This is a genomic window from Rhodococcus sp. BE178 (assembly GCF_050433545.1).
Taxonomy (GTDB): Bacteria; Actinomycetota; Actinomycetes; order Mycobacteriales; family Mycobacteriaceae; genus Prescottella.
The window spans coordinates 399,605-496,612 of record NZ_JBNPXA010000003.1 but is presented as its reverse complement, the minus strand read 5'-3'; the positions used below and the strand labels follow the sequence as shown (position 1 = coordinate 496,612).

Below are 97,008 nucleotides of genomic sequence, written 5' to 3'. Positions count from 1 at the left end.
CCGACCATGATCTGGTGCTCCTCGCGCAGGTAGTGGTGCAGCGCCTCGGTCAGTTCCTCCCCGGCCAGTTGGCAACTGCGGTGCGAGATCACGCCACCGAAACAGATGGCGGTGACCTCCGAGACACCGGCCGGCGCCGAGAAGACGGCCGTTGGCCGCCGACCGTACCGCCGGTGCGGGGCGACCTGCTCGATGACGGCCGTGACGAATGCCCGGGCCGACTCCAGATCCACGATCAAGGCGTTTCGCGACAAGGACCTCGAAGCCGACACATCGGATCTGCACATCGAGCTCGACACCGACGCCCGCACTCTCACGGTGCGCTACAGCGGCATCGGCATGTCCCGCGACGAGGTGATCGACCTGATCGGCTCCCTCGCCAATACCGGGACCGCCGAATTGCGCTACTACACGGCGTTTCGCGCTGAAGCGGCGAGCTGGAGCACCCTGCGCACTTCGCGAAGCCTGCTCGCGAACCGAGCTCGAGCTTGTCGAGCGCGTCGGACGCGTTGGAGGCGAGCGCGCGGAGGGAGGTACCCCGTCGCACATGGGGCGAACCTGTGCGATGCCTTGTCTTTGTTGGAGTACACCGAATGGATCATCAGATCCAGGATCTGGCGAGTCTCGGTTTGGAAGCGGATTCGTAACTGGCACAAACCACTCCAAACCCCAGAATGCGGCAAATCGCATATGGCAATTTCGGCTTCCGCTACCCAATCGAAATGCTAGGTTGACTTCGCCTACACGCATGTGAGGCGTCAACCGTCAGTCGGGGGTCTGGCGGAGTTTCGTAGGGGCGATGGTTGCGTTTCAATGAATTTGATTGCATGCGGTTTGGGCGGATCGTCTTAAATTCTGCGTAGGTCAATCGAGGAGGTCGTGAAACAATGCCAACCCACGGGAGCGGAAATCCCCGCACTCTGAAGATGAAGACCCGCATCATGATTGCCGCGACGGCGGCCACCGCGCTCACGGTCGGCGCGCTTGCGGTCGGGCACGCTGATCCTGAATCTGGAAGCCATGGATCAGTGGAATCCCTCGCCGCCCCGGTGTCGGGCAGCCTCGACGGCTCCGGAAGTCACGATGGCAGCTCTGGCAGCAAGGACGGCAGTTCCGGTGGCAGCCTGGGGAGCCTCGGTTCCGGTAGCAAGGATGGCAGCAATGAGGGGAGCCATGACGGCAGTTCCGAAGGCAGCCACGATGGCAGTTCCGATGGCAGCCTGGGGAGCCTCGCTTCCGGTAGCAAGGATGGCAGCAATGAGGGGAGCCATGACGGCAGTTCCGAAGGCAGCCACGACGGCAGTTCCGATGGCAGCCTGGGGAGCCTCGCTTCCGGCAGCAAGGACGGCAGCAATGAGGGGAGCCATGACGGCAGTTCCGAAGGCAGCCACGATGGCAGTTCCGATGGCAGCCTGGGGAGCCTCGGTTCCGGCAGCAAGGACGGCAGCAATGAGGGGAGCCATGACGGCAGTTCCGATGGCAGCCTGGGGAGCCTCGGTTCCGGCAGCAAGGACGGCAGCAATGAGGGGAGCCATGACGGCAGTTCCGATGGCAACCTCGGGAGCCTAGGGGCCCTGGGGAGCCTCGGCGCACTGGGAAGCCTCGGAGCCCTGGGGAGCCTCGGGGCCCTGGGAAGCCTCGGTTCAGGCAGCCACGACGGCAGTATGGATGGCAGCCACGACGGCAGTAAGGATGGCAGCCACGACGGCAGTAAGGATGGCAGTAAGGATGGCAGCCACTGGGGGTGACCGTTTTTGAATTGCTTCGTAGGCCTATCCCGAAGGTCATGAAGCGATGTCAATTCACGGGAGGGGGAAATCTCCCGCACTCCGACGATGAGGACCCGCATCATGTTTGCTGCGACGGCGGCCGCGCTCGCGATCATCGCGCCTGCGGTCGGACAGGCTGATCCTGTCGACCTCATGAGGAAATGAATTTCTCCCCAATGGTGCCGGCGGTTTGTTGCCTTGCCTCGTGCGACAACAAACTGCCGGCACCAGCGTTTCACGCTGATGCGAGCCGAGCGGAACTTTGATCGTTTGATCGTTTGATCGTTCCGCGGCCGCAATTGTTTCGATGCACAACGCGCCCGCGGGAGCAGGACTCCCGCGGGCCGCTGCCTCGAGTTGATAACGCGTCTAGATGGTGCGTGCCAGGCGGTTCGCGAGCATCTTCGCGAAGTGCGCCGGATCCTCCAACTCGCCGCCCTCCGCGAGAAGTGCGGTGCCGTAGAGCAATTCGGCGGTCTCCGCGAGGCTCGGGTCGTCGCCGCGCTCGGCGTGCGCAGCCCGTAGACCCTCCACCAGCGGGTGCGTCGGGTTGAGTTCGAGGATCCGCTTGAAGTGCGGGACCTCCTGGCCCGACGCCCGGTACATGCGCTCGAGCGACGGCGTCATGCCGAATTCGTCGCCGACGATGCAGGCGGGGGAGTCGGTCAGCCGAGTCGACAGGCGCACCTGCTTGACGTGGTCGTCGAGGGTGGAGGTGAGCCAGCCGAGGACGTCGGCGAACTGCTTGTCCTGTTCCTCGCGCTTGGCTTCGGCGTCCTTCTTCTCGTCCTCGGTGTCGAGATCGACCTCGCCCTTCGCGATGGACTGGAGCGGCTTGCCGTCGAACTCGGGGACCGACGTCACCCACATCTCGTCGACCGGGTCGGTGAGGAGCAGCACCTCGAGGCCGCGGGCGCGGAAGGCCTCCATGTGCGGCGACGCCTCGAGCTGCTGGCGGGACTCGCCGGTGAGGTAGTAGATCTGCTCTTGGCCGTCCCTCATCCGCTCGACGTACTGCGCCAGCGTGGTCTGTTCGTCCTCGCTGTGCGTCGACGGGAACGAGGAGATCTCGAGCAGGGTGTCGCGGTTGTCGAAGTCCGACAGCAGACCCTCCTTGAGGACCCGGCCGAACTGCGACCACACGGTCCGGTACTTGTCCCGCGACGTGTCGTCATCGTGCGTCATCATTTCGCGGATAGTGGTGAGGACCTTCTTGGTGAGCCGGCGCCGGATCGCCCGGATCTGCCGGTCCTGCTGCAGAATCTCGCGGGAAACGTTGAGCGACAGGTCCTGTGCATCCACGACACCCTTGACGAAGCGCAGGTACTCGGGCATGAGTTCCTCGCAGTCGTCCATGATGAAGACACGCTTGACGTACAGGTGGATGCCGGCGCGGTGCTCGCGCGAGAACAGATCGAACGGCGCGTGCGACGGGATGAACAGCAGCGCCTGGTACTCGAACGTGCCCTCCGCCTTCATCGGGATGACCTCGAGCGGGTCGTCCCACGAGTGGCTGACGTGCTTGTAGAACTCGTTGTACTCGTCGTCGGAGACCTCGCTGCGGGGCCGGGCCCACAGCGCCTTCATCGAGTTGAGCGTCTCGGTCTCGACGACGGTCTTCGGGGCGTCGTCGGTGTCGTCTGCATCGTCACTGCTCTTCGGGGCCGGCTTCTCGACGTCCATCCGGATCGGGTACGCGATGAAGTCCGAGTACCGCTTGACGATTTCGCGGAGCTTGCGCTCGGCCGCGTAGTCGTACAGGTGGTCGTCGACGTCCTCCGGCTTGAGGTGCAGCGTCACCGATGTGCCCTGCGGGGCGTCGTCGACGGTCTCGATCGTGTACGTGGACTCGCCGCTCGAGACCCACCGCGTCGCGTGGCTCTCGCCGGCCTTGCGGGTCAGCAGCGTGACCTTGTCGGCGACCATGAATGTCGAGTAGAAGCCGATACCGAACTGACCGATCAGTTCTTCGGAGGCGGCGGCGTCCTTCGCCTCGCGCAGCTTGCGGCGCAGCTCGGCGGTGCCCGACCTGGCGAGCGTGCCGATGAGGTCGATCACCTCGTCGCGCGACATGCCGATGCCGTTGTCGCGCACCGTCAGCGTGCGCGCCTCCGTGTCGACGTCGAGCTCGATGTGCAGGTCGGAGGTGTCGGCCTCGAGGTCCTTGTCGCGGAACGCCTCGAGCTTCAGCTTGTCGAGTGCGTCCGACGCGTTGGAGACGAGCTCCCGGAGAAAGGTGTCCTTGTTGGAGTACACCGAGTGGATCATCAGATCCAGAATCTGGCGAGTCTCCGTCTGGAACTCGCGTTGTTCGATACCTGTGGTCATTCCTGGTTCCCTTCGGCAGCAGAACGTTCGACGCAAATGTTAGGACGAGGCCCGTGGTTTCCGCGAGGAAGGGCGACACCGACGTATCTTGGAATCGGGCTTTCCGCGTCCGGACCCCGAGCGCTCGGGCTCTGTTGCAGCGCGTCGACCTGGGCGGAGGGACTGAGATGGCGCCTTCCGCGACAGCACACCCTCTTCGCGGCCGTGAACAGGGAAATCTGCCCGAGGACGTCAGCAGCTTCGTGGGCCGCAGTTTCGAGGTGAAGGAGACGCGGCGGTTGCTGTCCGAATCGCGCCTCGTGACGCTGACCGGCCTCGGCGGGGTCGGTAAGACGCGACTGGCTCTCCGGGTCGCAAGGGATGCGCAGCGGACATTCGTCGACGGAACCTGGTTCGTCGACCTGAGCGAGCTCCACGATGCCGACCAGCTGGCGCAGGCAGTGGCGAGCACCCTGGGACTTCAGGACTGGTCGGTTCGGTCACCGCAGTCGGTGTTGATCGATCACCTGGCAGACCGGCGAACCCTCCTGTTACTCGACAACTGTGAGCATCTCGTAGGTCCTGTTGCCGCACTGGTGCAGACGCTGCTCAGGGCCTGCCTCGGATTGTCCGTGCTGGCGACGAGCCGTGAACCCCTCGGCATCGGCGGCGATGCGGTGGCCCTGTTCGAGCAGAGAGCCAGGGCCGTGGTGCCCGGATTCCGGCTCACCACCGAGAACAGCGCCACGGTCGCCCGGATCTGTGCGCGACTCGGGGGCCTGCCCCTGCCGATCGAGCTGGCGGCGGCCCGGCTCCGAGCGCAGTCCGTCGATCAGCTGCTCGAACGACTCGACGACCGCCTCCGCCTGCTGACCCGGGGCGACCGCACCACACCGAGCCGCCAGCAGACCCTGCGGCTGTGTATCGACTGGAGCTACGGCCTGTGCACCGATCGAGAACAGCGGTTGTGGGCTCGCCTGTCGGTGTTCGCCGGCAGCGTCGCGCTCGACGCGATAGAGGGCGTCGTGGCGGACGACGGAGTAGACGGTGACCTGCTCGACGTCGTGACGTCCTTGGCCGACAAGTCCATCCTGATCCGGGAGGAGGTGGATGCGGCCGTGCGCTCGGCTTCGCCTGGTGCTTCGAAGAACTCGCGTGGACCGCTGGCACGGAACGGCCCGAGCGGGCCGCGATGTTACTGGGCGCGTCCGACGCCCTGTTCACGGCGACCGGCAGCCCGTCGGCAACCTTCCAGGCCCTGGTCTCCTAACACGACGCGTGCGTGCGGGCGGCGCGTGAGGCGCTCGGGGACAAGGTATTCGATGCAACACTCGAGCGAGGAATGGCCATGAACCTCGACGAGGTCGTCGCCTGGGCCCTGGACTAGCGGAGACCGGAGACGCCGCTGCCGTCGCCCGCCGGTAGCAGCGCCACGCTGACCCCGCGCGAACGGCAGGTGGCCGCACCCGTGGCCGAGGGCATGACGAACAAGGCGATCTCCGAGCGACTGGTGATCGCTCCGCGCACAGTGGAGGGACATGTCGAGCACATACGCGACAAGCTGGGATTCAACTCGCGCGCACAGATCGCTGCCTGGACCGTCGAGAATCAGGCGGACGGTTGATCTCCGGCGACCGGCACCGGTCGGTCCCGACCCAGGACCGGCCCGTCGATCGCGCAGAAGCTGTGGCACAGACCGGTGACGATCCGGTGCGCGCGTTCGGGGTCGAACCAGCGGTCGACGTGCGCCCAGTGGTAGGGGTGGGTCATGTAGGGGCCGGTCAGCCCGTCCACGCTCGCGTACTCCTGTTCCCACACGTGGGTCCACCGGGTGCCGCACGACTCCCGCACGCGGCTCAGTTGGGAGGCGCCGATCGACGGTATGTAGTCCGGCATCGCGGCCGTCTCGGCCTCGAACTGCGCCACCAGGTCGGGATCCGTCGCGGGGTCGACCGCGACCAGCAGCGTCCGGTAGACCGTGGGCGTCGACGCGACGCTCGCCGGTCGCACGGCGCCGGTGTAGGTGACGCCGTCGATCTGGTCGACGGTCGGAACCCACAACAGGAAGTCCACGGCGTTCTCGACGCCGCGCCAGTCCGATTCGCTGTCGAACCGGAACTTGGCGACGAGGTCCCCGCCACGGATCCCACCCGGCAGGGTCGGCCGGACGAGGACGCTGCGGGCGTGCGGTTCGACGGCGTCGCGCAGGCCCGCGACCACGGCGTCACGTGCGGCGTCGTCGGCGGTGTCCGTGAAGCTGATCAACCTGATGACCTCAAACATCGGTCACCACCGGAAGATCCGCGGCGGCGCAGGCAGTGGAGCGTCGACGGCTGGTCAGCGACCGGTCGGCGGACGCCCACCACTGCGCCACGTCCGGGTCCCGGCCCGCGGCCCACCGCTGCTGCCACCAGGCGTCGGCGCCGTGGACCGTCCAGGTGACGGTCACGGTGTTCGACTGGTCGTCGAGCCAGACCGGTGGGCTGACGAGGATGCGGTCGAGGGTGAGGCCGCGTGCACGGGCACCGGGTGCGTACTCCTCGAGGTACGACGCGAGGAACGCGCGGCCTTGTCCGGGCGCGACCACCATCTCGTCGACGACGTAGACGACCGGCTCCAGGGTCTCAGCGGTCTCGGGGGAGGTCACGGGCTACACCTTCTGGGTGAGACCGGCGTCGACCACCAGTTCGGTGCCGGTGACGAAGCGGGACTCGTCGCACGCCAGGAACAGCACCGCGTTACTCACGTCCACGGCGTCGACCCACGGTACGGGGATCAGGTTCCGATCCGACAAAGCTTGCCTCGCATCGGCTTCGGTCGGTGCAGCGAGATCGGGACGTAGTCGCGCGATCGCCTCGGCGGCGAGTGGCCGCCCGCTGCCCACCGCGCCCGGATGCACCGAGTTGACGCGGATCGAGCGCGGACCCAGTTCGATCGCCAGCGTGCGCGCCAGACCGACGGCGCCGTGCTTGGCGGCCGCGTAGTGCGCGCGGTTCGCGTTCCCGCGGATGCCGGCGGTGGAACCGACCACGACCACCGATCCGCCGTCGGGCATGTGAGGAACGAAGGCGCGCACCGTGTTCCAGACGCCGCTGAGATTGATGTCGAGGGATCGCTGCCACGTCAACTCGTCGATGGTCAGGGCCGGGCCGGGGGCGTCGCACAGCCCCGCGTTGGCGACTACGACATCGACGCGTCCGAACTCGGCCACCGCGGCGTCGGCGGCGGCGCGCAGGGCGGCGACGTCCCGGACATCGGCGGTGCGGGTCAGGACCCGGCGCCCCGCCGGGACGCTCGCGGCGGTCTCTGCCAGGGCCTGCTCCGACAAGGTGCCCGGCAGGTCCAGCGCGACCACGTCGGCGCCCTCGTCGGCCAGCCTCCGGACGTGGACCCGGCCCGTACCGTTTCCTGCCCCGGTGACCACTGCCACCTTGCCGGTCATGCGACCCGCCACGCGCGTCATCCAACTCCCTCCGTAGTGCTCGGACAGGACGCTAGGGCCCCGCCGAGCGGGGTGCCTACGGCCGATTCCACGGAGCGGGAGGGTCCGCCACCGCCCGGGTGCGACCGGCGCGGTAGCGTTTTCCCGACAGCTACGGAGGTGCACCGATGACACGGGTCTTTCTCGTCGACGATCACGAGATCGTGCGGCGCGGACTGGTGGATCTGCTGGGCAGCGCGCCTGACCTCACTGTGGTCGGCGAGGCCGCCTCGGTGGGGGAGGCGCTGGCCCGGATCCCGTCCAGCGGCGCCGACGTCGCGGTGCTCGATGTCCGGCTGCCCGACGGCAACGGCGTGGAACTGTGCCGCGACCTGCGGGCCGTGCTGCCCGACCTGCGCTGCCTGATGCTCACGTCGTACGCCGACGACGAGGCCCTGTTCGACGCCGTCATGGCCGGCGCGTCGGGTTTTGTGCTCAAGCAGATCCTCGGCACCGACCTGATCTCGGCCGTGCGGACGGTCGGCGCGGGCGGCTCGCTCCTCGACAGCCGCGCCACGGCCGCCCTGATGCAGCGGATCCGCTCCGAGCGCACCACCGACCCGCTCGCGGAGCTGTCCGACCAGGAACGCGCGGTCTTCGACCTCATCGGACAGGGTCTGACGAACCGGGAGATTGCCGAGCGCCTGTTCCTCGCGGAGAAGACGATCAAGAACTACGTCTCGCGCCTGCTCGCCAAGCTCGGCATGCAGCGGCGCACCCAGGCGGCCGTCCTCGCCACGGAGCTGCGGAACAGCCGGCGCCGCTAGGTACGGGGTGCCGGACTTCGATCCCAGCTGAGTGTCGGCTGTCCCCGCTACTCTCCTACGGTCGCGATCAACAAGGTCGGACTCGTGGACGAATGGAGCGATGATGGGCATCCAGGGATGCGGCGAGAGCGGAACCCCCGATGGTGCAGAAGCAGCGGTGACGAGTATTCCTGCACCGCTGCTTCGGGATTACCGCCACATCGGAGGAATCGAATCAATCGCGGTCGACGGTCATCGGTACTTCTTCGGCTACGACTTCAGTGAAGATCTGGTGCTTTCCCCACTGATCGACGACAACGAACTCATGTCGGTCTTCGCGGAGGCGCACATGGAGCAGCGGGACGGCCTGCACGATCGCGAGTACTGGCGGGATCTCGTTGATGGATCACTCGAATTCTCAGGGTTGGCGGAGCCGGAATCTTGCTCCTTCGAGTCCGACCAACTGCGCTTGATCGTCACCTCGCTGAAGAATATTGCCGAAACCGGAGTGCCGGCGCCTGACTTCGACTACCCCTATCACCTGAGATTCCTGTTGTCCTCCGCCGGGCAGTGGGAAGAGCAATTCACCGCAACCGAAGAGGGCATGACGGCCCTCCAGGGCATCGAGAGCTCTGCCGGAGGGGCCACGCTCGAGCAGATCGCTCGAGATGTTCTCCTCGAGACTCGGAATGCGATGAATGTTGCTGGGGGAAACTGGGCAGAGGTCTTCGACGCCCTCGGCCAATGACACCTCGCGGTACTGCTCCCTGACGTCGAAGCCACCCAACTGACGCAACGTGGGACGAGCGAAACGGGTCGTCACCTCACCGCAGCGGCACCCGCCACGTGAGTTCGGTTCCTCCGCTGAGGCCGGGCAGGACGGTGCAGCTGCCGCCGCACTGCTCGGCCCGGCGGGCCAGGTTGTCGAGCCCGCTGCGGCGCGTCGTCTCGGGCAGGCCGACGCCGTTGTCGCAGATCCGGATCGTCAGGTGATCGGCGGCGTCGATCGCCACCGTGATCGTCGTCGCGTCCGCATGCCGCAGCGCGTTGCTCAGGCCTTCGCGCAGCACCGCCTCGGCGTGCGGATGGATCCGCGGCGGCACGAGGGTGTCGATGGCGCCGGTGAACTGCACGTTCGGGACCAGCACCGAGCGGGTCGTCAGATCGCCGATCGCGTCGAGCAGCCGTCGCCGCAGGCTCGTGGGAGCCTGTTCGCCGGTGGTCTGCAGGTCGAAGATCGTGGTGCGGATCTCGTGGATCATCCGATCGAGTTGGGACACCGACTTGGTGATCGTGCCCGACGCGGACTCCGGCACGGGCGCGTTCTCGTCGAGCAACAGGCTCTGCAGGCTCATCCCGGTCGCGAACAGTTGCTGGATGACGTTGTCGTGCAGGTCGCGGGCGATGCGGTCGCGGTCGGCCAGCACGTCGAGCTGCCGTCGCCGGTGCTGCTGGTCGGCGAACTCGACGGCCAGCGCGGCCGAGTCGGCCATCGACCCCAGCCGGGTGATCTCGTCGGGCGCCCACCCGAGGCCCTCGCGCGTGACGACGAGCATCCCGGCGACGCCGGACGTCGTGGACAGCGGCAGCGCGGCCACCCGAACGTCGCTGCCGGTGGCGAACGGTGCCACCCGATCCCGCTCGGTGAGCAGCGCGGGCCGTCGACCACGGACCACCGGCAGCAGGCCGGAGTCCGACAGGTCGATCCGGCTGCCCGGCCGCGGGCCGTCGCCGCCGGAGGCCGCCTCGACGATCGCGTCATCCTCGTCCTCGACCACCAACACGTACGCGCCGGTCGCTCCGCACAGATCGCGGGTGCGCGTCACCAGAAGCTCCAGAGCCTCGTCGATGGACCCGCCGGACAGCAGGCGGGCGTTGGACGACGCGAGGGCCGTCAGCCAGCGTTCCCGGGTGCGGGACTCCTCGAACAGGTGGGCGTTGTCGATCGCGACGCCCGCTGATGTGGCGAGGGCGTCGAGGATGGTCTCGTCCTCGTCGGTGAACTCCGGACCGGTCCGCTTCTCGGTGAGGTAGATGCTGCCGAACACCCGACCCCGCACGATGATCGGCATGCCGAGGAAACTGTCCATCGGCGGATGGTTCGGCGGGAAGCCGACCGACGCCGGGTGCGCGCCCAGGTGTCCGACGCGCACGGGTCGCGGATGCTCCATCAGCAGGCCGAGCAGCCCGTGGCCCTCCGGCAGGTGCCCCATCCGCGCTCGCTCCTCCGCGGTGATGCCCTCGTACACGAACTCGGACAGTCCACCGTCGGGGTCGCGCACGCCCAGCGCGCCGTAGCGCGCATCGAGCAGCGTGGTCGCCGCCTGCACGATCCGCTGCAGGATCGAATCGAGTTCCAGTCCGGCGCCCACCACCAGGACGGCCTCGAGCAGTTCCCGCAGCCTTGCCGGGGTCGCGACGCTGTCGACGAGCCGACTGCGCATGTCGGCGAGTAGTTCCTCCAGGTTGTCGAACTCCCCGAAGCCCCAGTTACCGCCGTTCACCATGCACGCAGCATAGGTGGCGAGGAATTTGTCCGACACGGGTGTAACACGTTGCAGTCGCGCCTCGATGCATTCGGTGAAGTTGTCGTGAGCGAGTTGTGGTGGCTCGCCGGCGACATCACAACTGTCCGGCGTCGATCCTCGGGGGAGGGGGTCGACGCCGGACTCCCTTTCGGCCGCTCTGTGCGGCCCGCCGGGTCAGACCAGGAGGTCGTCCAGCGCGAACGGTGGCGCGCCCACCCCGGTGATCCGGAAGTGACCCCACGGATCCCGCTCGGCGAGGATCGCGTCGACGAGGGGCCCGTCCCCGATCCGGAGCGTCGGCACTCCGGCGTCGGGACGTTTCAGGTCGGCGATGCGATCGTCCCCCGCGACCTGCCCGTACCAGTGGTAGTGGCCGTCGAGTGGGTCGAGGTGCCCGGTGAGGTGCACCTCGACGGCCAGTCGCAGCCCGGCGCCCTCGAGAACCGCGGGGCCGCGGTAGTCCTCCTCGTCGCGGTCCTCCGCGGAGCTGAGGTCGAAGTCGTCGACGCCGGGGCGGCGCATGCGCAGCCAGTACGACGCGCTCGACCCGGGCCAGACCGCCCGGTTGCGTCCCGTCCGGTCGAGGTACCAACTGTCGCAGCCACCCGAATTCCACACCGAGCCCGCGAGCTTCTGATGGATCCGACGATTGAAGTCCCGCTGGGTGCCGCCGCGCACCTCGATGCGGGTGGCCTCGTGGCCGTCCATCAGCTTCAGGCACTCGAGGATGTAGTGCGCCTGTGCCTCGATGACGAAGACGATGGACTGGTTTCCGCCACCCGAGTTGGGGCCCATCATGAGGAAGAAGTTCGGGAAGCCGCTGACGGCGACCCCGAGGTAGGCCTCCATGCCGTCGCGCCACGCCTCCTGGATGCTCAGCCCGCCGCGTCCGACGATGTGTTCGCTCGCGAACCGGTCGGCGATCTCGAACCCGGTCCCGAACACGACGACGTCGGCGTCGTGCGCGGCGCCGTCGTCGGTGCGGATCCCGGTCTCGGTGAACTCCGCGATGCCGGACGTCACCAGGTCGACGTTCTCGCGCTGCAGCGTCGGATAGTAGTTGCTGGACACCAGGATTCGTTTGCAGCCGATCGTGTAGTCCGGGGTGAGGGTCGCGCGCAGCGCAGTGTCGCGGACCTGGTGGCGCAGCAGACCGCGGGCGGCGCGTTCGAGCGCGCCCATCAGCCGCGGGTGCATGAACCCGGCGATCAGCGATTCGTGACTCCAGTAGATCGCGCCGCGGTAGGTCTTCTGCACGCCCGGCACCGTCCGGAACAGGTGCTTCTCGGTGGGGGTGATGGCCCGGTCCAGTTTCGGCAGCACCCAGTGGGCGGTGCGCTGGAAGACGTCCACGTGCGCGGCCTGCTTCGCGATCTCGGGGACGAACTGGACGGCGCTCGCGCCGGTGCCGATCACCGCGATGCGCTTGCCGGTCAGGTCCACCGAGTGATCCCACTCGGCGGAGTGAAAAACGTTTCCCGTGAAGCGATCACGGCCGGGGAACGCGGGGATGCTGGGCTTGTGCAGCGGGCCCGGGCCGGCCGCGACGATGCGCGGTCGGTAGACGTCGCCGGCGGCGGTGCGGACCGCCCAGCGGTCGGTGGCCTCGTCGAAGTCGTAGGCCACGACCGCGGAGTCGAAGCGGATGTGCGGGGCCAGGTCGTAGTCGTCGACGATCCGCCGGATGTAGTCGAGGATCTCGGGTTGGCGGGCGTACATCCGCGTCCACCGCCGGTTCGGGGCGAACGAGAACGAGTACATCAGCGACATCACGTCGCACCCGCATCCGGGGTACGTGTTCTCCCGCCACGTACCGCCCACCTCCGACGCCTTCTCCAGGATGACGAAGTCGTCGATTCCCGCCTCCTTCAAGCGGATCGCCATGCACAGCCCCGAGAACCCGGTCCCGACGATCAGGACCCGGGGCGCCGCGACGGTCTTCACAGGAATCCCGCTCGACGCCACATCGCGCGCGAGGGTCGGCGCATCAGGCCGGTCTCCTCGAGGAACGCGGCAAGGTCGGCGAACCCGCGACGCTGGTTCGCCCGGAAGTGCGGATTCGCCAGGGCCTGTCGGCGAGCCTCCCGCGGGTCGAGGCCGGCCCGCTTGTACATCGCCGGATTGGTGAACAGTCGCGCGAGCAGCAGTCCGCCGAGGCCCTGGGCCGTACCGACCCAGACCCTGTCGATCCGATGGGTCCCGGCGATCCTCCGGCGCACGCCGGCCCGCGCGAACTGGATGTGTCGGGCCTCCTCGGTGACGTGGATCCGCATGAGCCGGGCGATCAGGGGTTGCAGTTGGGGATCGTCGACGACGCGACGTTGGGTGGCGTCGAAGATCTCCTCGCCGATCAGCGCGGCCACCCACAGCATGGTGCCGCGAAAAGTCTTGGGCAGCACGTTGACTGCGGCCGCCTGATACCAGCGCAGTCGGTAGGGCTTGGCGCCCATCCGTTCGATCGCCCGGCCGAACATGGCCATGTGCCGGCACTCGTCGCCCATCTCGGTGAGCGTGTACCGGGTGTGCAGCGATCCGGGATCGTTGTGCAGCAGGTGCCGCAGCAGCGCCTGGTTGAGAATGTTCTCGAACCAGATCCCCACGCTGAGGATGTTGGCGGACTCCTGCCGGGACAGTTCGATCCGCTGCGCTTCGCTCATCGAGTCCCACAACGGCGTGCCGTACAGCGACAGCACGTGGGGCGGGAGGAAGTACTTGCCGTCCTCGAGCGGTGCGTCCCAGTCGATGTCCACCACCGGGGCGTACGAGCGCTTGACCGATCCGTTGAGCAGTCGGTCCGCGACCGACTCCCGATCGGGTGGACTCGTCGTCTGCGTCATGACCGTCCCTCCTGGGCGTACCCTGCGGGACTCGCCGCAGGGGCGGGAACGAACGCCGTAGCCGATACGGCGCAGTGTTTGTCGTTTGCCGATATCACCTAAAACGTAAGCGCATCCGCGACGGTCGTCAATGGTGTCTGTGATGCTGCGGAACAGTAATCGCGTCGTGACTGCCCCGGCGCGATCGGCGAGCCGCGCTACTAAACTCTCTGCGGTGAATTCCCGTGCACAAGATCTGAGCCCCACCGCGTTTCGCGAACGCATCCTCGACGCAGCTGAGGCGTGCCTGATCGACGTCGGCTACAGCCCGCGACTGCACGCCCAGATCGCCGAGCGGGCGGGGCTGTCGCGCCCGACGGTCTACAAGTACGTGGGCGACCAGACCGCGATCTTCGAGGCACTGTTCCAGCGCGAGATCACCCGGTTCTTCGCGGTGCTCGATCCGGTGCTGCGCGGGCGCGATCAACTGCACGTCGGATTCGTCGACTGCATCGTCTTCGCGGTGTGTTACGCGCGCCGGCACACGATGCTGCAGAAGGCACTTCGAGACGATCCGGACATCGTCCTGCCATGGTTCACGGTGCGCGCGAGGCCACTGATCGAGCGAGGCGCCGATTTCCTGGTGCCGCACTTCGAGCGCCTGTTCACCCCGCAGCAGCTCGTGGCGGTGAGTCCCCGCGCGATCTGCGAGTGGGCGTTCCGGTTGGTGGCCTCGCTCATCGTCACCGAGGGAGTCGTCGACACCGCGGACGAGGCCGCGGTGCGGGGGTTCGTCGGCGGTCTGCTGTCGATCGCGGTCGTGCCCGCGACCGACGCGCGGGTGGTCTGACTACTTCGCGACCGTCAGCAGGAACGCAACGTCCTCGAGCGCCTCGACGCTGTGTCGCGCCGCAGGCATGATCAGCAGGTCGCCGGCCGACCCCTTCCACGAGTCCTCGCCGCAGATGAGCGCCAGTTTGCCGCTGAGCACCAGCAGCGTGGCCTCGCCGGGGCTGTCGTGCTCGGCCAGGCTCTTGCCGGCGCCGAGCGCGATCACGGTCTGACGCAGGCTGCGTTGATGGCCGCCGTACACGGTCTGCGAACTGCGTCCGCTGGACGACGTGGACGCCAGTTTGAGCTGCTGCCGGGCGAGGGCCGTCAATGAGGTCTTGTCCATCAAAGGTCACTCCTGGTGACTGCAGGGACGGTGTCCCCGCAGTATGACCCACCGCGCCGGAGATGACCGGGTTATCGGCCTAACGGTTCGGCCACCGTCCGGGAGTGGCCCGTCAGCCGCGGACGTACGTGAGGAATCGGTAGCGCAGACCGGACTTCTCCGAGATGTGCCAGTCTCCGGTGTCGCCGACGACCCACTCGTCGCCGATCTCGGGCGCGAAGGCGTCGCCCTCGATGTCCGCGTCGATCTCGGTCACCGACAGCAGGTCCGCGAACGGCATTGCCGCGGTGTAGATCTGCGTACCGCCCACGACCCAGGCGGTGTCGCCCACGAGCGCGAGGGCCTCTTCGATGCCGTTCGCGGTCTCGGCGCCGGCCGTGGTCCAGCCGCTCTGACGGGTGACGACGATGTTCCGGCGGCCCGGCAGGGGGCGGAACTTCGGCGGGAGCGAGTCCCACGTGAGCCGGCCCATCACCACGGGGTGACCCATGGTGGTGTCCTTGAAATGGGCCATGTCCTCGGGGACGCGCCACGGGATCGTGTTGTCCCGGCCGATCACGCCCGCGGTGGTCTGGCCCCAGATCAGGCCGATCATCAGATCGCCACCGGCGCCTTGATCGCGGGGTGGTGGCGGTAGTCGACGATCTCGACGTCCTCGAAGGTGTAGTCGAAGATCGAGTCGCGCTTGTTCAGCTTCAGCGTCGGGTAGGGGAGCGGCTCCCGGGAGAGCTGCTCGGTGACCTGGTCGACGTGGTTGTCGTAGATGTGGCAGTCGCCGCCGGTCCAGATGAAGTCGCCCACCTCGAGCCCCGTCTGCTGCGCCACCATGTGGGTGAGCAGCGCGTAGCTGGCGATGTTGAACGGCACGCCGAGGAACAGGTCGGCACTGCGCTGGTACAGCTGGCAGCTGAGCTTGCCGTCGGCGACGTAGAACTGGAAGAACGCGTGGCACGGCTGCAGCGCCATCGCGTCGAGGTCCGCGACGTTCCACGCCGAGACGATGATGCGGCGCGAATCCGGATTGGTCTTCAGCGTCTCGATCACCTTGGTGATCTGGTCGATGTGCTCGCCCGACGGGGTGGGCCACGACCGCCACTGCACGCCGTAGACCGGGCCCAGCTCGCCGTCTGCGTCGGCCCACTCGTCCCAGATGCTGACGCCGTGTTCCTGCAGCCACTTGACGTTGGACTCGCCGCGCAGGAACCACAGCAGCTCGTACACGATGGACTTGAGGTGCACCTTCTTGGTGGTGATGAGCGGGAAGCCCTCGCCGAGGTCCCAGCGCATCTGGTGCCCGAAGACACTGCGCGTACCGGTGCCGGTGCGGTCAGCCTTGGTGGCGCCGGTGTCCATGACCAGTCGGAGCAGATCTTCATACGGGGAGTGCACGGCGGACAGTCTAGTCGGCGACTCGGGCATCGACCCCCGAGCGGTAGCGTGCCCCGCATGCGTGAGCTTCTCGTGATCGGCATCGGTGCCGGCGACCCCGACCAGGTGACGATCCAGGCCGTGAAGGCCATGAACCGGGCCGGCGTGTTCTTCGTCATCGGCAAGGGCGACGAGAAGCAGGAGCTGGTAGACCTGCGCACCACGATCCTGGCCGAGCACATGGAGCGCGAGTACCGGATCGTCGACATCGTCGACCCGCCGCGGGACCGGACCCCGTCCGACTACGCCGGCGTCGTCGACGACTGGCACGACCGCCGCGCCGAGGTGTTCGAGGAGAAGTTCGCGGCCGAGGACGGCGTCGGCGCGATCCTGGTGTGGGGCGATCCGTCGCTGTACGACAGCACGCTGCGGATCGTCGAACGCGTCCTGGCGCGCGGCAACGTGCGGTTCGAGTACACCGTGATCCCCGGCGTCACGAGCATCCAGTCGCTGGCCGCGCAGCACCGCATCGTGCTCAACCGGATCGGCGAGCCCGTCCATGTCACCACCGGACGCCGGCTGCGCGAGGGTCTGCCCGACGGCGCCGGGACCGCAGTCGTGATGCTCGACGCGGACTGCAGCTTCACCCACGTCCCGGACCCCGGCAACGAGGTGGAGATCTGGTGGGGTGCGTACCTCGGTCTGCCCGACGAGGTGCTGATCTCCGGCAAGCTGCGCGAGGTGGAGGACGAGATCGTCCGCGTGCGCGCCGAACTGCGCGAGCGCAAGGGCTGGATCATGGACATCTACCTGATCCGTCGCTGACAGGCCCGCCCACCCCAGGGTGGGATTTCCTCACCCCTACGAGTGTGTGGGTCCACCCTCGGGTTGCTGTTCAGCGGGACGCCGTCGGACGAGGTTGGAAACCGGGAGATTTGGACATCCGACCTTGGAGCGTCACCCTCGCTCCGAGCCCTACACCTGGACGGCGGTGGAGGAGATATGAGGTTTCTCGAAACTGACCGCGGCGTGCTGCAGCGCAGTCTGCCCGGTCTGGACGAGGCGCTGACGGCGATACCGCCGGGCGACCTGGAACGGCGGGGCAGCCCCGGCACCGCGGTGTTCCGGGAGGCCGGTGGGCCGGGCCTCCTCGTGCCCGCCGATCTGGGCGGCATCGGGGCAAGTCCCCTCGAGGCCGTCCGGGTGCAGCGCGCGATCGGCTCGCGGTCACCGTCGCTGGCGGTCGCCACCACGATGCACCACTTCTCGGTGGCGAGCCTCGTCGCGGTGAGTGAGACGAACACCGGTATGGACTGGATGCTGCTGCAGGCCATCGCCGCCGACAGTCTGCTGCTCGCATCCGGCTTCGCGGAAGGGCGCCCGGACGGGCAGATCCTGAAGCCGACCATGACCGCCACCCCCACACCTGACGGCGTCCGGCTGAGCGGGGTCAAGAAGCCATGCAGCCTGTCGCGCTCCATGGATCTGCTGACCGCCAGCGTCATGCTCCCTCGGCCGGACGGCCCGGGAGAACAGCTCGCGGTCGCGCTCATCCCAGCGAAGGACGACGGCGTCTCGGTCAGCTCGTTCTGGTCCAGTTTCGCGCTGGCCGGTGCCGAAAGCGATCAGGTCACCATCGACGACGTGCTGGTTCCGTCGGATCTCGTCGTAACCACGTCGGTGAGCGAGGGCGAACAACTCGACGACATCCAGAATGCCGCCTTCCTGTGGTTCGAACTGCTCATCACCGGTTCCTACGTCGGAGCCGCCAGCGCCCTGGTGGAGTTGGCGCTCGGTTCGGACCGGGTCAGCGAATCCGACCGGCTCCGACTGGTCGTCACGTTGGAAGGTGCGATGGCGTCGGTGGAGAACATCGCCCGCCGGATGACCGACGAGCTGAACAGCCGGCAACTGCTCGTGGACGCGCTCCTGGTGCGGTACGCCGTGCAGGATGCGATCGCGGCCGCCGTGCCCCGGGCAGTTGAGCTGCTCGGCGGGATAAATTTCATCACCTCGGATCGGATCGGCTACCTCGCGGCCGCGGTCAACGGACTGGGCTTCCATCCGCCGGCCCGAGCCAAGATGGCCGGCCCGTTGCTGGGTTACTTCGCCGGGAACCCGCTGGCCATCGCGTAGCGCCGGATAACGTTGCTGCGCAGCGTAATTCACTGGAACTATCGAAGAAATCGAAACGCATCGAAGGGGTGCCGACATGAAGATCGAACAGTTCGATCACGCTTCCCGTCACGGCCCGAAGGGTGGGGTCTTCGCCCCTGATTCCCGATGACCCGGAGCAAGCGAACTCTGCTGCTCACCGGTGGCTCCGGAGTCATCGGCAGGGCCGTGCTCGACGCGATGGCCGAGGACTTCGACATCGTGTGTCTGCGCGGCAGACGCCCGATCGACGACCCACGGGTCAGCGAGTTCGCCGGTGATTTCACGCACCCCACGCTGGGCTTGCCGGCCGCGGACTACGCCGCTCTGGTGAACCGGGTCGATGTCGTGCTGCACGGAGCAGCGGTCACCAAATGGAACGTGGATCCGGAGCGCCTCCGGGCGGTCAACGTCCAGGGTCCCGCGTCCATGCTGCGTGTGGCGGCCGACGCCGACGCCCCGCTCTACTACCTGAGTACGGCCTTCGTGATTCGTCAGGCCCCGGCCGACGAGCGTTTCGCCGGACTGGCCGCCTACCTGGAATCCAAGACGGAGGCGGAGGAGTTGATCCGCGCCGGTTCGGTTCCGGCCGTCATCCTCCGGCCGTCGGTGGTGACCGGAGACTCCCGTGACGGTCGAATGGCCGCCTTCCAAGGGTTGCACCGCATGTTGGGTAACGCGGTCAGGGGCAATCTCCCGGTGGTCCCGGGGGAGATCGAATCCCTGGTCGACACAGTTCCCCTGGACATCGTCGTCGAGGCCGTCGGCAAACTTATTCGTGAGGACGTGACCGAGGGCGAGTACTGGCTGACCGCGGGAGATCAAGCACTCACGTTCACCGATATCGCCGAGCTGTGCGAGTACGTGTCCCGGCTCGCCTGGATCGGCGCGGTGCGGCCACGGTTCATGCCCTTCGAGTCCGTCGACCGGTTGTTGTTGCCGCTGTTGGACGACCTGATCTCGGACGGACGACGACGGATGTTCATCGACTTCCTCGAGTCCGTGTGGGTGTTCCAGTCCAGCGATGCCATGCCCAGTGACCTGGACAGGCTGGGATTCGGTGATCGGGCCACCAAGGACGCCCTCACCGAGGCGCTCAGGCGCTCGCTGATCTACTGGGCCCAGGTCAAGAAGCTGTTGCCGGCGGAGCCGCCGGCGGTCGAAAGCGCAGTCCGATGAGCACCGGCATGCTGCTCGATTCCGATGTGCTGACCGACCGATACCGGAGGCACTTCGGCAGCGGCCGGGCGGCGCTCGGGCGGTTGATCGGTGACCTGGTCGAGGTCGAGTCGTCGGGTGCCTGGATCACGGTCGCGGACGGCCGTCGGGTCCTGGACTTCGGTGGCTACGGCGTCTATCTGCTGGGGCATCGTCACCCGGCAGTCGTGGAGGCGGTGTGCGATCAGGTTCGGCGGCACCCGATGGCCTCCCGGGTGTTCTTGGACCCCGTCAGTGCCGGTGCCGCCGCCGCCCTGGCCGAGATCACCCCCGGTGATCTGGACCTGGTGCACTTCGTCAACTCCGGTGCGGAAGCCACCGAGTGCGCGCTGAAGTTGGCTCGCGCGCAAGGCAAGACGGCTGTGATCACAACCCGCGCGGGGTTCCACGGCAAGACGCTCGGCGCGCTGAGCGTCACGGCGAACGGCGTGCTGCAGCAGCCCTTCCGACCGTTGCTTCCGCACATCATGGAGGTCGCCTTCGGCGATCCGGCCGAGCTGGAGGTGGCGTTACGCGCAACCGGCGGCCACGGCTGCTTCATCGTCGAACCGGTGCAGGGGGAGGGCGGCGTGAACGTGCCGCCCCCGGGCTACCTGCGCGACGCCGCCGAATTGTGTCGCCGCTACGAGGCGTTGCTGATCGTGGACGAGGTCCAGACCGGTCTCGGTCGGCTGGGTCGCTGGTGGGGAGTGGACGCCGACGGCGTGGTGCCCGACATGATGTTGGTCGGCAAGGGCCTCTCCGGGGGCGTGATGCCGATTGCCGCGGTGGTGGCCACGCGGGAGTCCTACGAGCCCTTCGCCCGGGACCCCTACCTGCACACCTCCACGTTCGCGGGGTCGCCGGCGGTGTGTGCGGCCGCCCGTGCCGCCATCGGCGTGATCCGCGACGAGGACCTCACGGCTCGCGCAGCAATGCTCGGCGAGCACCTCCTCGCGGGCATCCGGACGGCTGTGGCCCGGTACGGCGGCGGCCGCGTGGCCCAGGTGCGTGGCCGCGGGCTGTTGCTGGGCCTCGAGATGGCCTCGAGCGGCCTGGTCGGGGAACTGTTCCTGAACCTTCTGGAACGTGACGTCCTGGCCAACCACTCACTGAATGCGGCCAACGTGCTGCGCTTCACCCCGCCGGCGATCCTGACCACGGACGAGGTCGAACTCTTCCTCCGAGCCCTCGCCGAAGCCCTCGAGGACCTGACCCTCACCTGAACACGATCCTTTGGAGTTCTCATGCGCCACGTAGTCATGCAGATCCGCGCCGAGCACGTGCAGCCCGAAGCGGCCTACGCCCGGATCAGCGACTTCGCCCGCTACCCCGAACTGACGGAAACCGTCCTCGCCCTCGAACTCGAACCCGCGCAGGCGGACGGGTCGGTCATCTCCAGTTGGCTGGTCCGGTTCCGCAAGGGCACATTGCGCTGGACCGAGCGGGACGTGCTCGACCCGATCGCCCGCCGCATCGAATTCGCCCAACTCAGCGGGGACTTCCTGACGATGGAAGGGTCCTGGCAGCTCGACCCGGAGCCGGATCGTGACGGTGTGCTGATCCGCTTCGAGACCCGATTCGACCTCGGGATACCGAGCCTGGCGGAGATCCTCGACCCGGTTGCGGAGTCCACCTTGCGCAGCAACATCGTGCTCATCCTGACGGGCTTGCTCGGTTCCGTGGTCGACGTCGGGCCGCTCAACGAACCTGTCTGACCCCGCCCGGCTGTCGGCGCCGGCGCCTACGCTGAGCGCATGCCCGAACTGCCCGAGGTGGAGGCCCTGGCCCAGTTCCTGCGTGACCATGCCGTGGGGGCGGTGGTCGGTCGCGTCGACGTCGCCGCGCTGAGCGTGCTCAAGACGTTCGATCCGCCGATCACGGCGCTGCAGGGCCGTGACGTCACCGGGGCGCGGCGGTTCGGCAAGCACCTCGCGATGGACTGCGACGGGCTGTGGCTGATCACGCACCTGTCCCGCGGTGGCTGGTTGCGCTGGGCCGACAACCCCAGCACGGCGCCGCCGAAGCCGGGGAAGGGCCCGCTGGCGCTGCGGGTGCACTTCTTCACCCCCGACGGCGCGACGCCGGCCTTCGACCTCACCGAGGCCGGTACCAAGAAGCGGCTCGCGGTGTGGGTGGTGACCGACCCGCATCAGGTGCCGGGCATCGCCCGCCTCGGACCCGACGCGCTCGAGGTGGCCCGTCCAGAGTTCGGGGCACTGCTCGCCGGGACGTCGGCCCGGATCAAGACCGCGCTGGTGGACCAGTCCCTGCTCGCGGGAATCGGGAACGCGTACTCCGACGAGATCCTGCATGCCGCCCGGCTGTCGCCGTTCGCGACGGCGTCGAAACTGACGTCCGACGAGGTCGACGCGCTGTACGACGCGATGCGGTCGGAACTGTCCGACGCCGCGGCGCGCTCGGTGGGGCAGGAGGCGGCCCGGCTCAAGGGCGAGAAGCGGGCCGGGATGACGGTGCATGCGCGAACGGGAATGCCGTGCCCGGTGTGCGGCGACACGGTACGCGAGGTGTCGTACGCGGAGCGGTCGTTCCAGTACTGCCCCACATGCCAGACCGGCGGCAAGATCCTCGCCGACCGGCGGATGTCACGACTGCTGAAGTAGCGGCTGCCGGCGGCCGAACACCCAGCCGCGCAGTGCGATGAACCGGAGCCCGCCGACGACGCCGCTCACGGCGATCACCAGCGCGATCGACACCAGGCCGCCGACGTCGGGGAAGAAGAAGTGCAGCAGCGCCAGGGCCAGGGAACTGATGAGCAGGCCCAGCAGGGCCAGCGCGCCGCCCTCCCACTGTGCGGCGAACCAGGGCACCCGGTCGGCGGCGCGGAAGGTGCGGCGTCGATGCAGCTCGTTGGCCAGCACCGTGCTGGTCGCGACACCGACGGCGTTCGCCAGCAGCGTCCCGTAGGCGTCGAGAACGAGGAACGACAGCGCGTACAGCACATTGCTGGATCCGCCCACCAGGGCAAACCTGGTGAGCTGGGCGGCCCATCCGTCGCCGCCCAGACGCCTGTCGAGCACGGACATCGAGGTCTCCCACAGCCTGAGATTTGGTTGCAGTTCGCAACCGTAGCTCACGGGGGATTCAGTGACGGTGCCGGTATCCGAGCCAGGCCTCGCGGCGGGTGCGCAGCGGATCGGTCTCCACGCGGGACTCCGCGTCGATGATCAGGGTGTCACGGCGCTCCAGCGAGTAGCGCGGCCACGTCCCGAGCGGTCGCCCACCGCGCGCGAAGCGGAGCCAGTGGCTCTGCATCGTGTCGGTGACGACGCGCAGGTCGCGGCGGCCGCCGAGCGACGTGAGGGTGCGCGCCGCGGGCCCCCGCGCGCCGAACACCGCGAACAGTTCCGTCGCGTGCGTCGCCCCCAGGCCGGTCAGGCGCAGGAGGCGAGGCGCGAAGTCGTACCGGTACATGTAGGTGTCGCTGTGGCGGGTGTGCGCGTGTGCGCAGCGCACCGACGGCTCCCAGAAGACAACGTCGCCGCCGAGATCCGCGGCGGCCCGCCGGCCGGGATATCCGGGATACGCGCCGATCGCGCGAGCCTTGATCGCGGGATCGGTGTCTTCGAACATCTTCTCGATCCGATCCCGGTTCGTGGGAAGGATGTCGAGGAAGCGCGGGAAGATCCGCCCCTCGTGCGCGTTGGTGCCGATCAACAGTGGCACCTGGTGTTCGGTTCCCGCCTCGAACGCATTCAGTGGGTGCTCCGGCAACAGGTCACCGTCGGCGACCGCAGCGAACGGACGGGTGCCGGGCACCTCGTCGGCCCCACGGGTACTGAGCGTGGTGGCCGCCTGCACGAGGAGTTCGGGTGCGGCTGTGGTCAGGTACTCGGTCACGTCGGACCCGCAGACGCCCGCGATGTCGAGGAACTCGCGAGCCCACAGCGCCGCCAGTTCCCGGCCGTTCGAGGTGGCCGGGGGCGGGCTCTGGGCGATGGCGCGCGCGAACAGGCCCTTCGCGGCGGGCGTGCACATCAGGGTGACGACCGCGTCGGCGCCGGCGGACTCGCCGAACAGTGTCACGTTGGCGGGGTCGCCCCCCAACGCGGCGATGTTGCGCTGCACCCACTGCAGTGCGGCAACCTGGTCGCGCAGGCCGAGATTGGTATCGAATGGTCGTTCGGGCGTGGAGAACTCGGAGAAGTCCAGGTAGCCGAGGGCGCCGAGCCGGTAGTTCAACGAGACGAACACGACGTCGCCGCGGCGGACCAGCGAGGCGCCACTGTACAGCGGCGCCGACGAGGTCCCGGCCGTGTGTGCGCCGCCGTGGATGAACACCATGACCGGCCTGGCGACGTTGCTCGGGTCGGCCGACCTCAGCACGTTGATGGTCAGGCAGTTCTCGTCGCCCTGTCTGCGCTGCTGCGGCGCGGAGGGACCGAACTCGGTGGCGTCGCGGACGCCGGCCCACGGCTGTACTGGTTCCGGAGCGCGCAGCCGGAGCGCTCCCACCGGCGGTGCAGCGTACGGAATTCCCCTCCACGACAACAGATCCGGAAGTCGACGCCCACGGACCACGCCTTCCTGGAGGGTGGCCTCGACCTCGAGGTCGATCCCGGTCATGCCCGGTGCTCGGGTTCGGCAGGGTGTCGGTCCCGGTCCTCGTCGAGGTATCCGCGATAGTCGGCCCACGCGAGCCGGCGTTCCCGGTCCGGATCGCGTTCGATGCGGGTGGGGACGTCGAGGATGAGGGTACGGCGCATGTCGGTGTCGTACCGTGGCCACCACGGCGCAGGGATTCCGTTGCAGGCGAAGGAGATCCAGTGCTCCTGGACCCGGTCGGTGACCACGCGCAGTCCGCGTCGACCACCGGGGGCGGTGAGCGCACGTCCGGCGGCGGAGTCGCCGTAACCGAACACCGCGAACATCTCGAACGCGTGTGTGGCGCCGAGGTCGAGCCAGTGCATGAGGCGCGGCGCGAAGTCGAAACGGTAGCTGTAGGTGGGGGCATGGACGGAGTGAGCCTCGGCGATCTGGACCGACGGCCTCCAGAACGTCAGATCGCCGCCCAGATCGATCGCCGCTGCCGGATCCGGGTAGCCGGCGTATGCGCCGACGACGCGCGCCCGGGCCTCCGGATCGGTGAGCTCGAACATCGCGTCGATGCGTGCCTCGTCGGTGGGCAGACCGTCGAGGAACTTCGGGAAGAGGGTGCCCTCGCGGGCGTTGGTCCCGATGATCAGCGGTACTCGGTGCGCGGTGCCGTCAGTGAATGCCTGCAGTGGCGCCACGGGCAGGAAGTCGCCGTCGACGGTCGGCCCGAAAGGGTGCAGGCCGGGAGTCTCGGCGAGCACCTTGGCACCCAGCCGATGCCCCGCCTTGCCGAGTTCTGCCGAGGTGGCGTCGTCCAGGGCGCGGGCGGCCGCCGCAGGGTCGTCTGCGTTCGATCCGAGCAGCGACACGAACTCCCGGGCCCAGCGTCGCGCCCGCAGTGCGTCGTTCACGAGGACGGGTGCGGAACTCTGGGCGATGGCGCGGGCGAACAGTCCACGGGCGGCCGGCGTCGCCATCAGCGTGGTCACCGAGGTGGCGCCGGCGGATTCGCCGAACAGCGTGACGTTCTCGGGATCGCCCCCGAAGGCGGCGATGTTGCGCTGCACCCACTCCAGCGCGGCCACCTGGTCGCGCAGGCCGAGATTGGCGTCGAACGGCCGCGCGGGCGTGGAGAACTCGCTGAAGTCGAGGTATCCCAGCGAGCCGAGCCGGTAGTTGACCGACACGAACACCACGTCGCCCCGGCGCACCAGACGGTCCCCGTGGTAGATCCCCAAGGCCGTGGTGCCCATCGTGAAGGCGCCGCCGTGGACGAACACCATGACGGGCCGCGGCGTCGAGTTGGGCGCGGCCGGGGCGAGCACGTTGAGCGTGAGGCAGTCCTCGGACATCGGCTGGTACTTGCCCGGTCGCAGGGCGGTGCCCATCCGGTGCTGCGGTGCGGCGTTGCCGAATGCGGTGGCGTCGCGGACGCCGGTCCACGGCTCCACCGGTTGCGGTGCCCGCAGACGCAGCGGGCCGGCGGGTGGATCGGCGTAGGGGATACCGCGCCAGGCCAGCAGATCGCCGACCCGTCGGCCACGAACGACGCCGTCGACGGTGGTTACGTCCAGCCCGGGGGTCATGGTCGCGACTATACGACGGATCGCGTGCCCGGCGGCCGCCGAGCACGTCGACGTCCCGAGGTGGCTCGTCACCGAGCCTCGAGGAACCTCCCGGTCCGTGCGCTGCCCAGGGTAGACGCGGGCTGCCCGTCGCCGAAGACGTATTCGCCGCCGACGAAGACGGCCGAGACGGTGTCGTCGTTGCGGTTCACCATCCGGGAGAGGTTGTCGTACTCGGGGATCGGGCACTCGGCGTACGTGTCGAGCGAGGCGTCGAGATGCTCGGGGTCGACGACCACCAGGTCGGCGCGGTCGCCCTCCCTGAGGTGCCCCGCGTCGAGGCCGTACCAGTCGGCGAGCTCACCGGTGACCCGATGCACCGCCTGCTCCACCGACAGGAACGGCGTACCCGCCCGCTCGGCGTCGCGCACGCGTCGCAGGAAGCGCAGTCCGAAGTTGTAGAACGCCATGTTCCGCAGGTGCGCGCCTGCATCGGAGAAGCCCAGCTGCACACCGGGATCGGCGGCGAGCGTGTTCAGCACCTCGGGGCGGTGGTTCGAGATCGTGGTCCGCCAGCGGACCTTCGGTCCGTACTCGACCACCAGGTCGAGGAACGCGTCGACGGGATGCACGCCGCCGCGATCCTCCCCGACCTGACCGAACGTCTTCCCGATGACCGATTCGTCCGGGCACTCGACGATCTCGGCGTCGAAGAAGTCGCGGTGCCACACCCGGGGCCCGTACTTCTTGTCGTAGTCCTTGCGGAAGCGCCGGCGATAGTTCTCGTCGGCCAGCAGATCGCGGCGCGCGTCGATCTGGTTCGACAGGTGCAGGGCCGCCGCGCCGGAACCGAATTCCTCGAACACCGGCAGGTCGATGCCGTCGGAGTACACCTCGAACGGGACCGGCAGGTGCTGCCAACGGAAGTCGCCGCCCAGGCCGTTGATGACCTTCGCCATCAGCGGAAAGACCTTCACCACACCGGGGATCGCCTTGACGTCGGCGGCCGATAGCAGGCTCGTCTTGAGCGGCTTGCGGAAGATGCCGAGGCTGCTGAGTGCCATCACCACCATGCTCTGCGGGCGGGCCACATCCGGGCCGCCCTGCAGCGCCCGGCGGCGGCGTCGCAGGATCGCGTTGAGTCGGCGGCGCTCCTTGGCGGTCGCGTACGTCGACGGCAGCGTGCGGGACCGGCACACCTCGCCGTCGAGCTTGTCGAACATCAGCTGCTGCGAGGACATCCCGACGAAGCCGGCGTCGAGCGCCTCGGTCAACTGCTGCTCCATCGCGGCGAGTTCGGACGCGGTGGGCTTGATCTCCTTGCGAGTGGCCCGGTCCAGGCCCATCAGCGCCGCCCGCATGTCGGAGTGGCCGATGAACGCCGCGACGTTTGCTCCCAGCGGCAGCGATTCGAGCGCGTCGACGTACTCGCGTGCCGAGTTCCACGTCTTGCGCTCCTCGAGCCCGTCGACGACGTGGCGACGGGGGATCGCCTCGACCCGGCCGAACAGGTCACCGGCGTCCGACGGCCCGACATGGACCGTCGACAGCGAGCACGAGCCCACGAACACGGTGGTGACGCCGTGCCGCACCGACTCGTCCAGTTGGGGACGCAGCAGGACCTCGACGTCGTAGTGCGTGTGGATGTCGAGCATGCCCGGGATCACCCACTTGCCGGCCGCGTCGATCACCCGCGGGCAGTCGGTCTCGTCGAGCGCGGCGGCCGAGACTGTGGCCACCCGGCCGTCTCGGATACCGAGGTGTCGGGTTGCGGACGGGGCGCCGGTGCCATCGAACCACCGGCCGTTCTTGACGATCGCGTCGTAACTCATCGGGATCTTGCCTCTCTCACCGCTGGGAGCGGGGAACGTGTTCGCTCACAGAGCGATTCGTGTGCGGATCGTCTTTCCGGTCGCGTTGCGCGGCAACGAATCGGTGGTGATCTTCCATCGGGTGGGCACCTTGAAGTACGCGAGACGCTCGGACGCGAACTCCCGCAATTCGTCCTCGGTCACCTCCATCCCGGGCCGGACGACCACGATCGCGCCGACCTCCTGCCCCAGGTCGGGGTGGTCGACTCCCACCACCGCGGACTCCGCGACCGCCGGATGCTCGTCGAGGCACTGCTCGATCTCCACCGGGTAGACGTTCTCTCCGCCGCGCAGGATCAGATCGGAGCGGCGTCCGGTGAGCCGAACCATCCCGTTCTCGATCACCCCGAAGTCGCCGGTGTGCAGCCAGCGTCCGGGACGGATGGCCGCGGAGGTGGCCGCGTCGTCGTTCCAGTAGCCGAGCATCACGTACGGGCTGCGCGCGCAGATCTCGCCCTCGGTCCCGTCGGGCACCGGCTCGCCGAACGGGTCGCGGATCTCCACGCTGACACCGATGATCGGCCGGCCGAGCGTGCCGGGGAACGCCTGCAGATCCATCGGCGTCGCAACCGAGATCGCGGTACTGCACTCGGTGAGCCCGTAGCTGTCGACCAGTGCGTTGCGGGCGAACGGCAGCTTCTCCCGCAGGCGCTGCTGGAAACCCGGCGACGACGGAGCCGAGGCGAGCGCGAACGAGGTCAGCGACGACAGGTCGTAGCGAGTCACATCGTCGTGTTCGAGCAGGCGACCCGCCATGGTGGGGACCGCGCCCCAGTTGGTCACCTTCTCGCGCTCGATCAGACGCAGCACCCGGTCCGCGTCGAACGAGCCCTGATAGATCACCACGGCGCTGCCCGTGCCCAGACGCGGGACGACGAGGTTGTGCAGGCTGGCGATGTGGAACAGCGGCGACGTGAGCAGGTAGCGCAGATCGCTCGGCGCATCGGAGCTCGGGTCACCGCCCGTGAAGGCCGCGACGAGGCCGTCGCTGTAACGGTGATAGCCGATGACGGCCAACAGGTTCCGGTGCGAGTGCACCGCGCCCTTCGGGCGGCCGCTGGTGCCGCTGGTGTAGAGGATCACCGCCGGATCGTCCTCGAGAACGGTCGTGTCCGGCAGGTCGGCGCCCGCGAACTCGGCGATCAGCCTCGGCAGGTCGTCCTCCATCGTGAGGACGGGGACGTCCAGGTCGAGCCCGTCGAGGAGCGCGGCGCGCTTCGCGTCGACGATCAGTACCGACGGCTGGGCGTGGCCGACCCCGTACTCGATCTCGCGCGTCGTCCACCACGCATTGAAGCCCACCGCGATCGCGCCGAGCGCCTGCGCCGCCCAGAACGACAGGACCCACTCGGGAGTGTTGGCGGCGAGGATGCCGACACGGTCGCCCTTGTCGACGCCGTACCGCTCCCGCAGGGCGCGGGCCAGTGCCGCCGCGGCGGCACCGTGCTCGGCGTAGCTCATCCGGCGGTCCTCGGTGACCAGGTAGTCGCGGTCGCCGAATGCGATCGAGGCCGCCAGGGCGTCGCCCAGGGACCGATCGCGGTTCTTCATCACCGGCATGCGGGCGCCGAGGACATCCTCCTCGTGGAGTTCGAACGGCCCGCCCGGGCCCGTCAGTCCGGCCATGACGGACGCGATGTAGGCCTGCGGGTCGACAGACTTGGTCACGGGTAGTTCCTTTCGATGCGGGCAAGGATCGTCGCCGTGCTCGACACCGGCGCACATCTATAGTGATGTGCGTCATACTTTCTGATTGACTGACGATGTGTCAAGTGAATGACGATCCGTCCTTCGAGCGGCGATTCGACTTGCCTGCGCCCGTCCGGGTGCGCCATCGTCTAGGGCGTGGGAGTTGCTGCGGACGAGATCAAGAGCCGGCGCGGAAGTCTGCGAGAAGAACAGAAGCGGTGGACCCGGACCAAGCTCATGGAGTGTGCTCGGGAGTTGTTCTGCGCGCGCGGCTACGCGGCGGTCACCGTCGACGACATCGCCGCTGCGGTCGGCTGCAGCCGCGCCACCTTCTACCTGCATTTTCCCGGCAAGGTGGAGATCCTGCGAGCCATCAGTGCGGAGAAGATGGTGCCGAGTGTCTTCGCGTTCTACGAGGACCTCGATCGGGTGCTCGAGACCGGATCCCGCGCCGAGTTCACGGCCTGGGTGAACCGGGCCATCGACTGGTTCGACGAGTGCAAGGACATCCTGCCCGCGTGGGACGAGGCGGTCGCCCTGGAACCCTCGTTCCGCGAGACGTCCCGTGACGGGATCCTCGCCCTGCCCAACTCGATGACGCAGTACCTGGCGCGCTGGCCGCAGGACCGGCAGGACGAGGCCCGGTTGCGTATCGAACTACTGGTCGCGCAGCTCGAACGGTTCTTCACCCGATGGGCCCTCCAGGGGACGATCGAGGTTCCCCGCGAACAGGCGGCGGAGGTCCTCACCGACATCTGGTTCCCGGCGCTCAGCGCCCCGGGCGGTGACTGACGCCGGCGCTCGTCCCCTGGGGGTGCGCGGTCAGGCGGGCTCGCCCGACAGCATCCCCGCGGGGGACGGCTCCACCGGTGCGGGTGTCGTCTTCTTCGATTCGGACTGCAGTCTGCTGACCGCGATCGCTCCGAGGATAAACGCGCCGGCGACGAGGATGTACAGCTGTGTGGGCGTCCAGTCCAGATCCAACAGCTTGCCTGCGACGATGGGCGAGACGATGGCGCCGATCCGTCCCACGCCGATTCCCCAGCCGACGCCGGTCGCTCGGACGGACGGTCCGTACACCGACGGGGTGATCGCGTACAGCCCGGCGACGCAGCCGTTCACGAAGACCCCGATGAGGGCTCCGAGCGTGAATCCGACCACGATGGAGCTGGTGGCGGGCACGAAGACGACCAGGAGAACACCTGCGATCACCATGTAGGCGGACAGGACCGATCGCAGCGCGAACCTGGCGGACAGGGCGCCGAGCAAGGTGGCCCCGAAGATTCCGCCGAGGTTGAGCAGCACGCCGCCGGTGATCCCCTGGTTCGCGGAAAGTCCCGCGGCCACCAGCAGTTTCGGCGTCCAACTGGTGACGAAGTAGAAGCCGAACATGATCATGAAGAACGCGAACCAGATCAGCAGGGTGGGACGAAGCAGTTCAGGCGAGAACAGTTGCCGCAGTTTGCCGGCCGACTCGGTCGGCGAAGTGCCGTCCTCGGTCGGGTCCGGAAGCTCGGACAGTTGCGGCTGCCCGATTCGCGCGGCGAACTTGTTGATGCGCGCGAGTGCGTTGGCCGGCCGCCGGGTCAGCAGAAAGTCGAGTGACTCGGGCAGTCGCAGGAACACCACGGGAATGATGGCCGCGGTGCAGACGCCGCCGAAGAGGAAAACGGAGCGCCACCCGAAACTGTTCTGCAGCACCACGGCGATGATGCCGCCCGACGTGGCGCCGATCGCGTAGCCGGTCGAGTTCAGGCTCACCGCGAGTCCGCGCCAGCGGGACGACGCGTACTCGCTCGCAATGACGTTGCTGCTGGCCAGGATTCCGCCGATTCCGACTCCGGTCAGCGCGCGGAGGAGGCCCAGTGCGAGGGCGTTGGGGCTCAGCGCCGACAGGGTCATCCCGGCGCTGGCGATGGCCAGGCAGAGCAGGATCATCCGGCGTCGGCCGATCGTGTCGGCCCAGGGCGCGAGTAGCAGTGATCCGCCCGCCATTCCGAACAGTCCGGCGCTCAGGAGTAGTCCGACCTCGGAGCCTGATAGTCCCCATTCCTGGGATACCGACTGTGCGGTGAAGGCCATCACCAGCACGTCGAAGCCGTCGAGGACGTTGAGCAGGACGCAGATCGCCACCGCGCCCCATTGGAATCGCGACATCGGACTGGAATCGATGCGCTCCCGCAGATCAATACTCATGTTCGGTCCCTTGATCGAGTGATGTGATGTGAGCCGGATCACTCGGCAGAACATTTGCGGATCGCCTCGTCTCGATTCCACCCCCATTCCGGATATCGGAAGACGGCACACAGTCTTCCGATATCCGGAAGTCGAGTGGTCTCGGTCATACCGGTTCCGTGACAGTGGATGCAGTCACCGGGCCTGCCGGCCCCACCCGAAGTCGAGGTGCGCGAGACGCGCCGCCCAGTTGGGAGCACACGATGACATCGATAGCCCGAAACCAGTGGTACGTGGCGGCCTACGGTTCGGAGGTGGGGCGCGAGTTGTTCGCCCGAACCATCTGCGGTGAGCCGATCCTGTTCTGGCGCACCGAATCCGGAGAAGTCACCGCGATGTCGGATCGCTGCGTGCACCGCAGGTTTCCGCTGTCCCAGGCGCCGAGTCGCCTCGAGGGCGACACGGTGGTCTGCGGTTACCACGGATTCACCTACGGCCGTGACGGGGGCTGCGTGGCGGTGCCCGGCCAGAGTCGGATCCCGCGTACTGCGCGCTTGAAGAGCTTCACCGTCGTCGAGCAGGACTCTTTCGTGTGGATCTGGATCCTGGACCCGCACGATCCGACGGAGCCCGATTCGGCCGAGATTCCCCGTGCCCCATGGCTGGACAGCCCCGACTACGCGGTCGTGCGAGGCATGGAGCCGCTGCGGGCGCGATACGGCCTCCTGGTGGACAACCTGATGGACCTGTCCCACGAGACCTATCTGCACGGCGGATACATCGGTACACCCGAGGTCGCGGCGACACCGATCAGCACCGAGGTGGACGAGGATGCGGGCGTCATCTGCATGAGCCGGCACATGGACGATGCGGAGTGCCCCCCGTTCTACGCCGAGTCGACCGGCATCGAAGGGCGCATCACCCGATGGCAGGACGTCGAGTACACCCCACCATGTCTGTACCTGTTGCACAGTCGTATTGCCCCCGTCGGTGTGATGCCGCCCGAGGAGGGTCCCGACAGCCAGGCCTTCCACGTCGAGGTGGTCTACGCCATCACCCCCGAAACCGAACACTCGACGCACGACTTCTGGTCGGTGGCGAGAGATTTCGCGCTCGATGATCAGGACGTGACCGACTTCCTGCGGGAGAACAACCGCACCGTGGTGCTCCAGGACGTGGTCGCCCTCGATCTGCTCGAGACGGTGATCGCGGGCGAACCCTCGGGTTATCAGGAACTGAGCATCAACATCGACGCCGGTGCGCTGGCCGCGCGCAGGATGCTCGAGCAGATGGTGAAGCGGCCCTCTCGATCCGTCCCGGTCGGCTGACGAGAGCGCATCGATGGCCACCGAACCCGCCGTAAGGCCGAAGGGCCGCAACGTCGTACGAATCGTCTGGGTGCCGGGATCCGACAGCCTCGAAGGCACGTGTCACTGCGGCGCCACCAGGGTCGCCGACGATCCGATCGAGCTGTGGAACTGGTTGCTCGGCCACCCGACCGGCCACACGACCGGCTCCGGGACCAACGAGACAGCGACCCCCTACATCCCTCCGAGAGTGTTGGTGAACTCATGACAGTCCGGTCACACGAATTCGAGGCCGACCTCGAAGTGCATCGCAAGAGCGACGTCGTCGACGGCGTCGCCGTCCTCGAACTACGCCACCCAGCGGGGGTTGCGCTGCCGCAATGGACTCCGGGCTCGCACATCGATGTCGTATTGCAGCCGGACCTCGTGCGGCAGTACTCCCTGTGCGGCGATCCCTCCGACCCCGGCTGTTGGAGGATCGCGGTGCTCCGAGAGCCGGACGGCCGCGGTGGGTCACAGTACGTGCACGACAAGCTCGATGTGGGTGACTCGGTCCGGGTCCGCGGTCCCCGGAACAACTTCGAACTACGCGACGCGCCGCGGTACATCTTCATCGCCGGCGGCATCGGAATCACCCCGATGCTGCCGATGGTCGCTGCCGCGCACGCCGCGGGATCCGACTGGACGCTCACGTACGGCGGCCGCCGTCGTGGCTCGATGGCGTTCGTCGACGAGCTGACGACGCTCTACCCGGACAGCGTCGAGGTGTGCGCGCAGGACGTCTCCGGGCGGCCCGACCTCTCGGCGATCCTCGGTACACCGCTTCCGGACACCCTCGTGTACTGCTGCGGTCCAGCCGGCCTCCTGGATGCGGTCGCCGAGAGGTGTGAGCAGTGGCCCGCCGGAACGCTGCACGTCGAGCGTTTCGCGGCAAGGGAACTCGGCGCCCCGGTCCTCGACGAGACGTTCGAGGTGGAGCTCGCGCTCAGCGGCACGACCGTGACCGTGCCACCCGGTACCTCGATCCTCGAGGCGGTCACCGCGGCGGGAGTTCAAGTGCTGTCCTCCTGCCAGGAGGGTACGTGCGGGACCTGCGAGACGTCGGTGCTCGGCGGCGTCGTCGACCACCGGGATTCGTTGCTGACCGACGAGGAACGAGCGGCCGACGACACGATGATGATCTGCGTTTCGCGAGCAGCGTGCCCGCGCCTGATTCTGGACCTGTGAGGAGAGCGGACACATGACCACCGAGACCTCGACCGTGCGGGTGGACCTGCCCGGTCTCGACGACGACCCGTTCGACGATGCGACCCTGGCGGATCCGTACGAATTCCATGCCAGGCTGCGAGCCGCCGGGCCGGTCGTGCGCCTGCCCCGATACGACGTCCTCGCGATGGGCCGCTACACGGATGTGCACGCCGCGCTCACCGACTGGCGCACGTTCGTTTCCGGCCGGGGCGTCGGGCTGAGTGACTTCCAGCACGAGACACCCTGGCGGACACCGAGTTTGCTGCTCGAGGCCGACCCGCCGGACCACACCTCGGTGCGGGCGGCGATGAATGCGATCCTGTCGCCGCGATCGGTCCGCCAACTGCGAGACCACCTCCAGCAGCAGGCGGATCTGCTCGTGGACGCGTTGGTACGTCGTGGCGAGTTCGATGCGGTCACCGACCTGGCCGAGGTGTTCCCTCTGCAGGTGTTCCCGGACGCGGTGGGTGTGCGCGCCGAGGGCCGCGAGAATCTTCTCCCGTACGGCGCGATGGCCTTCAACGCTTTCGGCCCCCGCAACGACCGGGTGACGAGGGCGCTCGAGACCGCCGAGCCGATCCAGGCGTGGATCTCGGAGAGCTGCGAGCGTGCCAACCTGTCGGTCACGGGATTCGGTGCGCAGATCTGGGCAGCCGCCGACCGCGGCGAGATCACACATGCTCAGGCGCCGATGCTGGTGCGCTCGCTGCTCACCGCGGGTGTGGACACCACGGTGTTCGGTATCGGGAACGCCCTGCACGCGCTGGCCGCGCACCCCGCCCAGTGGAGCATCCTGCACGAACGGCCCAACCTGGCGAAGTTCGCGTTCGACGAGGCGCTGCGCTTCGAGTCCCCTGTGCAGACGTTCTTCCGGACCACCGCCGCGGACACCGAGTTCGCCGGTCACCGGATCGCGGAAGGCCAGAAGGTGCTGCTGTTCCTCGGATCCGGAAACCGCGACGAGCGGCACTGGGGCGACCGGTCAGAGGAGTTCGACATCCAGCGCGCCGCGAGCGGCCACGTCGCCTTCGGAATGGGCATTCACCAGTGCGTCGGACAGCCCATCGCGCGGCTCGAGGCCGAGACGATCCTGACTGCCCTGGCACGCCGGGTACGCCGGATCGAGCCGACGGCCGCCGCCGTCCCGAGGCTGAACAACACCCTCAAGGGCTGGGCTAGCATTCCGGTGCGGGTGCATCCCGTCTGAGTCGATGAAGGCCTTGAGTGGGGTGTTGGACATGTCCGTGGTCGGGAGTCGCCGGGGCCCAACCGGTTCCGTCACCGTGCGGGCACTGAACCTGCTCGAGGTCTTCTCTCCGGACCAGCCCGTTCTGACGCTCAGTGAGATGTCCCGCCTGACGGGCTTCCCACTCACCACCGTGCACCGGCTGGCCGCGGACCTGACCGGGTGGGGCGCGCTCGAACGGGACGGTTCGGGCCGGTACCGGATCGGGCTGCGGCTGTGGGAGGTCGCGTCGCTCGCGCCCCGCGGCACCATGCTGCGCGAGCTCGCCATGCCGGTGATGGAGGACCTGTCGCAGATCACGCAGGAGAACGTTCAGCTGGGGGTACGCGAGGGTTCCGAGATCATCTTCCTCGAACGAATCGGCGGCAAGCGCGCCGTTCCTGTCCGAACCCGGGTCGGAGGACGATTCCCGATCCACGCATCGAGCATCGGACTCGCGCTGTTGGCCTTCGCGCCGGTCATGGTGCAGGAGGAGGTGCTGTCGAGACCGCTCGAACGGTTCACCGAGAAGACCATCACCTCCGCGGACGAGCTGCGTCGAACACTCGCGGAGGTTCGCAAGCGGGAACTGGCGATCAGTGACCGTCAGGTCACGATGGAGGCGCTGTCGATCGCCGCACCGATCTTCGGACGCCCGGGTGTGGCCACGGCCGCCCTCGCGATAGTCGTCAACGCCGAGACCGCGCAGACGACTGCACTGTCCCAGATGGTGCGCGCTGCGGCGCGGTCGATCGGCCGTTCGTTGCAGCCGGGCGGCCTGACGGCCCGTGGTTACGGAGGCGGGCTGCCGGACTGAACGATGTCGGGCACGGGCGTCACCCGTGTTCGACGAGCCCGGCGAGCCGATCGAGCGCCTCGGCCCAACCCAACTCGTTGTCGGCCGGGTCGACGCCGGGCGGCAGGTCGTCGTGCACGGCGATCAACTCGGTGTCACTGTCGTTGTCGCGCAGTGTGATCGACAGCGTCATCTCGCCACGCACGGAGGGGTTGTCGGTTTCGAACTCGAGGATCTCGACCACCCGCTTGCCGGGCACGATCTCGGCGAAGTGCCCGTGGTAGGTGTCGGTGTGGGCGGTGGTCTTGCCGGACCGGTCGGGGGAGTCGTACGTGAGCGAGATCCGGAACCTGCCACCGGCACGGGCATCGAACTCGTGTACCTGTGCGCTCATTTCGGCCGGCACCCGCCACGTCGCGATCGCGGTTGGATCGGTCAGGGCACGGTAGACCCGCTCGCGGGGAGCGTGCAGGATCCGGCGGACTCGCGTCGACGACACCCGAAGAGTGTTGCACGCCAACCGTCCCGGGCGGGCGTGATTAGGGAGCCAACGCCGCGTTGTGTACGGTGAGCAGCGCCCCGAGAAGGTAGTGCCCGTCCGCCGAATCGAGCGGAACGACGCCGCCGACCGCCGTGACCGCGGGGTGCGCGATGGTGCCGGGGGAGCCGGCGAGCATCCAGGCGAGGTTGTTCTCGTCGTGCCGGGGCCGGTATTGCAGGCCGTCGATGCCGGGATTGGCGGCCAGGACGGCTGCGGCCCAGCGCCGGGTGTGGAGGTAGCCGGACGGGTCGCACGTGGTGAGCCAGACGCCCGCGTTCAGGCGCGCCGACCCGGTGCCGGTCAGGTCGGCCACCCGCACCGGGCGGGTGGTTCGCAGTTCGCTCAGTACGCGTCCCCGGATCTGCACCCGCGGAATCAGTCTGGGGGACTGGTCGACCGGCAGGTTCCGGCACAGCGTCTCCGCGACCGCGGCTGCGGGACTGTCCCCCAGATACAGGTAGGCGTAGGAGCCGTCGAGACTGTCGAACCTGCCGCCGGCACGCGGGCGTGGTCGTGGGGTGGGGTTGAGGTCGGCGGCGCCGCGCACGGCGCTGTGAATGCGCCACACCGACGTGTCGGCGGGAAGCGTGGTGATCAGGGCGGGTGGCAGCAGCGCCGGCGGATCCGGGTAGATCACGCGATGCTCAGCCGTGGATCAGGTCGTCGGCCATGTCCCGCAGATCCTGCTCGTGCCCGCCCGCGACGGCGAGCTCGGCAGGGGAGCGCGGGTCGTCGGCGAAGGCGGTGGGGGACAGCCACCACGACGCGGTGCCCCATGGATCGTCCTTGGCGCCGATCATCCGGTTGATCTCGGCGACGATCGGGCGCACCTCGCGGCGTTCGGCGTCGAACTGGAAGGCAGGGAAGAGATTGTGCCCGGACGCGGGCAGTGCGATGACGGTGCCCGCCGCCGCCAGGCGGCTGGCGGTGTTGCGGCTGGTGGCCGACTTGCCGAGGGCTCGGCTGACGGTGGTGGAGTCGAACATCTCGTGCTCGTCGACGAGCGATCGGAGCGCGGAGGACACGATGCGGGTGCGTGCCACCGCGGCTGCGGCGGGGTTGGCGACGGCACGCTCGTGCTGCAGCGCCAGCGCCGGCCCCATCGCCATCAGCGCGGTCACGTCGTCGCGGACCGGCCGCAGGTTGGGCCGACGGGAGAACTCCTCTGCCAGCAGCTCGACCAGATCCTGATCGGACAGCGCGTGGATCGTGTCGCGGGCACGGTCGCGGTCGACGAGCATGGTCACACCTCCGTATGTGCCACCAGCGTACCGCGTACCGACCGTGTCGGCCAGGAGGTGGGGAACGTCCTCGCGGTGCTCACGACGGATTGCGTCTCGCCTCGAGCAGTCGCAACCACACCTCGCTGACCGTCGGATACGACGGGACCGCGTGCCACAGCGTCTCGACCGGGACCCGGCCCACCACCGCGACCGTCGCCGCGTGCACCAGTTCCGCGACCCCGGATCCGACGAACGTCGCGCCCACCACGGTGTCGGTGGCCCGGTCGATCACGAGCGCCGCGCGCCCGGTGTAGTCGTCCCGCGACAGCGCGGCACCCGCGACGTCGATGTCGACCGCCAGCACCTCGACGTCGAGGCCGTCGTCACGGGCCTGTTCTTCGGTGCGGCCCACCGCGGCGATCTCGGGCGTCGTGAACACCACCTGCGGCACCTGCCCGTGATCGGAGGACGCGACGAACCGGGGCCCGTCGAGCGGCCGGCCCTCCGCTCGCGCCGCGATCACGTCGCCACACACCCGCGCCTGGTACTTGCCCATGTGGGTGAGCAGGGACCGACCGTTGACGTCGCCCACCGCGTACAACCAGTCACTGTCGACGCCCGCCACAGTGAGGTGATCGTCGACGGTGACGTAGCCGTGAGAATCAAGATCGGGCAGACCGAGCGTCTCGAGCCCCAGCCCGGCGGTGGCGGGGGTGCGTCCGGTCGCGACGAGGATCTCGTCGGCCTCGAGTTCGGGGTCCGAGCCGTCGCCGCTCAGCGCCAGCGTGACGGGTCCGCCGTGGATCCGGCCGATGCCGGTGTCCGACGGGGCAATGCGAGTCACCGATTCCACGTTCGCGCCGAAGCGCAGGTTCACGCCGTGCTTGCGCAGTTTCTCGGCGACCATCTCGCCCGCGAACGGTTCGGTCCGTCCGAGCAGCCCGGACCCGCGGACGACGAGCGTCACCTCGTCGGCGCCGAGTTCGTGCAGCCACGTCGCGGCCTCGCACGCCACCACGCCACCGCCGATTACCGCGAGTCGTCTGGGGATCTCCCGCACGTTCGTGGCGTCGCGCGACGTCCACGGCAGCGCCTCCTGCAGGCCCGGTGTGCCGGGGACGGAGGCGGTCGTGCCGGTCGCGAGGACGACCGCGTGCCGGGCCCGCATCACCCGGTCGCCGACGGTCACCTCCCGCGCCCCGGTGATGCGGGCGCTGCCGCGGATGACGTCGATGCCGACCGAATCCGCCCACAACACCTGTGACGAGTCGTCGAGGTTGTGCACGAAGCCGTCGCGGCGCGTGAGGACCGCCTCGACATCCAGTCCGTAGGCGTTGACCTTCTCCTCCACACCCGGCATGTGCCGCGCGGTGCCGAGCACCTCCACCGGTCGCAGCAGTGCCTTCGACGGCATGCACGCCCAGAACGAGCACTCGCCGCCCACCAGTTGGTGCTCGATCAGCGCCGCGGTGCGGTCGCTGCCGGCAATGGCGTAGGCCGCCGCGTTCTCGCCGGCCGGCCCGCCTCCGATCACGATGACGTCGAACTCTTCGGGAGCCATGAATCCACGGTAGGCCCGACCGGGCGGTTTCGCGCCGCTTCCGGTCGGGCCAGGGGGTGGGGATCAGCGTATCGAGCGACGCTCGAACCGGCGCTTCGCCCACACGTACCCGAAGAGGGCGATTGCGGCGGACCAGGCGACCGCCAGGGCTGCGTCGGCGCCGATCGGACCGCCCAGGAGAAGCCCGCGCAGGGTGTCGATGACCGGGCTGAACGGCTGGTACTCGGCGAACCAGCGCAAGCCGGTCGGCATGGAATCGGTGGGGACGAAACCGCTACCCAGGAACGGCAGCAGGATCAGGAACATCGGTAGGTTGCTCGCGGTCTCGACGCTCTTCGACACCAGCCCGAGCGCGACGGACAGCCACGTGATCGCGAACGTGAAACCCGCCAGCAGCGCGATCGCCGCGATCCACTCGACGACCCCGGCCGTCGGGCGGAACCCGACGAGAAGTGCCACACCAGTGACCAGCAGCAGGCTCAGCATCGTCTGGATCATCGTGCCCACGACGTGACCGGTCAGCACCGACGCGCGCGATATCGCCATCGTGCGGAACCGGGCGATGATGCCCTCGGTCATGTCCGTGGCGACGGAGATCGCGGTTCCCTGAGCGGCGCCGGCCACCGTCATCAGCAGGATGCCCGGGGTCACGAAATCGACGTAGGCGGAGCGCCCGCCGGTCGGATCTCCCAGGCCTGCACCGAGAGTCCCGCCGAACACGTAGACGAAGAGCAGCAGGATGACGATCGGCATCCCCACGAGCAATACCGTCATCGACGGGTACCGGACGATGTGCCGGAGGCTGCGCCGCAGCATGGTCGCCGAGTCCGTCAGTGTGTACGTCATCGTGGTCATCGCACTGCCTCTTTTCGTGTTTCGGGTCGGCCGGTGAGTGCGAGGAAGACGTCGTCGAGGTCGGGCGTGTGGATCGACAGATTCGCGACCTCGATCGAGTCGGCGTCGAGTCGGTCGAGAATCGACCGCAGTGACCGGATGCTGCCGTCTCCGGGAACCTGCAGCGTGAGGGTGTCGTCGTCACGAACGGCGTCGGCGAGTGATGTTGCAGCCGAGTCCAACTCGTCCGGATCGATGAACTGCAGGCTGACGTGACCGCCCGGTACGAGGCGCTTGAGTTCGGTCGGCGTGCCTGCCGCGACCACGTGGCCGCCGTCGAGGACGGCGATGTGATCGGCGAGTTGGTCGGCCTCCTCCAGGTACTGCGTCGTGAGGAAGATCGTGACGCCGCCCGCGACGAGTTCGCGGATGATGTCCCACATCGTGCGTCGACTGCGCGGATCGAGTCCGGTCGTCGGTTCGTCGAGGAAGATGATCCGGGGACTACCGACCAGCGTCATCGCGAGGTCGAGTCGCCGCCGCATCCCACCCGAGTAGCTCCCGGCAGGTTTCGAGGCCGCATCGAAAAGGTCGAACTGCTCGAGCAGTTCGCTCGCCCGGCGCCGACCGGCGTCCCGGCCCAGGTGGTGGAGATCGGCCATCAGGATCAGGTTCTCGCGGCCCGTGAGGAGGTTGTCGACCGCGGAGAACTGCCCGGTGACGCCGATCGCGCGGCGGACGGCGTCGGGTTCCTGTGCCAGATCGTGGCCGCCGACCGTCGCGTCACCCGCGTCGGGGCGGACGAGAGTGGACAGGATGTGGACCGTGGTGGTCTTGCCCGCCCCGTTGGGACCGAGGAGGGCGAAGACGCTTCCCTCCGCGATGTCGAGGTCGATGCCGTCGAGCACTACATTGTCTCCGAAGGACTTTCGAAGCGAGCGAACGCTGATCGCCGATCGGGTGCTGACCGATGTCGTCATAGCTCTGCCTTTCCGGTAGTTGTCTGCCCGACCTCTGCGCGGTGAACGATGATGTCGCCGAAGCCGGTGTGGGCCTGGAGTTCCAAGGTTTGGTCGGTCGATGCCGGTCCGGCCGTCTCGGCGAGCCTGTTGTGGACCTTGCCGAACGAGGTGTGTACGTCGAGGCGCGCGGCCGTGCCGGACCGGATTCCCACCTCGATCTCGCCGTGTCCCGTCCGCAGGGACGCGGTGCCACGGGTGACCTCGCCGATCCGGATGTCGCCGTTCGCGGTCGCGGCGGTGACGTCGGCGCCGGCGTGGTCGACGGTGACGTCGCCGTTCGCCGTCTTGACCCGGAGACTTCCCGTGACGCTGCCGATCCGGTTGTGCCCGTTGGCATTCTTGACGACGAGGCTGCCGTCGACGCGGGGCAGTTCGACCTTGCCCGAGCCGGTGCTCACGTCGGCGTCGCCGGACACACTCTCCACCACGATCGCGCCGGCACCGGAATGCGCGGTCAGTGCGGCGGTGGCACCGAGGCGGACGTCGCCGGTCGAGGTCTTGATCCGGCAGTCGCCGAGTCGGCCCGTCGAGCGGAACGCCGCCACCGACGCGTCGGCCTCGACCGCCGATCCGGAGGGCAGTGCGACCGTGATGTCGACCGATCCGACCTTGCCCCACACGCCGAGCACTCGGGGCTTCGGTGCTCGTACGAGCAGTCGGCCCGAGGCGAACTCGACGCGGGTCTGTTCGGCGGCGCGCACGTCCGTCTCGCGGTTCGGGTCGCTGGGGCGGACCTCCACGACCGTGTCGTCACGATCGCTCGCGGTGATGGTGGCGTCGCCGACGGCGAACTGGAGGGTTGCGGTGATCGGTTCTGTGCTGGCGAAAGTAGGCATTGGTGATCCTCGGGGGTTCGATGGTGTGCGGGGTCAGCCGGGGTCAGCGGACCCAGCCGGTGTAGCGGTCGCCGCCGGTCGGGGCGCGCCGCTCGGGCCGTCGGGCGCCGCTGCCGTCGTCGAGCGCGGCGGCGGCCGACCGGACCAGCCAGGCGTTGACGGACAGCCCGGCGGTACGGGCCGCGTCCTCGACACGGTCCTTGAGGTCCTGCGGGAGTCGGAGATTGATGCGGGTCATCGGCCCCTCGTCGGTCTCTGCGGGACGAGGCGTCGGAGGCTCGGATTCGGAGGCCTCGCCGGGGTCGGTGAACGCCGGCGGCGCGGGCGGCGGGGTCACGACGAAGCTGGGCTCGCGTCCGCGCAGGCGCAGATCGACCGAACCGGGGGCCAGTTCACTGGTGATCTCGCTCGCGGCGGCCGAGAGCGCGTCCAGCAGTGCCAGTCGGATCGCCGAATCCAGCGGTGCCGTCAACCGTTCCGCGAGTGCGCGGGCGTCCGGGCCGCCCGCCTCGGCCGCGACGGCGAGATCGTTGTGGAGTGCGGAGACGTACGGTGTGAGGTCCATGGCACCACTATGGCACCAACATGATGCCAATGGGAAGGGTTTGGCATCAAATTCTTGTCCACATGGCGCCGAGTGGTGCCATGTGGCTCACCAGGCCTGCGCCGACAACCCCCGCTTCGCGAGCTGTGCGACGGCGAGTTCACGCAGTTCGTCGGCGCTGTCGAAGTACGCGGGATCGACCCCGACCAGCGACAACGAGTACGTGTCGCCGTACGAGCACAGGTACGCCGACAGCCGCGTCATGGTGCCGGCGTCGTGGTCCACGGCCAGGCGCGGGTGGACGGCGCGGGTCGCCACGCCGGTCGTGCGGTGCGGGCCGAGTGACCCGACGGAGTCGGGCAGCCGCCCGATGTTGGAACAGAGTGCATCGCGTTCGCCCGCGCCCGCAGTCAGGTGGTGCGCCAGTCGGTCGGGGAGCAGTTGGGAGATCTCCTCCGGGAACCCCGACGGCGCGCCCATCGGCGGGCGGGAGTACGCCTCCCGGCTCAGCTCGCGGATGTCGGCGAGTGAATCCTCCGGTCCGACAGTCACATCCGTCATCACGATGGAGTTGTCGGCCGTCTCGGAACTGCGCATGTCGACCGGCAGGCAGATGTTCAGGGGCATCGGAACCCCGGCGGCGTCGGCGATCGCGGTGAGCACCGCGATGAACAGTCCGTTCGCGGTGCCGTCCTGTTCGGCGGCCACCGCGTCCCAGGCGGTCGCGTCGATGTCGAGAATCGCGCTACACATCGCCGACGGCCTGTGGGCCTGGCCCGACCCGGGCTCCGGTGTCTGGTCGACGAAGTCCCGCAGTTCACGGCGCCGGCGCGCGCTGAACGCCAGCCCCAGCGTCGCCGCCAGCCCGCGCCCGACGACGGTACCGACCAGGCGCGCTGCGTCCGCCACGTCCGACGTGCGCGAGATGGTCGGTGGGGTCGATCGGCCGGTGAGGGCCGCGTCGACCGCGGAGATCAGTCCGCGGGCGTCGGCGATCACGTGCGAACACACGAGGGAGATCACGGTGCCACCGTCGGCGACCGGCGCCGCCGACAGCGCCCACCCCGGCCCGAACTCGGGGTCGACGTCGACGGCGGCCTCCGCGTCGGCCCACCGGAGCACGTCGTCGACCGGCACGGTCTCGGTGTCGTACCGCAGGGGATAGCAGTCGGTGCTGGTCACCCAGCGCAATCGGGCGCCGGGCACCCGCGGACGGACGACCCGCCGGGCCAGGGCCCCGTGCCTCAGCCCGTCGTGCACCGACGCGAGGACCGCGCCATCCATGACGTCGGCGGTGCGCCACAAACCCTGCATCACGATCGGCAACCCGTAGCCGTGATGTCGGCGCAGGAAGATCTCGTCCACCATGGTCAACCGGTCCATGGGATCGGACGTTACCGCCAAGCGGGCCTCAGCTGCCGAAACTGCCGTGCCTGCCCTCGCCGGCCGCGAACCGGGCGGCGCCGCCGAGCGCGTCGACGGTGACCGCCACCATGCCGTGCCGGAACTCGGACGCCAGGGCATTCTCCTCGGACAACCCCTCCTGTTCGAGCGCCGACATCCGGTCCTCGCGGAGGCAGGTTTGCGGGAATCGGGCGAGTTCGGTCGCCAACTCCTCGGCGGCGGCCCGCGACTGCTCCGGCGGCACCACCCGATTGACCAGGCCGATCGCGAGGGCCTCGTCGGCGTCGACCGCGCGGCCGGTCAGTATCAGGTCCATTGCGCGTCCCGCGCCGATGAGGCGGGGCAGGCGCACGGTGCCACCGTCGATCAGTGGTACACCCCAGCGCCGGCAGAAGACGCCGAAGACGCTGTCGGACTCCGCGACTCGCAGGTCCGCCCACAACGCCAGTTCGAGACCGCCGGCCACCGCGTGCCCCGCGATCGCGGCGATCACCGGCTTGGACAGTCGCATGCGAGTAGGTCCCATCGGTCCGTCGCCGTCGGGTGTGACGTGGTTGGACCGGTCCGTGCCGAGTGCCTTGAGGTCGGCGCCCGCGCAGAACGTGCCACCGTCGCCCCACAGGACCGCGACCGCGGCATCGGGATCGTTCTCGAACTCGCGGAACGCCTCGGCCAGCGCGGCGGCGGTGGGCCCGTCCACCGCATTACGCACCTCGGGCCGGGACAACACGATGGTCGTCACGGGCCCGGTTCGTTCAGTGCGCACCGGCATGGTTCGACGCTACCCGGGGCCGCTGCGCCGGAAGGGTTGAATCGTGGGTTCGCGGGCCGTACTGGAACACTGACCACCATGGCCTACCGTCGAACCCCCGCCGTCGAGGCGCGTCTCGCGGCCCAACGCGACGCCATCTTCCAGGCCGCGGTCGCGGTGCTGTCGGAGGAGGGCTATCAGGGGCTGACGATCGCGGCCGTCGCCACCCGCGCGGGGGTGGCGACCGGCAGCGTCTACACGCATTTCTCGGGCAAGTCGGACCTCGTGGTCGCGGTGTTCCGAGAGATCGTCGGTCGTGAGGTTGCCGAGGTGAACGCGGCTGCGGGACCTGGTCGTTCGGCCGCCGAGCGGATCGCGGCGGTGATCGAGACCTTCGGCGGTCGGGCCATGCGAAACCCGAAGCTCGCGTACACGCTGCTCGCGGAACCTGTCGACGCGGCGGTCGACGCCGAGCGTCTCATCTTCCGCCGCACCTTCGCCGACGCGTTCGCCGCGGCCGTCGCCGACGGTATCGCCGACGGCGAACTCGAGCCGCAGAACGTTCCGCTGGCGGCGGCGTCGCTCGTCGGCGCCACCGCCGAGGTACTGGCCGGCCCACTGGCGTCCGGCGGTGCCGATCCCGGCGTGATCGAAGACCTGGTCCGGTTCGCCCTCACCGCGGTCGGTGGTGTCCGCTCGACGCGTTGACCAGTGCGTTTGCCGTGCAGGCGCATACTGGGTGCAGCGAATTTCTCGATTCACGGAGCACGTCATGCTTGTCGACACGAGATGGAGCGCCTGGAACGAGGAGATCGAGGTCCAGGTCACCGAAGCCGCGGCGCTGGGACCCGCGGCGGGGCTGGTCGGTGCGGTCCTGTCCGAGGCGGAATCCGCCTGCAGCCTCCACCGCGGCGACGCCGAGATCCACGCCGTCAACCTGGCACAGGGGCTGCCGGTGCGAGTCAGTGTCCGGTTGGCCGGGCTCCTGCGATCGGCGCTCTGGGTGGCCCGCATGACCGACGGCGTGGTCAGCCCGCTCGCCTTCGACGAGCCGCCGTCGAGTGTTCCGTCCATCCACCCGGAGCCCACGTTCGCGGACGTCCAGATCGACGACGCCACCGTGCTCGCACCGTGGGGGGTGTCGTTCGACATCGGCGACACCGCGAAGGCGGATACCGCGGATCGGGCGGCCGCGCTGGTCGCCCACGAACTCGAGTGCGGTGTGCTGGTCCGCGTCGGCGGCAACGTCGCCACGGCCGGACACTGTCCTGCCGGCGGATGGCAGGTTCCCGTCCCGGGCGACGGGGCGGTGGAACTGCCGGCGGGTACCGCGCTGGCGACCGCCGGCGCAGATCGCACCCGGGCGAGCGAAGGTGTGGGAGGCGGCTGGGAACAGGTGTCGGTGATGGCCGGGGACGCGTTGTGGGCCTACGCGGCCGCGGCGTCGTCGCAGCGACGGAACCTCGGTGCGGTGGCCTGGCTCGACCAGCAGGAACTGGCCGCCCGACTCGTCGACTACGACGGGCGCGTCTACACCACGTGCGGATGGAGTCATCCGCACGCGGCGTGAGGGTCGCCGACGTCAGACGGTGCGGCCGCGCTGCTTCCGGTACCAGCGCACCAGTGCGTCGGTAGACGAATCGTCCTGCTGCGGAGGCGCTTCCGTCGACGTCAGGACCGGACCGAGCTCGAGGGCCTGGGCCTTGCCGAGTTCGACACCCCACTGGTCGAACGAGTCGACGCCCCAGATCACGCCCGCCACGAACACCTGGTGCTCGTACAGCGCGATGAGCTGACCGATCACGGCCGGGGTCAACCGCGGAGCCAGGATCGTGGTCGACGGCCTGTTGCCCGGCATCACCTTGTGCGGCACGAGTTCCGGCGCGGTGCCCTCGGCGGCGATCTCCTCGGCCGTCTTGCCGAATGCGAGCACCTTCGTCTGCGCGAACAGGTTGCTCATGAGCAGGTCGTGCATGCTGCCGGTGCCGTCCGCGGTGGGCAGATCGTCGGTGGGCTCGGCGAAGCCGATGAAGTCGGCCGGCACCAGGCGGGTGCCCTGGTGGAGCAACTGGTAGAAGGCGTGCTGGCCGTTGGTGCCAGGCTCGCCCCAGAAGATCTCGCCGGTCTTGGTGGTGACGGGGGAGCCGTCGGCGCGCACCGACTTGCCGTTGGACTCCATCGTCAGCTGCTGCAGGTAGGCGGCGAACCGGGCCAGGTCGTTCGAATATGGAAGCACCGCACGGGATTCGGCGTCGAAGAAGCTCGAGTACCAGACGCCGATCAGTCCCAGCAGTACCGGCGCGTTCCGCTCGAGCGGTGCTGTCCGGAAGTGCTCGTCGATCGCGTGGAACCCGGAGAGGAACTCGGCGAACCGTTCCTTGCCGATCACCGCCATCACTGCCAGGCCGATAGCCGAGTCCACCGAGTAGCGGCCACCCACCCAGTCCCAGAACCCGAACATGTTGGCGGTGTCGATACCGAACTCCGCAACCCGCTGCGCGTGCGTGGACACCGCGACGAAGTGCTTGGGCACCGCGCTCTCGCCGAGCTCGTCGACCAGCCACCGGCGCGCGGCCGACGCATTGGTGAGCGTCTCGAGCGTCGAGAACGTCTTGGACGCGACCACGAACAGCGTGGTGGCCGGGTCGAGGTCGGCGAGCGTTCCCACCAGATCCGACGGGTCGACATTCGAGACGAACCGCGCCGAGATCCCGGCGTCGGCGTAGTGGCGCAGTGCGCCGCACACCATGACCGGTCCCAGGTCGGAGCCGCCGATGCCGATGTTGACGACCGTGCGGATCCGTTCGCCGGTGGCGCCGCGCCACTGCCCGGACCGCAGCCGGTCGGTGAAGTCGCCCATGCGACGCAGGACATCGTGCACGTCTGCGACGACGTCCTGACCGTCGACGGTCAGCTGCGCGTCGGCCGGCAGCCGCAGCGCCGTGTGCAGCACCGCGCGGTCCTCCGACGTGTTGATGTGGGCGCCGGCGAACATGTCGTCACGACGCTGCTCGACGCGCGCGGTACGAGCGAGTTCGACCAGCAGGTCCAGAGTTTCGCGGGTCACGCGGTGCTTGCTGTAGTCGACGTACAGGTCAGCGGCGGTCACCGTCAGCGCGGTGCCGCGATCGGGATCCTGAGCGAACAGGTTTCGCAGATGGGCAGATTCGATCACTCGATGATGCGCATCCAGGTTCTTCCAGGCTGCGGTACCGGTGATGTCTGTGCTCATGGAGGCAGCTTATCGGCACTGGACCCGAACATCTTGTCGGCTCTCATTCTCTGGAGAGGCGGCGCATGATGGAGGTCATGAACCCAGCCGAATTGATTCGTGCCGTTCCTACCAAGCTGTGGATCGGCGGCACCCCCGTCGACGCCGAGAACGGCGCCACGTTCCCCGTTCGGAATCCCGCGACCGGTGAGGTCCTCACCGAGGTCGCCGACGCCAGCCCCGGTGACGCCGTCAAGGCGCTCGACGCGGCGGTGGCCGCGCAGGCGGACTGGGCCGCGACCCCGGCACGCGAGCGCGGCGAGCTGTTGCGCTCGGTCTTCGAGAAGATCACCGTTCGCGCCGAGACGTTCGCGCAGCTGATGACGCTCGAGATGGGCAAGGCCCTGCCGGAGAGCCGCGCCGAGGTGAAGTACGGCAGCGAGTTCTTCCGGTGGTTCGCCGAGGAGGCGGTCCGGATGGAGGGCCGCTACCAGTCGGCGCCGGCCGGCAACGGGCGCATCCTCGTCAGCAAGCAGCCCGTCGGGCCGTGCCTGGCGATCACCCCGTGGAACTTCCCGCTCGCGATGGGCACCCGCAAGATCGGACCCGCGCTGGCCGCCGGCTGCACCATGATCGTCAAGCCCGCGTCCGAGACGCCACTGACGATGCTCGCGCTCGCGGAACTGTTCGTCGAAGCAGGCCTCCCGCAGGGCGTGCTGTCGGTGCTGCCGACATCGCACTCGGGTGCCGTCACCGAACCGCTGCTCGAGGATCCCCGTCTGCGCAAGCTCACGTTCACCGGTTCCACCGCGGTGGGCCGGATGCTGGTCGAGAAGTCGGCGAAGGGCTTGCTGCGTACGTCGATGGAGCTCGGCGGGAACGCTCCGTTCGTCGTGTTCGACGACGCCGACATCGACGCCGCCGTGGACGGCGCGATGCTCGCGAAGCTCCGCAACGGCGGCGAGGCCTGCACCGCTGCCAACCGTTTCCACGTCGCGAACGCCGTCCGGGAGGAGTTCACCGCGAAGCTCACCGAACGCATGGCAGCGTCGAAGATGGGCCCCGGTATCGACCCCGAGACGACACTGGGGCCGCTGATCAACCGGGACCAGCTCGAGACGGTCACCGACCTCGTCGAGGACGCCGTGAAGGCCGGCGCCGAGGTCCTGCTCGGCGGCGACGCGCCGGAGGGTCCGGGCTGGTTCTATCCCGCGACCGTCCTCGCCGACGTGCCCGCGTCCGCTCGGATCCTGCGCGAGGAGGTGTTCGGCCCCGTGGCCGCGATCACCGGCTTCGACACCGAGGCGGAGGCTGTCGCCGCCGCCAACGACACCGAGTTCGGTCTGGCCGCGTACATCTACACCCGCGACCTCGACCGGGCCCTGCGCGTGTCGGACGCCCTCGAGACCGGGATGGTGGGCGTCAACCGCGGTGTCATCTCCGACACCGCCGCACCGTTCGGCGGCGTCAAGGCATCCGGGTTCGGGCGGGAGGGCGGCAGCGAAGGCATCGCCGAGTACCTCGAGACCAAGTACATCGCGCTGACCTGACCCCGGCATACGAGAACCGCCCGGTCGCAGGACCGGGCGGTTCTCGTAGGACGTGTCGGTGCCGGTGAGGTCAGTGCCCCAGTCGCCCGCGCCCGAGGCGCAGCAGCAGCATCGCGAGGGTATGGCCCTCCTGGCCGAGTTCGCTGAACCGCTCGAGGACCTTCATCTCCCGGCTGTGGACCAGCCGCGGGCCGCCCGACGCCATGCGGGTGCGGCCGATGATCTGGGACACCTCGCTGCGGCGCTTCACCGCCGCGAGAATCTCGGCGTCGAGGCGGTCGATCTCCTTGCGGAGTTCATCGATCTCGGCCTCGCTCGCGGGAACGGGTGACTCGGATGAAGGAGGTGCGGTCGGACTGCTCATATTCTTCTCCTCGTGTCAGAACTGGGTTCGTTCGGTGCCCTCGAGTCGTTACGAATCCGGGTCCAGCTCACAAGAACGCCCCGGGATCCGGTGTGGACCTCGGGGCGCGCGGGGGATCAGGCCGCGGGCACCATAGGTCGGTACCCGCTGGGAAATCGCCTGTGCTCGCGGGGCGAGCGCCATCGGGCGCCCGGCTGGTGCCCCTGCGTGGCAATGATCATTACTCCAGTTTGCCACGCAAATGAGACCAGCCCAAGCAGGGGTGACTGCCTTCACCGTCGACGGGATCGGGTAGCTGCCGAAGTGTCGGACTTCGCCGGTAGCGTTGACAGGCGATGAATACTATTTCCGGGTCCACGATCGGCGCTGCAGGAATGTCGTCAGGTATGTCTTCGGGCGGTGCCCACGGTTCGACCGACGCCCTCCTCGAGGGTCTCAATCCGCAGCAGCGAGAGGCCGTCCTGCACGCCGGATCGCCGCTGCTCATCGTGGCCGGAGCCGGGTCCGGCAAGACCGCGGTGCTGACCCGACGGATCGCGTACCTGCTGGCCGAGCGCGGCGTGATGCCCGGCCAGATCCTGGCGATCACCTTCACCAACAAGGCCGCCGCCGAGATGCGTGAGCGGGTGGCCCAACTGGTCGGCCCCCGCGCCAACAGCATGTGGGTCTCGACGTTCCACTCGAGTTGCGTGCGGATCCTGCGGGCACAGTCGGCGCTGCTGCCCGGCCTGAACTCGAACTTCTCGATCTACGACGCCGACGACTCCCGGCGCCTGCTGACGATGATCTCCAAGGATCTGGACATCGACACCAAGCGCTTCTCCGCGCGGCTGCTCGCCACGCACATCTCGAACCTCAAGAACGAGCTGATCGATCCCGAGGAGGCCGCGGCCACCGCGGACCGGGATCCGGCCGAGATGCCCAAGCTGGTGGCCCGGGTGTACGCGCACTACCAGCAGCGCCTGCGGGCCGCGAACGCGATGGACTTCGACGACCTGATCGGCGAGACTGTCGGGCTGCTGCAGGCGTTCCCCCAGGTCGCGGAGTACTACCGGCGCCGGTTCCGGCACGTGCTGGTCGACGAGTACCAGGACACCAACCACGCGCAGTACGTGCTGGTTCGCGAACTGGTGGGGGAGGCCGCCGAGGGCGCTGTCGATCCGCACACGGTGCCGCCGGCCGAACTGTGCGTAGTCGGTGACGCGGACCAGTCGATCTACGCGTTCCGCGGGGCCACGATCCGCAACATCGAGGAGTTCGAGCGCGACTACCCGGACGCGCGGACCATCCTGCTCGAACAGAACTACCGGTCCACGCAGAACATCCTGTCGGCGGCGAACTCGGTGATCTCCCGGAACACCGGCCGCCGCGAGAAGCGCCTGTGGACCGATTCCGGCGAGGGTGAGCTCATCACCGGGTACGTCGCCGACAACGAGCACGACGAGGCACAGTTCGTGGCGTCGGAGATCGACCGCCTGGTCGACGCCGGCGACGCGAAGTTCGGCGACGTCGCGGTGTTCTACCGGACCAACAACTCCTCGCGTGCGCTGGAGGAGATCTTCATCCGCCTCGGCATTCCGTACAAGGTGGTCGGCGGCACGCGGTTCTACGAACGCAAGGAGGTACGCGACATCGTCGCGTACCTGCGGGTGCTCGCGAACGAGGACGACACGGTGAGCCTGCGCCGCATCCTCAACACTCCCCGCCGCGGGATCGGTGACCGCGCGGAGGCGTGCGTGTCGGTGTTCGCCGAGCAGAAGGGGGTGGGGTTCGCGCAGGCGCTCCGCGCCGGTGCCGAGGGCGTCGTCCCGCTGCTGAACACCCGCTCCCAGAAGGCCATAGCATCGTTTCTCGAACTGATGGACGGGCTGCGGGCGTTGATGGTGAGCACCGACGCCGACGGCAACGATCTCTCCGACATCGGTGAGATCATCGAGGCTGTCCTGGACCGCACCGGGTACCGCCGCGAGCTCGAGGCCAGCAGCGATCCGCAGGACGGCGCCCGGCTCGACAACCTCAACGAGTTGGTCAGCGTTGCAAGGGAGTTCAGCTCCGACGCCCGTAACGCCGCAGCGTTCGCGGAGGACGAGTCCGCCGCCGGTGACGAGTCCGGCGAGGCCGGTGAACGCGACGACGAAGGCCTGCCCGACCCCGGTTCGCTGGCGGCGTTTCTCGAGCGGGTCTCGCTGGTTGCCGACTCGGACCAGGTACCCGACTCGGGTGAGGGCGTCGTCACGCTCATGACGCTGCACACTGCGAAGGGGCTCGAGTTCCCGGTGGTCTTCGTGACCGGCTGGGAGGACGGGCAGTTCCCGCACATGCGCGCGCTCGGTGATCCGGCTGAGCTGTCGGAGGAGCGCCGCCTGGCGTACGTCGGTATCACCCGCGCCCGGCACCGGCTGTACCTGACCCGCGCGATCGTACGCTCCGCGTGGGGGCAGCCGGTCACCAACCCGGAATCGCGTTTCCTGCAAGAGATTCCGGCGGATCTGGTGAACTGGCGCCGCGAGGATCCCGGCGTGCTCGGTGCCGGCGGAGCCATCGGCGGTGGCAGGGCTCGCGGACAGGGATACGGTGGATCCGGTTACGGAGGTTCGGGATTCGGCGGCGGTGGTGGCGGCCGAGGGGCCGGTACGACGCCGAGCTTCGGCGCTCCCCGGGGGCGCAACAACAATCTCGTGCTCGCGGTCGGCGACCGGGTCAGCCACGACAAGTACGGGCTCGGCAAGGTGCTCGAGACGAAGGGCGCCGGACCCACGGCCACCGTGACGATCGACTTCGGTTCGGCGGGTAAGGTCCGCCTGATGCTGATCGGTGGCGTGCCGATGGTCAAGCTCTGACGCAACGAGGCCGATCGGCAGGCTGGATATTCGACTCCGTGGCTGCGTTGCTTCTGGTCAGGGCTGCTCGGTGGGCAGGTCATCGCCGGAGGAGGCCGGCGCGTTCGGCACGGTAGAGGATGTCTGCGCGATCGGCGCTCTGGAACTTCCGGTAGATGCTCTTCAGTCGGTATTTCACGGTGTCTTGTGAGATGAACAGCTCGGCCGCCGCTTCCCGGGTGGTTCGCCCGTTTCGGAGTGCCTCGAGGGTGCGTCTCTCTGCCTCCGTGAGCGGGGGAACCAGCGACACCTGCAGCACTGCGGGCAGCCCGTCGATCTCGTCGACAACATCGACGATGCCGGTTTCTCGTGCGTGGACCGCGAGTGCGCGGAGGCGGTCGAAGGGCACGGAGCCGAGCATGGTACCCTGCCCGTGGAGGTGCTTGTGGGCCATGGCCCGCTCGAACACGACCACCGCTTTGCTCTCCCAACCCGTTTCCCAGAGCACCACAGCGAGGAGGATCAGCGCTTCACCACGGTAGCGGGGTGAGACCTGCCGCCTCAGTATTCGGTCGAGCCTGGTGATGGCGTCACTCGGCTGCCCGCGGGTGAGAGTTATCCGAGCAGATGTGACTTCCACGACGGGCGAGATCGGAAGCTCTCGAAGCTGTCGCTCCGCGCCGGTGACATCGCCCTGCGCGAGCAGCATGTTCGCGGCGTACGCCGCGAGTTCTGTCCGCAAGTACGGTGTGGGCGGGAGGTTCATGGCCCGGGCGCGTGTCAGCTGTGCAAGCGCTTCGGCCGCTCCACAGCGTGTGCGCGCCGATGCTGCCGCAGCGACGACGAGCAGTGGCCAGAACTCGCAGCGACCCCAGCCCGCGTCGCCGTCCAGCAGCGGCTGCGCGGGCCGGTCCGTGTCGGGGGTTTCGAACATGATGACCGCTCTCACGAATTCGAGCTGCCACCCGATGGGCGCGGTGACGGATTGTCCGTCCGTCTCGTGGTGCCGCCCGATTCGTTCGATCTCGCAGCGTGCCCCGTGGATGTTTCCCTCGACGGCGTGGAGGAAGGCCATTCCGACGTGCGCGCAGAGCCGATCCTGGGCTTCTCCGGTCTGATCGCTGAGTCGGATTGCCTCCCCGAAGTTCCGTGATGCGCCAGTGAGTTCTCCATTCAGCGTGTACGTCAACGCGATCCCCGAATGTATGAGGGATCGTGCCGTGCGTAAGGGTGAGGCCCGATCGTCGGAGGTCTCCGCGAGTTGGAGTTCCAAGGCTTCGGCGTGGTTCCGTGCGGCCACCGAATTCCCGAGGATCCGCTCTGCGGTCATGTGCAGATACCGGGCGACGGCGGAGGGCTCGGTGTGGGCGTGGCCCGCCGCGTCGGCTGCGGTTCGGAAGGCCCGCACGAGGCCGCGAAGTGAGAGTGCCGAGGTACCGGCGCGGCCATAGCCGTGGAGCATCCGGGCGCCGGCGAGCAGCGGCGACCGGTCGGAGACATCGCGAGGCACCCCGGTGAGTACCGACGCGATGGGCGAAGGGGCGAGGACCAGGCGCGGGTGCGATTCCAGCAGCCGTTGGAGCCCGGTGTGGTGGCCGGCTTCACTGAACAGCCGCGCGGCGGTGGCCGGATCCTTGCCCTCCACCTCGCGCGCCCACATCAGTTTCAGGCCGAAGATCTCCTCGTTGCCGAGCTCACGCTCCACAATTCCGTGAGCGGTGGTCTCCAACGCGGGATGCACGCGGTTCGACCCGTTGGCCGGGTTGCGCAGGACGAGGCCCGCGTTCTCCAGCGTATGCAGCGCGGTGGCCGTCTCTTGCCGGGCCAGTCCGGACAGGCGTGTCAGTGCTGCGGAGGGTAGGGGCGTGCCGCACCCGGAAAGGACACAGAAGAGCCGTCGTTCAGGGTCCGCCCGATCCAGCAGAAGCGTCTCGAGACTGCCGGTCAGGAACTCCTCTGCCCAGGTGGCAGCCGGCACGTCCGTGCGGTTGTCCGTGCAGGCCGCGGTGAGGGCGAGCGGCCACGACCGGACGAGTCTCCGGACCCCTTCCAGCCAGCCCGGATCGGTGTCCTGGGTACCCGCGAGCGCCGCGGTCTCCTCGCGGGTGAACGCGAGGTCTTCGGGGGCGAGGGACCATGTTTCGTACCGGGCCGTGGTCAGCGGAGCATCCAGGGCCGTGAAGCGGCGCCCGAGGACGACGAGCGAAAGCCCTGGCCCGCTATCGAGGAGCTGGGCCAGGGCTTCGTCCGTCTCGCGGGAGGAGTGGAGGTGCCAGTCGTCGACCACCAGGTGTACCTGACCGGACATGCCGCCGACGACGTGCAGCAGCGACGGATAGTGATCCAGATCGTGCTCGCGCTGGATGCCGGCGGCCGTGGCCAGCCGTGCGGCGGCGAGTCCCCAGAATCGGTGCAGGTCTCCAGCGGTCTCGCGCGCACTCACCCAAGCGACCGGTGCGGCCTGCACGGTCGCCCACTGGGCCGCAGCCAAGGATTTCCCGGCACCCAACGGTCCGCGCAGGATGCGGAGCCGCGGCTGCCGGGCCTCACCCTCGACCAGACGGATCACCCGGTCACGCACCAGCACCTGTGTACGAGCCTCGCGACTCGCACGAGAAAGCCGTCGTCTCGCATTCCCACTCATGCATGCACACTCTCGGTCTCGGAGTTACCTTTCACCAGCACTCGACAGGCGCCATCGCGGGTTGGCTGCGGCCGCACGACGGCCAGAAGCGTCAGGCCGCAGACCAACCCGTGAACCTGGTCCGTGACGTGTCAGTGATGGACAGTTGAGACGCGCGCGGCTCGTTCAGATGTCCGACTACTCGGCGCAGCCACTCGCCTCGAATGCGGACTTGGCCGTGTACTGTCCTTCCGGCAAGTACTGCCCCATGACGGCCTTTTCATCGCCGGGAGTCTTGGTATCATGCGCGGCATGGCTGAAGTCCTTGGACGGCAGCATGTTCCGCATGATCAGGAGGGAATCGTCGGGATGCCCGGCGCCATCGCCAGTCGGCGAGAGCGGCAGCCATGACACCCCGCACTCCTTGGTGGCATTTGCGGGTCGGTCTTCAGGCAGCGACGCGACGATTGTGTAACGACCGGCCGCATCAGTGGTCACCTGCTCGTCGTACAGGCATGCGATCACCTTCGTCGTTGCCAGTGATTCGTTGCTGCACATCGACCAGAACCGCATGTCGACAGCGCCGTTCATATGCTGCGTGCCCGTCGTCGTCTTCGGAGTCCGCGGCAGTTCGCCACGAAGTACCAGAACGTCGCCGAACCCGCGGTTCACTTCGGCCGTGACGTAGCTGTTGTCGATGTTGGAGTACTGTCCGCCCACCCGCTGGGGTGTGCCATCACACTTGCCGAGATAGGTACACCCGAGCGTGAACTCGGCGCTGTAGTAGGCCCGCCACACAGGTGTCTGGTCCGCAGGGAATGTCGCCGGCTTGCCCGGCTGGTCGCGCAGAGCCTTGTACGTGTCCAGCGGCAGTGGAGTGGGCTTCAAGATCGCATTGTCCGCGTCGACCGCCGAACACAGTGCTTCGCCGCGCAGCACCTGACCGTCGGCGAGGTGCAACTCTGGATCCGGTAGTCCTACGCCGCCGGTGAGATCACGTCCATTGTCGGGAAGGTAAATGCGGTAGAGGAGGCTGATCCGATCCTGTCCTGGCACACCGGCATACAGAGTGTTGTGTCGCGGCTCAGCCGGCGGCGTCTCGTCGAGCACAGAGACCGTATACGACCTGCCGTCTTCATTCAGGCGGTCGGCGCCCGGAAGATAGGTGTTCTGCGAACCGGCGTCCGGGGCGGTCGAAATGTCGTTGAGGACGGCGGTCGGCATCGCGGTGCCGGCGTTGTACGAGTTCAACGACTGGTAACGCGCGTGCGCGTACTGCCCCCGGATGACCAGTTCGGCATCCTCCGGGACAGTGAACTGCGCAGCCCAATAGACCGCCGCGGTGTCGGGGAAGGCGTAGTTGAGCTGCGGGTCTGCGAGCTCGGGATTGACTGGCACGGACCAGAAGCAGGTCGACACCGGATACTCGGGATCGGGGCCGCTCGAACCGGGATCGACGGATCCGAATCCGGATCCGCTCGACGAGCCGAGATCGACGGATCCGAATCCGGATCCGCTCGACGAACCGAGATCGACCGATCCAATCGCCGGCTCAGCGACCGCGGACCCGGTCCCGGGCAACGCTGTGATCGCGGTCAGCGCCGCCGCAGCTACGAACGTTTTCAATGAAGGCATCTCGCTCCTTGTGAGGTGGCTGACGAATTGTGGTAGATCCCCGTTGACGGCGACTTGTGAAGGGCACCAACTCCAGTGGTGTCTGCGCGGGCCTGGGTATCGATGGTGAGTCCGAGTGGGATCGCATGCCGGTGCTGCCCCACCCGGCGGGGCAGTGGCCCCGCTCCCCGCTAGAGCGCTTCGGGACGCGGCGCCGTCCAGGTGCCGTCGAGCACGGAGGGCCGGGGGCGGTACAGCCGCAGCACGTAGTTCCAGCCCGGCATGATGGGCAGGGCGTTCGCGACACCATCGAGGTGTACGCCGAAGCGGATGGTGGTACCGCCGTCGGCGTCGGGGGTGGCGGTGAGGCTGTTGATGCTGTTCACGCCCAGGGCGTTCTCCTCGAAGTAGCCGGCCGCGTTGTACAGCGACACCGACCAGAACGCATCCACCGGAACGTCGTTCAGACGGAGACGGTATTCCGCGACAGGGAGGCGTTCGTCGACGCTGACGTAGGTGGCCTCCTGTTCAGGGAGGCCACCCCAGCCGGAGGCGGTGCCGAGCAGGTGCATGATCGGATCGACTTCTGCTGCGGTGCCGAATGATCGGTCGTACTTGCTGACGCCGCGAGCGAGTGCGAGGATCGCGTCGCGGGTCTCGTTCTGCGACTGCTCGTCGTAGCCGGGCAACGGGAACTCGCCTGATCCGCCGCCGTCGATGGCGAGGACGTCCTGCAGCCGGTTCACCTCGGCGACGTCTTCGGGGCTGTTCGGATCGACGAGGATGCGCACGATGAGTGCGGCGTAGTCGGTCCCGACCAGTTCGCGCGTGAGCACGTGCTCTCCCGGATCGCGCAGGATGACCGGACCGTAATGATCTTGACTGATCACCCACACGGAGATGTAGCGCTTGCCGGTATCCGGCACCGTGATCGTGACGTCTTCGCGCACGTCGATGATGCTGCTGCTGTACAGGGTGTCGCGGTTCTGGCGGATGATCGGCTGGTTGTCGAGCGGCTCGAGCTCACGAGTGTGGTTCCAGGTGCCCAGGCCGCCGCCCGCGGCCAGGCGAGCGAACATGAGATCGGATTCTGCCCGATTGAAGTTCAGGATGTTGACGGGAATCGCGGACATGGCGGGTTCCATTCGGTGTCGGGTACGGCACGGGAGCGGGTATCCCTCGCCCCGTCGGGGAATTCAGCCGAGCAGTCGCGCTTTCGCGGCTTCGAACTCGGCATCGCTCAGCAGGCCTTGTGATTTGAGATCGCCGAGTTTCTGCAGCTCGGCGACGAGATCGACCGGGGCAGCGGGCGCGCGTGTGGTCATCGCGCGTGCTGCCTGCTGCTGGGCCAACTCGTACTGGGCCTGCTCGTACTCGGCCTGGGCCCTTCGCTGCCGGCGGGTGGCCATACCGTCGCTGACGGCGGTCGCGGTACCGGTCACGATCGCGGTGCGCGCGGCAAGGCCCAGCAGTCCGGGTCGACCGGTTCTCGGGATGAAGGGCATGTCAGACCTCCAGTTTCGGGGTGATCGTGTCCATGAGGGCGTTGACGATCGGGGCGGGAATCCGCTCGTAGCCCAGTAGCACCGCGCCCGACTCGGCGGTCCGGGCGGCGAGCTCACGCTGATAGACCAGCTCGAGCGCGACCAGCAGCGCCGCAGCGCCGGCGGGGATCGCCGCCGCGAGTTCGGTGATGTCTTCATGCCCGAGGAGACCGGACGCGCCGAGCATCTCGACATTGATCTCGAAGCCGTTCGGCAACTCCTCGACCTCGATGAGGGTGAGTTCGCCGTCCTCGGACTTGGAGATGACGATCAGATCGAGCAGCTGCACCAGGCCGGTATCTGCAAGGTCGGTGAGCGCGGAGAGTGCGGCCGGGTCGAGGCTCTCCCCGGGCAGGCCGAGAAGATAGAAGTCGACGGGTCCGAAACGCGCGGCACTCACCACGTCGCCGCTCACGAGAGGACCTTCAGCTTCAGTGCGGTGAACTCGTCCTCGTTGATGGCTCCTGTTTCGAGGAGTGCTGCGGCTGTGGCGATCTCCTCGCTGGGGCTCTTCCCTGCGACCTCGCGGATATACGATTCGGCAGCGTTCTCCGCGTCGCGTGCGGCCTTGTTGCTGCGTTCCGTCATCCCTTCGCCGCGGGCGACGAGATAGACGAGCGCTGTCACGATGGGCAGGAAGAGCAGGAAGAAGACCCAGAGGGCCTTCAACCAACCATTCAGCTTATGGTCGCGGAACAGGTCGGCAATGATCGCGAACAGCGCGAAGAGATATCCGATGAAGACGGTCGCCGACAGCATCCAGCCGAGGCTTTCCCAGAAGTTCATGTGTGTTGTCCGATTCGTGTAAGGGGCCGCGGGGTTCGCGGCCGATTGATGAGGGAGAGTGGCGAAGCAGAGGTCAGAGGGAGGCGATGGCCTTGCCGAGGATGAGTGCCGCCATGAATGCCATGAGTACGGTCATGACCACGTTGTTCTCGCGGACGAGCCACCGGTGCAGGGCATCCAGCGGTCCCCGGAGCTGCTCTGAAGCGACGATGAACGCCGAGACCAGCACCCACACCGTCGAGGTGGCGCACAGGACGAAGACCCCCGTCGCGATACTTGCCGGGAGGGCGGCGAGACCGGCGTCTCCGATCGTCACTCCGGCGCTCGCGGCGATGAGGAGGTTCTTCGGGTTGAGTGCCGAAAGCAGGAGGCCGAGGCCGAATGCGCGCTTCAACGTGAAGCCGTCGATGGCGGCCATCCATTTCGGGAGTGCGGGATCCACGCCGGGCTTCGGTCGGCCTCGCCATTGCCTGACCGCGAGCAACAGCAACAGGGCCGCGAGCAGGAGCTGCACGATTGCACGCGGCACGTTCGATCCACCCGAGTCGCCGTGGGGTGTGAGCAGGCCGGCGAGCAACACGAACGCCGTCACCGCGATGGCGATCCCGAGGATCCAGCCGATCAGGAATCCGGGGCCGGTGCGGCGAGCGCTCGAGGAAAGCAGCATGAGAATGGCCGCGATGATCGGGAAAGGGCTGATCGCGATGCCAAGCGCGAGCGGCAGCGTCTCCCCGATGACAGAACCCAACATGGTCAGTTCCCCTACGTAGCAGTCGCGTCGGTGGGAGCGGTTGCGAGTTCGGCGACGGAGGCCCGGTTCGTCGGGTGGATCGGATCTCCTTCGCGCACGACCTCGAAACGGCCCAGCCGCGGAAGCGCGCCGCTGCGCACCCAGCTGAACGCGAGCAGCGTGACTCCGGCAAGGAACTCCCGCCCGACATTCCGCCGGCTCAACCCGGCAATTCCGTTCATTGCGGCAATTCTCACCGGTTCCTGCAGGCTTCGATCGCGGTCTCATCCGCAGCGGATGAGACCGGATTTCTATGGCCGATGAATGCTCGTCTCGAGTATCTTCGACACATGATCGAAGCCGTGCGTGAGGCACTCGCCTCCGGTGAGGCAGAGCAGGCTCGAAGCGTCCTACGGAAGAACTGGCTCCGTCTGATTCTCGAATCTCACACGAGGGAACTCGAGCAGCTCTGCCTTGCCCATCCTGATCCGCACGACCCGCACATCCTGCTGATACGGGCGTGCTGCCGCGACCTCAGTGGCGACCCGTACGGTGCGGAGTTTCTCCGCGGACAGGGTTTACGGGTTGCGTCTGACGATTTCGTCGTCTGCTTCACTGACCTGCTGCTCGCTCCAGACTCCTCGACCAAGGCCGTCATCGCCGATCGCGCGCGCCACGCGCTCGCCCAGTGCGAACCGGAGGACGATTACCCATCCGCGCTTTTCCTCCTCGGATGGACCGAGGTCAGGCTTCGTCGCGATCTCCCTCGTGCTATCGCGCTACTTCGCTCCGCCAGCGATGAGGCGCAGTTGCAGTCGCGTGCGGAGACGTTGCGTCTCGCGCAATCCAATCTGGCCTTTGCGCTCACCCACGCGGGAGCATTCACCGAAGCCGAACAGATCCTCGACGGACTCCCTTCCAGGGAGGTGGCGTCCGACTGGGAACGCTTCGAAGGTGATCTCCCACAGTCGAATCGAGGGTGCATTGCTTTCTGGCGCGGCGACTTCGAGGAGGCGATCGCTCACTTCGACTCCGTCATCGTAGAGGGCAGCCCCGGAACCAACTTCGAGGCGCTCGCCCGTCTCTACTTGGTGATGAGCCTGATCGCTCTGAACCGGGAAGACCGATACCACACCGCGGCGCGTTTGCTGCGAGGCGTGAGCACTGCGGACAAGCATGGCATTCCTTGGGATACGCTGCGGCGCGTCACCACGGCCTGGCTCGCCCACGCGCAAAGGCAGGACGAGCAAGCTCGCCGTATCGCCAGGCCTGTTCTTACCCGCACAGGTGCTGCGGTTGCTCATGCGCTTCTCGCGGAACTCTATCGAGTCTTGGGGGATCCGGAACCGTCGGCTCGAGCGCTTCGCCTCGCAACATCGGCCGGGCTGCCGCGATATGCGCTGGTGAGCACACTCGTCACCTCAGCCGCACTGAACTCCGTATCAGGGCATGGTCTCCAAGCGCATGAGCAGCTGGATCGTGCGCTGGAGGCTGCATTCCCCGAACGGATTCTCGCCCCATTTCTCTCTGACGATCCGGTGATTGTCGATCTCTTGAACGCTCACGCAATACGGGGGTCGAGACATCACGAGCTCTTGTGCACGATCCTGGAACGGCGGAACCAACTGTCGGTACTGCTCGCGGGAGTCCTGACGGAACGAGAAAAGGAGATACTCACATATCTGCGTACCGCGATGACTGCAGATGAGATCGCAGCGCACCTCGGCATCGCTTACCCCACGGTGAAGACGCACATTCGCTCGATCTACCGCAAGCTGGGCGTGACCAAACGTCGTGCTGCTGTTCAAGCAGCCGACAGCAGATAGCTTGCGGGGCGGTCCGACTCGTCAACGGAGTACTTCAACGGGGGGCGCACTCGGCGGGTAGAAACGCGGGTAGTTTTTTTCTGTCCGTCGTTGTTGTCGAGATTGCCGCTACTGATTGCGGCCGGTTTCGAGCGCGCCGGCTCTGGCGGATCGCAGGCCAGCGGAGACCTGGTCGTATGCGCGGGTTCGAGGCCTTCTGTCGTTGGCTCCGCGAGGTCAGTGAAGCGCAGCCGACCGGTTTCGGCTTCCTCGCCGCGACGCCTCGGACCGATGATCGTCGGAGGGCAAACCCATTATTGTTCCGAGAACACCGGGTAGTCGCCGGGTGGCTCGACTGATCAAGGAGGCACGACGTATGCGTCTGCTGTTCCAGCTCTTTTCGCAATGCGTACTCGGTGTGGTGGCGTTGATCGTGGTGCATTTCGTTTTACCCGGGGTGGATCTGAGCTTCACCGGATTCTTCGTGGCAATCGGCGTATTCACCTTGGCCCACATGATTCTCGGCCCGTTCGTGCTCAGCGTGGCGCAGCGCTATGCCGCTCCGCTTGCGGGTGGTGTCGGGCTGGTCGCCACGCTGCTCGCGCTGTGGGTTGCATCCCTGTTCCCCGATGGCATTCAGATCAGAGGCGTCCAGTCTTGGATCTTCGCACCGATCATTGTCTGGGTGATCACGGCACTCGGCGGGTGGATCTTCATGGCCTTCGTCATCGACAGGTGGCTCAAACGACGCAGTGCAGAGAAGCTCGTGCGCAGTGTGAATCAGGCGTGACGGTTGATACTGCTCCTTGTCGCAGCAGTGCTGACCGTGGCGATCGTCCTCGTCGGTGTCGCGCGGTTCGACGGTCCCTCACAATTGCCTCCACGCTCCGCCGAAATATCTTGTCCTGGAACCAACCCCGTAGGAGTCAGCTATGACCGCTCACCCGCTCGACCGTCGCGTTCTCCTGAAGAGTGCCCCGAACTTCCGTGACCTCGGCGGTATTCCCGTTGCATCCGGCACCGTCCGCCCGGGCGCGCTGTACCGCTCGGCGACGCTCGCGAAGCTCGACGACGACGACCTCACCGCCTTCGAGGTCCTCGGTGTCACGACTGTGTACGACCTCCGCACTGCTGCCGAGCGCGAAGGTGCCTTCGATCGCCTTCCCGACACGGTGCGTACGGTCTGGCTCGACGTGCTGGCCGACAATGCCCAGAACGCCGCGGCCACCGGACTTCTCATGACGGACCCGGTCGCATACGCCGGGACGATCAACGACGGGCGCGGGATCGGGCAGATGGAGGAGGCGAACCGCAACTTCGTCAGTTTGCCCTCAGCGCTGAGCGCATACCGCGCGTTCTATCTCGACCTGATCGACGAGAAGCGTGCCGGGGCCGCCCTCTTCCACTGCACCACCGGCAAGGATCGCACCGGATGGGCCGCGACCTCCTTCCTGCTCCTCCTCGGCGCCGACGAGACCGACGTGCGCGCCGATTACCTCGAAACGAACACCGATCTGGCGCCCATGACCGATCCGATCCTCGCCTTCGTCGAGAGCAAGGGTGTCGACCCGGAGCTGATCCGTCCTCTCCTCGGTGTCCGTGAGAGCTACATCGATGCCGCTCTCGACGAGATGCGCACCCACTTCGGCACCGTCGAGGACTACGCGCGTGACGGGCTCGGACTCACCGCGGAGCAACTCGCGACGCTGCGCGAGCGGTTCACTCAGTCTTCGTAGAACCATCCAGTCGGAGTGGATCGCGCAGCGCGGGAACCGATCCGCCCCAGCCGATTGCCGGTGTCGTCGAGGACTGCACTCAGGATCCGTTGCGACACTGTAGAAGTCGGCCGGTGGGCGCAGTACGGCTCGAACGGGATTTCGGTTCGGAACCCAGTTCCCTGCTCCAGGATTCGCCTCGGGTCGAACCGACGACGAGTGTCCGACGGGGCCCACTCGTCCACGCCCTCATCGGTGCGGGCGCTGCAGGACCTCTTCTGAATCGCGAGCAACCGCCGAGGCGTTCGAGCGGGCCGGTCGCCGGGGACGGGCTCGTCCGCTCAGTGTGGTGACGCAGGCCGTGATCGTGGGATCGAGCGTCAGGGCTGCTCGACGCCGAGGCTGATGCCGCGGGTGGCGAGCCAGGGGAGCGGATCGATCTTGTTCTCGCCGGCCAGGTGCACTTCGAAGTGCAGGTGCGGGCCGGTGGAGAAGCCGCGGTTGCCCATCGTGGCGATCTGATCGCCGGCCATGACCTTCTGGCCCACCGTGACCAGCGTGGTGTCGATGTGGCCGTACACGGTGATGGTGCCGTCGGCGTGCTGGACGCGCACCCACATGCCGAAGCCGGAGGCCGGACCCGAATCGATGACCTCGCCGTCGGCGACCGCGTAGATCGGGGTGCCGATGGCGTTGGCGATGTCGACACCGGCGTGCAGTGTGCCCCAACGTGCCCCGAACGACGAGGTGTAGGTGCCCTTGGCGGGGAGGACGAACAGCGGGCGGCGGGCGGCGGCCTCGCGGGCCGCGCGCTCCTCGCTGAAACGCTGGCCCTTCGCGAGGAGGTTGGAGAACTGCCCCAGATCGGTGGGGTTCGCGACCGCGAGCACCTGGGGTGCCGAGCTGTCGGAGGAGGGATTCTGAGCGACGTCGCTGAACTGGGCGGCCTGCGGAACGGCGGTGGTCGCGGCGGCGCCGGAAGCGGTGAGGGAGACCTCGGAGTGATCGGAGTCCTTGGCCGGCGAACTGATTGCTGCCTGGCCCGCGGCGACGACTGCGCCGGCGGCTACCGCGATGACTGCGGCGCGGCCCTTGAGGGCGGAGGGGGGAGTGGGGAGGCGGTGTAAGCCGCCGCGTCGCGCCGGGGCGGCGACATCGCGGGCCGCGTCAGCGGATCCGGCGGGGGTGAAGGCGTCGAAAGGAGTCGAGTCTTCGAGGTTTTCGGACTTGTTCTCATTGTGGAGCATGGCGCTGCAAATCTCAGAACTTTCGGCCTCGGAGTAACGAACCTCCGGGGGCGTCGGATAGCTGGGCGTGACGCCGTCGTCCACTCGGTGTAGCAGCGTGACCGGAGACGGCTCCGCTGCTGGATTGCAACGCTCGAACTCGTGATCTGCCGCGGTCCGAAATGCCTGCGAAGGCTCGATGGATTCCGGGTCGGCGTGTTGTTTCACAAATCGACTGGCCGTGAACTGAGCGCGGTGGTGCATGTGCCCTGCCGTCCTCCTGTCCGTGACCTGCCTGTGACTTAGACCCTGGCGACGGTAACGAAACGGTTGCGGCGGGGCAACCTGTAGCCCATGACGAATCGACAGATGTGACCGGCGTCACAAGCTGAGCTGGGCGGATGTCGAACATCCCGAATGGTCTCGTTCATATATCGGGATGACACGGCGGTGTTACACACCACGCGGTGACGTGTTCACGAGATAGCGTCGCGCGGGTGGAATCCCCAACCCAGTCGCGCGCGGTGTCCGCAGTAGCCCACCCCGATGCGGCCCGGCGCGAGCCCGCCGTCGGGTCGTCGCCCAGCATCGCTGGGAAGCTGTCGATCGCCGCCGTCACGACCGCGGCGATCGGTGCGATCGGGGTCGCTGCGGGCTCCCTGACGGCGGTGGCACGGACGGCGGACGGCACTCGCATCCCCGCAGTGGGTGGCGCGACCCTGATCGCCGTGGTGGCCGCTCTCGCGGTTCCGGCCGTCGCCGCCGCGCTGATGTCCCGGTGGCCCGCTGCGGCGGGCGCACTGCTGGCCGGCGCCGGCGCGGTGACGGTCGGGCTGTGCGTCCTCGACATCCAGTTGTGGACCGATCCGATCGACGCCAACCGGCTGGAGCTGTTCCGTCCCGCGACTGCCGCCGGCATCACCACCGGACCCGGCGCCGCGTTGATCCTGGCCGGTCACCTCGGCGCCGTGGCGGCGGGGGCGCTCGGCCTCCTGACGGTGCACCGGGCGTCGCACGCCGACGGGCACGGCGCATCGCCCGATCCGGACGCGGTCGGGCGTCCCGCGGGCTCGCGGATCGGATTCGGGCTAACTGCAGGCGTTCTCGTGTCCGCGGGTGCGCTGGCGCTCGCGCTGCTCGTGCGCCCGCTGGCGTCGAACGACCCGGTGATCCTGGTGCGTGCCGCGATCGCCTCGGACGGTGCCACCCCGATCGGTGCGGTGGTCGTCGCCGTAGCCGTTCTGATCGTCGTCGCCGCTGCGCTGGCGTCGACCGACGTCGCGGTGGCCGCCGGGGCGATCGGGGGAGCCCGGTGTGGCGGCGCTCGGGCTGGTCGGCAGCCGGCTCGCCGCCGGGCTCGTCGACGACCGCCTCGCTCCCGGCCCGGGCGCGGTGTGGGGCACGGTCGGCGCCGTGCTGCTGATCGCTGCGGCGGTGTCGATCCCCGTCGCCGCGCGACACCGCGAGCAGCGCGCGGCGGAGTTGTCCGTCGCGGGGCACCGGGATCGTGCGGTAGCCCGGTCGACACCGCGGGAAACCGTCGGCCGATGGCACACCGCCACGGGCGTCGCGGGAATCTGCGCCGGGTTGCTGGCCGGCGCCGGCGCGCTGCTGCCCGTGCTGACAGTCCCGGATCCGCTCCCGGCTCCCGAGTTGCCCGCGACCCGAGTCGTGCTGGTCGCGGCGGCGCTGATCGCGATCGCGGCCGTGTGGCTGCTGATGTCGGAGTTCGCGGCCCTCGTCCGTCCCGTCGTCGGCGTGCTGTGGGTGTCGGTGGTCGCCGCGGTCGCGAGCGTCGCGCAGAGCGCCCTGGCGGCCCTCGAGATCCCCGGAGTCGGATTGGGTGCGGGGAGCTGGCTCATGGCCGCCGCGGCGCTCGTCGCGGTCGTGACGGGGCTGCTGGCGGGATTCGCGGGCGCGGCCGAACGCGACGACGTCGACACGTCGCAACGCGTCGACCCGGTCCGTTCGGTGGTGGTCGTCGGCGTCCTCGCAGCGACCGCGGTTGTCCTCGCCTACGTGCTCCCGCTGTACCGCGGGGCCGACGGAACGGCCGCGTCCCTCGGGCGGTTCCCATGGGGATGGGACGCGTGGGGACAGGCGTTGTCGGCCGTGGTCGTCGTCGTTGCGGTGCTGGTCGCAGTGCATGCCCGCGCGGCCCGCGCGGCCGCTCTTCTCGCAGGTGCGGCCGTGATCATGGCCTGTCATCTCGTGGCGTGGTCACTGTCGGCGGGTCGTCTGACGGATCCGGTCGCAGGCCCGGGCGTCGCACCTGCAATCCTTGCCGTGGCGCTCCTCGCCGGGACTGCGACCCTCGCCGGGTATCGCAACCCGCGGTGAGTCGTGCCGCGACGACTGTCGACGCGTGACATATGCCACATAGCATGTGGGCGAGCGATAGTCGATTGATTGAACTAGTTAAAGTCCGACACGGACCCGCTCCTACCCCTCGAGCGGGCGTCAACGCAGACGAGACGGTGAGCAGATGGATCTCTTCGAATACCAGGCGAAGGAACTCTTCGCCAAGCACGACGTGCCGACGTCGGCCGGCCGTGTTACCGACACTGTCGCCGGTGCCCGCGAGATCGCCGAGGAAATCGGCAAGCCCGTGATGGTCAAGGCACAGGTCAAGGTCGGCGGCCGCGGCAAGGCCGGTGGCGTCAAGTACTCGCCCGACGCGGATGCCGCGCAGGCGAACGCCGAGGCGATCCTGGGCCTCGACATCAAGGGCCACGTCGTCAAGAAGCTGCTGGTCGCAGAGGCGAGTGACATCGCCGAGGAGTACTACATCTCCTTCCTGCTGGACCGCACCAACCGCACGTACCTGGCCATGTGCTCGGTCGAGGGTGGCGTCGAGATCGAGGTCACCGCCGAGGAGAACCCCGACGCCCTCGCGAAGATCCCCGTGGACGCCGTCAAGGGTGTCGACCTCGCGTTCGCGCGCAGCATCGCCGAGGCCGGCAAGCTGCCCGCCGAGGTGCTCGACGCCGCGGCCAACACGATCCAGAAGCTGTGGGAGGTCTTCATCAAGGAAGACGCTCTCCTCGTCGAGGTCAACCCGCTCGTCCGTACGCCCGACGACCAGATCCTGGCCCTCGACGGCAAGGTCACGCTGGACGAGAACGCTGCGTTCCGTCAGCCCGGCCACGAGGCTTTCGAGGATCGTGACGCCACCGATCCCCTCGAGCTCAAGGCCAAGGAGAACGACCTCAACTACGTCAAGCTCGACGGCGAGGTCGGCATCATCGGTAACGGCGCCGGCCTGGTCATGTCGACCCTGGACGTCGTCGCCTACGCAGGCGAGAAGCACGGCAACGTCAAGCCCGCCAACTTCCTCGACATCGGTGGCGGCGCCTCGGCTGCCGTCATGGCTGCCGGCCTGGACGTCATCCTGAACGACGCGCAGGTCAAGAGCGTGTTCGTCAACGTCTTCGGTGGCATCACCGCGTGTGACGCGGTCGCCAACGGCATCGTCGGTGCGCTGCAGACCCTGGGCGACGAGGCCAACAAGCCGCTCGTCGTGCGCCTGGACGGCAACAACGTCGAAGAGGGTCGTCGCATCCTCGCCGAGGCCAACCACCCGCTGGTGACGGTCGTCGCAACCATGGACGAGGCTGCCGACAAGGCTGCCGAGCTCGCCTTCGCAGCGAAGTAAGGGACACACAACAATGGCTATCTTCCTGACCAAGGACTCCAAGGTCATCGTCCAGGGCATCACCGGCGGCGAGGGCACCAAGCACACCGCCCTGATGCTCAAGGCCGGCACCCAGGTCGTCGGTGGCGTCAACGCTCGCAAGGCCGGCACCACGGTCTCGCACACCGACAAGGACGGCAACGCCGTCGAGCTGCCGGTCTTCGCGACCGTCGCCGAGGCCATGAAGGAGACCGGCGCGGACGTCTCCATCGCGTTCGTCCCCCCGGCCTTCTCGAAGGACGCCATCGTCGAGGCCATCGACGCGGAGATCCCGCTGCTCGTGGTCATCACCGAGGGCATCCCGGTCCAGGACTCCGCTTACGCGTGGGCCTACAACGTCGACAAGGGCAACAAGACCCGGATCATCGGCCCCAACTGCCCCGGCATCATCACCCCGGGTGAGGCGCTGGTCGGCATCACCCCGGCGAACATCGCCGGCAAGGGCCCGGTCGGCCTGGTCTCCAAGTCGGGCACCCTGACCTACCAGATGATGTTCGAGCTGCGTGAGTACGGTTTCTCGACCGCCATCGGCATCGGCGGCGACCCGGTCATCGGCACCACCCACATCGACGCCATCGAGGCGTTCGAGAAGGATCCCGAGACCAAGGTCATCGTGATGATCGGTGAGATCGGTGGCGACGCCGAGGAGCGTGCCGCCGATTACATCAAGGCCAACGTCACCAAGCCGGTCGTCGGCTACGTGGCGGGCTTCACCGCTCCCGAGGGCAAGACCATGGGCCACGCCGGCGCCATCGTCTCCGGTTCCTCGGGCACCGCGCAGGCCAAGAAGGACGCCCTCGAGGCGGCCGGCGTCAAGGTCGGCAAGACGCCGTCCGAGACCGCTGCTCTCGCTCGGGAGATCCTGAAGAACCTCTGATCGACGTCCGATCACACGAACGGCGCTCGCAGCCAAGGCCTTCCGCCTGGCCGCGAGCGCCGTTCGCGTTCGGTGGGCGGCACAGTCAGACGTCCACCCACTGAACCCCCGCAGGCGTGAGTTCACCTGCGCCGGAAGTCAGTTCGGCGACGATCGACGCGAGCTGGGTGGGATTGCGGGTCGCGAGCGTGAAGGTGACCGCGGCGCCGTACGCGGCGTCGACGACGCTCACCCCGCGGGCGCGGAGTTCGGACTCCATGCGTCCGGCCGTGTCGTGGCCCACCTCGACGGACACCAGTTCGAGGCGTTCCCGGCTCAGCAACGCCGACGCGGCGACCGCCTCGTCGACGGCGGCGACCACAGCGCCCGAGTACGCGCGCACCAGCCCGCCGGCACCGAGCTTGATGCCCCCGAAGTAGCGCGTGACGACCACCGCCACGTCCACGAGGTCCCGGGCCCGCAGGACCTGGAGCATCGGAATCCCCGCGGTACCGCCCGGTTCGCCGTCGTCGTTCGACCGCTCGATCCGGTCCGACGGGCCGTTGCCCGTGATGTACGCCCAGCAGTGGTGCCGCGCGTCGGGATACCGGCGGCGCCGCTCGTCGACGAATTCCTGGGCGTCGGACGGGCCGTCGATCCGCCGGAGCACCGCGATGAAGCGCGAATGCTTGACCTCGGTCTCGGTCTCGACGTCGGAACCGGCTGGCAGCGTGAAGGGCATGAGCCCATTTTCCCGTGCGGTGCAGCGCGACCGGACACGCGGCGTGTCTGCCACCGGAGTCGTCGCGGTCTCGCCGACACCTTTCCCGATGATTCGCGTGGATGATCAGGGTAGCGTTCATGGGGTTTGATACGTCGACTAGGAGCAGACATGACTTACACCGACGGAGGGTCCGGCTTCGGTCAGCCCTCGCAGCCGCCGGCGGCGAACGGCACGAAGAGTTTGTCGTTCTATCTCGGTATTGCGGTCCTCGCGCTGGGTGTCGTCAACTTCCTCCTCGGGTTCGCTCCCTACCTGAAGAACTCGACGAGCTCCAGGTACGGCCTCGAGTTCTCGGCGAACGCGTTCGAGAGCGACGGCACTCTCCCGCTCAGCTTCCTGCTCCTCGGCGGACTGCTGGCCGGTCTGACGCTGCTGCCCAAGCAGTCCTACGCCGGCCCCGCTGCGGCGGCCTCGCTCGTCGGCTTCCTCGTGTCGTTCGTCCTGATGCTCAACATTCCCACCGGCGGCAGCCTCGCCGGCGGCGGCGTCATGATCCTGATCCTGGCGTTCATCCAGGCGGTGATCGCGACGGCGGTGTTCCTGTTCGGTGCCGGACTCGTCAAGCAGCCGCAGGGTCGACCGACTCGCACCCACGTCCACCCCGCCGCCTACGGTCACCCGCAGGGATACCCGGGCCAGGCACCCCAGCAGGGGTACGGAGTTCCGGGTGGCCAGCAGGGCTACGCCCAGGGGTACCCGCAGCAGCCGACCTACGGTCAGGCCGGTCAGCCGCAGCCGGGCTATCCGCAGCAGGGGTACGCGCAGCCTCAGCAGTCGCAGCCCACGGCCGGCTACGGACAGTTCCAGGCCGGTCAGCAGCCGTACCAGGCGCAGCAGCCGACGCAGCACATTCCGCAGCAGCAGACGCCGCAGCCCGAGGCGCCGTCGGCGCCCCCCGCCGCACCGGCCGGTTCTCCCGATTCGCCGGGCGCGCCCACCCAGGCGTTCGGTGCCCAGACCGAGAACCCGGACGACGAGAAGAAGTGATCGAGTGGGCCACGCCACGCCTCGGCGCGCCTGAACGCCGCCGCCGGGCACGGGTGCGACCCTCGAACCGATGACTTCTCTGCTTGGTCGCGGTGTTCGCCGCGACATCTCCGACCGACCCGATCCCGACACCGATCAGGTGCGTGCTCTGCTCGGGGTGGCGCTGCGCCCGACCGGTGTCGCGATCGTCCTGATCAGTGCGGTCGTCATCGTCACGCTGGTCGCGTCGAACAGCGACCTGACCGGGGCGGTCGGGGCGATCGCCGCGTGCTGGCTGGCGCTGCACCAGGTTTCGCTGACCATCACGGACGCTCCGCTCGGGGTACTTCCGCTGCTGCCGACGGCCGTGATGATGTGGGCCGTCGCCCGCGGATGTGCCCGCGCGGTCACCGCGCGCTCGACGCTGCGTGACGCCGCACGGGTGGTTGCCGCGGCGGTCGCGGGACCGTTCGTGATGACGCTCATCGCGCTCGCGGTGGTCACCGACGCGACGTCCGTCGTCGCGCTCGAGGCGCCGAACGCGGCCGAGGCCCTCGCATGGGTCGTGGGCATCCACCTCGTCGTGGCGGTGGCCGGTGTCGTCGCGACGACGGGGCGTGCGGAATGCGAGCGCCGAGGCGCCCCGTCCTGGGGTCCGGAGGTGGCACGCCCGGCAGCGCGAGCAGCGCTGGCCCTGTTCGCGGTGGGCTCCGCGGTGACGGTCGCATCGCTGGTGTGGTCATGGTCCGACGTCGGGACACTCCTCGGTGACGGTTCGGATCCGGTCGGCGTGCTGGGGCTCACCGTCCTGTCGGTGCTGTACCTGCCGAACGTCGCTGTCGGGGCGGTCGCGGTCCTGGTGGGCGGTACCGCGCACGCCGGTGGCACCTCGGTGAGCGTGTTCGACATCGTCGCGGGCCCGGTGCCGCCGGTCCCGGTGCTCGGTGGGGTCCCCGGCGAACTCGTCGGGACCGCGTGGCCGGTGCTGCTGATCGTCCCGCTCGCGATCGGCGCACTGCTCGGACGGGACTGCGGTCGTCTGCGCCTGCCCGTGCAGGAGACCGCGTACACCGTGGGGTGCGCCGCCGCCGGCGTCGGTGTGGTGGCTGCGGCCGTCGGTTTCGTCGCGGGCGGCGAGCTGGGGGCGTACGGATTCGTCGGCGTCGAGCCGCTCGCGCTGGGATTGATCACCTTCGGGTTCCTGGCACTGCCCGGTCTCGCAGTCGCGACCCTCATCGCGCGGCGCAACGGCGTCGAGTCGGACGGCGGAGACGAGACCGAACGAACCGAGAAGTCCGACAAGTTTGCGGAGACCGCAGCGTTCGAGGACACCGGAGCGGACGACCCGGCACTCGCATTCGAGGTGAAGCGCCTCGCGTTGCCGTCGATGCGCTACCGGTCGGAGCCGGAAGCGGGCACGGACGCGGATGCGGAGTCGGGACCGGAATCCGAGCCGGGATCGGCGGCCGGGCCGGCCGCTCCCGATACCTCCGACGGCTCCGGGGAGACGGTGCTCGAGGGCGAACTCGTCGACGACTCCGCCGCCGGCCCGACCGATGTGGCCGACACCGACGTGATCGACGTGGAGGTCGAGGCGGTGCCGCAGGATCAGGACGAGCCGGGCGAGCCGGAGAGCTCGCCGGGGACGGACGAGACGGAGACGACCTCGGACGAGGCAGCCGAGGCCGCAGAAGGCGACCTGCCGGACGGTCCGCTGACCCCCAGCGACTAGGCTCTAACCCGGCCCGTGATGCGGCCCGACCGTCTCGAAAACCAGGAGTAGTGCGCTGACTGCCACGCGTGACCAGCTGCGGCCCACGGTGCCCGCTCGGATCGTCGTACTCGCCTCGGGGACGGGCAGCCTGCTGCAGGCGCTCATCGCCGCCACGCGCACCGACGGATACCCTGCGACCATCGTCGCGGTCGGCGTCGACCGCGACTGCGGAGCAACGGCTCACGCCGACGACGCGGGCATCGACCACTTCCGTGTGGCGCTGCGCGATCACGCGGACCGCGCCGCATGGGACGTCGCGCTCACCGAGGCCGTCGGATCGCACCGCCCCGATCTGATCGTCAGTGCCGGCTTCATGAAGATCCTCGGCCCCGCGTTCATCGAACGCTTCGGCGGCCGGATCATCAACACGCATCCCGCGCTGCTGCCGTCGTTCCCCGGCGCGCACGCGGTGCCCGACGCGCTGGCCTACGGCGTCAAGGTCACCGGCTCCACGGTGCACCTGGTCGATGGCGGCATCGACACCGGCCCGATCCTGGCGCAGGAGCCGGTGGTGGTGCTCGACGGCGACGACGAGGCGACGCTGCACGAGCGCATCAAGATTGTTGAACGGCGACTGCTGGCCGAGGTCGTGGCCTCCGTCGCCCTCCGAGGTGTTGTTTCCGACGGACGAAAGGCCGTGATCCCAAGTGAGTGAACGCAAGGCAGTGCGCCGTGCACTGGTCAGCGTCTACGACAAGACCGGCCTGGTCGAACTGGCCACCGGCCTGCACCAGGCGGGTGTCGAACTGGTTTCCACCGGTTCCACCGCCGCCAAGATCGCCGACGCCGGCATCCCGGTCACCAGGGTCGAGGACCTGACCGGATTCCCCGAGTGCCTCGAGGGCCGCGTCAAGACGCTGCACCCCCGAGTGCACGCCGGTGTCCTCGCCGACACCCGGAAGCCGGAGCACCTCGCGCAGCTCGAGGAGCTGGGCATCGAGGCGTTCCAGCTGGTGATCGTGAACCTGTACCCGTTCACGCAGACCGTCGCGTCGGGCGCCACCCCGGACGAGTGCGTCGAGCAGATCGACATCGGCGGTCCGTCGATGGTGCGCGCTGCTGCCAAGAACCACCCGTCGGTCGCGGTCGTCGTCGACCCGAAGAAGTACGAGGGCGTCCTCGCTGCGGTCGAGGCCGGTGGCTTCAACCTCTTCGAGCGCACCGCCCTGGCCGCGCAGGCGTTCCAGCACACCGCGTCCTACGACGTCGCGGTCGCCACCTGGATGACGTCCACGCTGGTCGAGTCCGTGACGAGCGAAGCGACGGAAGATTCTGCACTGTCGCAGTTCCCGCGGTGGGTCGGTGCCACGTGGGACCGCTCCGCGGTGCTGCGCTACGGCGAGAATCCGCACCAGGCTGCTGCGCTGTACGAGAACCCCTCCGAGCCTGCGGGCCTCGCGCAGGCGAAGCAGTTGCACGGCAAGGAGATGTCGTACAACAACTACACCGACGGTGACGCCGCGTGGCGGGCCGCGTACGACCACGCCGAGCCGGCCGTCGCGATCATCAAGCATGCCAACCCGTGTGGCATCGCGGTGGGCGCGGACATCGCCGAGGCGCACCGCAAGGCGCACGCCTGCGACCCGGTCAGCGCATACGGTGGTGTCATCGCCGCCAACCGCGAGGTGACGGTCGAGATGGCCGAGCAGGTCGCCGACATCTTCACCGAGGTCATCATCGCGCCGTCGTACGCGGACGGGGCCATCGGTGTCCTCCAGCGCAAGAAGAACGTGCGCGTTCTCGAGGCCGCCGCTCCCACCGAGACGGGCATCGAGCTGCGCCCGATCTCCGGTGGCACGCTGCTGCAGGAGCGCGACGTCCTGGACGCGGACGGCGACAACCCGGCCAACTGGACGCTCGTCGTCGGCGAGGCCGCGGACGAGAAGACCCTCGCGGATCTCGAATTCGCGTGGCGCGCATGCCGTGCCGTGAAGTCCAACGCGATCCTGCTCGCCAACGACGGCGCCTCGGTGGGCGTCGGCATGGGCCAGGTCAACCGCGTCGACTCCGCGCATCTCGCGGTGCAGCGTGCCGGTGACCGCGCCAAGGGTTCGGTGGCCGCGTCCGACGCGTTCTTCCCGTTCCCCGACGGTCTGCAGGTCCTGCTCGACGCCGGTGTCCGCGCCGTCGTCCAGCCCGGTGGCTCGGTCCGCGACAACGAGGTCATCGAGGCCGCTCGCGACGCCGGTGTCACGCTGTACCTGACCGGTGCGCGCCACTTCGCGCACTGATCGACTGCTCTACTGCGCTCCCTCGTCCGGGGTTCGCGTGCCGCTCAGGCCGCGAGCCCGGACGGGGGAGCGTTGTGCTGTGCGGACTCGACCAGCGCGCGGGCGTTGGCGTCGTCGGTACCCGAGATGACCAGTCGGGCAGCGCCGCGGGCGAGTAGCCGGCTGATCAGTTCTGCCGCTGCCGCATTCTGGTCGGCGTCGATGTGACTGAGGTCGAGGGTGACGACCTGTCCGGTGAGGTCACCGGGCAGGTCCTGCTGGGGGGCGCTCAGAGCGCCGAGTCGAAGCTTCATGATGGTTCTCCTGAACTGTGTATGGGTGAAAGAGGCAAAAGAAAAGGCACCCGAGGCGGTGTGCCTTCGGGTGCCCGAGAATGGTTCCGGTTACGGGTGACTCATTCTCGGTGCCGTCGATCGAAGGCTGCGGGGCTGCGCCACGCGGGTACGGCTGCAAATACGTGATCGTGAGAAAAATGCTTGCTGCAAAGCTGCATTGCATACTTCGCGGGGCTTTCGACGCGCATCGTGACCGTACCCTTCTCGTGTGTGCCCGTTGGTTAACGGAGAACCATACAGCAGTGACCGCTCGGCGACATCTCGTTTTTGCGAGAGCGTGTCGCCGGCGGCCCCGCAGGGTGTCTAGCGGAGGGTTGCGAGCCAGCCCTCGAAACCGGTGGTGAACTCGGCGGACCACGGCAGCGGCTCGATGTAGTCGGCGCCGGTGGAGGCGGCATCGCCGATCTCCTTGAGCACGTGGTTCGCGGTCGTCATCCGCACCGGCGTCAGCGTGGTGTGGGCGAGTGCGACGTCGAGCGCGTCGACGTCGCCGCAGTCGAGCTGGATGTCCTTGGCGGAGCAGCTGGTGATCACCGGCATGCCCGTCGGCAGCTGGGCGGCCAGCTCGCGGGGGTCGAGCGCGTCCTCCTCGGCGAGCGCGCGGGCATTCGCCGGGACGAGGCCGGCGGCGCGCAGCGGGTCCGGCAGGTCGTCGCTGAGCGTCGCGTCGGTGCGCAGCGACTCGACCGCCCCGGCGAGCGCCAGACGCAGCTCGTCGGCGAGATGGACCGGCAACTGTCCGGCCCCGACGACCGCGGTGAGCTGGCCGTCGATCTGGGTGGTGAGCAGGTCCAGCAGCCGCACGCTCAGCGGCTCGAGCAGGCCCAGGCCTGCGACGTTCGCGCCGTTGGCGGCCAGCGCCAGGGCGATCAGGGCACCTTCGCTGTGACCGATCGCGAACACCCGGTCGGCGTCGACGGCGGACCGGCCGGCGAGGAAGTCCAACGCGGCGGCGGCGGAGTCGGTGAACACGGAGAATCCGAGGTCACCGATGTCCTCGACGTCGTACGGGCCCAGACCGGTGGAGCCGCTGCCGAGCTTGTCGTAGCGCAGGCTCGCGAAACCGTGCTCCTCGAGGACGTCGGCGAGGAACTCGAGGGTGCCGATCGAGCCGGGCAGCAGCGCGCTGTCCCCGTTGCGGTCGGTGGGGCCGCTGCCCGCGAGCAACAGCACCGCGGGTGCCGAGTCGGCGCCGTCGGGGATGCGGAGGCTTCCGTGCAGCGTGATGTCGCCGGCGGCAAAGGTGATCTCGGTATCGGCCATGCCCCGTGTTTATCAGAGCTGGGCACCCACTTCGTACGCGACGGCGGTACCGCGTGCCGAATCGCCCGAACACTCGTAACTTGGAGTGGTGACTGCCACATCGCCTGCCGATCTGCCACGGACCCTCGCCGAGCTCCGCGCGTCCGGGCACGTCCAGCGTCCGGTCAAGGACGAGATGCGCGAGAACCTGCTCGCGGCACTGCGGGACGGCCTCGACCCGTGGCCCGGGATCGTCGGTTTCGAGGAGACGGTGCTGCCGCAACTCGAGCGGGCGATCATCGCCGGGCACGACGTCGTCCTGCTCGGTGAGCGCGGGCAGGGCAAGACGCGGTTGCTGCGCACGCTGTATCTGCTGTTGGACGAGTGGACGCCGGTGATCGCCGGGTCCGAGCTGGGCGAGCACCCGTACGAGCCGATCACCCCGATCTCGGTGCGCCGGGCCGCCGAACTGGGCGACGCGCTACCGGTCGAGTGGCGGCACCGCAGCGAGCGCTACGCGGAGAAGCTCGCGACGCCGGACACCTCGGTGGCGGATCTGGTGGGCGATGTCGACCCGATCAAGGTTGCGGAGGGGCGCAGCCTGGGTGATCCGGAGACGATCCACTTCGGTCTGGTGCCGCGCGCGCATCGCGGGATCGTCGCGATCAACGAGCTCCCCGATCTGGCTGAGCGGATCCAGGTGTCGTTGCTCAACGTGATGGAGGAACGAGACATCCAGGTCCGTGGGTACACCCTGCGGCTACCGCTCGACGTCGTGCTGGTGGCCAGCGCCAACCCGGAGGACTACACCAACCGCGGACGCATCATCACCCCGCTCAAGGACCGCTTCGGCGCCGAGATCCGCACGCACTACCCGTCGTTGCTCGAGGACGAGATCGCCGTGATCCAGCAGGAGGCGAACCTGCAGGCGCAGGTGCCGCACCACCTGCTCGAGGTGCTGGCCCGGTTCACGCGGCTGCTGCGCGAGTCGACGTCGGTGGACCAGCGGTCGGGCGTCTCGGCCCGGTTCGCGGTGGCGGGCGCGGAGACCGTCAGCGCGGCGGCGGTGCACCGCAGCGCCGTCCTCGGGGAGGCCGATCCGGTGGCGCGGCCCATCGACCTCGGCACCGTCGTCGAGGTGCTGCGCGGCAAGGTCGAGTTCGAGTCCGGTGAGGAGGGGCGCGAGCTCGAGGTCCTCGAGCACCTGCTGCGGCGAGCCACCGCGGACACTGCGCGGATCCGCCTCGGTGGCATCGACCTCGCCCCGTTGGTGACGGCGGTGGAACTGGGGCAGCCGGTGGTCACGGGCGAGCGGGTCACCGCGAAGGCGCTACTGGGCGAGCTGCCCGACCTCGAGGTGCTCGACGAGGTGGCGGGCCGGCTCGGCGCCGCATCCGACGGCGAGCTGGCGTCGGCCGCCGAACTCGCGCTCGAGGGTCTGTATCTCGCCCGGCGGATCTCGAAGAACCCCGACGAGAACGGCCAGGCCGTCTACTCGTAGTCGGCAGTGGTGAAGGGAGACAGGATGTCTCGCGGTGCGCGTTACGGCCCGTACGAGGGTGGCGATCCACTGGCCCCGCCGGTGGATCTGCGTGACGCGCTGGCCGCGATCGGCGACGACGTCCTCGAGGGTGCGTCGCCGCGGCAGGCGCTGCGTGAGTTCCTGCGGCGCGGCGCCGGTGACCGGCGCGGGCTCGACGACCTCGCCGCGCAGGCGAATCGGCGCCGACGGGAACTGTTGGAGCGCAACAATCTTGCGGGCACCCTGGACGAGATCCGTGAGCTTCTGGACCGCGCGGTGCTCGAGGAACGCAAGACCCTCGCCCGCGCTCTCGACGACGACGCGCGCTTCGCGGAGATGCGCATCGAGGAGCTTCCGCCGTCGACCGCGCAGGCGGTGTCCGATCTCGTCGACTACGACTGGCGGAGCAGTCAGGCGCGCGAGGACTACGAGAAGATCCGCGACCTGATGGGGCGGGAGCTGCTGGACCAGCGGTTCGCCGGAATGAAGCAGGCACTGGAAGGGGCCACCGACGCGGACCGTGAAGGGATCCGCGAGATGCTCGAGGATCTGAACACGTTGCTGGACAGTCACGCTCGCGGCGAGGACACCACGCAGCAGTTCCGGGACTTCATGGACAAGCACGGTGAGTACTTCCCCGAGAACCCGCGCAACACTGAGGAACTGCTGGACTCGCTCGCGCGTCGGGCGGCCGCGGCCCAGCGTCTGCGGAACTCGCTCACCCCGGACCAGCGCGCCGAGCTGGACGCGTTGGCGCAGCAGGCGTTCGGTGATCCGTCGTTGATGGGCCAACTGGACCGGCTCGACGCGCACCTGCAGGCCGCGCGTCCCGGCGAGGACTGGACCGGCAGCGAGAAGTTCCGCGGCGACGACGGTATGGGGTTGGGGGAGGGCACGTCCGCCCTCGCGGACGTCGCGGAGCTCGAGCGACTGTCCGATCAACTGTCGCAACAGTATCCGGGTGCCCAGCTCGACGACATCGACACCGAGGCATTGGCCCGGCAACTCGGCGGCGAGGCCGTCGCCGACGCGAAGACACTCGCCGATCTCGAGCGGGCACTGCAGCAGCAGGGCTTCTTCGACCGTGCACCGGACGGCCAGTGGCGGCTGTCGCCGAAGGCGATGCGGCAGTTGGGGCAGACCGCGCTGCGCGACGTCGCGGGTCGGCTGTCGCACCGCGGTGGTCAGCGGGAGACCCGTCGCGCGGGGGCGATGGGCGAGCCGACCGGGGCGTCGCGGCCGTGGGAGTTCGGGGACACCGAGCCGTGGGACGTCACCCGCACGCTCACCAACGCGGTGCTGCGCGATCCGGGCCGGGTGCCGGTTCGGATGTCGGTGTCCGACGTCGAGATCGCCGAGACCGAGCAGCGTGCGCAGGCGGCGGTGGCGCTGCTGGTGGACACGTCGTTCTCGATGGTGATGGACGGCCGCTGGGTGCCGATGAAACGTACCGCGCTGGCTCTCAACCACCTGGTGACGACGAGGTTCCGCGGGGATGCGTTGCAGCTCATCGGTTTCGGGCGGCACGCCGAGGTACTGACCGCGGCGGAGTTGGCCGGCCTCGACGGAGCGTGGGATCAGGGCACGAACCTGCACCACGCGCTGCTGCTCGCGGCCCGGCACCTGCGCCGGCACCCCAACGCACAGCCCGTCGTGCTCATCGTCACCGACGGCGAGCCCACCGCGCACCTCGAGCCCGACGGGGAGGCGTTCTTCGACTATCCGCCGAGCGTGCGGACCCTGGGACTGACGGTGCGCGAACTCGACACGCTCGCCCGCCTGGGCGCACAGGTGACGATCTTCCGCCTCGGCGACGACCCGGGCCTGGCCCGCGTCGTCGACCGGATGGCGCAGCGGGTCGGCGGCCGGGTGGTGGCTCCGGACCTCGACGGCCTCGGCGCGGCAGTGGTCAGCGACTACATGCGGATGCGTCGACCACAGCGGTGATCCGGCTCAGGCCTGACTCGCGATCTGGATCAGGTTGCCGCAGGTGTCGTCGAACACCGCGGTGGTGACCGGACCCATCTGCAACGGAGCCTGGGTGAACACCACACCCAGCGCCGTCAGCCGTTCGTACTCGGCCTGCACGTCGTCGACGCCGAAGGACGTGATCGGGATACCGTCGGCAACGAGTGCCCTCATGTAGGCCTGGGCGGCGGGATGCGCGTCGGGCTCGAGGACCAGTTCGGTGCCGTCCGGCGCGTCCGAGGAGACGACGGTGAGCCACTTGTGCTCGCCCAGCGGGACCTCGTGCTTCTTCACGAAGCCGAGGATGTCGGTGTAGAACGCCAGCGCCTTGTCCTGGTCGTTGACGTGCACGCTGGTCAGGTGAATCTTCACGGTGCCTGTCCTTTCCTGTCGCGGTCCGGGTCGGGTACGGGCCACCGGTCGGCGATGGCCCGCAGGGGAGTGGTGTCGAGATGGTGGAACTTGTAGCGGCCTTCCCGGCGGGTGTGGAGCAGTCCGGCGTCCTCGAGCACCGCGAGGTGCTGCGAGACGGCCTGCCGGGACGACCCGAGCCCGTACTTGGTGACGAGGCGGGCGCACAGCTCGAAGAGTGTCTGCCCGTCACGGTCGACGAGTTCGTCGAGAATCGCGCGCCGCGTCGGGTCTGCCAGAGCCTTGAACAGATCACCCACAACCGAACGATAGGCAAGTGGCTACTTGCGTGTCAATGGTGCGGGTGGCACCGAGCCTGTTCGGCCATCTCGAGGAACCCGCCGTCATCTCCGGCGCGACGGTGGTGGCGTGTCGTACGGTGGCCAGCAGCGCCGCATCGTCGTCCCGACGCGGCCGACGACGCCGGTGGTGATCAATGAAGCCGAAGGATCGAGCCTGGGATCTCGGGTACGCGGCCGGTTGGCGCCTGGTGCGCGCCCTGCCCCAGTGGTGGGCGAGGCGCCTGTTCGACGCTGCGGCCGATCGCGCGGCCCGCAACGGAGGTCCGGATCAGTTGCGGCGCAATCTGGCCCGAGTGCTGTCCGCCACGCCGGCGCAGGTGCCCGACGGCCTCGTGCACGCGAGCCTGCGCTCCTACGCCCGCTACTGGTGCGAAGCCTTCCGGCTGCCGTCGATGGATCCGGTGCGGTTGGCCGAGAGCATCGAATCCTCGGCCACCGGGCTCGAACACATCCACGAGGCGGTCGCGTGTGGCAGCGGGGCGGTGCTGGCCCTACCGCACAGTGGCAACTGGGATCTGGCGGGAGTATGGGTGGCGCAGCGGGTGGGCCCTCCCGTCGTCGTCGCCGAGCGCCTCCGTCCGGAATCGCTGTTCAAGCGCTTCGTCCGGTTCCGCGAGCAGCTGGGTTTCGAGATCATCCCACTCACCGGCACCGAGACGCCGCCGATCGAGCAGCTGACCGCGCGGCTGCGGCAGGGGCGGATCGTCGGGCTGCTCGCCGAACGCGACGTGACCGGCACGGGCGTGCCGGTCTCCTTCTTCGGCGAATCCGCCCGGATGCCGGCCGGCCCGGCCCGGCTCGCGATCGACACCGGCGCACCACTGCTGCCGGTGAACTGCTGGTTCACCCCGGACGGCTGGGGCTTCCACGTCGGCGCCCCGGTCGACACCGTCGGCGGGGTGCAGTGCACGACACAGGCATTGGCAGACCGCTTCGCCGCAGGCATCGCCGCCCACCCGGCCGACTGGCACATGCTGCAACGGGTGTGGACCGCCGACTTCGATCGCATCGAGTGACGCTGCGGGCGTCAGGCCAACAGCGCTGCCACGAGGGCGATCGCGGGAATCGACGCGAGGGTGGTGACGAAGGCGGCGTCGCGGGCCAGGACCATGCCGCGTTGGTAGCGGCTCGCATAGACGAAGACGTTCTGCGCGGTCGGCAGGGTGGAGACGACCACGATCGCGAACAGCTCGTGCCCGTCGAGGCCCAGCAGGAAGCGGGCCATCACGTACGCGAGGACCGGTTGCACGCAGATCTTGAGGACCGACGCGAGTGCCACATCGCGGCGCGGACTGGCACCCTTCTCGAGCACGCGCACGCCGTACAGCGACAGCCCGAACGCGAGCAGCGCGCCGGGGACCGAGGCGCCGCCGATGAGCCGGAACGGCTGCATCAGTGCCTCCGGGGGCGTCCAGTTCGACACCGCGACAGCCAGTCCGGCGGCGCCGGCCAGCACGATCGGGTTCTTGAACGGTGCGGTGATCGTCTCGAGCCGGGAGCTGCCCTCGCGCATCGTGCTGACGTCGAGAACCGTCAGGGCGATCGGCGAGAAGATCATGATCTGGAACAGCAGCAGGGGTGCGACGAACGACGCGTCGCCGAGGACGAACACCGCGATGGGAATGCCGAGGTTCGCCGAGTTCACGTACGACGACGCGAGCGCGCCGACCGTCAGTTCGGGAAGCGGTCTGCGTAGCCACAGCCTCGCGATGACGAGATAGATGCCCGCGACCGCGAATGCCGTGGCCGCGGCCACCGCGAGGGTCGGCGAGACGACCACCGACAGGTCGGAGTTGGCGAGGGTGTCGAACAGCAGCGCCGGTGTCGCGACGAAGAACACCAGTCGGCTGAGGACGAACTGCCCGTGCTCGCCGAGCGTGCCGGTGCGCCCCAGGAAGAACCCGATAGCGATGACGACGAAGATGACCGTGAACCCTGCCACCACGCCCGACACGCCTACATCCTTCGCTTCAATTGTGGCGCCGACCTGCATGATCAACCCAGTTCGAGAAGCTTACCGCCGCTAATCGCCGGTCGTGCGTCCGCCCGTCGAGTCGCCGATTCGCCGGTCTGCGACACGACAACCGAGCCCCCACCTCATCGGCGCGCCGACGAGGTGGGGGCCTACTTGTCGCGCAATCGGATCAGGAACCGAGCGAACCGGTGTTCAGCGAGCCGAGGTCCAGCGAACCGAGCGAGCCGGTGCTGGTCGACCCCAGGGAGCCGAGCGAGCCGGTGTCCAGCGAGCCCAGCGAACCGGACGCGCTCGGCGCCGGATCCTCGAGCGCGAAGTTCGTGGTGCAGCCGTTGAACTTCACGGCGTCGACCAGCGTCGAGGTCGCCTCGGATCCGCGGCCGATGCTCACGCCGTAGTGGTCGACGACCGCGTTCGGGTTGGCCGCGGCGATCTCGGCGAGCGGCACCAGCGCGCGGTCCTTGGCGCCGGCGATGCTCTTCGTGCTCCACCACTTGCCGTCCTGCAGGTTCACGTGGGTGCCGCCGTCGGACGTGTCGACAGCGCCGGCGTCCGGGACCCAGACCAGGGTCGTGAAGCCGTTCGCGAAACTCGTGTTCTCGCTGGTCCCGGTCAGCCGGAGCTGGAACACGGCCGTCGGGTTCTCGGCGCGTTCGGAGAAACCGATCTCGTGCTTGACGGCGTCGGACAGCTTGATGCCCCCGGCCTCGTGGTAGCTGACCGACCGGTCGGCGGGGCCGTTGACCTCGAGCTTCAGCGAGCCGTCGTCGTCGAGGACCTTCTCGGCGGAGTGGTAGGCAATCTGCCTCTTCTCGTCGTCGAACGGGATTCCCCAGCCGTTGGGGGCGGTCGCGGTCGACAGCTCTGCGCAGGCGATTCCTTCCGGCGCCTCGCTCGAGCCGAGCGATCCGGTGGAGCCGAGCGATCCGGTCGACGAGGCGCCGGCGAGGGCGGGTGCGACGAGGGCGGCGGCGCCGAGGATCGCCGCAGCGGATCCGATGCGGAATGCGTTCTTGGACATACTTCACTCACCTCTGTGGGAGTAGTGGACATGGTTCGACGCCCCGGTCGGATGCGGCCGAAGGCCGGTCCGGGATGTCATTAGTCGATGCGGCGTCGTCGCTGTCGAAAAATTACGACGCCACCCCCTGTGATCCCCCCATGGGTACAGGCGTCGCCCCCTCGTCCATGTGCTGAACAGTTGAACGACTTTGCTGAGCGTAAACAGCCGGACAAGAAAATACAAGACCGGTCGGTTTTTTTATCACCCGTACCTGTTGCTCTGACCTCGCGCATGCAAGTTAGCTATGCGAACCACCTCAGATTCCTTGTGGGCGACGCTGATACCGTTCGTCGCGTGGGAATCCAATCGCCGGATGAATCGACCCGGTCGAAGCGTGGTGTGTACGGCATCTCGGTGACATCCGAACTGGCCGGTATCGGCCCGCAGACGTTGCGTCTGTACGAGAGTCGCGGCTTGATCGCGCCTTCGCGCACCGGTGGCGGTACCCGCCGCTACAGCGAGGACGACCTGCATCGACTCGCTCGGATCAGCGAACTGGTCTCCCTCGGTGTGAATCTCACCGGCATCGGGCGCATTCTCGAGCTCGAGGACGAGCAGGAGAAGTTGACGGCCGAGAACGCACGTCTGCGGTCGGCCGTCGAGGCGATCGGGTCGGCTGTGTAGCGTTCAGTTTGCACCTCGTCTGAAGTTGCACCTACCCGAAGGACGATCGCCAGTGCCACGCACGCAGGAATACTCCGACCGTTACGCCGACGCGATGACCGCGTTGGCGGCTGCGACGCATCGGCCGACCAGCGTCGTCAACATCGGCGGCGAGTACGCGATCCGCGTCGACTTCGCCTTCAGCATGTACGTGCTGGCCACCAATTCCGAGCACGGTCTGAACAACGACCCGGACGCCCAGGATATCTGGCTGGTGCGCTTCTTCGAGGAACAGGCCGGCGGAGACGTCGCGCTCGTCGAGGCCCGGCACGAGTGGCTCGTCGACGCGTTCGACCTCGTGATCGAGGAACTCGTCCGCACCGGCAAATGGGTCACGTCCGATGCGATGCTGCACGAGATCGCGCCACGACCGGACGCCGAGAACGGTTCGGGCGCTTAGCTTTCGCCGAGCCGGAAGATGCCGTCGGTGGGGTCGAAACGGACCCGCCGCGAGTCGAAGGCCCGCCGGATCGCGCCCGAGTCGATCAGGGCGGTGGGGGTGCCGTCGACCACGGTGCCGTCTCCGGCCGCGAGCCAGACGTGCTGTGCGGTTCGCAGGACCAGTTCGACGTCGTGCGTCGACAGCAGCACCGTGATGCCGGCGTCGGTGGCGATCTCCTCGAGCAGTGCCAACAGTTCCACGCGGGCTGCGACGTCGAGGAAGGCGCTGGGCTCGTCGAGCACCAGCAGTGACGGTTGCTGCACGAGTGCGCGCGCGATCAGCACCCGCTGACGCTGGCCGTCGGACATCTCGTGGAGGCGGACGTCGGTGAGGTCTGCGGCGCCCATCCGGTCGAGGCTGTCGGCGATCAGCTGCCGTTCGGCGGAGCTGAGGCGGGACGCGAAGCCCTGGTGGGGGAGTCGTCCGAGTGCGGCGATCTCGCCGCCGGTGAGCAGTCCACCGTCGACGCGGTCGGTGAGGACCACCGCGACTCGACGGGCCCGCTCGGCCGGAGACAGCTTCGTGATGTCGACGTCGTCGAGTCGGGCCGACCCGTGGAGGATCCGCTGCAGACCGGCCACCGAGCGCAGCAGTGTCGACTTGCCGGCGCCGTTGGGGCCGAGCAGTGCGGTGACCTGCCCGGAATGCGCGGTGAGATGCAGTCCGCTGAGGATCTCTCGCGGTGGCCGCCCGGGGTAGCCCACCGTGACGTCGTCGAGCACGAGGGTCATGCCATGCCCGCCTTGGTCTGCCGCGATCGCATCAGGACGAGGATCACGACCGGCGCCCCGACCAGTGCCGTCACGACGTTGAGGGGCAGCACCCCGTCACGACCCGGCAACTGCGCCACCACCGAGCACAACAGCGATACCGCGGCCCCCATCAGAACGGCGCCGGGCAGCAGCACCCGGTGATCGGACGTGCCGAGCGCGAGGCGCGTGAGATGCGGGACCGCGATGCCGAGGAAGGCGATGGGCCCGCAGAATGCGGTGACTGCGCCGGCCAGCAGTGCGGCGGACGTGATCGCGACGGTGCGGGTGCGCAGTAGGTGCACGCCCATCGAGTTGGCGTAGTCCTCGCCGAGCAGCATCGCATTGAGCGGGCGCACCAGGGTGGCCGCCAACACGATCCCGACGGCAACGGCGGGGATCAGCACGCGCAGATCGGACCACGACGCGCCGGAGTACGACCCCAGACTCCACAGGATGAACTGCTGCATCTGCGCGGGCTGCGAGAAGGCGACGAGCAGGGACACGACGGCGCTGGTGACCGAGCCGACCATGACGCCGACGATCAGCAGCGTCACGACCGATCGGATCCATCGCGAGATCGCCAGCACCACGAGCAGCACCACGAGCGCGCCGATGGCCGCGGCCGCCGCGATCCCCAGGCGTCCGGTGCCGGCCACGGCCGCGAACACGCCCGCACCGGCCCCGGAGCCGAGCACGACCAGCGCGACACCGAGACTCGCGCCGGATGACACCCCGAGGATGTACGGGTCGGCGAGCGGGTTCGCGAACAGCGTCTGCATCAGCAGGCCCGCGACGGCGAGCGCGGCGCCCGCGCACGCCGCGGTGACGACGCGGGGGAGGCGGATGTCCGCGATGAGCGTGGTCCAGCGCGCGTTGCCCGCATCCCCGGTGAACAGGTACCGCGCGGTGGCGCCGAACGGGATGGTCACCGAACCCACCGACACCGCGAGCACGACCGCGACGAAGACGAACGCGGCCAGTGCGGTCAGCGCAGCTGCGGTGCGGTTCACTGCAGGCGGCTGTAGAAGGTGAACTCGTGGCCGGGCATCAGGTCCGGATGGGCGATCGCGATCAGGTCGGCCAGCACCAGGTCGGGGCGCAGGACGCCCTGCTCGTAGATGTCGATGGCGCCGGCGTCGGTGATCCGCTTCGACGACGTCCACACCTGCCCGTCGCGGAAGGCCGCGAACTCGGCGAGCCGCGGCTCCGCGGCGATCGCCTCGGCCTTGGTCCTGTTGGAGGAGTTGCTGATCGCGACCGGTGCGTCCCCGGCGCGGGCGAAGACCGTCTCGAGGTCGGTCTGCAGGCTGCCGGTGCCCGGATCGGTCATCCACGGGTGGGTGATGCGGGCCGTCGCGTACAACTCGTTGGAGTAGCTCGCGAGCGGCACCGACCACGCACCCTGGTAGGGCAGGCCCGGCACGATCGAGACCGGCGTCTGGTTCGCCGCCAGCGTCGTGTACTTGTCGTAGTCCGTGACGATCCCGTCGAACGTCTCGGTGGCCTGCTTCTCCGTGCCGGTCAGGGCCGCGAAGAACTTGATCCACTCGGAGCGGCCCCGCGGATCGGTCTCGAGCCAGTCATAGTTGTCGAGGACCGGGATGCCTGCCCGCTCGATCACGGGAAACGCCGGATCCTCGAAACCGCCGGTGACGAACGCCTGCGGGCCCTGTGCGACCACGGCCTCGGCGTCCACCTGTCCGGCGGTCGCGAACTGGGTGACGTCGTCGTCGGCGATGTGAGCCCGGGCGGTCTCGCTGTAGACGTAGTCGGCGCTCGCGAAGCCGGTGAGGGCATCGAGCTTGCCGAGGGCCTCGAGGCTGGGCAGGTGGGTCGTCGACTCGGCGAACAGGTCGGTCACCGGCGTCGCGATCTGCTGAGCGCCGGCGAGGTCGCCGGTCAGCTCCGGTTTCGGGGCGCCGCAGCGGGTGAGCACGTACGACTCGTCGGCTTGCCCGGGCTGGCGGACGGTGAGCACCTGGTACGAGTTGTGGTACTCGATGTCGAAGTTCTCGGCGTAGTCGACAGTCTGCTTGTCGGGGAAGTAGTCGGTGTTCGCATCGAAGTCGGTGATGCAACCGGCACGGCCACCGTCGCCGGTGGTCGTCGACGAGTCGGACGAGCAGGCTGCGACACCACCCACGGTCAGGGCGGTCGCGGTGAGGAGAACGGCGGTACGGAGCGAGAACGACACCCGGAGAATCTAGCGCGGCCCCCGGACGGCGGTGCGACCACGCCGGAAACGACGAAAGGCCGCACAGTCGCCTCGACTGCGCGGCCTTTCGGCAGAGCGTGTGTGCTACCGGCTGGTGAAGGGCAGCAGTGCCATCTCGCGGGCGTTCTTCACCGCGACGGCCACCTGACGCTGCTGCTGCGGGGTGAGGCCCGTGACGCGGCGGCTGCGGATCTTGCCGCGATCGGAGATGAACGTGCGGAGCAGGTTGATGTCCTTGTAGTCGACGGTCTCGACGCCCGCGGTGATCAGCGGGTTCTTCTTGGGACGGCGGCCCTGTTCGCTGCGCGCCTTCTTCGACGGTGCTCTCTTGACTGCCATTGCTCTTCCTTACCAGCTCGACTTGTGTACGCCTGGCAGTTCCCCACGATGTGCCATCTCGCGCATCCGCACGCGGGACAGACCGAACTTCCGCAGGTGACCGCGCGGACGTCCATCCGCAGCGTCTCGATTGCGCAATCTTACCGGACTCGCGTCCCGGGGAAGCTGCCGAAGCCGGTACTGGGCTTCGGCGCGTTCCTCGGCCGAGCTGGACGGTCGGCGGATTGTCTCCTTCAGTTCGGCGCGCACCGGCGCGTACCGCGCGACGACGGCCCTACGGTGTTCGTTCCGTGCGATCTTCGACTTCTTTGCCACCGCGTCAGCGCTCCTCTCGGAAATCGACGTGCCGACGGATCACGGGGTCGTAGCGCCGCAGCACCATCCGGTCGGGGTCGTTGCGGCGGTTCTTGCGGGTGACGTACCGATATCCGGTCCCCGCGGTCGAGACCAGCTTGATGACGGGGCGGACCTCGTTGCCTGCCATGGTCAGACCTTCTCTCCTGCGGCCCGCATGCGGGCGACGACGGCCTCGATGCCGTCCCGGTCGATGGTGCGGATGCCCTTCGGGGTCAGCGTCAATGTGATTCGTCGGCCTCGGCTGGGCACGAAGTATGTCTTCTTCTGGATGTTGGGGTTCCAGCGGCGGCTGGTGCGCCGGTGCGAATGGGACACGGACCTGCCGAATCCCGGGGTGCGTCCGGTGACCTGACAGCGAGCGGGCATGGGACTTCCTCTCCGGTCCATGAGGGCCGAACTCGAACGATTAATGAAAACGATTGTCGACAAGCGCGATCGAAGTGTAGCCTCGTGAATCGGTAATGACAATCGTTTTCGAAAGGGGTGGCTGTGGCTGACGTGCCGGACGGCCGCACACCGTTGGTTCTCGTCGCGGGCTGGAGCGGGCCGGTCCATCGGACGGCCCTCTCGCTGCTGGGTGACGGTCGGGTGGGCACGGTCGTGATCCATCACGACCTCGGGCAGCTCCGCGAGGGGGTGGTCCGCCGCACCGTGACGACTGGATCGGTCGAGGCCCCCGAGGTGCGGACCGAGATCCTCGAGCTCGCGCACGGGTGCGTGTCGTGCACGCTGCGTCACGACCTGTTGCCGCTGTTGCGCCGTCTCCACGCGCGCAGTTCGGTGGACCGGATCGTGCTCGAGCTCGACCACGCACTGGAACCGGAGGCGGTGTGTTGGGCGATCGAACACGTCCCGGTGGTCGGCGTGGTCGGACAACTCGACGGGCCCGCGGTCCGCGACGTACGCGTGGATGCGGTTGTGACGTGCCTAGACGCCGGGGAGTGGTGGCTTGCCGCCACCGGCGACGACGACCTCGACGATGACCGGACCGTGGCCCAGGTGGCGGTCGGGCAGGTGGCGTTCGCTGACGCGCTCGTGGTCGACGACGACACCGGCGAGCCGTGGCTGTCGCACCGGCTGCGTGCAGTCCTCGCCCGTCTCGCACCGGGTGCGCCGATCTCCGGGACGCCCGACGCAGCTGCGTTGCTGCCGCTCATCCCGGCGGACGCCCGACGCGGCCGGATCTTCGGCACGCACGCGCCGCTGTTGCGGGGTGGCCCGCCACTGCACGCCGAGCACGGGGTGTCACTCGTCGAGTTCACGGCCCGACGTCCCTTTCATCCCGGGCGGCTGCACGAGGCGATCGACGTCCTGCTCGACGGTGTCGTCACGGCGCGTGGGCGCATGTGGCTCGCGACCCGATCCGACGTCGCGCTCTGGCTCGAATCCGCCGGTGGGGGCCTACGCGTGGCGAGTGCGGACCGTTGGCTGGCCGCGATGACGGAGGACGAACTCGCGGCCGCCGACGACGAACGGCGTGCGATGGCGGCGCTGGGCTGGGACGAGCGGTTCGGCGACCGGGACACCTCGCTCGTGGTGCTCGTCCACGACGCCGACCCGGACGCGGTGACGGGCGCCCTCGACTGGGCGCTGCTCACCGAGCGGGAGCTGGCCGACGAGTCGGCATGGTCCACGTGGGAAGACCCGTTCGGGGAGTTCCACGAGGACCCGTGCGCGGACCCCGATCCGGTCGGTCGGATCGCCGGCGCGGGCCTCGGAACCGAACAACGAAGCGCCGACCACCGAAGCGCCGAACACCGAAACACGAACGGAGAAACGAAGCGATGAAACCAGGCATCCACCCCGAGTACCGGCCGGTGGTCTTCCAGGACTCGACGACCGGGCATGCCTTCCTCACCCGATCGACTGCGGCGACCGACCACACCGTCGAATGGGTCGACGGCACCGTCCGGCCGCTCGTCGTCGTCGACGTCACGAGCGATTCGCATCCCTTCTGGACCGGCACGAGTCGTCTGGTCGATCGGCAGGGGCGGGTCGAGAAGTTCGAGCGGCGGTTCGGCCGCCGTGTCGGCCGCGGACCCCGGGAGGGCTGAACGATGGCGGTACCCAAGCGGCGCATGTCGCGTGCCGACACCCGCAGCCGACGGTCCCGGTGGAAGGCGATCGCCCCGGACCTGGTGACGGTGACCGTCGACGGCCGGACTCATCGCGTCCCCCGACGTCTGGTCCGTGCGGTCCGGCTCGGCCGGATCGATCCCGGCCGACTGTGACCCCTGGCGCGCCGGTCCGTGCGACGCTGTCCGCGTGCTGCTGAAGATCCTCGAGCTCGCGGGCATCGCCGTGTTCGCCGCGTCCGGCGCGCTGGTCGGGGTGACCAAGCGGTTCGACGTCTTCGGGGTCTGTGTCGTCGGCGTGTTCACCGGCATCGGCGGCGGCATCGTGCGCGACGTGCTGCTCGGCATCCACCCGCCGACGTCACTCACGAGTTGGCCGCTGTTCGGGACCGCGGCGGCGACGTCAGTGATCGTGTTCTTCGTGCATTCGGCGATCGGGCGGCTGCGACGCGAGATCCTCGTGCTCGACGCGCTGGGGATGGGACTGTTCGCGAGCACGGGTGCGACGATCGCGCTCGGGGCGGGCGCCGGTGCCCTCGCATCCGTGCTGATCGGTGCGACCGCGGCCATCGGCGGCGGCATCCTGCGCGACGTGCTCGTCAACGAGGTGCCGTTGCTGCTGCACCGCGACTTCTACGCGATTCCCGCGCTGCTCGGTGCGACGCTGGTGGTCGCCGGGTCCGAGGCGGGCCTGACCGGCAACACCGCGTTGGTGGTCGGCACCGTGGTCGCGACGACCGTTCGGTTGGCAGCGTTGTGGCGGCACTGGAGCCTGCCGGGACCGAGGCTGCCGCGTGACTGACGCGACACGCCGGTCTGGTGAACGGGATCCTCTCAGCGGGATCTCAGTCGGTGGGGCCAAAATGGCCGCATGCGCATTTTGGTGGTCGACGACGACCGGGCTGTTCGGGAGTCACTGCGGCGTTCCCTGAGCTTCAACGGGTACACGGTCGATCTCGCCGTCGACGGCGTGGATGCGCTCGAGAAGGTGTCCGCATCGCGTCCCGACGCCCTGGTGCTCGACGTCATGATGCCGAGACTCGACGGATTGGAAGTGTGCCGGCGCCTGCGAAGCACGGGTGACGATCTTCCGATTCTCGTTCTCACGGCGCGCGATTCGGTGTCGGAGCGGGTGGCCGGCCTCGACGCGGGTGCCGACGACTACCTGCCCAAGCCGTTCGCGCTCGAGGAGTTGCTGGCTCGGCTGCGGGCCCTGCTGCGCCGCGCGTCCCCGGCTGCCGGTGAGGATTCCGAGGCGATGACGTTCGAGGATCTGACCCTGGACCCCGTCACCCGCGAGGTGACCCGCGCCGGTCGGTCGATCAGTCTCACGCGCACCGAGTTCGCGCTCCTCGAGATGCTCATGGCGAACCCCCGGCGGGTGCTCTCCCGCAGCCGCATCCTGGAAGAGGTGTGGGGATACGACTTCCCGACGTCGGGGAACGCGCTCGAGGTGTACGTCGGTTACCTGCGTCGGAAGACCGAAGCCGAGGGCGAGCCCCGACTGATCCACACGGTCCGCGGCGTCGGATACGTGCTGCGGGAGACTCCTCCGTGATGGTCACCCCCTTCGGACGCGCGGGCGCCGACCCGAACCCGACCGGTCCGCAGATCGGTCCCATGCCCCCACCCCGGCACGAGATGCGGCCACCGATGCCGCTCACCCGGTCGGTGTCCCTGCGGTGGCGCGTGACGTTGCTCGCGGCGTCCGTCGTGGCCGTCGCGGTCGCCGTCATGGCGCTGGCGGCGTATGCCGTGGTCTCGCGCGCCCTGTACGCCGACGTCGACAACCAGCTGCGTTCGCGGGCATCCGCGATCGTCGACAACGACCTCATCACCTTCGACCCGCGGTACATCGCTGGCGCGACGCTATACACCAGCGATATCAGTGTGGCGCTGATCTTTCCGGACCTGAACAAGTACATCCCGCCCGGCTCGGTGGTTCCGATCGGCCCGGCCGAGATGGCGGTTGCCCGAGGACAGCGCGACTTCTCGCTGCGCACCGTCGAGGGCAACCGGGTGCTCGCCGAGCGCACGCGTGACGGCAGCACCCTGGTGATCGCGCAGCGGCTCGAGCCGACCGAGGACGTGCTGGACCGGCTTGCCTGGGTGCTGTTCGTGGTGGGTGGATGCGGCGTCGTCCTCGCCGCGGCGGCCGGCACGACAGTGGGCCGAACGGGTCTGAGACCCATCGGACGACTGACCGCAGCGACCGAACGCGTGGCCCGCACCGACGATCTCACCCCGATTCCGGTCACCGGCAACGACGAACTGGCTCGCCTGACAACCAGTTTCAACACGATGCTGCGCGCCCTCGCGGAATCACGGGTCCGGCAGAGTCGGCTCGTGGCCGACGCCGGACACGAGCTGCGTACCCCGCTCACCTCGTTGCGGACCAACATGGAACTGCTCATCGCATCGAGTCGCCCGGGGGCGCCGAGCATTCCGGCCGAGGACATGGCGGACCTGCGCGCCGACGTCGTAGCCCAGATCGAGGAGCTCTCCACGCTCGTCGGGGACCTGGTGGATCTCGCGCGCGAGGATGCCCCCGAGACCGTCTTCGAGCTGGTCGATCTCAGCGAGGTCGTGGAGCGGTCCCTGGAGAAGGCCCGTCGCCGACGGAACGAGATCGACTTCGAGGCCGTCACCACTCCGTGGTTCATCTACGGCGACCAGGCCGGGCTCTCGCGGGCCGTCCTCAACGTCCTGGACAACGCCGCGAAGTGGAGTCCGACGGGGGAGCGTGTGCAGGTCACGATGCGACAGATCGGTGACCGCCTGCTCGAACTCGTCGTCGACGACGCTGGCCCCGGCATCCCGTTCGAGGATCGGGAGTTGGTCTTCGAACGGTTCTACCGGTCGACGGCGTCACGTTCGATGCCCGGATCGGGTCTCGGCCTGGCGATCGTCCGGCAGGTGGTCGTCAAGCACGGCGGCACCATCGCGGTGGAGACGTCCGACCGAGGCGGTGCCCGTATCCGAATCGTCCTGCCGGGCGAACCCGAGGCCGACAGCCGCTGATCCGAACGTCCGGGATGTGATCCTGGCCACTTCGTCAGGAACACGGGAAACTGAAAGCAGCGTCTCAGCGGCTTCTCAGCCGTGCCGGGCAATCTGGATTCAGCGACCGGACCGGATCCGGGATCTCGGTGAGTCGGATCGCCGCTGCAGTTTCCCTCACGGCTTCTGCGGCAGCGGATCGACCACCGATCGAGACACTGCGACCGCCCCATCCCCGGCGGTCACGAATGAAGGCGGTGCGATGACCGACGACCGTAACCCCCACGGCGAAACCAATCCCAACCAGGGAACTCCCCGACACGGCGATCCCCAGCAGGGTGCGCCCTACCAGGCCGGACACCAGCCCGGCCCGCAGGACCAGTGGCGTTCGGGTGGCGGCTACTACTCCCAGAACCCCCAGAACCAGGGCTACCAGGGCGCAGGACAACCCGGCTCGGGCTACCCCCAGCACGGATACCAGGCCGGTTACCAGCCCACCGAGCAGATTCCGGGCATCGGCACGACGGGCACGCTGCCCACGACCGGGGCGCCGTCGCACACCGAGCCGCGCAAGTCGGGTCGGTCCGCGCTGGTCGCCGGCGCAATCGCCCTCGCGCTGGTGAGCGGCGGCATCGGCGGGGCGGTCGGGTCGATCGCGACGTCGTCGAACGGTGGCAGCAATGCTCCGGTCTCGAATGCGCTCGACGTCCCCAAGCCCGAGACCAGTCCGGCGTCCAATGCGCCGGCGGGTTCGGTCGAGGCGGTCGCGAACAAGGTGCTGCCGAGCGTGGTGCAGATCCAGGTGGCCGGAACCCGCGGCGAGGGCGAGGGCTCGGGCGTCGTCATCTCGTCCGACGGCCTGATCATGACCAACAACCACGTGGTCGCCGGTGGCGGGCCGGACGGCAAGCTGCTGGTCGCGTTCGCCGACGGGACCACCGCGCCGGCCACGCTGGTCGGCACCGACCCGACCTCGGACATCGCGGTCATCAAGGCGGACGGCAAGTCGGGTCTGACCCCCGTCGAACTGGGCACCTCCGAGAACATTCAGGTGGGTGAGCAGGTCGTCGCGATCGGTTCGCCGCTCGGACTCGCGGGCACCGTCACCTCCGGTATCGTCTCGGCGCTCGACCGGCCGGTGTCGACCACCGGTGAGACGGGCAACCAGAACACCGTCATCGACGCCATCCAGACCGACGCCGCGATCAACCCCGGCAACTCGGGCGGCGCGCTCGTGAACATGGACGGCCAGCTCGTCGGCATCAACACCGCGATCGCGACCGCCGGCGGCCAGGGTGGCTCGATCGGCCTCGGCTTCGCGATCCCCGTCGACCAGGCGCGCCGTATCGCGGACGAACTGGTCAAGACGGGCAAGGCCACGCAGGCGATCATCGGCGTGCAGGTCTCGGCCAAGGAGTCCACGGGCGGCGCGACTGTCGTCGACGTCACCGCGGGCGGACCGGCCGAGAAGGCGGGCATCCCCAAGGGTGTCGTCGTCACCAAGGTCGACGACCGGATCATCACGAGTGGCGACTCGCTGATCGCGGCGATCCGCTCCCACGCGCCCGGTGACAAGGTGACCGTGACGTATCAGGACGCCTCGGGTAACTCGAAGACGGTCGACGTCCAGCTCGGCACCGCGCCGACCACGGGTGGACGATGATGATGACCGGAAACCGTCCGGTGCTGACACGGATTCTCCGCCGGGTCCCGACTGACTCGGATGCGGCCATTACGGTAGGGACCATGGAACTCGAAGCACCGTTGGCCGGACGAGCGCTGGTCGTGATCGTCGACGATCGGACCGCACACGGCGATGTCGACTCGACGGGGCCGCTCGTCACCGAACTGCTCACCGAAGCCGGATTCCTGGTGGATGCCACGATTGCCGTGACCGCCGACGAGGTGGAGATCCGCAACGCTCTCAACACCGCGGTGATCGGTGGTGTCGACCTGGTGATCTCGGTCGGCGGGACGGGCGTCTCGCCGCGTGACGTGACGCCGGACGCCACCGCCGAGGTCCTCGACCGGGAGCTGCCGGGAATCAGTGAGGCGCTGCGGTCCTCCGGGCTCGCGGCGGGCGCTGTGGATGCGGTCATCTCGCGGGGACTCGTCGGGATCTCCGGCAGCACCCTCGTGGTCAATCTCGCGTCCTCGCGGGCCGCGGTGCGCGACGGGATGGCGACGCTGACTCCGTTGGCTAGCCACGTCATCGGGCAGCTGTCGAGCATCGACGAGTAGGAAGGGTGCACACCCCAGCCATGTCGGACGAGACGGATACCGGGTCGACGTCGGAGGCGAAGGCCACGTCGGGGCCTCGTGGGCGGTCGCGAGTCGACCGGGCCCGACTCGAGGCCATCTTCGGTACCGTGCTGCCCGAGCAGACTTCGGACGAACGGTCCTCCGACGGGGCCTCGACGTCGAGTGGTGGTCAGGACGAATGGCTGCGGCGTCAGGTACCCCCTCACCACGGCTGACGCGCCACCTTCAGTTCAATCAATAGATTGTTTTCGGAATAGTCCGGAATGCGTCGGGTATGTGTGATTCATCACGCATACCCGGCGCATTCTCGTGTGCACGGTGAGCGTTCCGCGTTGCATCGGTCGTCGGCCGCAGGATCAGCTCACACGCAATGCGCAGCGTGATTTCGGGCCCCTTCCCAGTTGAGGGGGTGTGATGCACCATAGCGATCTTGGTCCGAAGGGATTGGCTACGCCGTCGAACTGCGCCTTTACAAACTGACCGGTTCAAATGTTCGTATGGTGAACCCGTTTCGACGGGAACTGGCGTCTGCCTGGCGACCGGTCCGTCTAATCTCGGCCGGGATCCGCTCGGAAATGCCGAAGTCCGAGTGCTTTCGGCGAAATTGGAGTGATCCCGGTGGCCGTTCGGATTTAGGGCCGCCGCGAAGATCGAGGGTTCCGGCGCCGACAAGTACGAGGGCAGCGAGATCGTCGCCGGCTACCAGGTCGCGTACCCGGTCTCGCTGGGCGGCAAGCTCGAGATGAACTTCGTCCCCAAGCTCGAGGCGAGTGGTGCGGGCGTGTCGGTCGCGTTCGGTCCGAGCCTGGATCTCGAGCTCGCGCCGGGCGGGGGAGTGAAGACCGTCGAGGTTGCCAAGGGCAAGTTCGACGGCGCGGCCACCGAGATCCAGTTCGCGAATGCTCACGGCAGTGCCACGGGCGTCGTCGGTCCTGTGACGATCCGGCCGTACGTGACGGTCAAGAGCGCTGCCGGCGACGTCGTCACCACGTTCGGCAAGCCCTGGGTTCTCTGAGCGCTCCGAATCGCCTGACTTCCAACGGGGTTCGCTGACAGCACTCGAGCCCGCCCGGTTATGTCCGGGCGGGCTCGAGTGGTGAT

General features: G+C 68.3%; 96 protein-coding genes and 5 pseudogenes. 47 read left to right on the top strand and 54 right to left on the bottom strand.

Annotation, left to right across the window (positions count from 1 at the left end; translation table 11 throughout):
• A pseudogene (locus J2X34_RS09370) lies at positions 1 to 248 on the bottom strand (rod shape-determining protein); the annotation flags it as partial.
• Between J2X34_RS09370 and J2X34_RS09365 the strand changes: the two are divergent.
• A pseudogene (locus tag J2X34_RS09365) lies at positions 235 to 405 on the top strand (hypothetical protein); the annotation flags it as partial. The pseudogenes J2X34_RS09370 and J2X34_RS09365 overlap by 14 nt on opposite strands.
• A gap of 73 nt (positions 406 to 478) precedes the next feature.
• Here J2X34_RS09365 and J2X34_RS09360 read toward each other — a convergent pair.
• A pseudogene (locus J2X34_RS09360) lies at positions 479 to 602 on the bottom strand (hypothetical protein); the annotation flags it as partial.
• 324 nt (positions 603 to 926) lie between these two features.
• On the opposite strand from J2X34_RS09360, the gene J2X34_RS09355 reads away from it, so the two are divergent.
• The gene (locus tag J2X34_RS09355) at positions 927 to 1,748 is read left to right on the top strand and encodes a hypothetical protein (protein ID WP_429516759.1); all 822 of its coding nucleotides are present in this window, start codon (positions 927 to 929) and stop codon (positions 1,746 to 1,748) included.
• A 390-nt stretch (positions 1,749 to 2,138) separates the two neighbouring features.
• On the opposite strand, the gene htpG is transcribed toward J2X34_RS09355, so the two are convergent.
• A complete protein-coding gene (gene htpG, locus J2X34_RS09350; RefSeq protein WP_429516755.1) occupies positions 2,139 to 4,097 on the bottom strand; it encodes a molecular chaperone HtpG in 1,959 nt (652 codons plus the stop codon).
• Between the two features lie 167 nt (positions 4,098 to 4,264).
• Between htpG and J2X34_RS09345 the strand changes: the two are divergent.
• A pseudogene (locus J2X34_RS09345) lies at positions 4,265 to 5,200 on the top strand (ATP-binding protein); the annotation flags it as partial.
• Positions 5,201 to 5,532: 332 nt separating this feature from the next.
• Entirely contained in the window at positions 5,533 to 5,700 is a 168-nt protein-coding gene (locus J2X34_RS09340) for a response regulator transcription factor (protein ID WP_429516751.1), read from the top strand.
• Here the strand turns inward: J2X34_RS09340 and J2X34_RS09335 are convergent.
• From J2X34_RS09335 to J2X34_RS09325, 3 genes are read right to left on the bottom strand one after another with little or no spacing between them, the layout of a single operon-like run.
• Positions 5,685 to 6,359 (bottom strand): Dabb family protein, encoded by a 675-nt coding sequence (locus J2X34_RS09335; RefSeq protein ID WP_174908698.1) that lies wholly within the window; start codon positions 6,357 to 6,359, stop codon positions 5,685 to 5,687. The two genes, J2X34_RS09340 and J2X34_RS09335, sit on opposite strands and share 16 nt — an antisense overlap.
• The gene (locus J2X34_RS09330) at positions 6,352 to 6,666 is read right to left on the bottom strand and encodes a hypothetical protein (RefSeq protein ID WP_114718523.1); all 315 of its coding nucleotides are present in this window, start codon (positions 6,664 to 6,666) and stop codon (positions 6,352 to 6,354) included. Before J2X34_RS09330 ends, J2X34_RS09335 begins: the two co-directional genes overlap by 8 nt.
• 60 nt (positions 6,667 to 6,726) lie before the next feature.
• On the bottom strand, positions 6,727 to 7,518 hold the full coding sequence (locus J2X34_RS09325; protein ID WP_174914502.1) for an SDR family oxidoreductase: 792 nt from the start codon (positions 7,516 to 7,518) through the stop codon (positions 6,727 to 6,729).
• Between the two features lie 167 nt (positions 7,519 to 7,685).
• Between J2X34_RS09325 and J2X34_RS09320 the strand changes: the two genes are divergently transcribed.
• Positions 7,686 to 8,324: a response regulator gene (locus J2X34_RS09320; RefSeq protein ID WP_114718137.1), complete on the top strand. Its 639-nt coding sequence runs from the start codon at positions 7,686 to 7,688 to the stop codon at positions 8,322 to 8,324.
• Positions 8,325 to 8,424: 100 nt separating this feature from the next.
• On the top strand, positions 8,425 to 9,051 hold the full coding sequence (locus tag J2X34_RS09315; protein WP_254622824.1) for a hypothetical protein: 627 nt from the start codon (positions 8,425 to 8,427) through the stop codon (positions 9,049 to 9,051).
• Between the two features lie 76 nt (positions 9,052 to 9,127).
• On the opposite strand, the gene J2X34_RS09310 is transcribed toward J2X34_RS09315, so the two are convergent.
• From J2X34_RS09310 to J2X34_RS09300, 3 genes are all read right to left on the bottom strand, one after another.
• Positions 9,128 to 10,810 (bottom strand): sensor histidine kinase, encoded by a 1,683-nt coding sequence (locus tag J2X34_RS09310; RefSeq protein ID WP_114718526.1) that lies wholly within the window; start codon positions 10,808 to 10,810, stop codon positions 9,128 to 9,130.
• 195 nt (positions 10,811 to 11,005) lie between these two features.
• Complete coding sequence (locus tag J2X34_RS09305) at positions 11,006 to 12,775, bottom strand: DUF4873 domain-containing protein (RefSeq protein WP_429516749.1); 1,770 nt, start codon at positions 12,773 to 12,775, stop codon at positions 11,006 to 11,008.
• Positions 12,772 to 13,668: an AurF N-oxygenase family protein gene (locus J2X34_RS09300; protein ID WP_429516748.1), complete on the bottom strand. Its 897-nt coding sequence runs from the start codon at positions 13,666 to 13,668 to the stop codon at positions 12,772 to 12,774. Before J2X34_RS09300 ends, J2X34_RS09305 begins: the two co-directional genes overlap by 4 nt.
• A gap of 214 nt (positions 13,669 to 13,882) precedes the next feature.
• Here J2X34_RS09300 and J2X34_RS09295 point away from each other — a divergent pair, with 214 nt between their 5' ends.
• Entirely contained in the window at positions 13,883 to 14,497 is a 615-nt protein-coding gene (locus tag J2X34_RS09295) for a TetR/AcrR family transcriptional regulator (protein WP_258557581.1), read from the top strand.
• On the opposite strand, the gene J2X34_RS09290 is transcribed toward J2X34_RS09295, so the two are convergent.
• The 3 genes from J2X34_RS09290 to J2X34_RS09280 form a co-directional block, all read right to left on the bottom strand.
• The gene (locus J2X34_RS09290; RefSeq protein WP_114718140.1) at positions 14,498 to 14,824 is read right to left on the bottom strand and encodes a cupin domain-containing protein; all 327 of its coding nucleotides are present in this window, start codon (positions 14,822 to 14,824) and stop codon (positions 14,498 to 14,500) included. It abuts the gene before it with no gap.
• Positions 14,825 to 14,936: 112 nt separating this feature from the next.
• A complete protein-coding gene (locus tag J2X34_RS09285; protein WP_114718141.1) occupies positions 14,937 to 15,419 on the bottom strand; it encodes a dihydrofolate reductase in 483 nt (160 codons plus the stop codon).
• On the bottom strand, positions 15,419 to 16,243 hold the full coding sequence (locus J2X34_RS09280; RefSeq protein ID WP_114718142.1) for a thymidylate synthase: 825 nt from the start codon (positions 16,241 to 16,243) through the stop codon (positions 15,419 to 15,421). The genes J2X34_RS09285 and J2X34_RS09280 overlap by 1 nt, the downstream gene beginning before the upstream one ends.
• Before the next feature lie 27 nt (positions 16,244 to 16,270).
• Between J2X34_RS09280 and cobF the strand changes: the two genes are divergently transcribed.
• From cobF to J2X34_RS09250, 6 genes are all read left to right on the top strand, one after another.
• Positions 16,271 to 17,017, top strand: coding sequence for a precorrin-6A synthase (deacetylating) (gene cobF, locus J2X34_RS09275; protein WP_114718143.1), 747 nt, complete (start codon positions 16,271 to 16,273; stop codon positions 17,015 to 17,017).
• A 177-nt stretch (positions 17,018 to 17,194) separates the two neighbouring features.
• Entirely contained in the window at positions 17,195 to 18,328 is a 1,134-nt protein-coding gene (locus tag J2X34_RS09270; protein ID WP_429516745.1) for an acyl-CoA dehydrogenase, read from the top strand.
• A 147-nt stretch (positions 18,329 to 18,475) separates the two neighbouring features.
• Positions 18,476 to 19,525 (top strand): SDR family oxidoreductase, encoded by a 1,050-nt coding sequence (locus J2X34_RS09265; protein WP_114718145.1) that lies wholly within the window; start codon positions 18,476 to 18,478, stop codon positions 19,523 to 19,525.
• 8 nt (positions 19,526 to 19,533) lie between these two features.
• Positions 19,534 to 20,769, top strand: coding sequence for an aspartate aminotransferase family protein (locus tag J2X34_RS09260; RefSeq protein WP_429516743.1), 1,236 nt, complete (start codon positions 19,534 to 19,536; stop codon positions 20,767 to 20,769).
• A gap of 21 nt (positions 20,770 to 20,790) precedes the next feature.
• Positions 20,791 to 21,261: an SRPBCC family protein gene (locus J2X34_RS09255; protein ID WP_429516741.1), complete on the top strand. Its 471-nt coding sequence runs from the start codon at positions 20,791 to 20,793 to the stop codon at positions 21,259 to 21,261.
• 39 nt (positions 21,262 to 21,300) lie between these two features.
• The gene (locus J2X34_RS09250; RefSeq protein ID WP_429516739.1) at positions 21,301 to 22,167 is read left to right on the top strand and encodes an Fpg/Nei family DNA glycosylase; all 867 of its coding nucleotides are present in this window, start codon (positions 21,301 to 21,303) and stop codon (positions 22,165 to 22,167) included.
• Here the strand turns inward: J2X34_RS09250 and J2X34_RS09245 are convergent.
• From J2X34_RS09245 to J2X34_RS09225, 5 genes are all read right to left on the bottom strand, one after another.
• A complete protein-coding gene (locus J2X34_RS09245; protein ID WP_114718528.1) occupies positions 22,150 to 22,590 on the bottom strand; it encodes a GtrA family protein in 441 nt (146 codons plus the stop codon). The genes J2X34_RS09250 and J2X34_RS09245 overlap by 18 nt on opposite strands.
• Before the next feature lie 58 nt (positions 22,591 to 22,648).
• Positions 22,649 to 24,130 (bottom strand): carboxylesterase/lipase family protein, encoded by a 1,482-nt coding sequence (locus tag J2X34_RS09240; protein WP_429516737.1) that lies wholly within the window; start codon positions 24,128 to 24,130, stop codon positions 22,649 to 22,651.
• Positions 24,127 to 25,686 carry a carboxylesterase/lipase family protein gene (locus J2X34_RS09235; RefSeq protein ID WP_429516735.1) on the bottom strand — a complete coding sequence of 520 codons (1,560 nt, stop codon included), beginning with the start codon at positions 25,684 to 25,686 and terminating at the stop codon, positions 24,127 to 24,129. The genes J2X34_RS09240 and J2X34_RS09235 overlap by 4 nt, the downstream gene beginning before the upstream one ends.
• Positions 25,687 to 25,754: 68 nt before the next feature.
• Positions 25,755 to 27,497, bottom strand: coding sequence for an N-acyl-D-amino-acid deacylase family protein (locus tag J2X34_RS09230; RefSeq protein ID WP_429516733.1), 1,743 nt, complete (start codon positions 27,495 to 27,497; stop codon positions 25,755 to 25,757).
• A 45-nt stretch (positions 27,498 to 27,542) separates the two neighbouring features.
• Positions 27,543 to 29,204, bottom strand: a complete 1,662-nt coding sequence (locus J2X34_RS09225) for a class I adenylate-forming enzyme family protein (RefSeq protein ID WP_429516731.1) — start codon at positions 29,202 to 29,204, stop codon at positions 27,543 to 27,545.
• A 177-nt stretch (positions 29,205 to 29,381) separates the two neighbouring features.
• Here J2X34_RS09225 and J2X34_RS09220 point away from each other — a divergent pair, with 177 nt between their 5' ends.
• Positions 29,382 to 30,017, top strand: a complete 636-nt coding sequence (locus J2X34_RS09220) for a TetR/AcrR family transcriptional regulator (RefSeq protein ID WP_254622827.1) — start codon at positions 29,382 to 29,384, stop codon at positions 30,015 to 30,017.
• 30 nt (positions 30,018 to 30,047) lie between these two features.
• Here J2X34_RS09220 and J2X34_RS09215 read toward each other — a convergent pair whose 3' ends face one another.
• Positions 30,048 to 31,421: an MFS transporter gene (locus J2X34_RS09215; protein WP_429516729.1), complete on the bottom strand. Its 1,374-nt coding sequence runs from the start codon at positions 31,419 to 31,421 to the stop codon at positions 30,048 to 30,050.
• 242 nt (positions 31,422 to 31,663) lie between these two features.
• Here J2X34_RS09215 and J2X34_RS09210 point away from each other — a divergent pair, with 242 nt between their 5' ends.
• From J2X34_RS09210 to J2X34_RS09195, 4 genes are all read left to right on the top strand, one after another.
• Positions 31,664 to 32,728 carry an aromatic ring-hydroxylating dioxygenase subunit alpha gene (locus J2X34_RS09210; protein ID WP_429516727.1) on the top strand — a complete coding sequence of 355 codons (1,065 nt, stop codon included), beginning with the start codon at positions 31,664 to 31,666 and terminating at the stop codon, positions 32,726 to 32,728.
• A 243-nt stretch (positions 32,729 to 32,971) separates the two neighbouring features.
• Positions 32,972 to 33,934 (top strand): PDR/VanB family oxidoreductase, encoded by a 963-nt coding sequence (locus J2X34_RS09205; protein ID WP_429516725.1) that lies wholly within the window; start codon positions 32,972 to 32,974, stop codon positions 33,932 to 33,934.
• 13 nt (positions 33,935 to 33,947) lie between these two features.
• Entirely contained in the window at positions 33,948 to 35,162 is a 1,215-nt protein-coding gene (locus tag J2X34_RS09200; protein ID WP_429516723.1) for a cytochrome P450, read from the top strand.
• Positions 35,163 to 35,193: 31 nt separating this feature from the next.
• Positions 35,194 to 35,997 carry an IclR family transcriptional regulator gene (locus J2X34_RS09195; protein WP_114718157.1) on the top strand — a complete coding sequence of 268 codons (804 nt, stop codon included), beginning with the start codon at positions 35,194 to 35,196 and terminating at the stop codon, positions 35,995 to 35,997.
• A gap of 19 nt (positions 35,998 to 36,016) precedes the next feature.
• Here the strand turns inward: J2X34_RS09195 and J2X34_RS09190 are convergent, their stop codons facing one another.
• The 10 genes from J2X34_RS09190 to J2X34_RS09145 all read right to left on the bottom strand — a co-directional run bounded on the left by J2X34_RS09190 (position 36,017) and on the right by J2X34_RS09145 (position 44,713).
• Positions 36,017 to 36,475, bottom strand: coding sequence for an SRPBCC family protein (locus J2X34_RS09190; protein ID WP_429516720.1), 459 nt, complete (start codon positions 36,473 to 36,475; stop codon positions 36,017 to 36,019).
• Positions 36,476 to 36,515: 40 nt separating this feature from the next.
• Positions 36,516 to 37,154, bottom strand: coding sequence for an RES family NAD+ phosphorylase (locus J2X34_RS09185; RefSeq protein ID WP_429516718.1), 639 nt, complete (start codon positions 37,152 to 37,154; stop codon positions 36,516 to 36,518).
• A gap of 7 nt (positions 37,155 to 37,161) precedes the next feature.
• On the bottom strand, positions 37,162 to 37,758 hold the full coding sequence (locus J2X34_RS09180) for a hypothetical protein (RefSeq protein ID WP_174908735.1): 597 nt from the start codon (positions 37,756 to 37,758) through the stop codon (positions 37,162 to 37,164).
• A 79-nt stretch (positions 37,759 to 37,837) separates the two neighbouring features.
• Entirely contained in the window at positions 37,838 to 39,301 is a 1,464-nt protein-coding gene (locus J2X34_RS09175; protein ID WP_429516716.1) for a dihydrolipoyl dehydrogenase family protein, read from the bottom strand.
• Between the two features lie 63 nt (positions 39,302 to 39,364).
• Complete coding sequence (locus J2X34_RS09170) at positions 39,365 to 40,156, bottom strand: ABC transporter permease (RefSeq protein ID WP_114718160.1); 792 nt, start codon at positions 40,154 to 40,156, stop codon at positions 39,365 to 39,367.
• A complete protein-coding gene (locus J2X34_RS09165; protein ID WP_429516714.1) occupies positions 40,153 to 41,115 on the bottom strand; it encodes an ATP-binding cassette domain-containing protein in 963 nt (320 codons plus the stop codon). The genes J2X34_RS09170 and J2X34_RS09165 overlap by 4 nt, the downstream gene beginning before the upstream one ends.
• Entirely contained in the window at positions 41,112 to 41,993 is an 882-nt protein-coding gene (locus J2X34_RS09160; RefSeq protein WP_114718162.1) for a DUF4097 family beta strand repeat-containing protein, read from the bottom strand. Before J2X34_RS09160 ends, J2X34_RS09165 begins: the two co-directional genes overlap by 4 nt.
• A 43-nt stretch (positions 41,994 to 42,036) precedes the next feature.
• Positions 42,037 to 42,558, bottom strand: coding sequence for a hypothetical protein (locus J2X34_RS09155; RefSeq protein WP_114718163.1), 522 nt, complete (start codon positions 42,556 to 42,558; stop codon positions 42,037 to 42,039).
• Between the two features lie 87 nt (positions 42,559 to 42,645).
• The gene (locus J2X34_RS09150) at positions 42,646 to 43,920 is read right to left on the bottom strand and encodes a hypothetical protein (protein ID WP_114718164.1); all 1,275 of its coding nucleotides are present in this window, start codon (positions 43,918 to 43,920) and stop codon (positions 42,646 to 42,648) included.
• A 28-nt stretch (positions 43,921 to 43,948) separates the two neighbouring features.
• Complete coding sequence (locus J2X34_RS09145; RefSeq protein WP_429516711.1) at positions 43,949 to 44,713, bottom strand: crotonase/enoyl-CoA hydratase family protein; 765 nt, start codon at positions 44,711 to 44,713, stop codon at positions 43,949 to 43,951.
• A 78-nt stretch (positions 44,714 to 44,791) separates the two neighbouring features.
• Here J2X34_RS09145 and J2X34_RS09140 point away from each other — a divergent pair, with 78 nt between their 5' ends.
• Together J2X34_RS09140 and J2X34_RS09135 are read left to right on the top strand one after the other, a co-directional pair.
• Positions 44,792 to 45,400 (top strand): TetR/AcrR family transcriptional regulator, encoded by a 609-nt coding sequence (locus J2X34_RS09140; RefSeq protein ID WP_114718166.1) that lies wholly within the window; start codon positions 44,792 to 44,794, stop codon positions 45,398 to 45,400.
• A 64-nt stretch (positions 45,401 to 45,464) separates the two neighbouring features.
• Positions 45,465 to 46,262: an FAD:protein FMN transferase gene (locus J2X34_RS09135; RefSeq protein ID WP_429516709.1), complete on the top strand. Its 798-nt coding sequence runs from the start codon at positions 45,465 to 45,467 to the stop codon at positions 46,260 to 46,262.
• Between the two features lie 12 nt (positions 46,263 to 46,274).
• Here J2X34_RS09135 and pgi read toward each other — a convergent pair whose 3' ends face one another.
• On the bottom strand, positions 46,275 to 47,924 hold the full coding sequence (gene pgi, locus J2X34_RS09130; RefSeq protein WP_429516707.1) for a glucose-6-phosphate isomerase: 1,650 nt from the start codon (positions 47,922 to 47,924) through the stop codon (positions 46,275 to 46,277).
• Positions 47,925 to 48,001: 77 nt separating this feature from the next.
• Between pgi and J2X34_RS09125 the strand changes: the two genes are divergently transcribed.
• Positions 48,002 to 49,453: an NAD-dependent succinate-semialdehyde dehydrogenase gene (locus tag J2X34_RS09125; protein ID WP_181818636.1), complete on the top strand. Its 1,452-nt coding sequence runs from the start codon at positions 48,002 to 48,004 to the stop codon at positions 49,451 to 49,453.
• Positions 49,454 to 49,523: 70 nt separating this feature from the next.
• On the opposite strand, the gene J2X34_RS09120 is transcribed toward J2X34_RS09125, so the two are convergent.
• The gene (locus J2X34_RS09120; protein ID WP_114718170.1) at positions 49,524 to 49,817 is read right to left on the bottom strand and encodes a chorismate mutase; all 294 of its coding nucleotides are present in this window, start codon (positions 49,815 to 49,817) and stop codon (positions 49,524 to 49,526) included.
• A 386-nt stretch (positions 49,818 to 50,203) separates the two neighbouring features.
• Between J2X34_RS09120 and pcrA the strand changes: the two genes are divergently transcribed.
• Positions 50,204 to 52,657: a DNA helicase PcrA gene (pcrA, locus tag J2X34_RS09115; protein WP_429516705.1), complete on the top strand. Its 2,454-nt coding sequence runs from the start codon at positions 50,204 to 50,206 to the stop codon at positions 52,655 to 52,657.
• 79 nt (positions 52,658 to 52,736) lie between these two features.
• On the opposite strand, the gene J2X34_RS09110 is transcribed toward pcrA, so the two are convergent.
• The 8 genes from J2X34_RS09110 to J2X34_RS09075 all read right to left on the bottom strand — a co-directional run bounded on the left by J2X34_RS09110 (position 52,737) and on the right by J2X34_RS09075 (position 60,175).
• Positions 52,737 to 55,217, bottom strand: coding sequence for a LuxR C-terminal-related transcriptional regulator (locus J2X34_RS09110; protein WP_429516703.1), 2,481 nt, complete (start codon positions 55,215 to 55,217; stop codon positions 52,737 to 52,739).
• A 240-nt stretch (positions 55,218 to 55,457) separates the two neighbouring features.
• Positions 55,458 to 56,657, bottom strand: coding sequence for a hypothetical protein (locus J2X34_RS09105; RefSeq protein ID WP_429516701.1), 1,200 nt, complete (start codon positions 56,655 to 56,657; stop codon positions 55,458 to 55,460).
• A gap of 407 nt (positions 56,658 to 57,064) precedes the next feature.
• On the bottom strand, positions 57,065 to 58,006 hold the full coding sequence (locus tag J2X34_RS09100; RefSeq protein WP_429516699.1) for a DUF1214 domain-containing protein: 942 nt from the start codon (positions 58,004 to 58,006) through the stop codon (positions 57,065 to 57,067).
• Between the two features lie 63 nt (positions 58,007 to 58,069).
• On the bottom strand, positions 58,070 to 58,378 hold the full coding sequence (locus J2X34_RS09095; RefSeq protein WP_174908748.1) for an SHOCT domain-containing protein: 309 nt from the start codon (positions 58,376 to 58,378) through the stop codon (positions 58,070 to 58,072).
• A gap of 1 nt (position 58,379) precedes the next feature.
• Positions 58,380 to 58,832 carry a DUF6325 family protein gene (locus tag J2X34_RS09090; protein WP_254622830.1) on the bottom strand — a complete coding sequence of 151 codons (453 nt, stop codon included), beginning with the start codon at positions 58,830 to 58,832 and terminating at the stop codon, positions 58,380 to 58,382.
• On the bottom strand, positions 58,829 to 59,203 hold the full coding sequence (locus tag J2X34_RS09085; RefSeq protein WP_429516697.1) for a PLDc N-terminal domain-containing protein: 375 nt from the start codon (positions 59,201 to 59,203) through the stop codon (positions 58,829 to 58,831). Before J2X34_RS09085 ends, J2X34_RS09090 begins: the two co-directional genes overlap by 4 nt.
• Positions 59,204 to 59,276: 73 nt before the next feature.
• Positions 59,277 to 59,954 (bottom strand): GAP family protein, encoded by a 678-nt coding sequence (locus J2X34_RS09080; protein WP_429516695.1) that lies wholly within the window; start codon positions 59,952 to 59,954, stop codon positions 59,277 to 59,279.
• 11 nt (positions 59,955 to 59,965) lie between these two features.
• Positions 59,966 to 60,175, bottom strand: a complete 210-nt coding sequence (locus tag J2X34_RS09075; RefSeq protein WP_114718177.1) for a hypothetical protein — start codon at positions 60,173 to 60,175, stop codon at positions 59,966 to 59,968.
• Between the two features lie 108 nt (positions 60,176 to 60,283).
• On the opposite strand from J2X34_RS09075, the gene J2X34_RS09070 reads away from it, so the two are divergent.
• The 3 genes from J2X34_RS09070 (at position 60,284) to J2X34_RS09060 (ending at position 63,474) form a co-directional block, all read left to right on the top strand.
• Entirely contained in the window at positions 60,284 to 61,759 is a 1,476-nt protein-coding gene (locus J2X34_RS09070; protein WP_429516693.1) for a LuxR C-terminal-related transcriptional regulator, read from the top strand.
• 355 nt (positions 61,760 to 62,114) lie between these two features.
• Positions 62,115 to 62,528 (top strand): phage holin family protein, encoded by a 414-nt coding sequence (locus J2X34_RS09065; RefSeq protein WP_114718179.1) that lies wholly within the window; start codon positions 62,115 to 62,117, stop codon positions 62,526 to 62,528.
• A gap of 142 nt (positions 62,529 to 62,670) precedes the next feature.
• Positions 62,671 to 63,474 carry a tyrosine-protein phosphatase gene (locus J2X34_RS09060; RefSeq protein WP_114718180.1) on the top strand — a complete coding sequence of 268 codons (804 nt, stop codon included), beginning with the start codon at positions 62,671 to 62,673 and terminating at the stop codon, positions 63,472 to 63,474.
• Positions 63,475 to 63,833: 359 nt separating this feature from the next.
• Here the strand turns inward: J2X34_RS09060 and J2X34_RS09055 are convergent, their stop codons facing one another.
• The gene (locus J2X34_RS09055; protein WP_397484143.1) at positions 63,834 to 64,943 is read right to left on the bottom strand and encodes a M23 family metallopeptidase; all 1,110 of its coding nucleotides are present in this window, start codon (positions 64,941 to 64,943) and stop codon (positions 63,834 to 63,836) included.
• A 212-nt stretch (positions 64,944 to 65,155) separates the two neighbouring features.
• Positions 65,156 to 65,707 (bottom strand): hypothetical protein, encoded by a 552-nt coding sequence (locus J2X34_RS09050; protein ID WP_429516690.1) that lies wholly within the window; start codon positions 65,705 to 65,707, stop codon positions 65,156 to 65,158.
• 286 nt (positions 65,708 to 65,993) lie between these two features.
• Here J2X34_RS09050 and J2X34_RS09045 point away from each other — a divergent pair, with 286 nt between their 5' ends.
• The 3 genes from J2X34_RS09045 (at position 65,994) to sucD (ending at position 69,250) form a co-directional block, all read left to right on the top strand.
• Positions 65,994 to 67,019, top strand: a complete 1,026-nt coding sequence (locus J2X34_RS09045) for a hypothetical protein (protein ID WP_429516688.1) — start codon at positions 65,994 to 65,996, stop codon at positions 67,017 to 67,019.
• 145 nt (positions 67,020 to 67,164) lie between these two features.
• A complete protein-coding gene (gene sucC, locus J2X34_RS09040; protein WP_114718182.1) occupies positions 67,165 to 68,334 on the top strand; it encodes an ADP-forming succinate--CoA ligase subunit beta in 1,170 nt (389 codons plus the stop codon).
• 13 nt (positions 68,335 to 68,347) lie between these two features.
• On the top strand, positions 68,348 to 69,250 hold the full coding sequence (sucD, locus tag J2X34_RS09035; protein ID WP_114718183.1) for a succinate--CoA ligase subunit alpha: 903 nt from the start codon (positions 68,348 to 68,350) through the stop codon (positions 69,248 to 69,250).
• Positions 69,251 to 69,335: 85 nt separating this feature from the next.
• Here sucD and J2X34_RS09030 read toward each other — a convergent pair whose 3' ends face one another.
• On the bottom strand, positions 69,336 to 69,971 hold the full coding sequence (locus tag J2X34_RS09030) for an IMPACT family protein (RefSeq protein WP_114718184.1): 636 nt from the start codon (positions 69,969 to 69,971) through the stop codon (positions 69,336 to 69,338).
• Between the two features lie 150 nt (positions 69,972 to 70,121).
• On the opposite strand from J2X34_RS09030, the gene J2X34_RS09025 reads away from it, so the two are divergent.
• The 4 genes from J2X34_RS09025 (at position 70,122) to purH (ending at position 74,984) form a co-directional block, all read left to right on the top strand.
• Positions 70,122 to 71,000, top strand: a complete 879-nt coding sequence (locus J2X34_RS09025) for a DUF5336 domain-containing protein (RefSeq protein ID WP_429516685.1) — start codon at positions 70,122 to 70,124, stop codon at positions 70,998 to 71,000.
• A 70-nt stretch (positions 71,001 to 71,070) separates the two neighbouring features.
• Positions 71,071 to 72,711 (top strand): cell division protein PerM, encoded by a 1,641-nt coding sequence (locus tag J2X34_RS09020; protein ID WP_429516683.1) that lies wholly within the window; start codon positions 71,071 to 71,073, stop codon positions 72,709 to 72,711.
• Positions 72,712 to 72,799: 88 nt separating this feature from the next.
• Positions 72,800 to 73,408: a phosphoribosylglycinamide formyltransferase gene (gene purN, locus J2X34_RS09015; protein ID WP_429516681.1), complete on the top strand. Its 609-nt coding sequence runs from the start codon at positions 72,800 to 72,802 to the stop codon at positions 73,406 to 73,408.
• Entirely contained in the window at positions 73,401 to 74,984 is a 1,584-nt protein-coding gene (gene purH / locus J2X34_RS09010; RefSeq protein WP_429516679.1) for a bifunctional phosphoribosylaminoimidazolecarboxamide formyltransferase/IMP cyclohydrolase, read from the top strand. The genes purN and purH overlap by 8 nt, the downstream gene beginning before the upstream one ends.
• 44 nt (positions 74,985 to 75,028) lie before the next feature.
• Here purH and J2X34_RS09005 read toward each other — a convergent pair whose 3' ends face one another.
• Together J2X34_RS09005 and J2X34_RS09000 are read right to left on the bottom strand one after the other, a co-directional pair.
• Positions 75,029 to 75,277: a hypothetical protein gene (locus tag J2X34_RS09005; protein WP_114718189.1), complete on the bottom strand. Its 249-nt coding sequence runs from the start codon at positions 75,275 to 75,277 to the stop codon at positions 75,029 to 75,031.
• A gap of 345 nt (positions 75,278 to 75,622) precedes the next feature.
• Entirely contained in the window at positions 75,623 to 76,582 is a 960-nt protein-coding gene (locus J2X34_RS09000; protein ID WP_114718190.1) for an alpha/beta hydrolase family protein, read from the bottom strand.
• A gap of 88 nt (positions 76,583 to 76,670) precedes the next feature.
• On the opposite strand from J2X34_RS09000, the gene J2X34_RS08995 reads away from it, so the two are divergent.
• Together J2X34_RS08995 and J2X34_RS08990 are read left to right on the top strand one after the other, a co-directional pair.
• Positions 76,671 to 78,062 (top strand): ATP-binding protein, encoded by a 1,392-nt coding sequence (locus J2X34_RS08995; protein ID WP_174908769.1) that lies wholly within the window; start codon positions 76,671 to 76,673, stop codon positions 78,060 to 78,062.
• A gap of 24 nt (positions 78,063 to 78,086) precedes the next feature.
• Positions 78,087 to 80,030, top strand: a complete 1,944-nt coding sequence (locus J2X34_RS08990) for a vWA domain-containing protein (protein WP_429516676.1) — start codon at positions 78,087 to 78,089, stop codon at positions 80,028 to 80,030.
• A gap of 6 nt (positions 80,031 to 80,036) precedes the next feature.
• Here J2X34_RS08990 and J2X34_RS08985 read toward each other — a convergent pair whose 3' ends face one another.
• Together J2X34_RS08985 and J2X34_RS08980 are read right to left on the bottom strand one after the other, a co-directional pair.
• Positions 80,037 to 80,423 (bottom strand): VOC family protein, encoded by a 387-nt coding sequence (locus tag J2X34_RS08985; protein WP_114718192.1) that lies wholly within the window; start codon positions 80,421 to 80,423, stop codon positions 80,037 to 80,039.
• Entirely contained in the window at positions 80,420 to 80,722 is a 303-nt protein-coding gene (locus J2X34_RS08980) for an ArsR/SmtB family transcription factor (RefSeq protein WP_114718193.1), read from the bottom strand. The genes J2X34_RS08985 and J2X34_RS08980 overlap by 4 nt, the downstream gene beginning before the upstream one ends.
• A 176-nt stretch (positions 80,723 to 80,898) precedes the next feature.
• Here J2X34_RS08980 and J2X34_RS08975 point away from each other — a divergent pair, with 176 nt between their 5' ends.
• The gene (locus J2X34_RS08975) at positions 80,899 to 81,780 is read left to right on the top strand and encodes a phosphatidylinositol mannoside acyltransferase (protein WP_429516673.1); all 882 of its coding nucleotides are present in this window, start codon (positions 80,899 to 80,901) and stop codon (positions 81,778 to 81,780) included.
• Positions 81,781 to 81,791: 11 nt separating this feature from the next.
• Here J2X34_RS08975 and J2X34_RS08970 read toward each other — a convergent pair whose 3' ends face one another.
• Positions 81,792 to 82,718, bottom strand: coding sequence for an AEC family transporter (locus J2X34_RS08970; RefSeq protein ID WP_429516671.1), 927 nt, complete (start codon positions 82,716 to 82,718; stop codon positions 81,792 to 81,794).
• A gap of 190 nt (positions 82,719 to 82,908) precedes the next feature.
• Positions 82,909 to 83,760 carry a hypothetical protein gene (locus J2X34_RS08965; protein WP_429516669.1) on the bottom strand — a complete coding sequence of 284 codons (852 nt, stop codon included), beginning with the start codon at positions 83,758 to 83,760 and terminating at the stop codon, positions 82,909 to 82,911.
• 336 nt (positions 83,761 to 84,096) lie between these two features.
• On the opposite strand from J2X34_RS08965, the gene J2X34_RS08960 reads away from it, so the two are divergent.
• Together J2X34_RS08960 and J2X34_RS08955 are read left to right on the top strand one after the other, a co-directional pair.
• Positions 84,097 to 84,426, top strand: a complete 330-nt coding sequence (locus J2X34_RS08960; RefSeq protein WP_254622833.1) for a MerR family transcriptional regulator — start codon at positions 84,097 to 84,099, stop codon at positions 84,424 to 84,426.
• A 52-nt stretch (positions 84,427 to 84,478) separates the two neighbouring features.
• Positions 84,479 to 84,865 (top strand): hypothetical protein, encoded by a 387-nt coding sequence (locus J2X34_RS08955; protein ID WP_114718196.1) that lies wholly within the window; start codon positions 84,479 to 84,481, stop codon positions 84,863 to 84,865.
• Here J2X34_RS08955 and J2X34_RS08950 read toward each other — a convergent pair.
• From J2X34_RS08950 to rpmB, 7 genes are all read right to left on the bottom strand, one after another.
• The gene (locus tag J2X34_RS08950; protein ID WP_174908781.1) at positions 84,862 to 85,638 is read right to left on the bottom strand and encodes an ABC transporter ATP-binding protein; all 777 of its coding nucleotides are present in this window, start codon (positions 85,636 to 85,638) and stop codon (positions 84,862 to 84,864) included. The genes J2X34_RS08955 and J2X34_RS08950 overlap by 4 nt on opposite strands.
• Entirely contained in the window at positions 85,635 to 86,669 is a 1,035-nt protein-coding gene (locus tag J2X34_RS08945) for an iron chelate uptake ABC transporter family permease subunit (protein ID WP_429516666.1), read from the bottom strand. The genes J2X34_RS08950 and J2X34_RS08945 overlap by 4 nt, the downstream gene beginning before the upstream one ends.
• Positions 86,666 to 87,853, bottom strand: a complete 1,188-nt coding sequence (locus tag J2X34_RS08940) for an ABC transporter substrate-binding protein (RefSeq protein ID WP_429516664.1) — start codon at positions 87,851 to 87,853, stop codon at positions 86,666 to 86,668. Before J2X34_RS08940 ends, J2X34_RS08945 begins: the two co-directional genes overlap by 4 nt.
• 105 nt (positions 87,854 to 87,958) lie before the next feature.
• Entirely contained in the window at positions 87,959 to 88,213 is a 255-nt protein-coding gene (gene rpsR, locus J2X34_RS08935) for a 30S ribosomal protein S18 (RefSeq protein ID WP_114718200.1), read from the bottom strand.
• A gap of 9 nt (positions 88,214 to 88,222) precedes the next feature.
• Positions 88,223 to 88,528, bottom strand: a complete 306-nt coding sequence (gene rpsN / locus J2X34_RS08930) for a 30S ribosomal protein S14 (RefSeq protein ID WP_114718201.1) — start codon at positions 88,526 to 88,528, stop codon at positions 88,223 to 88,225.
• Positions 88,529 to 88,532: 4 nt separating this feature from the next.
• Complete coding sequence (rpmG, locus tag J2X34_RS08925; RefSeq protein WP_114718202.1) at positions 88,533 to 88,697, bottom strand: 50S ribosomal protein L33; 165 nt, start codon at positions 88,695 to 88,697, stop codon at positions 88,533 to 88,535.
• Positions 88,698 to 88,699: 2 nt separating this feature from the next.
• A complete protein-coding gene (gene rpmB, locus J2X34_RS08920; RefSeq protein ID WP_114718203.1) occupies positions 88,700 to 88,936 on the bottom strand; it encodes a 50S ribosomal protein L28 in 237 nt (78 codons plus the stop codon).
• A gap of 117 nt (positions 88,937 to 89,053) precedes the next feature.
• Here rpmB and mrf point away from each other — a divergent pair, with 117 nt between their 5' ends.
• The 10 genes and pseudogenes from mrf to J2X34_RS08870 form a co-directional block, all read left to right on the top strand.
• Complete coding sequence (mrf, locus tag J2X34_RS08915; protein ID WP_429516660.1) at positions 89,054 to 90,358, top strand: ribosome hibernation factor-recruiting GTPase MRF; 1,305 nt, start codon at positions 89,054 to 89,056, stop codon at positions 90,356 to 90,358.
• Positions 90,355 to 90,624 (top strand): type B 50S ribosomal protein L31, encoded by a 270-nt coding sequence (locus J2X34_RS08910; protein ID WP_174908788.1) that lies wholly within the window; start codon positions 90,355 to 90,357, stop codon positions 90,622 to 90,624. Before mrf ends, J2X34_RS08910 begins: the two co-directional genes overlap by 4 nt.
• 3 nt (positions 90,625 to 90,627) lie before the next feature.
• Positions 90,628 to 90,801, top strand: a complete 174-nt coding sequence (gene rpmF, locus J2X34_RS08905; RefSeq protein WP_429516658.1) for a 50S ribosomal protein L32 — start codon at positions 90,628 to 90,630, stop codon at positions 90,799 to 90,801.
• Between the two features lie 34 nt (positions 90,802 to 90,835).
• Positions 90,836 to 91,447, top strand: coding sequence for a trimeric intracellular cation channel family protein (locus J2X34_RS08900; protein ID WP_174908790.1), 612 nt, complete (start codon positions 90,836 to 90,838; stop codon positions 91,445 to 91,447).
• A 69-nt stretch (positions 91,448 to 91,516) separates the two neighbouring features.
• The gene (locus J2X34_RS08895) at positions 91,517 to 92,203 is read left to right on the top strand and encodes a response regulator transcription factor (RefSeq protein WP_114718207.1); all 687 of its coding nucleotides are present in this window, start codon (positions 91,517 to 91,519) and stop codon (positions 92,201 to 92,203) included.
• Positions 92,203 to 93,666, top strand: a complete 1,464-nt coding sequence (locus J2X34_RS08890; RefSeq protein ID WP_429516779.1) for a HAMP domain-containing sensor histidine kinase — start codon at positions 92,203 to 92,205, stop codon at positions 93,664 to 93,666. The genes J2X34_RS08895 and J2X34_RS08890 overlap by 1 nt, the downstream gene beginning before the upstream one ends.
• 241 nt (positions 93,667 to 93,907) lie before the next feature.
• Positions 93,908 to 95,308 carry a S1C family serine protease gene (locus J2X34_RS08885; protein WP_114718209.1) on the top strand — a complete coding sequence of 467 codons (1,401 nt, stop codon included), beginning with the start codon at positions 93,908 to 93,910 and terminating at the stop codon, positions 95,306 to 95,308.
• Between the two features lie 83 nt (positions 95,309 to 95,391).
• Complete coding sequence (locus tag J2X34_RS08880; protein ID WP_254622834.1) at positions 95,392 to 95,886, top strand: MogA/MoaB family molybdenum cofactor biosynthesis protein; 495 nt, start codon at positions 95,392 to 95,394, stop codon at positions 95,884 to 95,886.
• Between the two features lie 20 nt (positions 95,887 to 95,906).
• Positions 95,907 to 96,122: a hypothetical protein gene (locus tag J2X34_RS08875; protein ID WP_174907144.1), complete on the top strand. Its 216-nt coding sequence runs from the start codon at positions 95,907 to 95,909 to the stop codon at positions 96,120 to 96,122.
• Positions 96,123 to 96,553: 431 nt separating this feature from the next.
• Positions 96,554 to 96,922, top strand: a pseudogene (locus J2X34_RS08870) (MspA family porin); the annotation flags it as partial.
• Positions 96,923 to 97,008: the final 86 nt, after the last annotated feature.

Bases quoted from the DNA above. Each gene is read 5' to 3' on its own strand.
- htpG (WP_429516755.1), bottom strand. From the start codon at position 4,097: ATGACCACAGGTATCGAACAACGCGAGTTCCAGACGGAGACTCGCCAG.
- J2X34_RS09170 (WP_114718160.1), bottom strand. From the start codon at position 40,156: ATGACCACGATGACGTACACACTGACGGACTCGGCGACCATGCTGCGG.
- J2X34_RS09125 (WP_181818636.1), top strand. From the start codon at position 48,002: ATGAACCCAGCCGAATTGATTCGTGCCGTTCCTACCAAGCTGTGGATC.
- pgi (WP_429516707.1), bottom strand. From the start codon at position 47,924: ATGAGCACAGACATCACCGGTACCGCAGCCTGGAAGAACCTGGATGCG.
- J2X34_RS09065 (WP_114718179.1), top strand. From the start codon at position 62,115: ATGCGTCTGCTGTTCCAGCTCTTTTCGCAATGCGTACTCGGTGTGGTG.
- J2X34_RS09120 (WP_114718170.1), bottom strand. From the start codon at position 49,817: ATGAGCAGTCCGACCGCACCTCCTTCATCCGAGTCACCCGTTCCCGCG.
- J2X34_RS09165 (WP_429516714.1), bottom strand. From the start codon at position 41,115: ATGACGACATCGGTCAGCACCCGATCGGCGATCAGCGTTCGCTCGCTT.
- J2X34_RS09200 (WP_429516723.1), top strand. From the start codon at position 33,948: ATGACCACCGAGACCTCGACCGTGCGGGTGGACCTGCCCGGTCTCGAC.
- J2X34_RS09310 (WP_114718526.1), bottom strand. From the start codon at position 10,810: ATGGTGAACGGCGGTAACTGGGGCTTCGGGGAGTTCGACAACCTGGAG.
- J2X34_RS09135 (WP_429516709.1), top strand. From the start codon at position 45,465: ATGCTTGTCGACACGAGATGGAGCGCCTGGAACGAGGAGATCGAGGTC.
- rpmF (WP_429516658.1), top strand. From the start codon at position 90,628: ATGGCGGTACCCAAGCGGCGCATGTCGCGTGCCGACACCCGCAGCCGA.
- rpsR (WP_114718200.1), bottom strand. From the start codon at position 88,213: ATGGCAGTCAAGAGAGCACCGTCGAAGAAGGCGCGCAGCGAACAGGGC.
- J2X34_RS09250 (WP_429516739.1), top strand. From the start codon at position 21,301: ATGCCCGAACTGCCCGAGGTGGAGGCCCTGGCCCAGTTCCTGCGTGAC.
- J2X34_RS09080 (WP_429516695.1), bottom strand. From the start codon at position 59,954: ATGTTGGGTTCTGTCATCGGGGAGACGCTGCCGCTCGCGCTTGGCATC.
- J2X34_RS08880 (WP_254622834.1), top strand. From the start codon at position 95,392: ATGGAACTCGAAGCACCGTTGGCCGGACGAGCGCTGGTCGTGATCGTC.
- J2X34_RS09255 (WP_429516741.1), top strand. From the start codon at position 20,791: ATGCGCCACGTAGTCATGCAGATCCGCGCCGAGCACGTGCAGCCCGAA.
- J2X34_RS09030 (WP_114718184.1), bottom strand. From the start codon at position 69,971: ATGCCCTTCACGCTGCCAGCCGGTTCCGACGTCGAGACCGAGACCGAG.
- J2X34_RS09285 (WP_114718141.1), bottom strand. From the start codon at position 15,419: ATGATCGGCCTGATCTGGGGCCAGACCACCGCGGGCGTGATCGGCCGG.
- J2X34_RS09335 (WP_174908698.1), bottom strand. From the start codon at position 6,359: ATGTTTGAGGTCATCAGGTTGATCAGCTTCACGGACACCGCCGACGAC.
- J2X34_RS09245 (WP_114718528.1), bottom strand. From the start codon at position 22,590: ATGTCCGTGCTCGACAGGCGTCTGGGCGGCGACGGATGGGCCGCCCAG.
- cobF (WP_114718143.1), top strand. From the start codon at position 16,271: ATGCGTGAGCTTCTCGTGATCGGCATCGGTGCCGGCGACCCCGACCAG.
- J2X34_RS09265 (WP_114718145.1), top strand. From the start codon at position 18,476: ATGACCCGGAGCAAGCGAACTCTGCTGCTCACCGGTGGCTCCGGAGTC.
- J2X34_RS09325 (WP_174914502.1), bottom strand. From the start codon at position 7,518: ATGACCGGCAAGGTGGCAGTGGTCACCGGGGCAGGAAACGGTACGGGC.
- J2X34_RS09355 (WP_429516759.1), top strand. From the start codon at position 927: ATGAAGACCCGCATCATGATTGCCGCGACGGCGGCCACCGCGCTCACG.
- J2X34_RS09195 (WP_114718157.1), top strand. From the start codon at position 35,194: ATGTCCGTGGTCGGGAGTCGCCGGGGCCCAACCGGTTCCGTCACCGTG.
- J2X34_RS08950 (WP_174908781.1), bottom strand. From the start codon at position 85,638: ATGACCCTCGTGCTCGACGACGTCACGGTGGGCTACCCCGGGCGGCCA.
- J2X34_RS08885 (WP_114718209.1), top strand. From the start codon at position 93,908: ATGACCGACGACCGTAACCCCCACGGCGAAACCAATCCCAACCAGGGA.
- sucC (WP_114718182.1), top strand. From the start codon at position 67,165: ATGGATCTCTTCGAATACCAGGCGAAGGAACTCTTCGCCAAGCACGAC.
- J2X34_RS09085 (WP_429516697.1), bottom strand. From the start codon at position 59,203: ATGAACTTCTGGGAAAGCCTCGGCTGGATGCTGTCGGCGACCGTCTTC.
- J2X34_RS09020 (WP_429516683.1), top strand. From the start codon at position 71,071: ATGACTTCTCTGCTTGGTCGCGGTGTTCGCCGCGACATCTCCGACCGA.
- J2X34_RS08990 (WP_429516676.1), top strand. From the start codon at position 78,087: ATGTCTCGCGGTGCGCGTTACGGCCCGTACGAGGGTGGCGATCCACTG.
- J2X34_RS09215 (WP_429516729.1), bottom strand. From the start codon at position 31,421: ATGAGTATTGATCTGCGGGAGCGCATCGATTCCAGTCCGATGTCGCGA.
- J2X34_RS09145 (WP_429516711.1), bottom strand. From the start codon at position 44,713: ATGCCGGTGCGCACTGAACGAACCGGGCCCGTGACGACCATCGTGTTG.
- J2X34_RS08965 (WP_429516669.1), bottom strand. From the start codon at position 83,760: ATGTCCAAGAACGCATTCCGCATCGGATCCGCTGCGGCGATCCTCGGC.
- sucD (WP_114718183.1), top strand. From the start codon at position 68,348: ATGGCTATCTTCCTGACCAAGGACTCCAAGGTCATCGTCCAGGGCATC.
- J2X34_RS08910 (WP_174908788.1), top strand. From the start codon at position 90,355: ATGAAACCAGGCATCCACCCCGAGTACCGGCCGGTGGTCTTCCAGGAC.
- J2X34_RS09300 (WP_429516748.1), bottom strand. From the start codon at position 13,668: ATGACGCAGACGACGAGTCCACCCGATCGGGAGTCGGTCGCGGACCGA.
- J2X34_RS09290 (WP_114718140.1), bottom strand. From the start codon at position 14,824: ATGGACAAGACCTCATTGACGGCCCTCGCCCGGCAGCAGCTCAAACTG.
- J2X34_RS09150 (WP_114718164.1), bottom strand. From the start codon at position 43,920: ATGGACCGGTTGACCATGGTGGACGAGATCTTCCTGCGCCGACATCAC.
- J2X34_RS09055 (WP_397484143.1), bottom strand. From the start codon at position 64,943: ATGCACCACCGCGCTCAGTTCACGGCCAGTCGATTTGTGAAACAACAC.
- J2X34_RS08890 (WP_429516779.1), top strand. From the start codon at position 92,203: ATGGTCACCCCCTTCGGACGCGCGGGCGCCGACCCGAACCCGACCGGT.
- J2X34_RS09075 (WP_114718177.1), bottom strand. From the start codon at position 60,175: ATGAACGGAATTGCCGGGTTGAGCCGGCGGAATGTCGGGCGGGAGTTC.
- J2X34_RS09260 (WP_429516743.1), top strand. From the start codon at position 19,534: ATGCTGCTCGATTCCGATGTGCTGACCGACCGATACCGGAGGCACTTC.
- J2X34_RS09270 (WP_429516745.1), top strand. From the start codon at position 17,195: ATGAGGTTTCTCGAAACTGACCGCGGCGTGCTGCAGCGCAGTCTGCCC.
- J2X34_RS09070 (WP_429516693.1), top strand. From the start codon at position 60,284: ATGATCGAAGCCGTGCGTGAGGCACTCGCCTCCGGTGAGGCAGAGCAG.
- J2X34_RS08895 (WP_114718207.1), top strand. From the start codon at position 91,517: ATGCGCATTTTGGTGGTCGACGACGACCGGGCTGTTCGGGAGTCACTG.
- J2X34_RS09095 (WP_174908748.1), bottom strand. From the start codon at position 58,378: ATGCCCTTCATCCCGAGAACCGGTCGACCCGGACTGCTGGGCCTTGCC.
- J2X34_RS08975 (WP_429516673.1), top strand. From the start codon at position 80,899: ATGAAGCCGAAGGATCGAGCCTGGGATCTCGGGTACGCGGCCGGTTGG.
- J2X34_RS09280 (WP_114718142.1), bottom strand. From the start codon at position 16,243: ATGCCCGAGTCGCCGACTAGACTGTCCGCCGTGCACTCCCCGTATGAA.
- J2X34_RS09210 (WP_429516727.1), top strand. From the start codon at position 31,664: ATGACATCGATAGCCCGAAACCAGTGGTACGTGGCGGCCTACGGTTCG.
- rpmB (WP_114718203.1), bottom strand. From the start codon at position 88,936: ATGCCCGCTCGCTGTCAGGTCACCGGACGCACCCCGGGATTCGGCAGG.
- J2X34_RS09180 (WP_174908735.1), bottom strand. From the start codon at position 37,758: ATGCTCGTCGACCGCGACCGTGCCCGCGACACGATCCACGCGCTGTCC.
- J2X34_RS09155 (WP_114718163.1), bottom strand. From the start codon at position 42,558: ATGGACCTCACACCGTACGTCTCCGCACTCCACAACGATCTCGCCGTC.
- J2X34_RS09060 (WP_114718180.1), top strand. From the start codon at position 62,671: ATGACCGCTCACCCGCTCGACCGTCGCGTTCTCCTGAAGAGTGCCCCG.
- J2X34_RS09330 (WP_114718523.1), bottom strand. From the start codon at position 6,666: ATGGTGGTCGCGCCCGGACAAGGCCGCGCGTTCCTCGCGTCGTACCTC.
- J2X34_RS09235 (WP_429516735.1), bottom strand. From the start codon at position 25,686: ATGACCCCCGGGCTGGACGTAACCACCGTCGACGGCGTCGTTCGTGGC.
- J2X34_RS09175 (WP_429516716.1), bottom strand. From the start codon at position 39,301: ATGGCTCCCGAAGAGTTCGACGTCATCGTGATCGGAGGCGGGCCGGCC.
- J2X34_RS09205 (WP_429516725.1), top strand. From the start codon at position 32,972: ATGACAGTCCGGTCACACGAATTCGAGGCCGACCTCGAAGTGCATCGC.
- J2X34_RS09025 (WP_429516685.1), top strand. From the start codon at position 70,122: ATGACTTACACCGACGGAGGGTCCGGCTTCGGTCAGCCCTCGCAGCCG.
- J2X34_RS09315 (WP_254622824.1), top strand. From the start codon at position 8,425: ATGATGGGCATCCAGGGATGCGGCGAGAGCGGAACCCCCGATGGTGCA.
- J2X34_RS08875 (WP_174907144.1), top strand. From the start codon at position 95,907: ATGTCGGACGAGACGGATACCGGGTCGACGTCGGAGGCGAAGGCCACG.
- J2X34_RS09320 (WP_114718137.1), top strand. From the start codon at position 7,686: ATGACACGGGTCTTTCTCGTCGACGATCACGAGATCGTGCGGCGCGGA.
- J2X34_RS09100 (WP_429516699.1), bottom strand. From the start codon at position 58,006: ATGTCCGCGATTCCCGTCAACATCCTGAACTTCAATCGGGCAGAATCC.
- J2X34_RS09160 (WP_114718162.1), bottom strand. From the start codon at position 41,993: ATGCCTACTTTCGCCAGCACAGAACCGATCACCGCAACCCTCCAGTTC.
- rpmG (WP_114718202.1), bottom strand. From the start codon at position 88,697: ATGGCAGGCAACGAGGTCCGCCCCGTCATCAAGCTGGTCTCGACCGCG.
- J2X34_RS09000 (WP_114718190.1), bottom strand. From the start codon at position 76,582: ATGGCCGATACCGAGATCACCTTTGCCGCCGGCGACATCACGCTGCAC.
- pcrA (WP_429516705.1), top strand. From the start codon at position 50,204: ATGTCTTCGGGCGGTGCCCACGGTTCGACCGACGCCCTCCTCGAGGGT.
- J2X34_RS09240 (WP_429516737.1), bottom strand. From the start codon at position 24,130: ATGACCGGGATCGACCTCGAGGTCGAGGCCACCCTCCAGGAAGGCGTG.
- J2X34_RS09230 (WP_429516733.1), bottom strand. From the start codon at position 27,497: ATGAGTTACGACGCGATCGTCAAGAACGGCCGGTGGTTCGATGGCACC.
- J2X34_RS09005 (WP_114718189.1), bottom strand. From the start codon at position 75,277: ATGAAGCTTCGACTCGGCGCTCTGAGCGCCCCCCAGCAGGACCTGCCC.
- J2X34_RS09140 (WP_114718166.1), top strand. From the start codon at position 44,792: ATGGCCTACCGTCGAACCCCCGCCGTCGAGGCGCGTCTCGCGGCCCAA.